The following is a 115343-nucleotide window of genomic DNA, read 5'->3' on the forward strand; positions in this document are numbered from 1 at the left end:
GCGAAATATGAAATTGACTACAACATCTATGATGTAGATGGAAAGAATTACTATATGATTTCTTTGTTCCTGGTTACACCAGAGAATCCTGATAAAACGGATCTTTTACATTTGGATCGCATGGGACAGGAAATGATGGATAAGATGTCATATATGAAAAAAGATATCTATATGGAATATGCGTTACCTGAAGATAAAGCGGATGAATTCAATCATCTAAAGTAAAACGAACTGAGTGATATGACCCCTGTCAAGTAGACAGTGGAAATATCCAAAATAACTACCAAGCAGGGTCAATTGGAGAGTGTAATCTAAACTGTGTAAGTTAGTTAGATGCGTACGGCTAACTAATGAACACAGTTTTTATTATGCCTATCTCATGATATGGTTGAAGGAGAAAAAGGAAAATGAATGAAATGAGTAAAATTAAAAGAAATCCCGCCGCTGTCAAGATTGCCAATGAAATCCTTAAAGAATATGACTGTGATTCATTAGCCGATATGCAGGATGCTCTCAAAGAAATCTTTGGTCCATTGTTTGAAGGCATGCTTCAGGGGGAAATGGACAATCATCTTGGTTATAAATCCAATTCAAAAGAGCCAAAATCTACAAAGAACAGAAGAAATGGTTCCAATCCCAAAACTTTAAAAACCACAATGGGAGAAGTAGAAATCAATGCGCCAAGAGACAGGAATGGATCCTTCGAACCAGTCATTGTTCCCAAACGATCAAAGGATGTTTCCGATATCGAAGGAAAGGTATTATCCATGTATGCACGTGGAATGTCACAACGGGATATCTCATCAACGATCGAGGATATTTATGGTTTTAAAGTATCCCATGATATGATTGTATATTGTAATTTAAAACTGATCAATTTTTGGACAAATCGCAATTCAAAATTGACCAGTTTTTTTATTATGCTTCTTTATGGTTTTTATAATCAAAAGGAGGCAAAAAAAGGAGATGAAAACCATTATGCAAAAGTATGAAATTATTCGGTTAAAGAAAGAGGGGTGGAGCGATAACCGGATATCCAAAACATTTGGTGTTTCCAGAAATACGATTCGAAAGTACTGGAAATCCTATTGCAGTAATTTGGATGAATTGCTGAAACTGGATCCAAATGTGGATACACGGAAAGTTATTGAAACTTTAATTGATGATCCTTCCTATGATTCATCAAAACGGACTGCTAGAAAGTATTCTGAAGAAATGGATATTCAATTGCGCAAGATTCTTGCCGATGAAGAAAACAAGACCAGACTACTGGGACCGGGTCATAAACAGGCCTTGAATGACAGACAGATCTACCAGCTGTTGATCAATCAGGGATTTGATATTGGTGAAACAACGATACGAAAACGGCTGCGAGTCATTAGAGATGAAAAAAAAGAAGCTTTTATTAAACAGAAATATGATTACTGTGACCGATTTGAATACGATTTTGGCGAAGTAAGACTGATTATCGATGGCAGGAATATAAAAGGATACCTGGCCGTCCTGGTCTGTCCTGCATCCGGATTTCGCTGGGCCTATCTGTATCGCAATTCGAAGATGGATGTCTTCCTGGATTCACATGTACGTTTCTTCGAGATGCTTGGTGGATCATTCAAGGAAGGTGTCTATGACAATATGAAGAATGTGGTCGCCCGTTTTATTGGAAAAAATGAAAAGCAACTGAATGAACAGCTTATAAAGCTGGCACTCTATTATGATTTCACCATCAATGTGACCAACTGTTTCAGCGGCAATGAAAAAGGGACCGTTGAAAGTGCTGTCAAATGGATACGAAATAAAGTATTCGCTTATAAATATGCGTTTGATACATTTGAGAATGCATGTGACTATCTGCAGGAAAAACTGGTTGAGATCAATAAGAATTCGAATATCGAAGAAGAAAAGAAACATCTTAAACCATACCGGCCAAGATATGAGACGGCCCGTATCACAAAAAACAGAGTGGATAAATATTCATTTGTTCATATCGACAATAACTGTTATTCCGTTCCGGAGGATCTGTGTCAAAAATGGGTGATCGCAAAGCTGTATCCAAATGATCTGATCATCATGTATAAGCAGGAGATCGTTGCACGGCATGCCCGTATTGCCGGGAAAGGAAAAACGCGCATAGACATTCGGCACTATCTACACACGTTTTCCCGAAAACCTGGTTCGCTCTCGAATTCTCTGGCATTGAAGAGCGAACCTGAACTAAAAAATATGTTCAATAAATATTATAAAGAAAAACCCAAAGTATTTATAGAAATACTTAGAAGATATTCCGACAGTGATCTGAAAACATTGCTCGAAGCACTTGAACCCAGACAACAGGAGGCAAAGATACAGCAGGCTGTCGATGATAAGACGATGGAACAGATCAACGAATTATGTGAAATGTTCATTGGAGGAAATCAATATGTCCATTAAAGAATCAGCATATATACTACGTCTTCCATTCATTCGTAACAATTATGAAGAATGTGCCAAAGAGGCACGATTAAAAGACATGAGCTTTGAAGATTTTTTGGAAGAACTGTTAAAAAATGAAGTGGAGCTCCGAACCAGAAACAGCATAAAAACGAGGATAAGACGGGCAAAGTTTCCCTATCAGATGATCTTGCAGGATTATCAAAGAGAACATCTCAGCATAGAGATCCGACAAAAAATTCACGAACTGGAGACGCTTGAATTCATCGACAATAAGCAGAATATCATATTGATTGGCAATCCGGGAACAGGCAAAACAGCACTGAGCATCGCATTGGGAACAGAAGCATGTCAGCAGGGCAAGAAAGTATTGTTTGTAAGCATACCGACCCTATTGATAGAACTGAAAGAAGCGATGAATCAAAATCAAATAACGATGTACAAAAGAAAATTTGAAAGCTATGACCTGGTCATACTGGACGAGCTGGGGTACTGCACATTCGACCAAGAACGAGGAGAGATATTGTTCAATCTGTTATCCAGCCGAAATGAAAAAGGAGCCATGATCATCACATCCAATCTGACATTTGATCGGTGGAATGAAGTTTTTAAAGACCAGGTATTAACGGGAGCAATCATTGACAGACTGGCATACATGTCTTACCTGATTGACATGTCTGGAGATAGTTATAGAACTCTGGCAACAAAGAATTGGAATACAAAAAATGGTTCAACCACCAATCAATAGCTATTAAAGTATTCAGAAAAAATCGAAGATATTCATCCTGAAATATGATGAAATATCTTCGATTCGAGAGTGAGTAGTTGATCAGTTTTCAATTGCGAAGTTGGTCAGTTTTCAGTTGACAAATACACACGACCATTGAATTATTATCGGTTTCTATGCTGATTGTGATTAGTACCTTTGCCCTTGATTTTATCCATTCGGACAGAAGTATTTTTAAGATTGTAGACCTTGACGAAGCGTGGGCGTTCTTAAATGTGGCACAAGGAGAAACGCTCTCTAACAAGCTGGTTCGTGCTGGACGAGCTATGCAGGCAGGCGTTTATTTTGTTACCCAGTCTGCCTATGATGTTTCAAAGGAAAGTCTGAAAAACAATATCGGCTTGAAGTTTGCCTTTCGTTCTACTGACATTAACGAGATAAAACAGACCTTAGAGTTTTTTGGTATCGACAAGGACGACGAGAACAACCAGAAACGCTTGCGTGATTTAGAGAACGGACAATGCTTATTGCAGGACTTATACGGACGTGTCGGTGTGGTGCAGATACACCCCGTCTTTGAAGAACTGCTACACGCCTTTGATACCAGACCGCCCGTACAGAGAAATGAGGTGGAGTGATGAAAGAAAGGATAAAAGGTGCGTTCACAAAAAAGAAGATTTTCCACTTTCTCAAAATGGTTCTGTTCGTGGTGGCACTCTCCCTTATCCTGCTTTCACTTCTGGGGACGGTGGCTCATGCGACGGGGCTTGTGGACGATACCATAAATGCAGAAAATCTTTACTCAAAATATCCGCTGTCGAATTACCAGCTTGATTTTTATGTGGATAATAGCTGGTCGTGGCTTCCGTGGAACTGGCTGGACGGTATCGGAAAATCGGTGCAGTATGGGCTTTACTGCATTACCAACTTTGTCTGGACGATAAGCCTTTATTTAAGCAATGCCACGGGCTATGTGGTGCAGGAAGCCTATAAACTGGACTTCATTAACGATATGGCAGACAGTATCGGAAAAAGCATACAGACCATTGCAGGCGTAACACAGAACGGTTTTTCTTCTACGGGCTTCTATGTTGGTTTCCTGCTTCTCATTATCTTAGTGGTGGGACTTTATGTTGCCTATACGGGACTGATAAAACGGGAAACCAGCAAGGCACTTCATGCCGTTATTAACTTTGTGGTGGTGTTCGTGCTGTCCGCTTCGTTTATTGCCTACGCTCCCGACTACATCAAAAAGATAAATGAATTTTCAAGTGATATTAGTACCGCTTCGTTGGACTTGGGAACAAAAATCATGCTCCCAAACTCTGACAGCAAGGGCAAGGACAGCGTGGACTTGATAAGGGACAGCCTATTTTCTATTCAAGTGGAACAGCCGTGGTTACTCTTACAATTCGGGAACAGCAACGCAGAAGAAATCGGGGCAGACCGTGTAGAAGCTCTGGTATCGGCAAGCCCAGAGGACGAGGACGGAAAGACCAGAGAGGAAGTCGTGAAAACAGAAATCGAGGACAACGACAACAACAATCTGACGATACCGCAGGTCGTGAACCGTTTAGGTATGGTGTTCTTCCTACTGTTCTTCAACTTAGGGATAACGATATTTGTATTCTTGCTTACGGGCATGATGTTATTCAGCCAGATACTTTTTATTATCTTTGCTATGTTTCTGCCTATCAGCTTTTTACTTTCCATGATACCGAACTATGAAAGCATGGCAAAGCAGGCAATCGTGAGGGTGTTTAATACCATAATGACACGAGCAGGAATAACGCTCATTGTAACGGTGGCGTTCAGCATTTCCAGTATGTTTTATAACATATCCACGGACTATCCGTTTTTCATGGTGGCGTTCTTACAGATAGTGTGTTTCGCTGGTATCTACATGAAGCTGGGTGACTTAATGAGTATGTTCTCTTTGAACGCTAATGATAGTCAAAGCATGGGACGAAGAATTTTCCGCAGACCATATCTATACTTGGCACATAGGGCTAGACGTATGGAAAGACGGCTTGCTGGTGCGGTTACTGCTGGTGGTGTTGCTGGTGCGGTGGCTGGTAGCACGATTTCAAACAGAAAAGCGACAAGGAACACAGCTACAAAAGATAGTCGGGGTAATACATCTTCCAGCATGGGACAGCGTGTAGGTTCAAAGGTGGGTGCTGTCTTAGATACAAAAAATAAAGTGAAAGATAAGGCAAGTGCTGTCAAAGAGAATATCAAGGATATGCCGACACAGACCGCTTATGCCGTCCACTCCGCAAAGGAAAAGGCAAAGTCCAGCGTGTCCGACTTCAAGCGTGGCATGGTGCAGGAACAGCAGTCCAGACAGTCGGGACGTATGGAAAAACGGGAACAGCATAGGCAGAATATCGCCGATAAGCGTATGGAGCTTCAAAAGGCACAAGAAGCAAGGCAGGCACAGCGAAAGGCTGACGGATCAGCGACAACGGGAGCTACCCGTCCCCATGAGCGACCAGCCACAGCTTCAACCATTCCAAAGCCGAGTGCTGAAAAAACGCAGGAAGTCAAACGCCCTGCCACAGCGACGACTTCAAAAACAAATGAGCCAGTCAAGACAACGGTTATCAAAGAGCGTCCCTTATCTTCGGGTACTTCTGATAGGAAAACGAGCCAGCCTACACAGCCAGTACATAGGCAGAATGTAGAAAAAGTGGTATCGCAGGAAACACGCCAGAATGACACCAAAGACCGCAGGACAAAAGTTCAGCAGACGCAAAGCGTCCAGAAAAACCAGCAGACCACAGAGAAAACCCGTAACCTTGTAATGAAGAAAGGACAGAAGAAAAAATGAAACTGAAACATATTGCTATTATCGGCAGTCTGTTTCCTATCCTCTTTTCACTGGTGCTTTTCTTTGGGGTGTTGATTAGTGCGGACAGCGACGACGAGAACAGCAACTTTTCTTCTGGCATTACGGGTATGAACTTATCCGCAGAAGTCTTGAAACATCAGCCTATGGTGGAAAAGTACGCCAGAGAATACGGCATTTCCGAGTATGTCAATGTGTTGCTGGCAATCATACAAGTGGAAAGTGGCGGTACAGCCGAGGACGTTATGCAAAGCTCTGAAAGTCTGGGACTACCGCCCAATTCATTAGATACAGAAAGTTCAATCAAGCAGGGGTGTAAATATTTTGCGTCCCTGCTTTCGTCCTGCAAAAATCAAGGTATGGACGATTTGAATGTAGCGATACAGTCTTATAACTATGGCGGTGGTTATGTGGGATATGTGGCAGGAAAAGGAAATAAACACACTTTCAACCTTGCAGAGAGCTTTGCCCGTGAAAAATCGGGTGGAAAGAAAGTAACATACACCAATCCAATAGCTGTTGCGAAGAATGGAGGCTGGCGGTATAGCTATGGAAATATGTTCTATGTGGAATTAGTCAATCAGTATTTAACTGTTCCGCAGGTGTCGGGAGAGCTGGCACAAAAGGTAATGAATGAAGCGTTGAAGTATCAAGGCTGGAAGTACGTCTATGGTGGTAGTAATCCCAACACTTCCTTTGACTGTTCGGGACTGACACAATGGTGTTATGGAAAAGCTGGTATCTCCTTACCGAGAACGGCACAAGCACAGTATGATGCTACCCAACATCTCCCACTCTCGCAGGCAAAGGCTGGGGACTTGGTATTTTTCCATTCTACCTATAACGCTGGTTCGTATGTAACCCACGTCGGCATTTATGTAGGAAATAACCAGATGTACCATGCAGGCGACCCGATAGGATTTGCAGACCTAAGCAGTAGTTACTGGCAACAACACTTAATCGGTGCAGGACGAGTAAAACAATAGAAAGGACTTGAAGATATGTTTAAGAAAAATAAGAAACAGACAGAAACTATCAAAGAACCAAAAGAAAAAAAGGTGCGTACTGTCAAGGTAGGCACACATAAGAAAACTGTGATTGCCTTGTGGGTGGTGCTTATCGCAAGCGTGAGCTTCGGGGTGTATAAGAATTTTACCGCTATCGACCAGCACACCACCCATGAAAAAGAAATCATTGAGCTTCGCTTGCAGGACACCAACGGGATAGAAAATTTCGTGAAGAACTTTGCGAAGTCATATTACACATGGAATAACAGCAAAGAAGCGATTGAAGCAAGGACGCAGGCAATCAGCGGTTATCTGACAAAGGAATTGCAGGACTTGAATATAGATACCATTAGAACCGACATACCGACCAGCTCCACAGTTACAGATGTGATTGTATGGCATATCGAGCAATCGGGAACGGATACTTTTTCTGCTACCTACGAAGTAGATCAGCAGATAAAAGAGGGCGAACAGACAAGCAATGTGAAAGCAACCTATACTGTAAAAGTTCATGTAGACGCTGACGGGGATATGGTAATCGTTCAGAACCCTACTCTTGCACCAGCAATCGAAAAATCAGACTATGATCCAAAGACACCAGAAACAGACGCAAGTGTAGACGCTGATACTGCAAATGACGCTACCGCATTTCTGGAAACATTCTTTAAGTTGTACCCAACAGCCACAGAAAACGAACTTGCTTATTATGTGTCGGGGAATGTGCTTGAACCTATCGGCAGGGACTACCTTTATTCTGAACTGGTAAACCCTATCTTTACAAAAGACGGGGAGAATGTAAAAGTTAAGGTTGCTGTAAAATTCCTTGATAATCAGACAAAGGCAACGCAAGTATCGCAGTATGAGCTTGTGCTACATAAGGATAGTAACTGGAAGATTGTAGGATAATTGTAAAAGGCTTGTATCATATTTTTATGCTCTGCAAGCCTTTTAATATTGACAACTGTATTTTTAAGTATTATGCTGTACTTGTATAAGCTATACAGTATAGAACAAGGCGGTGTTTAAATGGAAATCTTTATCAATAATCATGCAAGCATACCTATTTATGAACAAATTTCTTCGCAAATAAAAGCATTGATTATAAATGGGGAATTAAAGGCTGGCGAAGCTCTACCATCAATAAGAGGACTTGCAAAATCATTGCATATAAGTGTATTGACTGTTCAAAAATCTTATGATGTGCTTCAAAAAGACGGTTTTATCGAAACAACAGCAGGCAAAGGGTGTTTTGTATCTGCTCAAAATCAAGATTTTTATATAGAAGAACAACAGAAAAAAATCGAAGATAGATTTGTAGAAGCTATTGAAATAGCCCGTGCAAGTGGCATAAACCTTGATAAATTGATTGGATTATTAAAATTATTATATGAGGAGGACGAGTAAATGGCTGAAAATATTTTAGAAGTTAAAAACCTTACAAAAGATTATGGCGATTTTGTATTAAATGACTTAAGTTTTTCCATTCCTAGAGGTGTAATTATGGGGCTTATTGGCGAAAATGGAGCTGGAAAATCGACCACAGTAAATTGTATTTTGAACGAAATTAAGAAAAACAGTGGAAACATTTTGATTTTTGGAAAAGACCACATAATTGATGAATGTGAAATAAAAGATAAAATCGGAATTGTATTTGACGAAAACCACTTTCCAGATATTTTTACACCAAAAGAAATTGAAAAATATATGTCGGGAATATATACCAATTGGGACAGTATAGCATTTCGTAATTATTTGAAACAGTTCGAATTACCAGCAAAGAAGAAAATTAAAGATTTTTCTAAAGGAATGAAAGTAAAACTTGCATTCGCTGTTGCTCTTTCACATAAAGCAGAATTACTTATATTAGATGAAGCAACAAGTGGATTGGACCCTATTATTCGAGATGATATTCTTGATATACTGATTGATTTTGTGCAAGATGAAAATTACTCTATTTTGTTTTCATCACATATTACAAGTGATTTAGAAAAAATAGCAGATTATATTACTTTTATTCATAAAGGACGGTTAGTTTTCTGCTCATTAAAAGACGACTTAATTGATAACTATGGTGTTGTAAGTTGTGGAGCAAGTGTCTTTGATACGCTAGATAAGACAGAAATTATTTCCTATCAAAAAGAAGATTATCAATATAAGGTTCTTGTTCGTGATAGAAACAAGATTGCAAAAGATTTTCCAAAAGCACTTGTAGAACCTGCTACTATTGAAAATATTATGTTGTTTTACGTAAAGGGGGAATTACAATGAAAGGCTTATTGATGAAAGATTTATTAGTAATTCAGAAAAAATATGGAATTACTAGAATTATTATGGATATATTCATTATAGTAGCTTTGATGTTATTTTTAAAAGGGACAGGAGCTATTTACATTAGTTTATTGTTAATTCCAGTTGAAATAATGACAATGATAATTTCCTTAACGACTTGCGACGAACAATGGAAATGGGGGAAATATGTTGTTGCACTACCCGTTTCAAAAACTACGATTGTAAAAAGCAGATATATAGTTGCTTTGATTATGACTTGTATTGGCTTTGGGGTAGCTTTGCTTGTTAATACCATAACATATTTTATATTCCCTCAATTTGCATTTGGTTATTATATGTTTATTGCTTGTGCTTCTTTTGCCGTAACCTTAGTATTTTTGTCATTTGTATTGCCTTCAAATTATTCACTTGGAGTTAATGCAGGTTTTGCGGTTATGTTTACTCTAGTGATTATTCTTGTTGTATTGGCAGTTTGGACAAATGTGACTAACAATTCTATTTTATGGTTTGTAGTCGATAATTTTGAATTGAGTATCGGCATAGCTTTTATAATAGTTATAGCTCTTGCTTTCAGTTCTTATCTTCTATCAAAAGCATTTTTTACTAGAAAATACAATTAGTGAGGTATTGTTATGAGAAAATGTCTTAGATGTCATGAAGAAATGGTCGAAAATTTAGATGTTAAAGTTGATATGCAGGGATATGGTATTAGAATAACTACTAAAGGCGTTTTTGGAACTACGGTAGAAAAACCTAAAGTTGCAGTTTGTCCAAAATGTGGCGAAGTTTCCTTATATATTGAAAATTTTAAATCAATAAAATAAATGATTAAAATCTGCATATAGACTGAGGGTTTATTGTTTGCTAACGTCCGAGCGGATATTGAAGAATTTATGAATAGTACATACCCAGAGATGCAAGCAAATTTCAAAAGGTATTTTGGAAATAGACATTTTACGCCGAAAAAATATGTTTATATCACTACGAAAAAGCAAAAATTAAATTTCTTAAAAGAATAAGGGGGGGCTATGGATAAGCAATTATGGGTATTATGTCCTATTTGCAATAATAAGACACGAACTAAAGTGCGAGAAGATACAGAACTGATAAATTTTCCTTTGTTCTGTCCGAAGTGCAAAACGGAAACTTTAATCAATATAAAGCATGGAAAAGTAACTATTATCAAAGAGCCAGACGCAAAGACGCAGAGCCGATAATTTGTAGGTTATTATGACTTATAGATTGTTGGCTCTTATTTGTTACCTGCGGAGCAGATCAGCAAATAGATAATGCAGAATAGCAAAAAGGGAAAACAAGAAGCTGATTACTTCTTGCTCTCCCTGCTGTTCAAGATACCGTCAATCGTACCTTGAATGATTTTTAATTCGTTATCACTCAATAAATCAAGAGAGGTTTCTATCTGACGGCGAGCTGTACTTTTTACGACGTTCTCTGCTGGATAGAAATATTCATCGACCGATATATTGAACATGGTAACTAAATCATGGAATAATTGAAAACTAGGGTGTGAACCAACATTTTCAATATCTGCGATATGGCGTTCTCCATAGAACACTTTATCGCCTAAATCATTACGAGAAAGCCCTGCTCTCTCACGGGCTTCTCTGATTGCCAGTCCTAAAGGTCTGAAATCAAAAGTTTGTGTTTCTTTTGCTTTTCTCATTTTAAATCACCTAGCATGAGTTTATACTTCATGCTGTATATTTAGAATGTGTTAAAATTGAGCGAATCATTCAATTAGAAAACGAAAAAGAATAGAATCACAAATCACTTGTGATTTGTGATTGTTGATGATAAAATAAGAGTAAGAAGAAATAGAAAGAAGTGAGTGGTTGTGGGAAATTTAGGCGCACAAAAAGCAAAACGAAATGATACACCAATCAGTGCAAAAAAAGATATTATGGGGGATAAGACGGTTCGTGTTCGTGCTGACTTGCACCATATTATAAAAATCGAAACAGCAAAGAATGGCGGAAACGTAAAAGAAGTTATGGATAAAGCCTTAGAAGAATATATTCGGAAATATTTACCTGACAAACTTTAAAAGGAGTGAAAATGAAATGGCAGTTACTTATGAAAAAACATTTGAAATAGAGATCATTAACGAATTATCGGCAAGCGTTTATAATCGAGTATTAAACTATGTTTTGAATCATGAATTAAATAAAAATGACTCTCAATTATTGGAAGTCAATTTATTAAACCAATTAAAGCTTGCAAAACGTGTAAATCTTTTTGATTATTCTTTAGAAGAATTACAAGCCGTTCATGAGTATTGGCGGTCAATGAATCGCTATTCAAAACAAGTTTTGAATAAAGAGAAAGTGGCTTAATATGGCAAATATAGTCAATTTTACTGACAAACAATTTGAAAATCGCTTAAATGATAATTTAGAAGAATTGGTTCAAGGAAAAAAAGCGGTTGAATCGCCAACCGCTTTTTTACTTGGTGGGCAACCAGGGTCAGGGAAAACGAGTTTGCGAAGAAGATGATTGAGCAGGCAGGAACAAAGTGATAAATTCAAATTGTGAGGGAAAATATAGATGAATCAAGGAAGAATTATTGTGATTACAGGCTCACCGGGGACAGGAAAAACAACAACTGCGTCAATTGTCGCAAAGGAATCAGATATGGATAAATCAGTGCATATGCACACCGATGACTTTTTTCATTACTTAAGCAAAGGCGCAATACCACCACATTTGCCAGAATCCAACAAGCAAAATCTGGTTGTCATTGAAGCCTTTTTAGAGGCTGCAAAGCGATATGCTCGTGGCGGATATGATGTAATTGTAGATGGGATTGTCGGGCCATGGTTTTTGGAGCCATGGAAAGCTCTTGCCCAAGAAGATTACGAGGTACACTATATTGTATTAAGAGCGAGTATGGAAATAAGACTTAGAAGCAAACTTAAGAGTGTGTTGATAGTGCAGTATCTTAAAATTTTGTATAATAGGAATTGAAGTTAAATTAGATGCTAAAAATTTGTAATTAAGAAGGAGTGATTACATGAACAAAAATATAAAATATTCTCAAAACTTTTTAACGAGTGAAAAAGTACTCAACCAAATAATAAAACAATTGAATTTAAAAGAAACCGATACCGTTTACGAAATTGGAACAGGTAAAGGGCATTTAACGACGAAACTGGCTAAAATAAGTAAACAGGTAACGTCTATTGAATTAGACAGTCATCTATTCAACTTATCGTCAGAAAAATTAAAACTGAATACTCGTGTCACTTTAATTCACCAAGATATTCTACAGTTTCAATTCCCTAACAAACAGAGGTATAAAATTGTTGGGAGTATTCCTTACAATTTAAGCACACAAATTATTAAAAAAGTGGTTTTTGAAAGCCATGCGTCTGACATCTATCTGATTGTTGAAGAAGGATTCTACAAGCGTACCTTGGATATTCACCGAACACTAGGGTTGCTCTTGCACACTCAAGTCTCGATTCAGCAATTGCTTAAGCTGCCAGCGGAATGCTTTCATCCTAAACCAAAAGTAAACAGTGTCTTAATAAAACTTACCCGCCATACCACAGATGTTCCAGATAAATATTGGAAGCTATATACGTACTTTGTTTCAAAATGGGTCAAGCGAGAATATCGTCAACTGTTTACTAAAAATCAGTTTCATCAAGCAATGAAACACGCCAAAGTAAACAATTTAAGTACCGTTACTTATGAGCAAGTATTGTCTATTTTTAATAGTTATCTATTATTTAACGGGAGGAAATAATTCTATGAGTCGCTTTTGTAAATTTGGAAAGTTACACGTTACTAAAGGGAATGTAGATAAATTATTAGGTATACTACTGACAGCTTCCAAGGAGCTAAAGAGGTCCCTAGCGCCTACGGGGAATTTGTATCGATAAGGGGTACAAATTCCCACTAAGCGCTCGGGACCCCTTGTAGGAAAATGTCCTAAGTGTGGCAACAATATTGTATTAAAAAAATCGTTTTATGGTTGTTCAAATTATCCTGAATGTACCTTCACTTTAGCTGAACATTTTAGAAAGAAAAAACTCACCAAAACAAATGTAAAAGAATTACTAGAGGGAAAAGAAACCCTGGTAAAAGGAATCAAAACGAAAGATAGAAAGTCCTACAATGCCGTTGTAAAAATCGGAGAAAAGGGATATATTGATTTTATCTCTTTTTCAAAATAAGCATAAAAGCCCTTTAAAGAGGGCTTTTATATATTAATCACAAATCACTTATCACAAATCACAAGTGATTAATCACAAATCACTTGTGATTTGTGATTCCTAATGATACAATATTACTATACAAAAAAAGAATGGGGCGTAGTTATGGAGAAGGAAGAACTCAAAATACTTGAAGAATTAAGACGTATTTTAAACAGTAAAAATGAAGCGATTGTTATCTTAAACAATTATTTTAAAGGTGGTGTTGGAAAGTCAAAATTATCGACTATGTTTGCTTACTTGACAGACAAATTTAATTTAAAAGTTTTAATGATCGATAAGGACTTACAAGCAACATTGACAAAAGACTTAGCAAAAACATTTAAGGTAGAATTGCCACGTGTTAATTTTTATGAAGGACTGAAAAATGGAAACTTGGCTTCTTCTATTGTTCATTTGACTGATAATTTAGACTTGATCCCTGGCACGTTTGATTTGATGTTACTGCCAAAATTAACTCGCTCATGGACTTTTGAAAATGAAAGTAGATTGCTTGCTACTCTTTTAGCACCTTTAAAAAGTGACTATGATCTCATTATTATTGATACTGTACCAACGCCAAGCGTTTATACAAATAATGCAATCGTGGCAAGTGATTACGTCATGATCCCTTTACAAGCAGAAGAAGAAAGTACAAACAACATTCAAAACTATATTTCCTATTTGATTGATTTACAAGAACAGTTTAACCCTGGACTAGATATGATCGGTTTTGTTCCTTATTTAGTTGATACGGACAGCACAACGATAAAATCAAACCTGGAAGAACTGTACAAGCAACATAAAGAAGATAACTTGGTTTTCCAAAATATTATCAAGCGAAGTAATAAAGTAAGTACCTGGTCTAAAAACGGCATTACAGAACACAAAGGCTATGACAAAAAAGTTTTATCTATGTATGAGAACGTATTTTTTGAAATGCTTGCATATAGTATGCAGTAATAATTCAAAAGCTGTTATCGTGTGCGGTAAATAAAAAAAACCGTTCCTAGATAATACACTTTTGTGCGTCTTGAAAAATAACGGGACGGTTTTGGATATAACCAGAACTGTCCTTTTTTCTTAGGAGTAAATAAGGCATAGCTCTGGTTAAAGGGGGCTATACCATGATTGCATACGGAAGAACGTTCTGCCGTTCTCAACTGAATAAATATTTCAGTCCACTATTACAATCATTACACCCTTTACAAGAATTAAAAATTCATATCAATAGAATTTATAAAACAGTCTGTTTGTGTAATTACACATTATCGGGCTGTTTTTGTTTTGTTAAAAATTTTTTTCAACTTTTTTCGGTTTCAACTTAGCAAATCACACCTGTCGTTCCCTATATGGTGCGGAAAGAGGGATAACCACTTTTCATATCGTAACGGAAAGGGGGTGAGATTGATGAAACCATCTGACTTCCAGAAAACAGTTCAATGCCGTTTTGAAAGTTGTTTGAAGAAAGTTGTCCGACATGTTGTTAAGGACTATCAGAAGAAATTAAAGCGACGACAAAAGGGAGAAACGCTTTTTTGTGAACTTCCAGAAATCGTTGTAGAAAATCTGGCTGTCTAGGACGACTATGATACGGACTATACGATTTTCAATGTATGTGGTAGTGATATTCGTATTTGTGATGATGAACTGGCAGAAGCCTTGAAACATTTGTCTGAGCGTAATCGAGAAAATTTGTTGATGTATTATTTCTTGGAAATGAGCGATACCGAGATTGCAAAAAGACAAAATATTTCAAGAAGTGGTGTTTTTCAAAACCGACACAATTCACTAGAGCTTATGAAAAAAATACTAAAGGAGAAATGATAGCAAATGAAACACACAATGAAGAAGCCGTCCTACTACTTGCTTTCGCAGGCAATGGACGGGGACGAAAAAGCGATTGAAAAGATACTGGCATTTTATGACCCTTACATATCAAAGTGCTGTCTACGACCACTCTATGATGAATACGGCAATGTCTATATTGTTGTAGATATGGAATTAAAGGGACTTATCAGAGAAGCACTTATTAAAATGATTTTAGGGTTTGATATTGCCTTAGAAATCGAAGAAGAATAACAAGCAGTAACCGCAGAGCATGATTTGTTCAATCCCCTCTTTCCTGCTCTGCCCCTGCTTTTATATGAAAGCAACACGCTTTCGCCACAGCTCTTTGACAACTGAATAAAGCAGACAGATACGTTTGTGAGATAGCGAGCCACGGGAACTGTACGCCACGACCTTTTCAAAAGAAAGCGAGCGACCCACGCAGTGATCCGAGAGCGACTGTTGGAAAAGTCGTTTTGCCATGACCTATCCTCACAGAATAATGATACGTCCGCATGGTGCGGTTCTGCCCACAAGAATGGGAATAGTTGAGATACTAACGGAGCTTTCCAAAGCCGTCTGCCTGCTTATAATTGATAGTTTCAGCAACAAAATCTATCTACTCTTTTTATTTAGGTGTGTTATAATGACCTTATTAGACGAGTGTATTTTGTTGCTGTCACAAATGAAAGGGGTCTTAATAGTGATAAGTGATACACAAAATGCACAATCTCCTACAAAGGAAAAAAGACTTATACAGTAGAGGAAATTGCTGAACAACTGGACATTAGCAAAAAGGTAGCTTATTCATTAGTAAAAAGCGGTCAATTCAGTTATGTTCGTGCTGGTAAAGCCATACGGGTATCAAAGGTTTCTTTCGATAAATGGTTAAATGAAATTTAACTATAAGGAGAGAAAATTATGGCTTCAATCAAACAAAGAAAATCAAGTTTTTCAGTTATTTATTGGTACTTAGATAGTGCAGGAGAAAGAAAACAAAAATGGGACACGCTGGAAACAAGAAAAGAAGCAAAACAGCGAAAAGCCTTTATAGAATACTATCAAGAGAAATTTGGATATGTGATAGTTCCATTAGAGGAACAATTTGCACATCAGATTGAAAATTCTAAAAAGGAGTTAGATGTTGTAGACAAAGATATTACATTGCGTGATTTCCTAGAAATTTTTGTTAATTTATATGGCACATCTAAATGGTCGCCGAGTACATTTAGTAGTAAGGTAGGCAGTATTGAAAATTATATCAATCCGATTATTGGAGATTGGAAACTGAATGAAATAACTACAAAAAGTCTATCAAAATACTACAATGATTTATTGAGCGTTCCAGAAGTACCACGGGCAAACAGAAAAGCAACTGGTCGTTGTGTTCAACCAGCGAACATCAAAAAAATACATGATATTATCCGCTGTGCCTTAAATCAAGCTATCCGCTGGGAGTATATTGATACAAACAAAAGAAACCCTGCGTCTTTGGCTACGTTACCAAAAATTCCAAAGACTAGGCGAAAAGTGTGGAGTGTTCAAACATTTCGAGAAGCGGTAAAAGCCACGGAAGATGATTTGCTTTCAATTTGTATGCACTTAGCTTTTTCCTGCTCTATGCGAATTGGAGAAATTACAGGACTTACATGGGAAGATGTTATTATTGATGAAGAGTCCATTGCTACAAATAATGCAAAGGTAATCATCAATAAAGAACTTTCAAGAGTAAATGCAGAAGCTATGCAGAAATTAAAGGAAAAGGATATTTTAAAGATTTTCCCAACGCAAAAACCGCATTGTACCACAAGGCTTGTCTTGAAAACGCCAAAAACAGAAACAAGTAATCGTGTTGTCTGGTTACCTAAAACAGTTGCGGAACTATTGGTGCAATATAAAAAAGACCAGCAGGAATTAAAGGAATTTTTAGGAAGTGCCTACAATGATTACAACCTTGTTATTGCGTTGGATAATGGCAATCCCGTGGAAAGCCGTATTGTTAGAGATAGGTTTCAAAAGCTCTGTGAAGAAAACGATTATGAAGTTGTGGTATTTCACAGCCTACGCCATTTAAGTACGGGTTATAAACTCAAAATGACAAACGGAGATGTTAAGTCCGTACAAGGCGATACTGGTCACGCAGAAGCAGAAATGGTTACAGATGTATATTCAGAAATCATTGACGAGGACAGACGTTTCAATGCACAAAAAATGGATAAAGAATTTTATTCTACGCTTAATGATGATACAGACAATCCAAAGCAAGATACCGACTTAACCGATAGTGATATGGCGTTATTGGAACTGATTAAATCTTTATCGCCAGAAATGAAAGAGCAATTTTTAAAGCAGGCACTTCAAAGATAGAATTTCAAAAGTGTTAGCAAATTCCAAAAAAACCAGCGATTTTTCTTCAAAAATAAAAAAGTGTTAGCAAGCCTATTTCCTTAAAAGTCTTAAAAAAATATCGAATAAAAAATGACAGATTGAAAACAATTCGTATTCAGCGTAAATAGAAAGCCATAAATAAAGAAACGCTGAAAACCTTGTAAAATAAGGCTTTCAGCGGAGTTTGTGGCGTCCCAGACAGGAGTCGAACCTGCGACGTTTCGCTTAGGAGGCGAACCCTCTATCCTGCTGAGGTACTGGGACATTCTTAAAAATCTATTCAATTTTATCTAGTTATCATATCAAAAGGCGTTTGTTCCACCTAGCCCTTAGGAGGCGAATGCTCTATCCAACTGAGCTACAGAAACGAATGTAGTTCAGTGAAATCATGGATCGTTTCAACATGATTCTTCATAAAATCGCGACGATTCCAATCATTTTCAATACCGATGCAACGAATACCTAAGGAACGAGCGGTTTCAATCGCGTACATGGAATCTTCAAAGACAATGGTATCTTTTGGTTGTGCATTTAATTTGTTTAAAGCATATTCATAGATTTCTGGTTCTCGTTTGGTCATATGTAATTCTTCAGCTGAAAAGATTTCTTTCATGGAATCATACATATCCAATCGTTGGAGAACGGTCTTGGTAAGATGAAAATCATTGGATGTTACAACCGCCATGGTTGTTCCTTTTTTTGCTTGTTCATGAACAAACTCAACTGCACCTTTAGTTGCTGGTACATGATGTTGATATTGGTCGATCACAAAGGCCATACAAAAATCATTCATTTGTTGAATGGTGGCATGTGGATAGAAATACTTCTTGATATAAACCAGTACTTCACTAAATCGTTTAGCCATAAAGGTTTGTTTAGCGCGTTCAAAGTCCATATCAATGTGAAGCTCTTTAAATAAGGCTGTAATCGCATCTTCCCATACATACATGGATTGAATCAATGTATCATCTAAATCAAATAATATCGTTGACATAGTTTCTCCTGAAATGGCGCGCCCGACAGGAATTGAACCCGCAACCTTCAGAATCGGAATCTGACACTCTATCCTATTGAGCTACGGGCGCACAACAGTATTATAACATACTCTATATTGAATGCATGACGAAAAGTATGATATAAATACACATGGAAGTTTCAAAAGGAGAGAAAAAATGGCGAAACGTATTATTCAAGTTCAAGAAAAAGTTCCTTTTCGTTTATTAGCACCATTGAGTCTGCAACATATGTTTGCGATGTTTGGTGCTTCGGTATTGGTTCCCTTTGTCTTAGGAATCAATCCAGCTGTTGTGCTATTGATGAATGGAATTGGGACCCTATTGTTTATTTTGATCACAAAAGGAAAAGCTCCTGCTTATTTAGGAAGTAGTTTTGCGTTTTTAGGCCCTGCCTCGATTGTCATCGCAAAATTTGGTTTTCCTTATGCCCAAGGTGGTTTTGTCGTCACTGGTCTTTGTGGATGTATTCTTGCCTTTATTATCTACAAAGTAGGAACCAAATGGATCGACATTGTCTTACCAAGTGCAGCGATGGGACCGGTTGTCGCTTTGATTGGTTTGGAGCTTTCGAGCAATGCCGCTTCGAATGCCGGCTTGTTAGATAAAGTGATTGATCCTGCCAATGTGATCGTATTTGCGGTAACGTTAGGTGTAGCCGTAGTTGGATCGGTTTGTTTCCGTAAATTCTTAAGCGTTATTCCAATTTTGATTGCGATCATATGCGGTTATATTGCGGCCATCTGTGTGGGCATCGTTGATATGACTCCAGTAAAAGAAGCATCCTTCTTTATGTTGCCACAATTTCAAGCACCGAAATTTGATATCCATGCGATCTTGATGATCTTACCTGTACTATTGGTCATTACTTCGGAGCACATTGGTCACCAAATTGTAACCAGTGAAGTCGTTGGTCGTGATTTATTAAAAGATCCGGGCTTGCATCGCTCTTTGTTTGCGGATAATTTTTCCAGTGCCTTGAGTGGATTGGTTGGATCGGTTCCTACCACAACCTATGGCGAAAACATTGGGGTCATGGCCATTACGGGTGTCTATAGTGTCCAAGTCATTGGTGGTGCTGCTGTCTTATCCATTATTTGTTCGTTTATTGGTCCATTATCGGCTTTGATTCAAACCATTCCGGGACCGGTCATTGGTGGTATTAGTTTCTTATTGTATGGAATGATTGGAACGTCTGGATTACGTATTTTGGTCGATAATCATGTTGATTACTCCAAAAGTATCAATATGATCTTAACATCCGTTGTCTTTGTGACCGGTTTATCCGGTGTTACGATTCATTTAGGAACGGTTGAATTAACCGGTATGGTCTTGGCCTGTGTCGTAGCCATGCTTCTGAGTTTATTATTCTATCTTTTTGATAAACTCCATTTATTGAATCCAGAAGAATAAGTGCTTGTGATTAATCAAGCACTTTCTTTGTATTTATGATAGAATTGTCTATATATTATGGAGGAGAAGAAATGGAAAAAGAAACCAATAGTAAGAACTTTATTGAACGAATTATCGATGAAGATCTTGCTGCCGGAACATATACAAAAGTCGTTACGCGATTTCCACCAGAACCCAATGGCTATTTACACATTGGTCATGCGAAATCCATCTTACTAAATTATGGACTTGCCCAAGAATATCATGGCGATTTCCATTTACGTTTTGATGATACCAACCCAATGAAAGAAAACAATGAATTCGTAGAATCCATTGTCAAAGATGTGGAGTGGTTAGGTGCCAAATATGTAGGAGGCGTACGATTCGCATCCAACTATTTTGATCAGATGTATGAGATTGCCATAAAATACATCAAAAAAGGGGTGGCTTATGTAGATGATTTATCAGCTGAAGAAATTCATGCCTATCGTGGCACATTGACGGAACCTGGTAAAGAATCCCCTTATCGTAATCGTTCGGTTGAAGAAAACTTAGACTTGTTTGAACGAATGAAAAATGGGGAATTTGAAGATGGTTCAAAAACATTACGTGCAAAGATCGATATGGCTAGTCCCAATATCAATATGCGTGATCCCATTCTTTATCGTGTAGCCCGTATGACCCATCATAATACGGGTGATAAATGGTGCATTTACCCAATGTATGATTTTGCCCATCCAATTGAAGATGCCATCGAAGGTGTTACGCATTCTATTTGTACATTGGAATTTGAAGATCATCGACCTCTTTATAATTGGGTCGTTGAACAAGCAGAATTTCCAAATCCACCAAAACAAATTGAGTTTGCGAAGATGTATTTGACCAATGTCATTACCGGAAAGCGTTACATCAAACGTTTGGTTGACCAAGGCATCGTGGATGGTTGGGATGATCCTCGTTTAGTCACGATTGCGGCTTTGCGTCGTCGTGGATTTACCCCTGAATCCATTCGTAATTTTATGGAAGCAGCCGGTGTATCCAAGAGCAATTCCAGTGTGGATTATGCGATGCTGGAACACTTTGTACGTGATGATCTAAAACCAAAAGCGCCTCGCTTAATGGCCGTCTTAGATCCAATTAAATTGGTCATTGATAACTATCCAGAAGGACAAGTGGAATATTTGGATGCCCCATTAAATATGGAAAATCCAGAATTAGGCAATAAGAAAGTACCATTCTCTAGAGAAGTATGGATCGAACGAGATGACTTTATGGAAGAACCACCAAAGAAATACCGTCGTTTCTTTGTGGGCAACGAAGTGCGTTTGATGAATGCTTATTTTGTGAAGTGTACCGGTTTTGAAAAAGATGAAGATGGAAAAGTGACAGTCGTTCATGGAACCTATGATCCAGAAACCAAATCAGGTACGGGATTTACAGGACGAAAAGTCAAAGGTACCATTCATTGGGTAGATTGTGGACATGCCGTACCAGCAACCGTTCGCTTGTATGAAAACTTAGTGGATGAAGAAAAAGGTGTCTACAATGAAGATGGATCGGTCAATTTGAATCCAAATTCATTGACGATCTTGAATCCATGTTATGTGGAAGAAACCATCAAGAATTACACCAATGGGGATCGTTTCCAATTCGTTCGTTCAGGTTACTATAATTTGGATCCAAAAGATAGTAAAGACGATGCATTGGTATTCAATCGAATTGTTTCTTTGAAGAGTTCCTTCAAGTTGCCAAAAAAATAAGTCAAGTCGAAAGACTTGGCTTTTTTCATGGTATAATGAAAGTAACAAAAACATCGATAGAAAGGAGGATCTATATGAATCTCGATGTAATGAAAAAACTAACGTATGGTTTATTTGTGTTGACGGCAAGAGATGGCCAAAAAGATAATGGTTGTATCATTAATACAGCCGTGCAAGTGGCCAGTGAACCCAATACCATTTCTATTTCGGTCAATAAAGCGAATTATACCCATGATATGATTCTAAAGACAGGAAAATTCAATGTATCAATCTTAAGCGAAGAAGCAAAGTTTGATACCTTTAAACATTTTGGTTTCCAAAGTGGACGAGATGTGGATAAGTTTGCCGAAGTTGAAATTTCTCGAGCTGACAATGGCATTGCGATCATTCATAATGAGCAGACAAATGGGTATCTTTCCGGAAAAGTCATTCAATCCATTGATTTAGGTAGTCATACCTTATTTATTGCTACTGTAGAAGATGGAGAAGTATGGAGTGATACACCTTCGACAACGTATGCGTATTATTTTGCGAACATTAAGCCAAAACCGCAACCAAAACCGAAACAAAAAGGTTGGATCTGTACCATTTGTGGCTATATCTATGAAGGCGAAGTCTTACCGGATGATTTTATTTGTCCCGTTTGTAAGCATCCTGCATCGGATTTTCAACCATTATAAAAGAAAACAGGAGCTAAACTCCTGTTTTAATTTTGTAGATCTTTTTCCAATCGATCAATTCCCACTTGAATACGACGAAGACTTTCTTCTTTACCTAATACATACGCAATCTCAAAAGCACCACCTGGTGTTGCACGTTTACCCGATAGAGCCGTACGAATAGGCCATAAGACTACGCCATTTTTGACTTCCAATTGAGTTGGTAATTTCATCATTTCTTCACCAATCGCATCCACACTATCCCATTGATCAAAGTCTTTTAATAAATCATAAGCAGCTTTTAAGGAAACGAGGGATTTTTCTTTGGTCGATTTTTGACGTTTATGTTTGTACATCTCCAAATCATAATCTTCTGGTAGTTCTTCAAAGAAATCAATCTTTTCCGTGATTTCCTCTTGATCAAACCGATCAATGCGGGATTGGATCAATTCGGCAATATATGGAAGATCCAAATCTTTGGTGATGACTTTCTTTAAATATGGTTCTACCTTTTGATAGAAGACATCCTTTGGCATGGCTTTGATATATTCACTATTCATCCAAGTCAATTTATCGATATCAAAAATGGCTGGACGTTTTGAGATACGATGGGTATCAAATACTTGGATCAATTCATCCATACTGAAGATTTCTTGATCATTTTCTGGTGACCATCCCAAAAGGGCAATGTAGTTGATGATCGCATCGGGTAAATATCCCTTGGCAACTAGGTCTTGGAACGAGGCATCGCCATTTCGTTTGGATAATTTATGATGTTCATCTTTCATAACAGGTGGAACATGTACGTAAATTGGACGTTCCCAACCAAACGCATCATATAAAAGATTGTATTTTGGGGTGGATGATAAGTACTCATTACCACGAACAACATGGCTGATTTCCATTTGATGATCATCAATGACATTCGCAAAGTTATACGTAGGGAAACCATCGGATTTGATCAATACTTGTTCATCCAATAAATCGCCATCTACTTCAATATGACCATAGACTTCATCGTCAAAATCTTGGGAACCCACATGATCAATCGTTTGACGGATGACGTAGGGTTCACCGGCATCTAATTTGGCTTGAATTTCTTCTGGTGTCAAATTCTTACATGGATCATGAAAAACAAAGGATTCACCTTGTTCTTGGCGTTGTTTTTCGATTTCTTCTTCACTGCAGAAACAATAATGGGCTTTGCCTAATTTGATCAATTCTTCGGCATACCCTTTATACATTGGCAATCGTTCGCTTTGAATATAAGGACCATAATTACCACCAATATCTGGACCTTCATCCCAATTCATACCTACACTTTTTAAGGTATTATAGATAATTTCGGTTGCTCCTTCGACTTGTCGAACTTGATCTGTATCTTCAATTCGAAGAATAAAATCACCATTGTCATGTTTGGCAATTAAATATTCAAATAAAGCAGTTCGTAAGTTACCAATATGCATATATCCCGTTGGACTGGGAGCAAATCGTGTACGCGTTTTTTTCATATCAATTTCATCCTCTCGATGTTTCTATTCTACTCTAGAAGTGCCATTCTTTCAATAAATCTGAATAAGTTGAAAATCTGAATCATAGATAGATATAATGAAGACATGAAACCAAATAAAACAGCCTCTTTGATCTTAGGCTTTGCTTCCACTTTATTAGTGATTGCCTTTTTTATCATTACGTATACCCATGATCAGAAAGTCAATGAACACACGGCCAATTCCTTTCGTTTTGAAAAAGAAGTATTAGTAGTAAAGGGAACGGCTTCATCGGATAAAATTTCCTATGCGTCAATCCAAGATCTCGATTTAGTGAATCAAGTGGCAATGGATGATCCACTTCAAATGGATTATTTCAATGGCGAAGCCGATACCCAAGCCTATGGAAGCGTACGTTGTTACGTGTATGTGCATCAAAAGCCATTTATCATTATCCAAACCAAAAAACGCACCTTTGTGATCAATGACCATAGTGAAAAAGCAACTAAACAATTGTATACCAAAATTCAAGATAAAATGAAATAAAAATGCATTAGTGTCTCATTTATTTCTCTAGTTGCATAAAAGTTGCATAAAAAGATGGATTTCCATCTCTTTTTTCATATAATGAAACTATAAAGAGGAAATGAGTATGTATTTATGTATCGATTTAAAGTCATTCTATGCGTCGGTCGAATGCAGTGAAAGAGGATTGGATCCGTTTGCGGTGAATTTAGTCGTAGCAGATCCAACCCGAGGAAATGGTGCTTTATGCATGGCCATCACCCCGAAAATGAAGACGTTGGGCGTAAAGAATCGTTGCCGTATTTTTGAGATTCCCAAGGGCATGGATTATATTGTGGCAAAACCACGTATGCGATTGTATATGGAATATGCAGCCAAGATTTATAAGATCTTTCTAAAGTATGTTGCGAGAGAAGATATTCATGTGTATTCCATCGATGAATCGTTTTTAAATATTGAACCATATATGAAATTATATGGTCTATCCCCCAAAGCATTGGCAAAAAAGATTACGGATGCGATTTTTGAGCAAACGCATATTACCGCAACCGTGGGAATTGGCACCAATTTATATTTGACCAAAATCGCCTTGGATATTCTATCCAAACATGTGCCCGATAATATGGGATATCTAGATGAGAGTCTGTATCAGAATTTGTTGTGGCATCATAAACCATTGACGGATTTTTGGCGAATTGGTCCTGGTATCAGTCGTCGATTGGCACAATTGGGCATTTTTGATATGTATGATCTTGCTCATTATCCAGAAGACATTTTACATCAAACGTTTGGGATTCAAGCGGAATATTTGATTGATCATGCCTGGGGCAAAGAACCAACAACCATTCAGGACATCAAAAATTATCATTCCCAAGCGCATTCGGTTTCCAATAGTCAGATCTTGTTTGAAGATTATTCGTATCAAGATGCATATTTGATCGTCAAAGAAATGGTAGATGTCAATGTCTTACGATTGGTGGATGAACATTTAGTAACCAATCGCATTGCGTTGTATATCGGTTATTCCAAGAATTGTCGAAAGGCTTCTTCGGCAACTGCCAAAATTACGAATTGTACCAATTCCTATCGAATCTTATTGGCTGAATTTAAACGATTGTATCAACGAATCGTGGATCCGCACTATCCCATTCGTCAAATTGGTTTGTCTTTTTGTGATGTCAAGGATGAAAGATATGAAAGTTATGATTTGTTTACGGATCCAAATGCCATTGAAAAAGAAGCATCGGTCCAAAAAGCCATTATTGAAATCAAACAAAAATATGGAAAGAATGCCATTTTAAAGGGCATGAATCTGGAAGAAAAAGCAACGGCTCGAAAGCGAAATTTGTTGATTGGAGGGCACAATGCCCAATAAAAATCGAGCAGCTATTTTTCAATCGTTTGATTCTTTAAAGGGCTTAAAAGAATTATTGGCGCAACAAGAGAAGATCATTGTGAAACCAAAAATCTTGGATGAAGATGCAAGAGATGAATTGGATCGGCAAATTCATTTGATCCAACCAGGCATGATCGTATGTATCACATATTACGATGGCCAACATTATATACAAAAAGAAGGCATGGTATCCAAGCTGGATCTGAATGAAAAGTATATGCAAATTGTCAAACAAAAGATCCCGCTGATTGCTATTATCGAAATTGAAGGGGCGGGACTGGAAAGACCCTTATAAAAAGATCGATCCCAATGGATCGATGCTTTTCTTTATTCACTTTTAGAGAATTGGTCTTTACCAACGCCACATAATGGACAAGTAAAGTCAGCAGGAAGATCTTCCCATTTTGTGCCTGGAGCAATACCATTGTCAGGATCACCTACAGCTTCATCATATGTCCATCCACATACATCACATGTATATTTCATCCTTCATTTCCTCCTTATCTTTACTATACAAAAAAATTTGGTCTTTGGCTATATATATGCCTCGATAAAAAAATTAAGAAATATGGTATAATGAGCAAACTATGGAGGGAAAAAGCGATGCAAATAACGGTAGTAGGGGGAGGCAAAGTTGGATTTACTTTGGCTTCACAACTCGAAAAAGAGGGACATGACATTGCCATCATTGACAATCGTTTAAAAATCATAGAAAAATGTGATGATCAGTTGGATGTTCTTTGTATCCATGGAAATGGTGCGAATGTGAATACACTCAAAGAAGGCAACATTGAAGAGGCCGATATGATGATTGCGGTGACCGGCAGTGATGAAGTGAACTTGATTTGTTGCATGTTGGCAAAAAAATTGGGCGTAAAGAACACCATTGCTCGTGTTCGAAATCCAGAATATGTCAATTCGATCGAATTATTAAAAGATGAATTGGGATTGTCCATGAGCATCAATCCCGAATGAGGGGCTGCTCGTGAAATTGTTCGCTCTTTACATTTCTCACAAGGTGTCCATGTGAGTACATTTGCGAAAGGACGCGTTGAAATTGTCGAAATCATTGTTGGTGAAGATAGTTCTTTAAGCAACACAAAAGTACGAACAATTGGATCTCGACATCATGGACATGTATTGATTTGTGCTGTCAATCGGGGAAAAGAAGTCATCATTCCCGATGGTGAATTTGTGATTCAAAAAGGCGATCGCATTTCTGTGATTGGTACGACCCAACATATTGAATCTTTCTTGATCACGACGGGTATTTCAGAATATCGCAATTTTAATGAAATCATGATCGTTGGTGGTGGACGCATCACGTATTATCTAGCCAGTATGATGTTGGGTATGAATATTCGGGTCAAGATCATTGAAAAGAATCCGGATAAGTGTCGACAATTGGCTCTACAGTTCCCAGAAGCCAATGTGATTTTAGGCGATGGATGCATTTGTTGCTTTAACAGATAACGATGAAGAAAATGTTATTATTTCTATGTTTGCGGCTAGCCAAGGTGTAGGACGTGTCATGCCAAAAATCAATCGAATGTCTTTGGAATTCTTATTGAAAAAATTTGATATGATCAATTCCGTATCACCAAAATACATTACGGCCAATCGAATCGTTCGTTATGTACGAGCCATGCAAAATGCGGTCGGATCCAATATCGAATCCTTGATCACGTTAAACGATAATACGGTCGAAGCCTTAGAATTCAGGGTCCGGAAAAATTGTAAATTTATTGGCGTTCCATTAAAAAATCTGACCTTTAAACCAGGTATATTGATTGGTTATATTTCGCACAATGGACATCCGGAAATTGCCAATGGAAATAGTTCGGTGCAATTGGATGATACGATCGTTGTCGTTAGTTCGATTTCAAAGTTGAGGGATTTAAATGATGTCCTGGCTTAGATATGAATTTCGAAAACTGAATTGGCATGTCATTCTGAATGTGATTGGTCATGTTTTGTTGGCATTGGCCGGTCTACTGATTGCTCCTTTGATTTGTGGCTTGATCTATCACGAAGATATTTCTTCGTTTGTGATCGTGATTATCCTTTCATTGATCTTAGGACTTCCATTTTCGCGAGTCAAAGTCAATCATGCATCCTATTTTGCACGGGATGGCTTGATGGCTGTTGGCTTATGTTGGATTGTTTTATCCATCATTGGTGCCTTGCCATTTTATCTTTCCGGTACCATTCCTCATTATATTGATGCCTTATTTGAAGCCGTATCCGGCTTTACAACGACTGGATCCAGTATTCTGACCGAAGTGGAATCTTTACCGAAATGTATGTTGTTTTGGCGCAGTTTCACCCACTGGATTGGTGGTATGGGTATCTTGGTTTTTGTCTTGGCTATTTTACCAAAATCCAATGATCGTTCCATGCACATCTTACGTGCTGAATCACTAGGTCCCGTTATTGGCAAGTTGGTTCCTCGCTTACGTCAAAGTGCGATGATCTTATACTTAATGTATATGGGATTGACCATTATTGAAGTCATTTTATTGTTGCTGGGGCATATGCCATTATTTGATGCGTTATGCAACACGTTTGGTTCTGCTGGAACTGGAGGCTTTAGTGTAACCAATCAAGGCATTGGCGAATACCATAATGCCTATTATGAATGGATCATTGGTATCTTTATGGCTTTATTTGGCGTAAACTTTAATTTTTACTTTTTCTTAGTGATCCATGATTTTAAAAATGCCTTTAAACTGGAAGAAGTAAAGACCTATTTCTATGTCATTCTTACATCTACGATCCTAATTACGATTAATATTTTATCGATGTATAAGTATGATGTCGTACGTTCCATACGCCTTGCCTTTTTCCAAGTTTCCAGTATTATAACGACCACTGGTTTTTCATCTTGTAACTTTGACCTATGGCCAACCTTATCAAAGATGATCTTATTGTTGTTGATGGTATTGGGTGCTTGTGCTGGATCAACCGGTGGTGGTGTAAAAGTAAGCCGTATGATGATCGTGGTTCGTCGTATCAAAGCCGATATTCAAAGAAGCGTGCATCCACAAAAGGTAAAAGTGATTACGTTTGATGGCAAAGCGGTTCCAGAAAAAGTCGTCGATCAAATCATGAGCTATTTTGGCTGTTACATTTTGATCATGAGCATCTGTTTCTTTTTCGTATCGATTGACGGATTTGATATGGAAACGACCATTTCCGCTTGTGTTTCTTGTTTAGGTAATATTGGACCTGGATTTAAAGTAGTCGGGCCTTTTGGTAATTTTCATGCCTTTAGTGACTTATCTAAATTGGTATTATCGTTAGCCATGTTGATTGGTCGATTGGAAATTTTCCCAATACTTATCTTCATTGCACCATTGATTGGACATGGACATAAGAAAAAGAAACGTTCCAAAGAAGAAATATATCTATATGATGAAAACAACATCTAGTTAGCTGGATGTTGTTTTTTTAAAAAAAGAATCGACCTTTTGGTCGATCCTATTCTTGATCTTGAATTGGTTGTTCAAAACGATTCTTAGCTGTGCTTGTTGGAACCGGTGTTGGATAATTACCAGAGAAACAAGCATCGCAATAATCATGATGATTAATCAGTTTATACAATTGATCCAAAGGCAAGTATTCCAAAGAATCAGCATCAATGATCTTACAAATTTCTGGTACCGTATGATGACACGCAATCAAGTTTTCTTTGGAATCAATATCCGTACCATAGAAACAAGGATTTAAGAACGGTGGGGCAGAAATACGCACATGAATTTCTTTTGCACCTGCATCTCGTAATAAACGAACGATTTGCGCTGAAGTGGTTCCACGAACGATGGAATCATCGATCAATACGATGCGTTTACCTTTGATTTCACTTGAAATGGGATTCAATTTGATATGGACTTTATCCATCCGCGAGTTTTGACCCGGTGAAATAAACGTACGACCAATATAACGGTTCTTCATAAATCCCATCACATAAGGAATGCCAGAAGCTTGGCTATAACCTAACGCGGCATCCAAACCAGAATCGGGCACACCAACGATGGCATCGGCTTCCACAGGGCAAGCTTCCCATAAGACTTCACCTGCTTTTTTACGGGCTTCATGAATGGAAATTCCATCAATGACAGAATCTGGCCGGGCAAAATAAATATATTCAAAAATACAAATATGTTTCTGTTTTTTATGAATGTGGTGACGATAACTTTGTACACCATTTTGATAAAAGACCAACATTTCACCTGGTTCCAAATCACGGATGAAATGTGCATTCACAACATCAAGAGCACAGCTTTCACTCGCAACTACATACGTTCCATCATCGCATTGTCCATAACATAAAGGACGGAAACCGTGTGGATCACGTACAGCGATCATTTTGGAAGGAGACATAAACAATAAGGAATAGGCACCTTCTAATTGATCCATGGTACGACGAATGGCTTCTTCGATGGATCCTGTTTTTAAGCGTTGTTGCGTGACTAAATACGCAATTGTTTCTGTATCTGCGGTTGTATGGAAAATGGCACCACCCAACTCTAATTGATTGCGCAATTCATAGGCATTGGTCAAATTGCCATTATGAGCCAAGGCCAAAGGACCTTTTTGATGGTTCACTTCCAATGGTTGGACATTGGCACGATTCGTTGCACCCGTTGTTCCATAACGACAATGTGCAATCGCCATTTTTCCTTGCGGTAAAGAAGCCAGATCTTCTTGATGAAAGACATCACTCACTAGACCCAAATCTTTTTTTGAATAGAATAAGCCATCTTGATTGACGACAATGCCACAACTTTCTTGCCCACGATGTTGAAGGGCATACAGGCCATAATAAGCCGTTTTCGCTACATCCATGGGTTGTTTCGCATAGACACCAAAGACACCACATTCTTCATGTATCATAAATTTCTCCTTTAAAGACAAAAAGTCGAGCACCCAAAACCATTTGTGTACCCGACACTTTGTCGTTTACGAACACATTATCAACGACAAAGTTTTTTTTGTCAAGCATCGATACTTGAATATCCCATCAAGTATGTATCGACCTCTTTTGCGGTTTTTTTGCCTTCCGCAATGGCCCATACGACCAACGATTGACCACGACGGCAATCGCCAGCTACAAAGATATGTTCATCTTTGGTCTGATGTTTTTCATTGGTCGCAAAGACATTTCGTGGGGTCATCTCCAAATGGAAATCTTTTTTGATCGTATCTTGTACGCCCACAAAACCAGCCGCAATCAATAATAGATCACAAGGCAATATCTTTTCGGAACCTTTGACATTTTGTAACTTGCCATCTTTGAATTCGACTTGAACCGTTTTAACAGCGGTTAATTGACCATCTTTTTGAATGAATTCTTCAATGGTTGTTTGATAGATTCGAGGATCATGACCAAATTTATAAATGGCTTCTTGTTGACCATAATCGGTCTTACAAACCTTTGGCCATTCGGGCCATGGATTGCTGGCGGCTCTGGTATCCGGTGCTTTTGGCATCATTTCCAATTGGGTAATGGACTTACAACCATGACGGATACAAGTACCTACACAGTCATTACCGGTATCACCACCACCAACAACGATTACATGCTTGTTTTTCGCACTCACATAAGGTGAATCCGTCAATAAATGCTTCGTATTTTGGCTTAAGAAATCAACCGCAAAATAGATACCTTTCGCATCACGACCTGGACCCTTCAGATCACGTGGCTCTTTGGAACCCGTACAAAGTACGATCGCATCGTATGCTTTTTCCAAATCTTTTCGTTTGATATCTTTTCCTACTTCGGTATTACAGATGAATTTAATACCTTCTTTTTGCATCAAGGTGATCCGACGTTCTACATAGGTCTTATTGAGTTTCATGTTCGGAATACCAAACATCAATAGACCGCCTGGATAACTATCTCGCTCATAGACTGTGACTTGATGTCCACGTTGATTTAATAAATAGGCAACGGTCAATCCAGCTGGACCAGCACCAATTACGGCCACTTTCTTTTCCGTATGTACAGTTGGAATTTTCTCTTTCATCCAACCATGTTCATAGGCATATTCAATGATTGCTTTTTCATTATCATGGCAAGTGACAGGTTCTCCATCAAATCCATTTAAACATGCTTTTTCGCAAAGAGCAGGGCAAACCCGACCTGTGAATTCAGGGAAAGGGTTTGTCTTAAATAAACGAGAGAATGCAAAATCCATTTGGTTACGATAGATGGCATCATTCCATTCCGGAATTAGATTATGCAAAGGACATCCTGTAACCATGCCTTTGAGCTCCATAGCGGATTGGCAATAAGGAGAACCACAATTCATGCAGCGAGCGGCTTGTTGACGACGCTTCTCAAAAGGAAGATCTTGTTGGAATTCACAAAAACTTTTGATGCGATCCTTTTCATCCATCCAAGGATTCGCTTGACGTTCATATTCTAAAAATCCTGTATATTTTCCCATACGTCATCCTCCTAATCATATAATTGCTCAAAGGCTTTGATTTGAGCTTCTTCATGATTGTAGCCCTTATCTTCTAATGCTTTGATCATTTTTGAAATCTTCGCGAAATCTTTTGGCACGATCTTTTTAAATTGAGGAAGGGAAGCCTCATAATTGGCCAATATTTCTTTTGCCACTTCGGAATGTGTCATTTCAACATGTTCCTTTAAAATGGCTTGTAGCGTTTCAATATCATTTTTCATTGTGACTGGTTCCATCGAAACCAAAGTAGGATTCAATTGTTTGTAGAGCTCATGATCTTTATCCCATACATAAGCAATACCACCACTCATACCAGCCGCAAAGTTTTTACCAGTTTTACCTAAGATAACAGCCATACCACCGGTCATATATTCTAGACCATGGTCACCGCAACCTTCACAAACAGCTGTAGCACCGGAATTACGTACACAGAAACGTTCACCAGCAATACCACGAATGAAAGCTTTACCACTGGTTGCACCATATAATGCAACGTTTCCAATGATCACATTGTCTTCGGCTACCAATGGACTTGATGATTGTGGACGGATGGCAAGAATACCACCACTTAAACCTTTACCAAAGTAGTCATTGGCATCACCATGTACGGATAAGGTTTCACCTTTTGGCAGGAAGGCACCACACGATTGACCAGCGCCACCACGGGCAACAACTTTAAAGGTATTGTCTTTGTATGGACGATGTTGTTGTGTGATCGTAGAACCCAACAAAGTACCTAACGTACGATTGGTCGAAGAAATTTCAATCGACACGGTTTTTGGATCCCCCGTTTTAAATGTTTCTGAGAAAGCTGGAATCAATACTTTCGCATCGACTGTGCGATTCAGTTGTGGATCCACTTTCTTTTCAAAATGCACAGGTTGTGGTTTACGCAAAATCGCTGCATAATCCAACATATTTTGACGTGCATTATTTGAAGTACGGACTTTTAGACATTCACTATGTCCAACCATTTCATTCACACTATGGAAGCCTAATTGGGCCATGATTTCACGTAATTCTTGGGCAATAAATTCCATAAAGTGCATGACATATTCTGGTTTCCCTTTGAAGCGTTTGCGCAATTCACTATTTTGAGTCGCAATACCAAATGGACAAGTATCTAAGTTACATACTCGCATCATACGACATCCCATAGTAACTAATGGTGCTGTCGCAAAACCAAATTCTTCTGCACCTAATAGACATGCAATCGCAACATCGCGACCGCTCATCAATTTACCATCGGTTTCGATGGCAACACGATCTCTTAATCCTTGTTCAACTAAGGCTTGATGCGTTTGTACCAAACCTAATTCCCAAGGCAATCCGGCATGATGAATCGAACTCATTGGTGCAGCTCCGGTACCACCATCAAAACCAGAAATCAAGATGACATTGGCTCCGGCTTTGGCAACACCACACGCAATGGTACCGACACCACCTTCAGAAACCAATTTGACAGAAACACGTGCTTTATCGTTCGCATTTTTTAAATCATAAATCAATTGGGCCAAGTCCTCAATCGAGTAGATATCATGATGAGGAGGTGGGGAAATCAAAGCAACACCTGGCGTTGAATAACGAGTTTTCGCTACCCAAGGATATACTTTACGACCAGGCAAGTGACCACCTTCACCAGGTTTTGCACCTTGGGCCATCTTGATCTGAATTTCTTTGGCAGAAACTAAGAATTCACTCGTAACACCAAAACGTCCCGAAGCCACTTGTTTGATGGCACTGTTTTTGATCGTTCCATAACGAGAAGGCATTTCGCCACCTTCACCGGAATTGGATTTACCACCCAATCGGTTCATCGCAATAGCCATACAAGTATGAGCTTCTTCTGAAATCGAACCATAACTCATAGCACCAGTCTTGAAGCGTTTCACAATATTTTCGACTGGTTCTACGTCTTTGATATCAATTGGTTTTCGATCCGAAACCAAGGCAAAATTGGAACGCAATGTGTGTGGATCATCCGGATCATTGACACGTGCTGTGTATTCTTTAAACAAGGCATAATCATTGGTTTGTGTCGCTCTTTGTAGTAAGACGATCGTTTTTGGATTGTACAAATGCGATTCTTTATTGGCACCAGAACGATTCTTATGGAATCCTGGACTATCTAAAGTTGTATCACAAGATAATCCCAATGGATCAAAGGCTTTATCATGGTGATAGGCCAAATCTGCTTCAATTTCTTTTAAGCCAATACCACCAACTTCGTTGATCGTATTGGTGAAATATTCATCCACAAGATCTTGACTTAAACCAATGGCTTCAAAAATCTGGGCGGATTGATACGATTGTAACGTTGAAATACCCATCTTAGAAGCAATTTTGACAATACCATTCATGATGGCTTGGTTGTAGTCTTTGATAGCTTGATAGACCTCAAAATCCAACATGTCTTTTTCGATCATTTCTTGGATGCATTCATGGGCCAAATATGGATAAATGGCAGTGGCACCAAAGCCTAACAAACAAGCAAATTGATGGACATCTCTTGGTTCACCAGATTCTAACACAATGGAGATAGCTGTTCGTTTTTTGGTGCGAACAAAGTATTGATCCACTGCAGATACAGCCAACAAACTAGGGATGGCCATATGATTTTCATCCACACCACGATCGGATAAGATCAAGATGGATGCACCATGACGGTAAGCACGTTCACATTCAATAAACAAATGGTTAATCGCTTCTTTTAGAGGCATACCTCGATAGAACAATAAAGAGATGACTTCATTTTTGAAGCCTTTTTTATCCAATTCAAGGATTTTCAACATATCACGTTCATCAAGGATTGGGTTATTGATTTCCAATACGCGACAGTTGGAATCTTTTTCTTGCAGGATATCACCACTGGCACCTAAATAAACCGTTGTATCGGTTACGACTTTTTCTCGTAAGCTATCCATTGGTGGGTTAGTGACTTGAGCAAACAATTGTTTGAAGTAGTGGAACAACAATGGATGTCGTTTACTTAATACAGCCAATGGAATATCGGTTCCCATCGAAGCGATAGGTTCCGTCTTCTTTTCAATGGTAGGTACGATCGTTTCAATCACATCTTCATAGGTATAACCAAAGGCTTTATATAATTGATCCCGTTCGGTTTGTGAATACATATGAGATTTACGATCCGAAGCTGGAAGATCACCTAAATACAATAAATTTTGATTTAACCATTCGCCATATGGATTTTGGTTCGCATATAGCTTTTTGATTTCTTCATTGGAGATGATACGTTTTGATTTTGTATCCAATAGTAAGATTTGTCCTGGACGCAAACGATCTTTCTTTACGATATTTTTTTCAGGAATATCCAATACACCGACTTCACTGGCTAAGATCAAGGTGTGATCTTTGGTGAGGTAATAACGACAAGGACGCAAACCGTTACGATCTAGAGTTGCACCGGCAATATCACCATCACTGAATAAAACAGCGGCTGGACCATCCCATGGTTCCATTAGGGAAGCATAGTAATGATAGAAGTCTTTTTCTTTTTGATCGAGTGGTACATGTTTCCAAGGTTCTGGAATCGTGATCAAAACGGCTTTAGAAAGAGGCATACCATTCATCATCAAGAATTCCAACGTATTATCTAACATAGCGGAATCGGATCCATTCGCATCGATGGCTGGTAAGATCTGATCGCTATATTTTTCCAAGAATGGACTATCCATACTTTCTTCACGAGCACTCATACGTTTGAAGTTACCACGAATTGTATTGATTTCACCATTGTGTGCAATCAAACGGTTTGGATGAGCTCTTTGCCAAGAAGGTGTGGTATTGGTTGAGAATCGGGAATGGACGATTGCAATGGCACTCTTATACGAGCAATCTTGCAAATCTTGGTAAAATAAACGCAACTGATTGACCAAAAACATTCCTTTGTATACGATTGTGCGACATGACAAAGAGCACACGTAAGTTTCGGGTGCGCTCTTTTCAAATTCTCGGCGAATGATATACAACAATTGATCAAATTCAAAATCCGTCATATTCGGATTGGGTTTTTTAATAAATGCCTGTTCAATGTATGGCATACAATCCAATGCTTTTTTACCTAAGATCATTGGTTTACAATTGACGGTTCGCCAACCAAGTAATTGGGCATCGTGACTATTGACGATGGTTTGAAATAAACGTTTGGCTTGATTTCTCACAAGATATTTTTGAGGGAAGAAAAACATTCCCACTCCATATTCTCGCTCATTTCCTAATGGAAAAGGAACTTCTTTGGAGAAGAAATCATGGGAGATTTGAAGGAGAATTCCAACACCATCTCCAACTTTACCAGAAGCATCTCTTCCGGCACGATGGTCTAATTTTTCGACGATTTTTAATGCAGCATCGACAACGGTATGGGTCTTTTTACCATCGTAATTGACAACCATACCAATTCCGCAGGCATCATGTTCTAATTGTTGATTCATATAAGTCCTTTCTATTTTCCACTATCACCATAGTTAGAAAGTACACGAGCAGAAGGGTCTTCTACATCGCATCCTGGCCAAGTTTTATTTGGCATCCAGAAATCGATGATCATATCACCTTGTCCTGGATAATATTTCTCGAAAGTCTCACGATAGAACAGTGATTCTTTCGTTTTTGGTGGTACATGTAAATATTTTTTTCGCAATTCTTCAAATTCTTCATCGGTGTATTGGCTTTCGGCATATTCGCAAATATCATCTTTTAGGGAATGACCAACGGCATCGGAGAAAGCGGCTTTTTCACGCATCAAGATGGAATAAGGAAGAATTTTATCGTCTTCAAACGCATGACGAAGCAAATATTTACCTTTATTATATGTGTTCATCTTCAATTTTGGATCAATTTCCATCACATATTGTACAAAATCTAGATCGCCGAATGGCACACGGGCTTCTAACGAGTTCGAGGCAATACAACGATCGGCACGTAATACATCATACATGTATAATTCACGCATTCGTTTTTCGCTTTCTTTTTGGAATTCTTCCGCACTTGGTGCAAAATCAGTATATTTATAACCAAAGAGTTCATCACTGATTTCACCAGTCAGCAATACACGAATATCCGTGTTTTCATGAATATATTTACATACCAAATACATACCAATCGAAGCACGAATGGTGGTAATATCATACGTTCCTAAAATATGAATGACAGGTTCAATGGCTGCAATGACATCATCTTTGGAAATGATGACTTCCGTATGATCGGAACCAATGTAATCGGCTACTTGTTTGGCATATTTTAAGTCAATGGCATCGACATCCATACCAATCGCAAAGGTACGAATTGGTTTTTTGGATAATTTGGCAGCAACGGCACAAACCAAACTGGAATCTAAACCACCACTTAATAAGAAGCCAACAGGGGCATCACTATCTAAACGCTTCATGATACCATCCTCTAGTTTGTCATGGATTTCTTTACAGATAGGTTCGATGGAACCCGTATGCATCGTTTTTGTTTCGGTTACATCGTGATAGCACACAAACTGACCATTGTAGTAATAATGTCCAGGAGGAAACGGAATGATCTTGTTCACAAATCCGACTAGGTTTTTGGCTTCGGAAGCAAAGACAATGGATCCATTTGGGGTATATCCATAAAACAATGGACGAATACCGATAGGATCTCTGGCGGCAATGATTGTGTGGTTGGTTTCATCGTATAAGATCAGGGCATATTCAGCATCTAATTTGGCGAACATATCCAAACCATATTTCTCATACATTGGAATCAAAATTTCACAATCACTATCGCTAGAGAATGTGTATCCATCTTGAATCAATTCATCTTTGATGGGGCGAAATCCATAAATTTCACCGTTGCAGACAACCGTCTTGTCATTCAATTGAAAGGGTTGCATGCCGGCTTCGGTCAAGCCCATAATGGCAAGTCTTTGGAACGCAATCTTGCCGGCTTCGACCGAAAGGATGCGTTGGTCATCTGGACCACGAGAATGCGTTGGTTCCAACGCTTTCTCAATGGTTTTCATATCTACATCTTTATCAAAATAACCCAAAATGGTACACATAATTTCCTCCTTAAATGATACCGAACAATAGTTTACCGTAAGTAGGGAATGGCCATACTTCAGCAGATACTAATGTTTCTAATTTGTCGCATGGTTTACGCAATGTGCTCATGGCTGGTAAAATCGCATCACGAACATAGTTTGCGGCTTTTTCAAAGTCTTCTGTTTCTTCTAATGTTTTGACTTTGGCTTCCAAATCTTTCAAGGCTACATAGGCTTTATCTAGATAGCTTGAAATTTCATCCAGATTGGCTTTTTCATACGTGGCACTTACGCCCGTTTGTTTCTTCAATGCCAATGTATCAGCCAATGATTGTGTATATTTAGAAACAGCAGGCAAAATGTCTTTACGTGCCATACCAACCATTGTACGTGCTTCAATCAATACGATTTTAGTATACTCTTCCATCGTGATTTCGTAACGAGAATATACTTCTTCTTTATTCAAAACGTGTTGACGTTCAAATAATTCGATGTTTTCTGGTTTGATGGAATATGGCAGAGCATCTGGTGTTGTTGGCAAATTCAATAAGCCACGAGATTCTGCTTCACCAATCCAGCTATCATCATAACCATTACCATTGAAGATAATGCGTTTGTGTTCTTTGATCGTTGTTTGAATCAAAGTATGTAACATATCTTCGAAATTATCGGCTTTTTCCAATGTATCTGCAAATCCTTCTAAGACATCGGCAACAGCGGTATTCAACATGATGTTGCATCCGGCAATCGATGAATTGGATCCTGGCATACGGAATTCGAATTTGTTTCCCGTAAAGGCGAAAGGACTTGTACGGTTACGATCGGTCGCATCTTTCTTGATCTTCGGTAAAATATCAATTCCAACACGCATACGTTCTTGTTTCTTTTGACCATATGGTTGATCCGTTTCGATGGCTTTTAAGACATCGGTTAATTCATCACCTAAGAACATAGAAATGATAGCAGGAGGAGCTTCGTTCGCACCTAAACGATGATCGTTACCAGCTGTGGCAACACTCAAACGCAATAAGTCTTGATGTTCATCAACGGCTTTGATGACAGCACTTAAGAACAATAAGAATTGAGCATTTTCATAAGGTGTATCACCTGGCTCTAACAAGTTCATACCTGTATCTGTAGATAATGACCAGTTGTTGTGTTTACCAGATCCATTGATATATTCGAATGGTTTTTCATGCAATAAAGCAACCATTCCATGACGTTTTGCGATGCGTTGAATCAATTCCATGGTCAATTGGTTATGATCGGTCGCAATGTTTGTGGTTGAGAAGACAGGGGCTAACTCAAATTGAGCGGGAGCAACTTCATTGTGTTCGGTTTTGGCATACACACCCAATTTCCATAATTCAGAATTCAATTCTTGCATGAAAGATTGTACACGGGTTTTGATTGTTCCAAAATAATGGTCTTCCAATTCTTGACCCTTTGGACATGGGGCACCAAATAAAGTACGTCCAGTATACAATAAGTCTTTTCTTTGTTTATAGTCTTCTAGATCGATCAAGAAATATTCTTGTTCAGGACCTACGGTCGTACGTACCGTTTTTACATCATCGTGTCCAAACAAATGTAAAATACGAAGAGCTTGGGTATTGATGGCATCCATGCTTCGCAACAATGGCGTCTTTTTATCTAGGGCATGACCTGTATATGAATAGAAGGCAGTAGGAATACAAAGCACGCCATTTTTAATAAAGACAAAACTCGTTGGATCCCAAGCCGTATAGCCACGGGCTTCAAAAGTAGCACGTAATCCGCCACTAGGGAAACTAGAAGCATCGGGTTCTCCTTTAACTAATTCTTTACCAGAGAATTCCAAGGAAATACTGTGATCTTTGCTTGGATTCAAGAAACTATCGTGTTTCTCGGCAGTGACACCGGTTAATGGTTGGAACCAGTGTGTGAAATGGGTAGCTCCTTTGGATAGGGCCCATTCTTTCATTCCATGAGCCACGGCTTCAGCAATTTTTGGATTTAATGGTTTTCCTTCGCGAATCGTTTTTTCCATTTCTTGGAATGTATCTTTCGCAAGGTACTCTTTCATTTTTGCTTCATCAAAGACATTGGAAGCAAATACATCAGTGATTGGCATAGTGTTCCTCCTTATTTTTGGATATAAAAAAACGGCGACGAAGACAGAAGAAAAGTTTATTCGTCAGGCTTCGTTGCCGTTTCTATGTCTACTATTTTACACGGTTCGTTTCTTTTGTCAAACATATAATGAAAATATTTTACATTTCATTGAAAACACGATGAAAATAAGGTATATTCCAGTAGAGGTGAGTCTATGTATACAAAAGAAGATGTTCTTGAATTTGTTGAAGAACAAAATGTGAAATTTATACGTTGTGCGTTTTTTGATGTACTCGGAACGCAAAAAAACGTGTCGATACAACCCAGCCAATTAAAAAGAGCATTTGAAACGGGTATATCTTTTGATGGCAGTGCCGTAACTGGTTTTAATGATGAAAGTCATAGTGATTTGATCTTAAAACCCGATCCAAACACTATGACCGTATTGCCTTGGCGTTCAATCGATGGTTTGGTCATCCGTATGTATTGTACGATTTATGATACGGATGGATCGTTGTATAAAAATGATACGCGCTATTTATTGAAACAAGCCATTCAGAAGGCAAAAGATATGGGCGTTTCCATTCATGTGGGAAATGAATTTGAATTCTATCTTTTTGAACAAGGAACGAAAAATCCGATGGACCAAGCCGGATATATGGATATTGCACCGGATGATTGTGGTGAAGATGTCCGTCGTCAGATTTGTTCGTATCTTTCAGCCATGGATGTGGAACCAGAAGCCAGCCATCACGAACAAGGACCGGGACAAAATGAAATTGATTTCCGCTACCAAGATCCATTGATTGCGGCAGATCATGCAGCTACATTCCGTTGGGTCGTTAAGACGGTAGCCCAATCCAATGGCTTAACGGCTGATTTTTCACCCAAACCATTGGAAGATCAGCCAGGTAATGGTATGCATATGCATATTTCTACCAATAACAATATGGAAGCGTTTTTGGCTGGCATCTTAAGACGAATCAAAGAAATCACGTTATTCTTAAATCCAGGTGCGGATTCGTATTTGCGTTTAGGCCAACAAAAAGCACCGCGTTATATTAGTTGGGGATATGCCAATCGAAGTGCATTGGTTCGTATTCCTGCGGTTGGTACCAAGCGATTTGAATTGCGTTCACCGGATTGTTTGGCCAATAGTTATTTGGCATATACCGTATTAATTTATGCGGGATTGGAAGGTATTGAAAATCAGACAGAATTAATGGCACCAACCGATAAGAATATCGAAGTGGATGGTGGCGTATTTGAGCATTTGCCTTTGTCTTTGGATCAAGCCAAAGAAATGGCTTCACACAGTGTATTTGTGAAGAAATATGTACCAGAAAATGTTTTAAAGAGTTATCTGTAGGAGGAAAGGGCCATGCGTACGAAAGTATTTGTACTCGCGACCCATCCAATGAAGTTCTCACAGATCCTACCTTCAACGGTTTATAATCCATTGGAAAGTTTTAAGAGTGTTTCGAGTTTGAAACAACAATTACGCATACAAAGACCGGATATCTTGATCATTCAAGAACCCATCGATGAAGGGGTTTCTTGGCGTCTAGCGTATGAATGGAAACAAGCGATTGGTTGCGAAATTTTATTGATGGTTCCATTGCGACAATATGATCAGATCGTGTATCAATTAAATGGTTCTGGTGTCTTTGTGGTTTCGGATCCATCCAATGCGCAAACGGTGTATCAAGCGTGTGAGCAATTAAGGATCAAGCGTGAAGAAATTCAAAAGTATCAAGGGGAAATCGAGCGATTAAAGAAGAAGATCCGTAATGATAAATTGGTCAATCGAGCCAAATTGGTATTGATTGAAAGTTATCATTGGTCGGAAGAGAAGGCACATCATTATATTGAACAAATTGCGATGAATAATTCCATCACCAAAGTGGATGTAGCCAAAGAATTATTGAAAAATGTGGATGAAAAAAAGTGAGGTCAATGATCTCACTTTTTTGCAGCCTTTGATGCAGCAACAAATCCTTTAAATAAAGGATGTGCGTTGTTTGGACGGGATTTAAATTCGGGATGGAATTGAACACCAATAAAGAATGGATGATCTTTGGCTTCAATGGCTTCCACTAATTTCTTATCGGGGCTAGTACCAACGATAGGGATACCGGCTTCCTCGAATTCAAAGCGATAGGCATTATTGAATTCGTAACGATGACGATGACGTTCTTCAATGATTTCTTTTTGGTAACAATGATGGATGTGGCTTTCTTGTTTTAAACTGCATGGATAAGCTCCTAAACGCATGGTACCGCCTTTGCGGATATCGTTACTTTGATCTTCCATAAAATCAATGATCGTATGTTGGCTGGTTTCATCAAATTCAAAGCTATTGGCATCGGCATAACCCAATAGGTCACGAGCTACATAAATAGCCATGATCTGCATACCTAAACAAATACCGAAATAAGGAACTTTGTGGGTATAGGCATAACGAGCGGTTTCAATCATACCTTCAATACCACGTTCACCAAAGCCACCAGGTACGATGATACCTGTTACGTCCTTAAATGTTTCTTCAACATTTTCTGGCGTAATTTGTTCTGAATCGATCCAATGAATATGGACGTCGGCACCATTCGCAAAGCCAGCATGATATAAGGCTTCGGATACAGATAAATAAGCATCATGCAGTTGGACATATTTACCAACTAGGGCAATATGAACAGGATCTGTAGCTTGATGGATGGAATCAATTAAGTTTTCCCATTCTGTTAAATTAGCGGGGCGAACTTCACAATTTAATTTCTTACAAATGGTATCGGCTAAATGTTGTTTCTCTAACATTAGAGGTACTTCATATAAGGAACTTAAGGTACGGTTTTCAATAACACATTCTTTTTCGACATTACAGAATAAGGAGATCTTATCTAATACGGACTGTGGAATTTCATGATTGACACGAGCAATGATAATGTCTGGGTTAATTCCATAAGAACGTAATTCTTTGACACTGTGTTGGGTTGGTTTGGATTTAAATTCTCGCGATCCTTCCAAATAAGGGATATAGGTAACATGGATAAATAAACAATTTTCTTGTCCTACTTCCAAACGAACTTGGCGAATGGCTTCCAAGAAAGGCAAACTTTCAATATCACCGGTCGTACCACCAATTTCGGTGATCACAAAATCGGCATTGGCATGTTTACCGGCTTGGTAAATGAAATGTTTGATTTCATCCGTGATATGAGGGATGACTTGGACGGTTTGTCCTAAGTATTTTCCTTCTCGTTCTTTATTGATGACATTGGAATAAACTTTACCGGTTGTTAGGTTGGAATATTGATGAAGATCTTCATCGATAAAGCGTTCATAATGGCCTAAATCTAGATCGGCTTCCAATCCGTCATTGGTGACATAAACTTCACCATGTTGAAGGGGAGACATCGTCCCAGGATCGACATTAATATATGGATCGAGCTTTTGTGAGGTAACGCGATAGCCACGGCATTTTAATAAACGACCAAGACTTGCTGCGCTGATGCCTTTACCAATTCCAGAAACAACACCACCAGTTACAAATATGTATTTTGTCATGATTGACCTCCTTATTATCATGAAAAAATCCGGTCAGTAAAAAGACTGTCCGGAAGGGCTTCTTTGCCGAAAAAAATCAACACATTCATGTTACCATGAAAAAAATCGATGTCAATTAGATTTGACGGAGTGCGTCAACCAATCCAGTTTTTTCTTCGGTTTGTTCATTTTTGGCTTTGATGACACGAGCTGGATTGCCACCAACCACTTGGTTTTCACCAACATCTTCTAAGACGATGGCACCAGCACCTATGACAGCTCCTTTACCAATGTGCACACCTTCAATGACTACGGCATTCGCACCAATTAATACATTATCTTCGACGATAACAGGGGTTGCACTGGCTGGTTCGACAACGCCGGCCAAGACGGCTCCAGCACCAATATGACAATTGTTTTTGACGATGGCACGACCACCTAATACTGCGCCCATATCAATCATGGTATTATCACCAATTTGGGCACCAATGTTAATAACGGCTCCCATCATGATGACAGCGTGATCACCGATTTCGACATTGTCACGGATAATAGCGCCGGGTTCAATACGGGCATTGATATTTTTGGTATCTAATAGAGGGATGGCGGTGTTGCGTCCATCGTTTTCCATATATAGATTGGTAATGTTGTCTTTTTGGGCTTCTAAAACCGGTTGAATATCTTCCCAAGGGCCAATGGCTACATGGCCAAACACTTGCACGGTTTCAGGGAATGGAATTGGTTCTTTGGCGTTAAAATACACTTTTACAGTTGTTTGTTTCTTTGATGTTTGAATGATACGAATAATTTCTTCTGCGTTCATGCGGTTTCTCCTTCTAATATTTTTTGGGCAGGACCGGTCATAAAGATCCGGCCATCGGGATCGATATCAATGTGTAATTGTCCTTTGATCAATTGTACATTGACCGAATTTGCACATTTTCCTAAGGTATAGGCCGTATACACACTGGCACAAACCCCGGTTCCACAAGCTAGGGTAGGGCCACAACCACGTTCATATGTGCGAATGGATAAATGGGTAGGATCTTGAATTTGCACAAAGTTCACATTGGTTTGTTCGGGATAGTTCGGATCATGGCAAATGTCATGGCCAACAGTTTGGTCCCAGGGTTCAAATAGAACGGTATGGACAGTGGATACAAAGCCAGAATAACAAGTATGTGGACCAATTTGGATAGGCCATTTGTCTTTATATTCTTCGGCATATCCCATATCTACGCGAACGAGGAATGGATCTTCCGATTGGCGATAGACGACTTTTTTTCCAGCCAGTGTTTGGACAACGAGCTTTTCGCTTCGATCGATGTTTTCGTCAAAACAATATTTTGCGAAACAACGGATGCCATTGCCACACATAGGGGCTCTCGATCCATCTTGGTTGTAGTAGACCATTTCTAATGGATTGGTTTTGACAAAGATGGCGCCATCGGCACCGATACCAGTATGTCGATCACAAACGGATCGAATAAAGGATACAATATCTTCGTTTTCTACGTAGGAATAGCGTGTAATGATAAAGTCATTCCCCAATCCGTGATATTTCGTGATTGGAATGGATTTCATAGTTGGATTCTCCTTTGTTTAAACCCTATCATTGATTGAAAAGAATTTCAATTATCTTGAAAAAAATTGAAAATAATAATACCATAAGGCCATGTTAAAAGAATATCGACAAGAATTACATCAAATTCCCGAGTTGGAATTGGATTTACCAAAAACACAAACTTATATTAAACAACATTTACAATCCTTACGATGTGAATTGTTTGAACCCATTCCTTCCAGCGTAGTGGCTTATTTTGATTTTGGTAAAAAAGATACTTTCGCATTTCGAAGTGATATGGATGCCTTACCAGTTCAAGAACAAAATGATCTACCTTATAAGAGTAAGCATCCGGGTTGTATGCATGCTTGTGGCCATGATGGGCATATGGCCATCTTATTGGGGTTTGCCCAATGGGTAAACGAACAACAAGATCTTCCCCATAATGTATTATTGGTTTTTCAACCCGGAGAAGAATCGCCAGGTGGTGCCAAATTGATCGTGGATACGGGTATTTTTGAAAAGTTCCATGTAACAAGTATTTTTGGTTTGCATCTTTGGCCTTCCATTGATAAAGGAGCCGTGGCGACGCGTCCCAAAGGTCAATTGGCACAGAGTAGTGAAATCCATGTAGATATTGAAGGGAAAACAAGTCATGTGGCCAAAGCCGAAGAGGGAATCGATGCGATGGTGGCAGGTGCGCATTTCTTATTGCGTTGTTACGAATATGAAAAAAGTATTGATCCAGGTGTTCATCGATTGTTGAAATTTGGTTTGATGCGCTCTGGTGTGGTTTGTAACTCAATCAGTGGACATACCCATATGGAAGGAACGATGCGTGTATTTGATCCGGTTTTATTTGATGAGATCCAACAAAATATCAAACGAATTGCCAACGAAATTGAACAAGAAGAAAAGGTCAAGATCGATGTGCAGTTTAAGAATGGATATCCAGCGGTTATCAATGATGAAGCCTTGGTTGAGAAGATTTATCAACAAATTCCATATGTCCATCATTTGGAACATCCGGAAATGATTGCGGAAGATTTTGCGTATTATCAACAAGCTTTACCGGGTGTATTTTTCTTTTTAGGAACGGGAACAGGCATTCCTTTGCATAGTGATCATTGGGATTTTGATGAAGAAATCTTGACCCATGGGGTAGAGTTGTATAAGGATTTGATTCAATGTTTATAAAGAACGAGAAATCGTTCTTTTTTTTATGGCAGAGAAAAAGACACCTTGCGGTGTCCTTTTCCCTGCTATTTACGAAATGGAAAGTTTGTTATTGTCTATTCATAATCTAAGGCTTCTTGACCTTGAGATCCACTTGAGATACGGATAACATTATCAACATCATAAACGAAGATCTTACCATCGCCCATATGTCCAGTATATAAAGCTTTACGAGCTGCGTTGACTACAGTTTGAACTGGAATTTCGGATACAACGATTTCGGCTTTGATCTTAGGTAATAGATCCATAGTGACCTTAGCTCCACGATAGTATGTGACTTGTCCTTTTTGAACACCACAACCCATAACACGTGTAACGGTCATACCCATAATGCCAATTTCATCCATAGCTAACTTCAATGCATCGAGTTTTTCTGGTTTTGCGATAATTGTTACCTTAGAAATACCAGAAACACCTTTTGTGACTTTTGTAGGAACGGCTTCACTCATTTGTACTTCTGGAGCTGTAGATACAATATTTGCACCGGCTTCACCAGAAGATGTCAAAGCTTGTAAACCAAATCCAGCGTAGGCATCGGCCAAACCATGTTCTGGAAGATCCAATCCTTGAAGTTCTTCTTCTTCCGTAACACGTAAGCCAACTGTCTTATCAATACATTTGAAAGTAATGAACATGGTAACAGCGGTCCAAAGACCAATGACAACCAAACCGAAGATTTGGATCAATAGGAAGTGAACACCACCACCGTAGAATAATCCAAGAGGTTCTGGATGCGTATCTGTTCCACAAGCGAATAAACCAGTCATGATGATTCCTAACATACCGTTGAAGAAATGGACACCAACAGCACCAACAGGATCATCAACGTGTAATTTGTAGTCCAATAACCATACACCGAAACATACAGCGAATCCAGCACAAATACCTATAATAAAGGCGCCGAATCCATTGACATAGTCACAACCGGCAGTAATGGCAACCAAACCAGCTAACGAAGCGTTTAAACACATGCCAACATCTGGTTTACCGTATTTTATCCAAGTGAAGATCATAGCGGTACATGTCGCAACAGCTGGAGCAATCGTAGTAGTAGCGAAGATGGTAGCTAACTGGATTTCATTCGTGGCAGCAGCACCGTTGAATCCATACCATCCAAACCATAAGATGAAGCATCCTAATGCACCTAATGGAATATTATGTCCGGGAATACCATTTGGACTGCCATCTTTGTTGAATTTACCGATACGAGGTCCTAACATCGTAGCACCGATCAATGCGGTCAAACCACCAACGTAGTGGATAACACCAGATCCGGCAAAATCGTGGAATCCCATCGCTGTTAAGAATCCGTCGGGTCCCCATACCCAATGGGCTTCAACAGGATACACAATCAAGGAAATAACGAAACTATAAATACAGTAAGATAAGAATTTAGTTCGTTCGGCCATAGCTCCAGAAACGATGGTAGCGGCTGTGGCACAGAACACTAGGTTAAATACAAACAATGACCAGTTCGTATTTGTGAAATCAAATAGTGGTCCTTTTGTGAAATCAATCCATCCGATGATTCCTGCACCAGTATCTGGTCCCATCATAATGGAATAACCTAAGATCAAGAAAGCGACGGTTCCTAAACAGAAATCCATCAAGTTCTTCATAATGATATTTCCGGCATTTTTACGTCTGGTAAATCCGGCTTCTACCATCGCAAAACCTGCTTGCATGAAGAAGACGAGTGCGGCTCCAATTAGATACCAGATGCCGAAAACTTGTGATAATACTTCTGCCATATCTTTTTCCCTCCCTTTTGATATGTCATACAAAAAGGCGTAGAAAGGAGATAGTATCCTTCGTACGTCTTTGTACCTATGAAAAAACAAAAGGCACTTCTATCTCAATAGCTTTGATAGAAGCGCCTTTGCTTTTACGATTTTCATTTTACCAATATATGAAAAAATGTCAAATATTTTTCAGAAATTATTTTTCATTGATGAAATAAAAGATTTGTGATTTTCAAAAGAATGAGATATATTTATATACGTTGGAGGATGTATATGAACACAATTTATTTATCTGATAATCAGATCGTAATGAATTATAACCGAATGTATCCAAAGAATCGAGACACGCTGTTGAAAAGCGATACATTCCGCTTTGTGTTGGAATATTTCATGGATGAGATTCAAAACCCAACCATTTTGAAATATTTAACGATTGATAATTCTATCAATATTCACCAAGCAAGTAAAGATATGAGCCGCTTTTTACGTCAATTGGCGATTTTCGAACTAGATGAAATCGATCATCCATACGCAAGAGATCCCGATATGTTGTTGACTTGTATTGAAGAAATGTATAAGTTCTGGCGTAATCGTAGTCGTTTTGCTTTTATGGAAAGCGAACATATGGAAAGCTTTGGCGTCAATACGCTTGTGGGCATGGATAGCAATTTGAATAACTTGATTTTGCGTACGTATCGTTTATTTGAAGAAAAAGTACAAGGTCGAAGCAATTCGGTTTATCGAAATGCGCAAGCCGGTACCAATGCTTGTTTCTCTATTTATAAGAGAGGTAAGAAATTTGCAAAAGGCTATGAAGCTTTGCAAGAAATTCCAATGATTGATACAGTCATGTTGCGTACGCCAATGATCTTGCATCCAAGATCAAGCAAACGTACAGGTGTTATTAATCAGATTCATCAAAATCCGATGGAATATTTCACGGGAAGTAAAGATAACTGGTTCTGTTATCCTTGTAAAGTTGGTTCTTTATTGTGCTTGACATATTTTAATATCAAATATATGCCATTGGCATTGTCTTTGGCTAACTTATTTGAGTTGGCAACTAAAGAAGAAGTAGAACAAAAACCAGATCTAATTTGTATCATTGGTAATGAAGATGATAAGAATGAAACGCAATTTTATCATGATGATGAAAATGATATTTGGATTGGTTGCGTATCCGATGATCCTCGTATGGATTACTTTGGCTATCTAAAGAAAATGATGTTGACGTTGCATAATGTTCGTAAGATGCATGATGGTTGGCTACCTATTCATGGTGCGTTTGTAAAGGTCGTTATGCGTGATGGTTCAAGCAAGAACATTATGTTGATGGGTGATTCTGGTGCTGGTAAGTCAGAGTCCATCGAAGCTTTGAAATCGGTAGGAAAAGATTATATCCGTGATGTTGAAGTCATCTTTGATGATATGGGTACGATTCATATTGAAAATGGTGTTCCGTATGGTCAAGGTACAGAAATTGGTGCATTCATTCGATTGGATGATTTGGAACCGGGCACTCCATATCGTGACATGGATCGTTCGGTGTTCATGGCTCCAGAAAATCCAAACTCTCGTATGGTTACACCGGCATCGCCATATCGATTCATTGTTCAAAATCATAAGATTGATTTGTTTGCCTACGCAAATAACTACACAGATAAATATGGTCTAGCGGAATTGAGTGTCGAAGATGTCAAAGAAACATGTAAAATGGGTAAACGTATGGCTTTGGGTACAACACAAGAAGTTGGTATTTCAACCACATATTTTGCCAATCCATTTGGACCAATGCAGATGGAAGATGTCTGCGAACCATTGATCGATAAGACATTCCGTTGTCTAAAAGAAAATGGTGTCTTTACCGGTGAAATCTATACACATTTGGGCTTCAGTCGTGAAAATCGTAAGGGATTGAATGTGGCTGCTCAAGAGTTGTTGGAATTCATTACGAAAGATATCCAGACAAATAAATAAAGCGAGTCCTTTGGGACTCGTTTTTTTTTGTAAAAAAAAAACGGAGAACTAAGTCTCCGTATTAGTTTAAAATTTTTCGTTTTCGTAAAACAACCATCAAAAGGCATACGACAAGCGAACCACCGAATAAACGCATCCATTGTGTCGAGTGAGTTGTGATACCCGTTTGTGTTCCTTTATTTTTTTGTACTGGTTTTGGTTTTGCGTTGGTGTTGGATGGCTGGTTTTTGTTTGTATGTGTCGGTGCGTTGGCTGTAAATGTCCAAGTACCTATGAATGTGATATCCGCATCTACGCTTTTTTGATTGGCATCATACCCTGCAAATGTCCAGACCCCATCCGATTCTTTGATTTGATTGATTACTGACCACCAGGAGTGATTTTAGTGAAGTCATTCGAAAGATGAAATGAAAAATGTAAATGAAGTTTATAGAAATAAAAAAACATCTCAGATTTCAATGAGATGTTTGCGATACATACTGGCGCCTCCAATAAGATTCGAACTTATGACCTGCCGGTTAACAGCCGGACGCTCTACCGCTGAGCTATGGAGGCACATATAAAAAGTGGCGCCTCCAATAAGATTCGAACTTATGACCTGCCGGTTAACAGCCGGACGCTCTACCGCTGAGCTATGGAGGCATTCGCTTAGTGCTTTTCTATGATACCATGACCATTTTTTTATTGCAACCATTTTATTCAGTATTTTTATGTTACACTAGAGTACATATTGAGGTGAGAATATGACGATTATTTTGTTAGTATTCGGTATGGCTTGTTTAGTCAAAGGAGCCGATTGGTTTGTGGAAGGATCTTCATCCGTAGCTCGAATGTTGAAAGTTCCATCTGTCATCATTGGCTTGACGATTGTCGCATTGGGAACAAGCTTACCGGAAGCTTCGGTTTCTATCACAGCTGGATTGGTAGGCAATAACGAATTGGCCATATCCAATGTGGTGGGTTCCAATATATTTAATACGTTGGTGGTTGTTGGTGCATCAGCCATCATTACGCCCTTTATCATGGATAAAGATATTGTTCGAAGAGATTTGAAAATTAACGTATTGGTCTCTTTTATTTTGGCAGTGTTTGTGAGCATCAATGGGTATTTGGACCGTTTTGAAGGATTGATCCTGATTGCTTTGTTGGTTGTTTATATTGGTACATTGATTCGTAGTGCTCTTCAAAATCGAACGCAAGAAGATGATGCGAAAACACTGAGTCCTTTCATGAGCATTGTTTGTATCGTGGTTGGTGTGGCTGCCATTATTTTGGGTGGTAATCTAGTTGTTGATAGTGCAACGAATATTGCGAAAGCCATGGGACTATCGGATACCTTGATTGGTTTGACTATCGTATCGATTGGTACATCTTTACCAGAACTCATGACCAGTATTGTAGCTGCTCGAAAAGGGGAGAGTGGACTTTCCTTAGGCAATGCGGTTGGATCGAACATCTTAAATATTATCTTTATTTTGGGTGTTTCCAGTGCTTTATCGCCAATTGCGGCATTGACTGAAAATATTATCGATGCTTGGATCTTGGTTGTGATTGCTTGTTTTATTCTATGGATGTCAAGAAAAGACGACCAGATGACACGAAACAAAGGAATCTTGTTTGTCGCTATCTATGTCGTCTATCTGATTTATATTATTCTTCGTTAGTTTTGCCGGTACGCAAGATAGCGCGTACGGCATCAAATAAATAGGGTTTATATTGATCAATGGGCAGAGGCTTGTTGTTGATGATACTGGAATAACAAGTACTTCCTACCATATCAATGATAATATACATGACCACTTCTGGATCTTTAAACTGGTAGTGGTTTTTTTTGGCTAACTGAATAAAATCATTCTTTATATGCAATTCATCATCTGCAAATGCATTTTGAACATAATCTGAAAAGATGCCCCAGGAAAGATTCTTTTCAATGAAAGCCAAGATGGAACGATTTTTTTTCAATTCCATGAGGATATGATTGATCATAAAGATAATGGCATCTTCAAAACCACGAATGTCATTTTCTTCCAGTGCTTTTTGAGCATTTAAGAAAATTCGCCGCGATTCTCGTGAAATCAAGATATTTCGAATTTGATCTTTATCTTTAAAATATAAATAAAAAGTTCCTTTGGCGACACCGGCATGCCGGGCAATTTCCGAAATGGTGACCGTATCGATGTCTCTTGTTGTGAATAAATCAAATGCACTTTTCAATAATTTATTTTCTTTTTGTTTCTTATTTTCCAGAATTTTGGATTTCATTTCTTCACCTTCGTCACACGTATTATAAAGAAACCTGAACCATTGGTCAATTATTTTAGTTATATGTCCAAAATTGTCTAAAAAGTGGATAAAAAGTGGATATAAAAATTGACTCATGGTCAAAGTAGCTCTATACTATTCAACGAAAACGGGGGAAGCGATATGGAAAAATTATCCAGATTCATTGTAAAATTTCGTAACCAGATTCTGATTCTGGCGATCATTTTACTGATTCCAAGTATATTTGGATATCTGAACACACGTGTCAATTATGATTTATTATCGTATTTGCCAAGTGATGTTGAATCCATGCAGGCACAAAAGATCCTTGGCGATGATTTTGATCTAGCCAGTGTGGATGAACTTGTCGTCAATGGCATGAAAGATCGAGATGTCGTCAAATTGAAAAATGAGATCAAAAAGATTGATGGTGTAAAAAAAGTATATTGGCGTGATGATGTCTTAGATATCACGATTCCAAAAGAAGCCATTCCGGATAGCTTACAAAAAATGTTGTATTCGGATAAGGGTTCAACGATGATGATCATCACTTTTGATGAGGGAACCTCATCGACACGAACGATGAATGCGATTGCCAACATCAAAAAAGTAGCGGATAAGGATTGTTTCTTAGGTGGTATGTCGGCAATGTCCGAAGATATCAAGGAAGATCTAGATCATTCGATGCCAATCTATTCAGCGGTAGCCGTTGTGCTGGTTCTTTGTGTCTTGTGGCTTGGTTTGGAAAGCAACTTTGCACCTTTTGTATTTATGTTAGGGATTGCGTTCCCGATTGTATATAACTTTGGTACCAACATCATCTTTGGTGAAACATCTTATATCACCAAAGCTTTGTCCATGGTCTTACAATTGGCTGTTACGATGGACTATTCCATCTTCTTGTTGCATCGTTACCAAGAAGAAAAACTACGACATCCAGGTGATAATGAAGAAGCCATGAGCAAGGCTATTCAAGCTACTTTTGTTTCGATCAGTTCTTCTTCAGTCACGACCATTGCTGGTTTTATGGCTTTATGTGCCATGCGATTGACATTGGGCCGCGATATTGGTTTGGTCATGGCCAAAGGTGTTATTTTGGGTGTTATTTCAACAATCGTGGTATTACCAAGTTTGTTGATGATCTTCGATAAACAAATCGAAAAGAAGAAACATAAAGTATTGATTCGTCCAATGGTGAAATTACCAGCTTGGATCATCAATCATCATAAAGCCATTTTAGCGGTTTTCTTCCTTTCCTTTGCACCAATGGTCTATGCGCAAGCACATACGCAATCGTACTATGATTTGGTTGCCAATATGCCACAATCCTTTAAATCGGTCATTGGTACCAATCAATTGAAAAAAGACTTTGATATGACAACGACCCATTTCGTCTTAGTGGATGATTCAGTCAAGACTCGAGATGTACAAAAGATCTGTAAAGAAATCAAGAAAGTGGATGGCATCACCAATGTCTTGGCCTATGAAGAATTTGTCGGTCCTGGCGTACCATCTTCCTTTGAACCACAAGCCGTGAAAGACATCTTGAACAATGGTGGCAAACGACTCTTGATCGTCAATAGCGATTATCGACCTGCTACCAGCAAACAAACCACACAATTGAATGCGATCGATACGATCATTCATAAATATGATAAAAAAGCGGTGATCGGTGGCGAAGGTAAATTGGAAGATGATTTGATCAATATCACGAATATCGACTTCCAGATGGTCAATATTGTATCTATTATTTTGATTTTTGTGATCATTGTCTTTACCTTTAAATCCTTTGCCTTACCTATCATTCTGGTCGCAACGATCGAATATGCGATCAACATTAATATGGGTATTCCATACTTTACCGGTACGGTCTTACCATTCATTGCTGGTATCGTCATTGGTACGATCCAATTGGGAGCTACGGTTGATTATGCGATCTTGATGACATCTCGATTCAGAGAAGAATTATCCAAAGGTAAACATGTCAAACATGCGATTGGATCTTCCATCAAGCATACCTGTACATCCATTTTGACATCGGGCTTTAGTTTCTTTGCCGCATGTATCGGTGTAAGTATCTTTGCCAAGATGGATTTATTACGAAGTATGTGCTTATTGTTGGCCCGTGGGGCTTTGATCAGTGTGGTTTGTATCTTATTTGTTTTACCATCATTATTATTGTTATGTCATAAATTTATTGAAAAAACGACAAAAGGATGGCCAGTAGGTCAAGTAGAGGAAGGAAGGATCTCAAGTGAAGACGAAGAATAGAGGAATCCGCAAGGAAACATTAAAAGCATTGGGTGCTTGTTTAGTCAGTGCCACGATGGCAGGTAGTATGTTTACAGCTCCGGTTTTTGCTGAAAGTAATACCGATGCTAACCCAACCCAGAAAACCGAAACCGTATATGCCGTTGTGAATCCAGATGGAACCGTATCGAGTACCATTGTATCGAGTTGGTTACACGATGGGGATGGCATCCATAACATCAAAGAAGATCTGGATCTGAAACATGTCGAAAATATCAAGACGGATGAAGATCCAATCAAAAATGGCAATACCTATACATGGAATGCCAAAGGCGATGATGTCTATTATCAAGGAACAACCAATAAGGCTTTACCTGTCAAAGTCAGCATTACCTATTCGATGGATGGTAAAACGATGTCAGCCAAACAAATGGAAGGTAAATCTGGCCATATGAAAATCAATGTACACTTCACCAACTTGATTTCCAAGACAACTTCCGATGGTGTTGTTGTGCATCCAGGTTATTTAGCCGGTGGTATTTTGAATTTAAAGACAGGTAATTATTCCAATGTGACATGTTCCAGTGGTAAAGTCATGAATGATGGATCCAACCAAGTATTGGCCTTTGCCAGTGTTCCAGGCCTAGCCGATACATTGGAAAGTGCTGGTTTGGATAAAGTCGTCAAACAGTTGAAAGCGGCCGATGACTGTACAATTGAAGCCGACGTCGATAACTTTGACTTAGGCGATATCATGATTGGTATTTCCAGTGACTTTGATCTAAAAGAATTGACCACAAGCAATATTCCAGATTTGGCAGGGGATGTATCAAAGATCGTTTCCGCTTCGGATCAATTGGAAAGTGGTGCCCAACAATTGTATGAAGGTACAAGTCAATTAAAGACGCAAGCTGCACCATTGACCAGTGCTTCTGGTAGTGTATTGGAATTAAGCAGTGCCTTAGGAACATTAAATGATGGTGCCCAAACCATGGCGAGTGGTATTCATCAATATACCAATGGTGTTAGTGTATTAAAAGCTGGTGCCAATCAGTTATATGGCATTCCTAGTGGTGTCCAACAAGCACAAACAGGTAATCAATCCTTATTATCGGGTGCGGAACAATTAGAAGCTGGATTAGCCCAAATGGATAGTCAAATTGATCCAAATCAAATCAGTAAGCTACAAGAACAACTCAAAACAGCAAACCAACAATTATCCGCTATGGATACTATGGTTTCCAAAAATAAAGAGCAATTAAATACATTGAATGATAACCTGACCAAAGCACAACAAAGCATGGCAGGTCTACAAACCGCCCAACAACAGTTATCAAGTTTAGCAACCGATGTATTGACACAATTAGGTACGGATCAACAAATCCTTCAAGGTGATCAATCCAAGATTGATAGTGCTGTAAGTTCTATTAATGCCAAAATCGATGCAACCAATCAACAAATCAGTAATGCTAATTCAAGTATCAATGCAGCTTACAGTAGTTCTATTTCGGCATTACAGTCTGCAGCTGCTGCTACGGATGATGAAAGTGCCAAAGCACAAATTAATGAGCAGATCAGTGCTTTACAAAACGCACAAGCATCCTCTGGTACGATCAGTCCAATCGAACATATTAGTGCAGATGATTTGAATTTGACCACATTGAGTAACTTAAGTCAGATCAAATCGGATTTTGATAACTTAAGTACTTTGTTTACGACATTAAGTAAGACCATGAATGGTATGCAGTCAACAATCAAAGATTCGAATGATACCTTAAATGACTTACAAAAAGATATTCAAACCAGTCAACAAGGTTTGGATCAAATGTCCGCATTATTGAAAAACACCAATACGAAGTTAAACTTAAGTCAATTATCAACGGCCATCAAACAGTTACATACCGGTTCTCAACAATTGGTTGCTGGTATTAAACAATTGGATAGTGGTTTATCCACTCTACAAAGTCAATCTAAGAGTGGTATCGATCAATTGAATGGTGGTATTGATCAATTGAACGCCAATAGTTCAACATTGAATAATGGTGCCGATCAATTGGCTTCTGGAACCAGTCAATTGGCTAGCCAACAAGGCAAGCTACAAGAAATGGCTTCCGGCTTAACAGAGTTAGATTCTGCCTTTACACAATTGAATGACGGTGCCTCTCAATTGTATTCGGGTGAGCAACAATTCAATGAAGAAGCCATGAAACCATTGGAAGAAATGGCTAATTTGACTGAAGGTGAAGTACAGAAATTAACAAATGTCTTCAATGATATCAAAGAATTGACAAAAGAAAATGATAACTTTGCCGGTAAACCAGAAGGAGCCGAAAGCAAGGTTAATTACGTATTGCGTACTTCAAAATAGAAATGTTTGATTTGAGGCTGTAACGAGTAATCGTTAATTAGCTCATCAAAAAAAGGACCGATGGTTTTGAACTGTTGTTCATCGCCATCGGCCTTTTTGGTATAATTTTGTTGTGTCAAAATACCTTCTAACGCAATTCAACCGTCATTTCAATTCCCTTTGCGTTTTGTTTACGAAGATTCTATCCCTGATGATATGCTATTTCCAGAACCGTGAAAGAGGTCGTAGAAACGATCAATCCATTTAAATATTTCGACCTCTCTCATCAAAATTCGCATGGGTATGACACAATGTGTTCTTCTCGCTTTTGCTCTCAATGGCTATGTCTCTTTGCCGCTATGACATCCGTTTTCAATTTATCATGGATGGTCAGACACCTTCCCATATGGCTTTTCATCGTTTCATCCATGATGACCTCAAGATGCCCAGCGAAGAGATCTTCTATGATCTGAACCGCTATTTTGAAAAGAACGATACCATCGATAGGACGGAACAGTTTTTCATAGACCAATCCGGATGCCACCTTCATGCATATGAAATACGACTATTATAATCATACCAATGTATTCAAGCCCGGATACAATGTACAGATGGGCAGCAGCAACGGCTGCATCCGACATATCTATGTATCCGGTGATGCCAGACCTGAATACATACATTCCTTTACTGTTACTGCAAGGAACATGATATCGAACTGTATGTGAAATACATATCATGCACAAAGAACAGGAAAAGGTCACGGACAAGAACCGGTTCAAGAGCTGTATGATGAAGCCGGATGAAGAAGGCAATATCTATTGTCCGCAGGGACATGCATTCACGCTGGAACAGAGAAAAGAATCTGTCAAAGGCAGATATCCGAGAACGATCCAGTTCTATCGCAATGAACATTGTGAAGGATGTCCATTGCGGTCACAGTGTACGCGATCCAAACACGGAAGAACCCTGCAGAGGACCGACAAGCTAGCCGAGATGCAGATCGAGATCAGAGAAAACCTGATGACGGAGACCGGTCAGGAATTGATGAAGCAGCGGAGCATCTAGGCCGAAGGGATATTCGGACAGATCAAGCAGGACCAGGAATATGACAGACTATGGCGTCGGAAAGAAACCATGGTCAAATTGGAGCTTCTGCTTGTTTTAATCAGTCATGATCTGCGCAAATATCATACACATAAAATGCAGAAACAGAAAACCAATCAAAAAAACCATTTCTAACATCTACTATACAAACAAAAAAATGCCAGATATGAGCAAGTAGTTTTAATGCGCTCAAAAATTGGCATTTTTTCATTATCGTATAAAAAGCAGAGCCTGGCAGACTGACAAAAATAAAAGAAGGAGCTTCCGCTCCTAGATAAATCCGAAAATTCATCTATTCGTTACAGCCCTATTTTTAAATGACAAAAGGCGATGCATGAACATCGCCATCTATCGTTTATAGATTTTTAGGAGAGAGAAATATGTGGTCTTTTCTGACCATCTATAGAATAGTAAAAAGCTATCGAATGAATTTCAAAGCATCATGTGAAAGAATGTGAATGTTGGATCCAATTGTGTCAAATCATGTCAAACTTGTATTTTTTTACAGGGAGTGATTGAATGAAAGAAGGAGGATACGATAATGAATACAAATGATGTATTAGAACAACGAAGAAGTATTCGTAAATTTAAACCAGGATCGATCACAAAAGATCAAATCGAGGAACTGGTACATGCGAGCCAAATGGCGCCTTCATGGAAGAATTCACAAACACCTCGATATTATGTTGCGACAACCGAAGAAGGCATGAATAAGATGCGTGCTGGTCTGCCACAACGAAATGCGGATCATACGATCAATGCGGTAGCCATGTTTGTGTTGACATTTAAAAAAGATGTAGCAGGCTTTATGAAAAATGGCTCACCAGATAATGAAGCAGGCAATGGCTGGGGCTTTTATGATACAGGATTGGCCAGTGAAAACTTGTTGTTGAAAGCGTATGATATGGGATTTGGTACGATTCTTATGGGTATTCGCAATGAACAAGTCTTACGCGAACAATGTCAGATTCCAGCGGATGAAATCATTACAAGCGTGATTGCGATGGGTGTTCCGGATATTCATCCAACAGCCCCCAAACGAAAAGAAGTGTCCGAGATCATTACGTATGTGGATGGAGGATAGTTATGCCTAGGTATGTAAAGCCATCCATTTGGATTTGTTTATGTGTATTTGTTGGCGGCTTTTTCGGTATCCTGACACATAACTGGATTTTCTATTTTATTACAACCTATGGCTTTGCGATATTATTTCAAAAAGTCTATGCTGCTTTACAAGATAAACAATAAATAAAGACCACGTAGAATTCTACGTGGTCATTTTTTTATAGCCAATCAAATAGATTGAATAATGATTTCTTATTGGTGAAGAAGAAGCCACCAAAATTACTATAATCGGTTTGATCATTCGTATCATCGGTTACTTCACCCGAACCATTTTCTTCGGTATAGGTATTGTTGTTATCTTGCGTTTCCGTTGTTGTCGATTGTTGCGACTGTGTAGTTGAACTACTGCTCGATTCATCATCGGAAGAGGAACTAGACGACGAAGAAGAACTCGATGAAGATGGATCATTTGCCGTGGCTCCTTTATCACCTTGCGAAGCATATTTTGTTTCAATCCATCCAGAACCATATTTCGTTACACCCGATGTTTGTGGAATGCTCTTATAGGTTCCATATTTCTTACAATAATCCAACATGTAATGTGAAATATCAAAGGCTTGGGTAAAACCGCTGACTTGTGATGTTGGGATGTAATAGCCTTGTTGCTCATATTTACGTGGATAACCCGACCATGTCGCAATCGTAAATTGTGAGGTATAACCAATCGACCATTCATCACGAATTGAACTTTGTGGAATACCATACGCTAAACCGCTGGTACCCCAGTCAGACGTACCGGATTTACCATAGACTGGATAATCACTCGTTAATTTTTCGTTGAAGTTTTGATAACCACCATGAACGACTTTATACAATAAGAAACTCATCATAAAGGCCGCATCTTCACTAATGACATTGGTCGTTTGTGCATTGGTCTTAAACTCTTTGTTGTCGGTTCGACGAATCGCATTTCGTACCGTGTGGGCATCGACTCGATTTCCTTTATTCGCAAAAATAGAATAGGCATTGGCTTGCTGTACCGGGCTGGCATACATACTGCCACCACCAATCGCATACTGTTCGGTAAAGTCTTCGCAGACATCATCGTCATAACCAAGCTTCTTACAGAAATTGATCCAATAGTTATATCCTTTCGCATCGATCAAATCCAACATCGCAGCAGCCGCTGTGGTATTTTTGGAAACACCCAACGCATACGCTAAGGAGATATTTCCAGAGAAGGTTCCATCGGAGTTGGATACATACGAACCATTCTTCCAATAATCTTTCTTCTGGTCATTGACCGTATGTTCGGTTGACCAACCTAATAAATCAAATGTCGAAGAATACGCCAATAAAGGTTTCATGGACGATCCAGGCTGTTTACGATCGGTTGCGTTGTTGGTCTTGACCGAATCGGTATGATACGTTCGTCCAGGTCCTATAGCTAAGATTTCTCCATTCGTGTTATCGATGATACTGAAGCCAACATCAAAATATGAATTTGGGAAGGTAACAACTTCACCCTTACAAATTTTATCGGCTTCTTTTTGCACGCTGGTATTCAAAGACGTATAAATATCCATAGGGATAACCGCAGGATCTTGTCCAGTCAACGTTTGTGTTTCTTGAATGACCATGTCAATATACGCTTCATTTGGATCTTCCGCATCGGTTGTCGTATCTTCTTCTTTTAGATCATAAGCCAAATTGGTATTGACTGCTAAATCATGTTCTGTCTGGGATATGTACCCGTGCTGGAGCATCAAATCCAGTGTGGCATTCCGCCTGTTTTGACCCGATTTTAAATGGTCCGTATCGGGATCGGTCTTATTTGCCAATGGATTGTATTGACCCGGTGCATTGATACAACCAGCCAAGAAAGCAGCTTCTTCCAAGTTGACGTCTTGGATGTCTTTGCCAAAATAGTACTGGGCCGCCTTTTGTATACCACGCGTATTATTACCGGAACCAAACCAGATTCGATTGACATAATACTCGAATATCTTTTCTTTGCTGACGGATTGCTCCGCAATCAAAGACAAGTAGATTTCTTGTACTTTTAATTTGACCTGGTCAAATCGACTTAATGATCCTTTTTCTTTAATGATTTTTTCTTCCTGGTTTTTGGTAAATGAGTTATCGATCATCTGCATGGTCAATGTGGAACCCCCTTGGGCAAATCCACCCGATCGTAAATCGGTAATCGCTGCGGATAAGAATCGTGGCAAATCAAATCCGTTATGATCGAAGAAACGAGAGTCCTCGATGGAAAGGAAAGCATCAATTACAGATTGAGGGATTTCCTTATATTTAACATCATCACGAATTTCTGAACCAAATTCATAGATCATTTTGCCATTGGTATCATAGATCCTTGAATTGGACATGGCTTGTAAACCATCTTGACTAAAACGCATACCTTCAGGATCATTGATAATATTGACTAATACGAAGAAAACAGAAATACAGCCTACTAAGAATAAGGTCAAGATCACAACTGCAATCTTATTCCATATATCTAAGCGCCGCTTCATTTTCTTAGGTGTTTCTGTGTCATTACTTCTGCGTTTTTTCATAATGACGTTCCTCCTTAAAATAGAGTGCATCTACGATCGACAAATAATCAAGACGAGGTTGATATCCTTCATGAACTGGATGTCCATATTGTTCAAACCATGCATAAGGAATCGATTGACGATCCATCGTCTCAATTTCATGGATCAAGATTTCTGAATCAACCAAATATGTACAGTCATAAGCCGTAAAACGAATGAGAAAGAAACCAATACCACCATGGAAATGAACTTTTTTTAAATGTTCAATTTGATGAGGATGTACCATAAATAAAGGGAAATTCTTTTTATTTTGGGTTTCTTTGGCTTCAAAATCGATATATCGACCTCGATAGACCCCATTGTAGTCAGTCGTTGACGGTGTTCGATAATACGCTTCGACAATCTTGGCTCGATTTCGACTGGGATAATCCACCCGCACCACTTGAATGGGTGTCGGCTTTTTATAAATCAAAGCCCGATCAACCGCTCGATAATAGGCATTGGAATCATTTAAATCATTTTCTAAACGCATACCACGACCACTGTGATAGTCGGAAGTTAAGCCCATTTGGGCATGTTTTGTCCCATTTGGATATTTGATTGTACTCATCAGAATGATTATACTTGAAAATGAACGAACATTCAATCTTTGCTATGGTATGATATAGATAGTAAAGGCTATCTGCATATTTTTATTTTCAACATCAATGATATAATAAAACAATTCACTAGAGGAGAAAATTTATGCTTACTTGTAAACATATCATCAAAGACTATCCAAGTGGTGACAAGGTCGTACATGCCTTACGCGATGTATCCTTGACCTTTCGTGATAGTGAATTCGTGTCTATTTTAGGCCCAAGCGGCTGCGGTAAGACAACCTTTCTAAATATATTGGGTGGTTTGGACCATTATACATCAGGTGATTTAGTTATCAATGGAAAATCCACCAAAGAATATAGTGAGAAAGATTGGGATACCTATCGAAATCATCATGTGGGATTTGTTTTTCAAAGTTATAATTTGATCATGCATCAAACGGTCTTGGCCAATGTTGAATTGGCATTGACCTTGACCGGGGTAGAAAAAAATGAAAGAAAAGAGAGAGCCATCCAAGCTTTAGAAAAAGTGGGATTAGCCGATCAAATCCATAAACGCCCGGCCCAATTATCTGGGGGACAGATGCAACGTGTGGCGATTGCTCGTGCTCTGATCAATGATCCTGATATTGTCTTGGCCGATGAACCAACCGGTGCCTTGGATTCGGAAACCAGTGTTCAAATCATGGAACTCTTAAAAGAAATTGCCAAAGATAAATTGGTGATCATGGTTACCCATAATCCAACCTTGGCACAAGATTATTCGACGCGTATCATTCGTCTATTCGATGGACAAGTTCAATCGGATTCACGACCTGTGGATGAAACCGAGATCCATCCACATCCCGATGATCAACGTCGACCTTCGATGTCATTTAAAACAGCTTTATCATTAAGTATGACTAATCTCATGACCAAAAAAGCAAGAACATTATTGACTGCTTTTGCGGGCAGTATCGGAATTATTGGGATTGCCTTGGTTTTGTCATTATCCAATGGTATGCAACTATATATTAACCAAGTTGAAAATGATACTATGGCCAGTTATCCCATCGAGATCAAAGACTATTCAACCGATATGTCCGTTATGCTTTCGACTATGATGAACATGCAAAATACAAAAGCCAAAAAAGATGGAAAAATTCATACCCAGCCAATGGTCAAAGATATTTTGGATTCGGTATCCAATTCAAAAAAGAACAATATATCCGCTTTTAAATCCTATTTGGAAAGTTCCGAAGGGAAAGATTTAAAAAAAGCAACCAAAGCGATTGAATATCAATATGATCTGCCTTTACAAGTTTACAATGAAAATACCCAATCCGGTTTGGTTCAAGTCAGTCCCAATGGCTTGTTGCAACGTTTAGGTATGTCGGATATGTTGTCAGCAACTTCCCAAATCAGTGGCAACAGTTCAGGACAGTCTGTATGGACAAAATTACCGGATAGTCAAAAATTACGAGATGATGAATTTGAATTGACTGGTGGAAAGTGGGCAACCAATGAAAATGAAGTAGTCTTAGCGGTGGATCAAAACAATGAAATCAGTGATTATGCGCTTTATTCTTTGGGATTGATGAACCAAGACGATTTAGTCAATGCATATCGTGATTTTATTGCTGGAAATACCGATAAGATGCCTACCACTAAGATGCCTACGTATACAAAGAAAGAATTATTGAATACAACGTTCCGTTTGGTTTTAAATACCGATTTATATCAGAAAAAAAATTCAGTCTGGATCGATGCTTCTCAGGATCAAGAGGCTTTAAAGAGCATTGTTTCTAAATCCAAGGAAGTAAAAGTCGTGGGTATCATTCGTCCAAAAAAATCGACGGCCAATCAACAGTTCTATGGTGGTGTTTACTACACATCGGCCATGCAGAATTATGTAGCTACCCAATGTGAACAATCGGCAATTTATCAGGAACAAAAGAACAATCCACAAACCAATGTATTTACCGGACAAGCATTTGGTGCCCAACAAAGCAGTGATAATGCCAGTGCATTGGCTGGATTATCCCAATCCGAAATGTTAGCGTATGCACAAACGATGTCCGAAAATGCGAGTGCTACCTATGATTCCAATATGACCAAACTAGGTTATATGGATCCGGATAAACCAAGTGCTATCAATATGTATGTATCCAGTTTTGATAAGAAAGAAAAAGTCAGTGATTTGATCACAAAGTACAATGAGAAACAAAAGAAAGCCGGAAAAACCGATAATGTCATTACCTATAATGATGTAGTTGGCACCATGATGAAATCGGTAACCAGTGTCATTGATTTGATCAGTTATGTTTTGATTGGCTTTGTGAGTGTTTCGTTGATCGTTTCTAGTATCATGATTGGTATCATCACGTATATTTCGGTTCTGGAACGAACCAAAGAAATTGGTATCTTACGTGCCATGGGAGCTTCCAAACGAGATATTTCGCGCGTGTTCAATGCCGAAACCTTTATCATTGGCTTGACTTCCGGTATTATGGGTATCCTGATTACATTAATCTTGAATATTCCAATTAATACGGTCGTATATTCAAAAACACACATTGCCAATATTGCGCGATTGCCTTGGCAAGGTGGTTTGATCTTGATCTTGATTAGTTTAGGACTGACCGTATTAGCCGGCTTGATTCCAGCGCGAATTGCTTCGAAAAAAGATCCGGTGGAAGTATTGCGATCTGAATAATGTGGGTTGATTTTTTAGCTTTAAAAAGGCATAATGTGTATTAGTATTGGGGGAATGAATATATGGCAAATAACTTGAATTTAACTGCTCAAGATGTATACTCCAAAGAATTCCATGTGGATCTAAAAGGATATGCACCAGCAGAAGTTGATGAATTCTTGGATCAAGTCATTGAAGATTATCAGGAATATGATGAAAAAATCGAGGAATTGTCGCAAGCTATTACTCGTTATGAACAAAAAATCAATGAGTTGCAAGCGAAAATCGTCGAATTAAATACAGACAATCGTAAACTACGTGATCAAATGAAGAGTGGTATGGTTGCCGCTAATAACAGTGATCAAGTGGATATCTTAAAACGAATCAGTCGTTTGGAACAAGCTGTATTCCACAACAATCGTTATAATGGTGGATACCGTGGTTCAAAGAACAAACGTAAAAACAACAATGCTGCACAGCATCAAGCCCAAGCGCATGAACACGAAAAGGTAGAACCACAAATGGTTGCACCACAAACAGTGGAACCAGAACAACCAAAAGTTGCGCAACCAAAAGAAGTGCAACAAGAAGAAAACTAAAACAACTCTTAAATCCGCAGTCGCTGGCAATAGCTAGAGGAAAGTCCATGCTCGCACGATCTGCGATGATCGTAGTGTTTGTGCTAGATGAATCAATAAGTCTAGGCAGTTGAAGCCATTCAATTGACGGCAACTTCAATCCTAAGGGAAACTAAGGAAGCGAGTTTGAAAGTGCCACAGAGACGAGTTCGAATGGAAACATCCGAGGTGGAACGGGTAAACCCCACAAGCGAGAAACCCAAATTTGGTAGGGGAGTCGGCCAGAATGAATCAAAAGGATGGCCGGATATCGAAAGATGATATCGAAAGATATAGATAAATGACTGCATATACAGAACATGGCTTATGCATTTGAGAGAATAAGCAAGGTTTGTCCTTGCTCTTTTTTTTGAAAGGAGGGAGTCTCACATGATTGAATACTTTAAGACGACAGAAGAAGGCACGCAACAATTGGATATGCCCGAAAGAGGTTGTTGGATCAATTGTGTAGCTCCATCCATGGAAGAAAAACGCTTTTTGACCGATCATGTAGGCGTCTTACCAGAATTTGTCCAATCCAGTTTAGATGAAGAGGAATCATCCCATATTGATTATGATGATGATTTGGAACAAACCCTGGTCATTATTGACTATCCAAGTATGAAAGGAATCGATAGTGGTGCCAATGAATATTTTACATGTCCATTGGGCGTGGTTTTGATGCATGGCTATATTATCACAATTTCTCTATACGAAAGTTGGAGTATCAACACCTTACGTCGACATCTTGGTAAGTTTGTGGATACGCGTTTGAAGACTCGTTTTTTATTGACGCTGTGTTTATACATTTCACAACGTTTCTTGATGTGTCTGCGTCAAATTGATCGTTTATCGACCCAAACCGAACAAGATCTACAAGAAGATCTGGATAACGATGGACTCTTACGCTTATTAGGACTTGAAAAATCTTTGGTGTATTTTTCAACTTCTTTAAAATCCGATGAAACCACATTGAATCGAATCCATCGAGGAAAACAAATCAAATTGTATGAAGAAGATGAAGAATTATGGGAAGATGTCATGATTGAAATGAATCAGGCAAATGAAATGTGTAACATTTATTCCGGCATTTTGTCGCAAATGCGCGAAACATACAATAGTATTATTTCAAACAATTTGAACCAGGTCATGAAATTATTAGCTATCGTGACCATCGTCTTGTCTTTGCCAAATATTGTTTATGCTTTCTATGGTATGAATGTTCGTTTGCCACTTCCTTATGTTTGGTTCCCAACGTTGGTTTCCGTTCTACTTTGTGTGGGCTCTTTGATCTGGTTATTAAACAGTAAACGATTTAAATGAAAGGAAAAAGAATATGAATGTAATTAATGGAAAAATCACAATGGAAAATGGCGATATCATGGAATTTGAAATGTATCCTGATGTAGCTCCAAAAACAGTACAAAACTTTGTAGACTTGATCAATAAACATTTTTATGATGGTTTGATCTTTCATCGCATCATCAAAGGCTTTATGATTCAGGGCGGCGATCCAGAAGGCACCGGTATGGGCGGCCCTGGCTATACGATTCCTGGTGAATTTAGTGCCAATGGATTTAACAATGATCTAAAACATACACGTGGTGTTTTATCGATGGCACGTACAATGGATCCAAATTCAGCCGGTTCTCAGTTTTTCATCATGCATCAAGATGCACCACATCTAGATGGACAATATGCGGCGTTTGGAAAATTAACGAGTGGTTTCGATGTATTGGATGCGATTGCGTCTGTTAAGACCGATTGGATGGATCGTCCGAAAAAAGAACAAAAGATCAAGACCATTGAAATCATCGATTAGAAGGAGTCCTCCTCCTTCTTTTTATTTGCTTCGATCTCTTTTTTTAGATCCGTTTCTTGAAGTACACGAGCAAACCCTTCACCAAATAGATCCAATTCCATATCGACCCATTGTTGTCCACTTGCTCCGGCATGATCATAACCGCTGACTCCATCCGCCATTACGACGACGTTGTAGTCTTTGTGATAGGCACTGCGAATCGTGCTGTCCACACACCAATTGACGACTGTACCACAAATGATCAACGTTTTGATATTTTGCTTCTTTAACCAAGTTTCTAGATCCGTATGAGCAAAGCAATCATAGCCATATTTGGTAAATATCGTATCGGAAAGGGTGGGTGCTAAGGCATCGGTGATCTCACATTCAGGACTGCCAATCTTAAATTTATATTCGCCTTTGGCATTGATGAGACCTCGTTCTTTGTTCTTTTGCCAATAAAAATCGTAACAATAGTCTGGTCCTTGCGCAAAGACGGACATATAAACGGGAATTTGATATCGATGACAAAAATTTTGAAAGTCACGAATTATCTTTACTTGGGTGCGTGCCATAGGTACTTCTAAATAACTTCCTTCATCGACAAATCCCTTTTGCATGTCCACGATCAAAAAAGCAGTGTCTTCGGAACGAATCGAAAACGATGGTTGCCATTCCCAATATTTTTTACTCATGTTCTAACCTCCTCAAAATAAAAAGAAGTCATGCTGGAAAATGACTTCTTTGTCTTGATGTTTTTAGCATAATCGGAAAGCTTCTCTTTGACAATGTATAAAGTATCTATCTATCATTGACAAATTATGGTTAAATTATACAATGCAAAAAAGGAGGGTCTTCTATGGCTACAGTTGAAGATATCATGAATCTGGATTTTTTTAAGCACAACCATTTAGAATTAGTGGCCGGCGAACAAGGACTCTATCGTATTGTGACCAGACCCAATATTGCCCAATTGATGAACTTTTCCGATTGGATGGGCGGCGGTGAATTTCTATTGATCAATGGGGTAGGCTTAGGCCTGGATCAAAAAGAAAATATGTTGCAGGTGATCGAAAATGCGAACAAAGCCAATGCAGCATGCATCGCCTTTGAAATCAGTCAAACCTTTATACCTAAGATTCCACAAGAAGCCATTGATCTTGCCAACCAATATCAACTTCCCATTTTTACACTTTCTTGGGATGTACCATTTGGTCCAATCTTAAATACGGTCTATGACTTTATTGTTCGCGAAGAAAGAAAAGAATCAACCATCATGGATATCATGCGAAATATTTTATTTGCGAATGTGAATCCTGGACAGATTCTCCAACAAACCGATTATTATGGATATGATCTTCGGAGTCCCCATCAATGTCTGGTCTTTCAAAAAGAAGGAGGATATGAAGCATTAAAGAAACATTTTCGTGAAGATAAAAGAATTTTGTATCTAGAACAAAATGAACATCTTATCGTGTTTTATCCCTATTGCGAAAAGAAACAACTCAAAAATCAGTTGCGAAGTCTTCTAGCAACAGAAGATGTATATATTGGAATTGGTGATGTTTGTACAAATCTGATGAAGTATCAAAATAGCTATTATCAAGCATTGCGTGCCTTGCGTTATTTGATGGTCACAAAAGAAAAACAGATTCTTTTTTATGATGAACTCGGTTTATTGACATTATTGGATGATGTTGATAATGACCATAATATCAAACAATATATCATGGATTTTTTAGCACCTTTACAAGAATATCAGACACATCATTCGATTGATTTGATTGAAACGTTGAATGTCTATCAAGAATGTAATTTTAATGTGGCAAAAGCCAGTCAAAAATTATTTATTCATCGAAATACGTTGCTTCAAAGATTGGAAAAGATTGCCATGTTGTTGGATGTGGATCTCAATAATTTCAATGCTCGTCGCGAAATTATGAATGTCATGAATCTTAAAAAGTATTATGGGTAAAATATCTATAAAAAACTATAAAAAATACATACAATCTATCCATATACAACTCATTTTTTGTATGCTAATATGCAGATATCCAAAGCAAAGCAGGCAAAGAAGTCATAAAATGAAAATTCATTTTATGGCTTTTTTTGTTTTCGAAAGGAGAGTGAATGCTATGGATGAGAAAAAAGATGTGGAATTTACCCAACAAGCTGTACCCCTATCACAAAGAAAAGGTTTTTTAGAAATTTGTGTTGTCTGGATTGGCTACGTCTTTGTGGTTACCGGTATGCAAGTAGGCGGTACAATGGGAATTTCTACCGATTTTGCGACCTTGTTACAAGCATTGGCCGTGGGCAGTGTGATCTTATTGATCCTCGGTTCTTTTATGGGACTGATTGCCTTAAAAACTGGCTTGACGTTTGGCAAGATCTGCCGCTATGCATTTGGTTCCTTAGGATCCCATATCATTTCTTTGATGATCGTTGTGACCTTGATTGGATGGTTTTCTGTGGATGCCTATATGATTGGACAAGCTTCTCATGCGTTATTTTCTTTTTTACCCATTATTCCGATTGCCATATTGGCTGGTATTGCAATGACCACGACCGCCTTATTTGGTATGTCCTGGATGTCAAAGCTTAGTGATATTGCGGTGTCATTGGTCTTGATCTTTGGAATCCTATCCATTGTTCTGAGTGTGAAAAGTACCGGTGGAATGGATGCTTTATTTGCAATCCAACTCAAAAATCCAGCTTCCTTCAATACCTTGGTTTCGCTTGCGATTGGCTCCTTTGTATGTGGCGCAGTTTCTTTTACCCCGGATGTTTTACGATTTGCGAAAAATAAGAAACAGACTTTGATCATCATGTTTATTGCGATGATGTTGGCCAATCCCTTAATGATCATTTTAAGTGCAGTTGGTGCTATTGCCACTGGCTATTCCGATATTACCTATGTATTGGCATCCCAAGGATTATTGGCTCCAGCTTTTCTTGTCATGATCCTCAATATTTGGTCGACGGCTCAAGGATGTGTCTATTCCGGTTCGTTATCGTTAGGAAATACTTTATCGATTGATCGAAAGTATCTGGTCATCGGCTTTGGAGCCTTAGGCACCTTAGGCGCAGTCTTGGGATTCTACAATTATTTTGGTCAATTCATCAATTTTTTAGCCACCACCATCCCGGCTTTAGGCGGTGTATTCATTGCCGATTATCTCGTGACTTATCGAAACGGCTATCCATCACTAGATGGGGGAATGATCCCTCAAGTCAAATGGCAAGCTTTCCTGGCTTGGGGACTTGGTATTGCGGCTAATTATCTTTCCTTTGGCATTGGTCAAGTAAATAGTATTCTTGTTGCTTTTTTAATGGAAGCTGGTTTGTCTTTATGGATCGAAAAAATCAGAAATGTAAATAATACCAAGATCGTATCCGAAAATGTATAAGCTGTCTTTTCCAAGGCAGCTTTTTTTCATGAAAAAAACGCAGATTGCTCTGCGTCATTATGCTTTTTTCATACGTGGTGCTAATGATTTCATCAATAAAGGAACCAAGATCAAACCAATAATGGTTGTTGGTACCATGTACCAGGCTTGATAAATAATGGATCCCATCCATGTGGTCTTATAGAAGACAACACCACTAATGGTTGAAGAAATAAAACGAATGACGTTTGTGATCAATACACCTGAATAGAAATATTTATAGTTAGGAAATAAACAAGCCAATCCATACACACTAAAGGCAATGAAGTAATCCAATAAGAATTGGGTAAATCCTAATAAATACATTCTACCCGTCACAAATTGACAGAACACACTTACGATCGCAACAACTGTACCTTTCTTCCAACTCAAATGATAGCTAGCCAATAATAAGGCAACGGTAGAAACACCTAAACTACCACCTTGTGGCATTTGTAGGAAACCTAATGTATTGACAAAAATATCCAATACCATGAATAGGGCAACATAGAATGCCATCAAAACAAGATCTTTCACTGATAAATCTTTCATAAAAAAACACCTCCATTGAGGCGTAAGGAACTTAAAGACTTTAAGACTCCCTACGCTAGTATTACCTAGATCAGGTCATAAGGGATTGCACTGCATCTCAGTCCAAGTGGACACCCCTGTCTTGACAGTCCATATGATAAGCTATTTTTTTTATTTCTTCAATATATAATAATTAATTTCTGGTTTGGCACCATAACGAACATCCAGATTGGTACAACCAACTCCTGTTGAAATGTCGTAGTCAAAACTCAAATCCGTCGAATGACTCCGATTTAATTTCGAGGCTCCTGAAACCGTTTTATAAGGCCCAATCAAAGGGAAAGTAATCTGGGTACCATGAGAATGACCAGCCCATGCCAATGAAATATGTTTGGAAGCTAAGGAACTATCCACCAAAATATCGGGTTCATGACAAACCAAAAGATTAAATGTTTGGGAAGATAATTTCTGGGTGGCACTGGAAATACCGCTGGTGCTGGATAAGCCAATCAAACGAATGCCAGAAGAAGAGCCATTGTATAAACTTACTTGGCGGTTATCTAAAACTTCCACTTGAGCTTTTTTATAGATTTTCTTTAATTCCGTTTTATGGCTTTGATCCTTTTCGCCCCATACCGCAAATTTACCCAATGGTGCTTGGATCTCTTTAAATTTCTTTTGGATATATTTTTGTGTTTTCGTATCAAACGTCGTATTGGTGTCCAATACATCTCCACCAAAAATCAGAATATCTGGATTCAATTCTTTGATTTTGGCAAATACACGATCGCATCGTTCTTTATCTTCAAATTTGCCATATTGTAGATCGGTAAAATACAAAATGGATACATCATTCATGGAAGTAGGAATTTTATCATCTTTTATGTTTCGATAATTCACAGCTAATTCGCTGGGCTCATATTGAATGGCATGATACAAGGAAACATCAAAGCCAAGAACGATCACCAATAAGACAATGATGATGGCTAAAAGACGTTGTTGCCAACGTTGCATTTGATTCCACCCCCCTTATCCATCGATTCTATCAAAAAAAGAAGATTATAGCTAATCTTCTTTCACTTTTTCTCTTGGTTTGGAACGATGGGCTTTTCGCTTTTTCGCTAATTCCTCCATCGTTTTTCTGGAATTGATGATGACGGGAATCACAATTGGATTTCGATTGGTCTTCTTATATAAGAAAGGCTCCAATGTGGAACGCACACAATTCTTTAATTCACCAAACGTTGTTTTTTCTTTCATCTTCTCCTGTAAAGACTTACCAACGATAAAGCTTGCTTCTTTCATCAATCCTTGCGAATCTTTAATGAAAACAAAACCTCTTGATAAGATGACAGGCGGTGCTAATAAAGTATTGGTTTTGGAATCAATGGCAATCACAACAGCGACCATACCATTTTCGGCTAAGATCCGACGATCTTTTAAAACCGCTGTTGAAAGACCCGATACATCATTACCATCCACATAAATATCATCACCTTGAAAACGCCAATTACTTGGTAAGACTTGATGGTCTCGTAAGATCAAGATATCACCATTAGCACAAATAAACGTATTTTCAGGTGGTATACCGGTATCGATTGCGGTTTGACGATGATGCATCAACATCTTAAATTCACCATGCACAGGCATGAAATACTTTGGCTTGATCAATTGGATCATCAGTTTTTGTTCCTTTTGCGAAGCATGGCCTGTTGTATGCAAGTTATTCAAAATGGATTTGGTTAAAACTTTTGCACCAGCTCTAAATAAGTTATCGACAACTCGATTGACACTGTCTTCATTACCCGGAATGGGATTCGAAGAGAAAACAATCGTATCTCCTGGTTTTAAGTGAATATGTTTATGGGTTCCATTCGCAATGCGGCTTAAGGCAGCCAATGGCTCTCCTTGCGATCCTGTACAAATAATACAAACCTTATCATCTGGTGTATGAGACAGTTCTTCTGGTTTCAACATTTGCGAATTTTTAATCTTGATCGTACCCATCTTACGACCAATATCAACGACATTTTCCATGCTTCGACCAAAGACGATCACCTTTCGATGACACTTGACCGCAGCTTCCATAATTTGCGCGACCCGATACACATTGGATGCAAATGTTGCGACGATCAAACGACTCTCTGTATTGTTGCGCATAATGTCTAATACTTCTTTGGCAACAACACGTTCCGAAATAGACATTTCTTCTACTCCCGAATTGGTCGAATCACTCATTAATAAATCCGGTTGGCTTGCACCAATAAAGGCCATTTTTTGATAGTCAGCATTCGTACCCACTGGTGTGAAATCAAATTTGAAATCACCCGTTTCGACGACACGACCATTGGGCGTGTTAATCAAAACACCCAAGGAATCGGGAATGGAATGAATCGTATTAAAAAAGCCAATTTGGAAATATTTCGTTTGAATATTGGAATCTTCATTGACTTCAATGATTTTGGTGTGCTCTAGACCTTTGTGTTCACTTAATTTCTTTAATATTAGTGCTTTCGCAAAACGAGGCGCATAAATCGCATCGATCTTTACTTGTTTTAATAAAAAAGGAATTCCTCCAATATGATCTTCGTGACCATGGGTGATCACAAGAATCTTGTGTTTTTTATTCATGCGAATCAAATGATGATAATCCGGAATCACATAGTCGACGCCCAGTAAATCATCGTCAGGAAATAAAACGCCACAATCAATGATACAGATTTCATTGTCGTGTTCGAAGCAGTACATGTTCTTTCCTACTTCGCCTAAGCCACCTAGGGCATAGATCAAAGTGTCGTTTTTTTCTACCGAATATGTTTTTCGATTGATCGCATGCCGATTATTATAGTCTTGTAGTTTTGGCATGTTGACCTCTTTCTTTTGTATTAATTTTATACCAAGTATAGCCGAAAAAAAAGCAGAATTAAATGACTTCTGCTTCTGGATCTTTCTTCCAAGGATCATTGGCATCAATGCGATCATAAAATAAGATGCCCGATAAATGATCAATCTCGTGTTGGAGGGCAATCGCAAAATAACCATTGGCCGAAATGACGGTTTTTTTATCTTGAATCAAATCATAGCCACGAACTTTGATTCGCGCATGACGGAAGACATGACCTGGATGCTCTTCTTTCACAGATAAACAACCTTCACCACCATTTAAGTATCCATTTTGCACGGATTCCGAAATGATCTTGGGATTCGCTAGCGCGACTTCATGAACACCATCTTCTTCCGGAACTACGACCGCGATCATTTGTTTAGGGATTCCTAATTGAATGGCGGCAATGCCAACGGCTGGCTGAAGATTTTCAGCCTGCGCAATTTCATCGTCTTGCGAATCACGCACATACTGCAACATGGCTTGGAGCAGTTCTCTATTCTCATCCGATAGCGGTAGATCGACCGGTTGACTTTTTTCACGTATTCTTGGATCGGAATCCAAGATAATATCTTCCATTGTTAGTTTCATCTTCTCACCTTCGCTTTTATTCTAAAGCAAATTTTGCTTCCTGACAATTTATTTGAACGAGCTATGTTTAAATATGTTAGAATGATTGTTACTGAAGGAGGATGTATGGATCGGATTCGTAAAATTTCAACTGATCGAAATTTGACTCGAGTTGTTTTGGCACTCATGGTTTTTGGCAGTATCATGATTGTTTCTACGGATGTAGGTCAAACTACATCCGATACCAATATTGTTTGGCGAACCATTGCCCACCAAGCCATGTTTTGTATCATTAGTTTAGGTATCATGTATTTCTTTTCAAAATATTTTTCATTTCGTTTGTTTAATCGTCTGCAACCTTTGTTGTCGGTGTTTTTTCTTGGATTGATGTTGCTCCCTTTTTTATTTAGTGCTTCTGGCGGTTCTCATGCCTGGATTCGATTGGGTAGCTTTTCTATCCAACCGGCTGAATTTATCAAACCTTTTATGGTCCTATTAGCTGCGAATGCCATCAATCGAACGAAAAAAGAAAAAGAGCTCTTACACTCTTTTAACGATCTTTTTAAAGTTCCCAATATCATGATCGTTTTGTTTGCCATGGAATTGGTCCTGCAAAAAGACTTAGGAACCTTATCCATTCTAGCCATGACCTATCTGGCCTGTGTGGAAATTCCCACGTTTCCGGTATTAAAGAAAACACAAAATCGAATCATTGTTGCCTTGTTGGTATTGGTTGTCTTAGGGGTTGGTCTCTTTTTTGTGACAAATATTGGTACCAATATTATTGCTCAAACACCTTTTTCTCATGTTGCGACTCGTATTGAAAATGCGAAAAATCCCTACAATGATATTTATGGAGAAGGGTATCAACCAGCTAACTCACTCTATGCGATAGGTTCTTCTAACGTGATTGGTAAAGGATTGGGTGAATCCAGTCGTAAATATGGGTATTTGACCCAAGCGGATAATGACTATATTCTAGCGGTTGTCTTGGAAGAAACAGGCATTATTGGTTTTGGTCTTATTATTTTAATGTATGTCTTTTTATTGGGGCGTTTATTGTATTATGCATTTCGAACCAATGATCTGGCTTATAAAGTCATTCTAGGGGGAACGGCTACCTATATATTTATGCACTTTTTCTTAAATGTGGGTGGGGTTACGGCTCTGATGCCATTTACCGGTGTTCCTTTATTATTTATTTCCAGTGGTGGATCGAGTTTGATGTCGGTCTGCATGGCTTTGGGGATTTGTCAAAGTTGTATTCGCTATATCCGTGCCAAGGAGATGCATTTATGAGAATCGTCAGTGGAAAATATGGTTCTCGAAAATTGGAAAGCGTTCCCGGTCAAGGGACACGGCCAACGGCCGATAAAGTCAAAGGAGCTATCTTTTCCAGTTTGGGCAATCACTTTGATGGCGGACGCTTTTTAGATTGTTACAGCGGAACGGGCAATATGGCATTGGAGGCTCTATCGCGTGGTATGGATGAAGTCGTTTGTGTGGATACAAGCACAAAAGCTATCCAAACAATCAAAAAAAATGTGGCCATGTTACAGGTTGGGGCGCAATGTCAGATCATTCGTGGAAATATCTTTGCGGTATTGGATCGATTGACAAAACCCTTTGATTTGATCTATATTGATCCTCCCTATGCCAAACAAAAAAATGTAATGTTGATTGAACAATTGTGTCATCATCAATTGGTAAAAGATACATCGATCATCGTCGTGGAAAGTGATGAGAAAGATACGTTTCCAGAACAAATTGTCGATTTTGTGATTTGGAAAACCAAAACCTATCGCAACACCAAAATTACCTATTATCGAAAGGAGAATTAAGCATGCCTACAGCTATTTTTTGTGGTGCATTTGACCCTGTTACGAATGGTCATATGGATCTGATTGAAAGGGCCAGTAAACTATTTGATCAATTGTATGTTTTTGTTGCACCAAACTCAGAAAAACATCAAGTATTTACAGCCGAAAGACGATTAGCATGGTTGGAACAAGCTTGCATTCCTTATAAAAATGTGTCTTGTCGCATTCAAAAGGGATTGACAGTGGATGCCGCAAAATCAGTGCATGCGAAATATTTGATTCGAGGCATGCGCAATAGTCAAGATTTTGAATACGAATTGAATATGGCTGCAATGAATCGTTCGATTGATGACAGTATCGAAACGATTTGTCTTTTCACCAAACCAGAACATATGTTTTGTTCTAGTTCCAATGTGCGCGAGTTATTACGTTATCATTTAGATATATCTGCCTTCGTACCCGATTGTGTACGGATGGATCTAAAAGGAGGATACCATGAAAACATTGAGTGAATGGATGCATAGCCAAGGCTATCAAACCAATAATGAAGATTTATATATAGAAGCATGTACACATTCGAGCTATGCGAATGAACATGCCAAAGATCCCATTGATAATAATGAACGATTGGAATTCATGGGCGATGCGGTGCTGCAAATCTGGAGCTCGGATCAATTGATTCACATGCGTCCCAAACTGCATGAAGGACAAATGACTACTTTACGAGCACAAACGGTTTGTGAAGCAACACTTGCCAAATTAAATGATCAATTGGGTTGGTATGAATTTTTACGCTTAGGTGCTGGTGAAATCAAAACGGGTGGTCGGCATCGTCGATCCATCATGGCGGATCAATTTGAAGCTTGCATTGGTGCTATCTATTTGGATCAAGGCTATGCGGTTTGTGATGAAATTTTAACGAAAGTGATGAAACCCGAATTCTCACAACCAAAAAGTGAAGATGTGACGGATTATAAAACCCATCTTCAAGAAGTGATCCAAGCAGATAGTCGTAAAACGATTCAATATCGTTTGTTGGAAGAAACGGGGCCAAGCAATGCACCTACCTTCACCATGGGGGTCTATTTGGATGATATCTTATTAGGAAAAGGAACATCAGGAACCAAGAAAAAGGCGGAACAAAAAGCGGCAAAAGATGCTTTTGAAAAAATGGCGAAGTAGAGGTAGAACATGTCCGATATGTATGAACTCTTAGGCAAGTGTCTATCCCAAGAAATTTTGCCTTACTTTGAAAAAGCCCAAAGCTTTCAGTCTCCCATCTATCATTCGGTCCAAAATTGTTTGGAGCTATCGATTCAAATTAATCATGTTTTACCTTTTGAAGTCTATCGACAAACTTGTCATGAACTAAAGCTAGCTTTACATACCGATATTGATCTGCGTATCCAAGCCCAGGATCCAAAATGTACCATGAGTGATTTAGATCTTTATGTTGAACGAATCGTAGCTCATCATCATGAATACCAGGCTTTCACATATTTACATCCATTTATGGAAAATGAAGTGGTTTGTTTTGCGACCAATGATGAAAGTCGTTTGGCACAATTGAAGCGTGGCTTACCACAACTGGAAAAAGCGTTGGAAACATATGGAATCTCGATGGACTTTGTTTGTCGATTCCGTGAAGACGAAGAAGAGATTGAAACCAAGGAAATAGCGTTGCCAAAGATCGCAAAACCGGTTGTATCAACCCCCAAAAATAATAAATATCTAAAAGATGTGGTTTTTTCATCCATTGGTGATTTGCGTGTCGGGATGCGTAGTGTGGCCATTGAAGGACATATCTTTTCGGTTGAAAATCGGTTATTGAAATCCAAACGAACGTTACAGGAATTGTATATCAGTGATTATCAAGATGCGATCGTTGCCAAACGATTCGAAGGCAAACGATGCTCTATCGATGAGATCAATGCCGTAAAAAATGGACAGACGGTACGGCTAACGGGAGAAGTGGTTTACGATAACTATTCCAAATGTGATAGTTTTATGATTTCTAAATTGGAAGTCATTCCGGCAAAAAAACGAGAAGACACTTCCAAAGAAAAACGAATTGAATGGCATGTACATTCGAATTTTAGTGAAATGGATGGTGTCGCTGCCATTGAAAACTATATTCAAACCGCCTATGACTGGGGCATGGAAGCCGTTGGCGTTTGTGATCATGATGTCGTGCAGGCATTCCCATTTGCTCAACATAAAGTAGAAGCCTTGACCAAACAAGATCCCAATCGTCATTTTCAGATGTTGTATGGCTGTGAAATGAATATGATTGATACCCATTTCCAAGTGGTGACCAATAACGACCATCGACCATTGGAACAAACAACTATTGTTTCATTTGACTTGGAAACCACGGGTTTATCACAACGATTGGATAAGATCATTGAATTTGGTGCGGTGAAAATGGTCAATCGCGAAGTAGTGGATCGAAAACAATTGTTTATTAATCCCCAGATGGCGATTCCTGCCGATATTTCAAATTTAACGCATATTACCCAAAAAGATGTTGAAAATGCGAAACCCATCGATCAAGTACTGGATGAATTATTAGATTGGATCGGGGATGCCGTTTTAGTCGCCCATAATGGTTCCTTTGACTTGGGATTTATGAATGCCGCTTGTCGAGCTTGTGGTAAACCCGAAATGACCAATCCCATGATCGATACCTTACCTTTAGCCCAATTGATGATGGACATGAAAGGCTACCGATTGGGTGCGGTATGTCGTCATTATGGTGTGGCCTATGATGGGGAAGGCGCCCATCGAGCCGATTACGATGCAGAAGTATTAAGTCGTTGTTTCTGTTGTATGTGGAATGAATGGGGATCCGATGCGACATTGGATACCTTAGAACACATTTCAAGTACAGATAAATGGTTTAAGAAACATCCAAGTCATATTACGGTATTTGCCAAAAATAAAGCAGGTCTAAAAGAATTGTTTGAATTGGTGACGATGTCGCATACGAAGTATTTGGCATACAATAAAAATTCCAATTCAAGTTTAGCGCATCCGCGTATCGTAAAACATGAACTTAAAAAATATCATGAAAAGGGAAATTTACTGTTTGGTACAAGTTGTCAAAATGGCGAAATTTTTGATTTAGCACATACACGAAGCGAAGCGGAATTAGAAACGGCTTTGTCTTTCTATGACTATGTGGAAATTCAACCATTGGATTGTTACCGGAATTTATTGGATCGTCATGCCATCCATTCGGTAGAGGATCTGAAAAAAATCTTACATTTCATTATTGATAAAGCCGAAGAGATGGGAATTCCGGTCATTGCATCCAGTGATGCGCATTATGTGGAACCACACGATAAACGCATTCGTGATATTTATATCAATGCCAAAGCCATTGGGGGTCAACGCCATCCTTTGTATGTCTTTAATGCCCAGAAACGCAAGATGTCTTCAGCACCGAATCAACATTTGCGTACGACCGATGAAATGTTGAAGGAAATGAGTTGGTTGGGTGAAGAGAAAGCCTATGAATATGTGATCGCTAACCCTAAACATTTAAAGGAAATGTGTGATGAAATCTTCCCCATCCATGATAAATTATATCCACCAGAAATTGAGGGATCGGATCAAAAATTGCGGGATATTTGTTTTAAGACAGCGCATGAAATGTATGGAAATCCGTTACCAGACATTGTTGAAAAACGATTAACACGTGAATTGGATAGTATCATTGGACATGGCTATTATGTGGTTTACTATATTTCCCACTTATTGGTTAAGAAAAGTAATGATGATGGCTATATCGTTGGTTCCCGAGGTTCGGTAGGTTCTTCTTTTGCGGCTACGATGTCGGGTATTACCGAAGTCAATCCTTTGATTCCGCATTATTATTGTCCCCATTGTCATCATTATGAATTCCTAGAAGAAGGAACGGTAAGTTCGGGATTTGATTTACCGGATAAAGAATGTCCTGTCTGCCATCATCCAATGAAAGGGGATGGCCAGGATATTCCGTTTGAAACGTTCTTAGGATTTGAAGGTGACAAAGTTCCTGATATTGATTTGAACTTTAGTGGCGATTATCAACCGGTGGCTCATAATTATTGTAAGGAAGTATTTGGAGCGGATCATGCCTTTCGTGCCGGAACCGTTGGTACGGTTGCAGAAAAGACCGCATATGGATATGTCAAAGGATATGAAGAAGAAATGGAAATTGAACCATTTCCGGATGTCAAACGTGTTGATCTGGCCAAGAGTTGTGAAGGTGTGAAACGAACAACGGGTCAGCATCCGGCGGGTATTATCGTAGTTCCAGAAGATATGGATATCCATGATTTTACGCCAGTACAATATCCAGCCAATGATCCCCATGCGACATGGTTGACTACTCACTTTGATTTCCATCAGATTCATGATAATATCTTGAAATTCGATATTTTAGGTCATGTCGATCCAACGGCCATGAAGATGTTGGAAAATATAACGGGTATCGATGTTACGACGTTACCAATGAATGATAAAGAGACAATGGCTATTTTTAGTTCGGTGGAATCTTTACATATCGATACAACACGCTACGATCAAATTACGGGGGCCGCGGGTATTCCCGAATTTGGTACGCCATTTGTACGTGGTATCTTGGAAAAAACTCGACCAACGACATTTTCGGAGTTGGTTACAATTTCAGGTTTGAGTCATGGTACCGATGTATGGCTAGGTAATGCGGAATCTTTGATTGATGCAGGAACCTGTAAATTAAGTGAAGTCATTGGTTGTCGTGATGATATCATGGTGCAGCTGATGGGTTATGGTATGAAGCCAAAATTGGCTTTCCAGATCATGGAGTTTGTGCGTAAAGGAAGAGGCTTGAAAGATGAATGGATCAAGGAAATGAAGGCTTGTAACGTGCCGGATTGGTTCATTGATTCTTGTTTGAAGATCAAGTACATGTTCCCAAAAGCACATGCGGTGGCCTATGTCATGATGGCTGTGCGCATTGCTTGGTTCAAGGTGCATCGTCCAATTGCATATTATTGTATGTTCTTTAGTATTCGTTGTGATGCGTATGACATTGCGACCATGATCAGTGGCGAACAGGCTATTCGTCAGAAAATGACAGAGATCAAGAAGAAAGAAAAAGAAGCGCCAAAAGAAGTAACGAAAAAAGATCGGGATATTTATTCAACGTTGGAGTTGGCTTTAGAGATGTTCTGTCGGGGTTATCGGTTTTCGAATATGAGCATCACCCGAAGTGATGCGACCGATTTCATTCAAGATCCTGATGATGAAAAGAGTATCATTCCGCCATTTACGGCTTTGGATGGTTTGGGTGCCAACGTTGGTCGATCCATCGTGAAAGCACGTAATGAACGTCCTTTCTTATCAAAAGAAGATTTGATCAATCGTACCCAATTATCAAGTTCGTTATTAAAGACCATGGACAGTATGGGGGTAACCGAAGGATTAGATGAAGAAAATCAGATGACGTTGTTTTAGTCATCTGATTGTTTTTGTATATAGGAAATATAAGCATTGGCAATGGCTTTACAAATGGTTTTACGATAGGTGGATTGTTCTAAGTCTTGTAGTTCATTTTTGTTTGTGATGAAACCAACTTCGACCAACATGGATGGAATAGATAAGTTATCTACGACATATAATGGATAGTTGGTTGTAGTTTCAATGCCACGATCATATTCCCAACCGGATTTCGATAAGTTTTGGGCCATGGTTTTATAAATGGCTTTGGATGCTTTATCGTCACATTTGACATAGGCTGTGTAACCATAAGCGGAAGCATCGGCCGAATTAAAGTGAATGGATAAATAATAATCGGCCTCTTCATCTTTCGTATATTGAACACGGGCTTTTAGATCTTTTGATACATTCGATGGCCATGAAACGGTATCGGATGTTCGGGTATAAACCACGCGAATGTTTTCGTCGGAAGCTTCTAAATATGTACCGATTTGTTTGGCATAGGCTAGCGTAAGTGATTTTTCATAGGTGCCATCGGCAGCAATGGCACCGGTATCATAACCACCATGTCCTGCATCAATACATATAACAATGGCACTGTTTTGGTAGTGGATATAGCGAATGACACCAATGCCAATGACCCAAACAAGACAAAGTAAAACGATGAGTATTTTTTTTATTTGTTTATTCATATACTGCATATTACACCTTTCAGCTTAATTTAGAATTAAAAATAATTAGATTTTTTTGATGCTTGTTTTCAATGAAATTTACAAAGACAGAAGAAATGGAATCAGTTATAATAGACATACATGGAGGTCATTTCGATGAGAGATAATGAAATGTTTGATATCATTGCCCAAGAGGAACAACGTCAATTGGACAATGTAGAATTGATTGCGAGTGAAAACTTTGTATCAAGAGAAGTGCGTGAAGCACAGGGTTCCGTATTGACCAATAAATATGCAGAAGGTCTGCCTGGTCATCGTTATTATGGTGGTTGTGTCAATGTCGATAAAGCGGAACAATTAACGAAGGATCGTGCCATGAAATTGTTTGGTGCTGAATTTGTGAATGTGCAGCCACATTCTGGAGCACAAGCCAATATGGCGGTCTACAATGCCATTTTACAACCCGGTGATGTTGTGATGGGTATGAACTTAACATCTGGCGGTCATTTGACACATGGTTCGGGTGTAAACTTTTCGGGTAAGTTGTATCATTTTATTGAATACAATGTAAATAAGGAAACCGAATTGATTGATTACGATGAATTGGAACATATGGCCATGATCATTAAACCAAAATTGATCGTTGCGGGTGCTTCGGCATATCCACGTATTATTGATTTTAAACGTTTTGGTGAAATTGCACACAAATGTGGTGCATATTTAATGGTGGATATGGCTCATATTGCTGGTTTGGTTGCGTGTGGTTTGCATCCAAGTCCAATTCCTTATGCGGATTTTGTGACGACAACTACGCATAAAACATTGCGTGGTCCTCGTGGTGGTATGGTTTTCTGTAAAGAAGAATTTGGTAAGAAATTGAATTCTTCGGTATTCCCTGGTCTACAAGGTGGTCCATTGGAACATGTCATTGCTGCCAAGGGTGTATGTTTATATGAAGCTATGCAACCAAGTTTTAAAGAATATATGGAACAAACATTAAAGAATGTTCAAGTGATGGTCAAAGGCTTCCAAGAAGCTGGTTATCGTTTGGTTTCTGGTGGTAGTGATAACCATTTATTATTGGTTGACTTAAAAGGATCAAAGGGTATGACTGGTAAGCGTGGTGAATATTTATTGGATCTAGCTGGTATTACGGTCAATAAAAATACCATTCCATTTGAAACGGAAAAACCATTTGTGACTTCTGGTTTACGTATTGGAGCTGCTGCGATGACTTCACGTGGTTTCAAAGAAGCTGAATTTGAAAAAGTCATTCATTGGATCGTTGATGTTTTAGATCATGATGATGAAGACTATGCAAAGAGCGTACGTAAAGAAGTTGTTGCTTTGACTCGTCAGTTCCCGGCTGAGGCGCAGATTTAATGCGTCTGATTGCCATTGGCAAGAATAAGGATCGTAGTCTACAACAGTTACAGAAAGAATATATAAAGCGCTTATCATCGTTTGATACAATGGAGATCATTGAAGTAAAAGATGAGCCAAATATGCATACAGATCGTGAAAAAGAAGTCGACTTGATCAAAGAAAAGGAAGGGGAGAGGGTATTAGAAAAGATCAAACCTTCCGATTGGGTGATTCTTTTGGATCTACATGGAAAGATGCTAGATAGTGTAGAATTTGCACATAAACTACAAAGATGGCAAGATCAAGGGGCTCATCTGGTATTTGTGATTGCGGGCTCACTGGGGCCTTCGAAAGATTTGGTGGATCGTGCCAATTTTCGTTGGAAATTATCAGATCTCACATTTACCCATTTGATGACAAGAATACTGGTTTTAGAACAGGTGTATCGGGCGTTTATGATCAATCATCATCGTCAATATCATAAGTAAATTTTGTATTCACAAATGATAGGTCTTGTGTTATTTTCTCTGTAAGAAAGGGGATTATGGTTTAGGGGATACCATGAAGTTATATAGGGGATTGATTTGTGTCAATATTGTCTTTGCGTGTTTGATTTTATTCCAGATCATTGGTTATGCCTGGATGATACATAAGCAGCCAAGCTTAGCTTGGCAATTGGATATACTATGTATCATTGGTTGTGTAATTGATATTATTTGGTGTGTTCATGCATGGATCGAGGAGGAGTGAAAATGGCTCCTCTTTTTCTTTTTGTGAATTTTTACACTAACTTCTAGGAAAACCAAAAATCAAGTGTTATAATAAATACGCATATTTATACAGTAGGAGGAGTTTAAATGGCAAAAAGAACTGTAAAAGACCTTGATGTAAATGGTAAAAAGGTCCTTGTACGTGTTGACTTCAACGTACCTAGACAAGATGGTGTGATTACGGATGATAACCGTATCCAAATGGCATTGCCAACCATTAAGTATTTAGTTGAAAACAATGCGAAAGTCGTATTATTCTCACATTTAGGTAAAGTAAAAACAGAAGAAGACAAAGCAAAAAACAATTTGGAATGTGCTGCTGTTCGTTTACAAGAATTATTGCCTGATACAAAAGTAACTTTCTGTCCTGAAACAAGAGGAGCTACATTGGAAAATGCCGTAGCTGCTATGAAAGATGGCGAAATCTTAGTTGTTCAAAATACACGTTATGAACCAGGTGAATCCAAGAACGATCCTGAATTAGGAAAATATTGGGCAAGCTTAGGTGATGTATTTGTGGAAGATGCTTTTGGATCGGTTCATAGAGCACATGCTTCTACCGTTGGTATCCCAACAAATTTGAAAGAAAATGGAATTGGCTTCTTGGTAGAACGAGAAGTTACAATGTTAGGTAAAGCAGTGGATAATCCTCTTCATCCTTTCGTTGCTATCATTGGTGGATCAAAAGTTTCTAGTAAGATCGATGTTATTGATAACTTATTGAAGAAAGCCGACAAAGTTATCATCGGTGGTGGAATGGCTTATACATTCTCTGCTGCACAAGGTGGTAAGATTGGTGATTCTTTAGTCGAAGAAGATAAGATTGATTTGGCAAAAGAATACTTAGAAAAAGCTGGCGACAAATTGGTATTACCAGTTGATAATGTCATTGCGGATGCATTCTCTGAAGATGCAAACACAAAATATGCTGATGCAGGTGAAATTCCTGATGGATGGCAAGGATTGGATATTGGTCCTAAAACAGTTGAATTGTTCAAACAAACATTGGCTGGTGCCAAGACCGTTGTATGGAATGGACCAATGGGTGTATTCGAAATGAAGAAATTTGCGAAAGGTACAGAAGAAATTTGTAAAGCCATTTCTGAATTACCAGATGCAATCACTGTCATTGGTGGTGGAGATTCAGCAGCTGCCGCAAAACAATTAGGATATGCTGATAAATTCTCTCATGTATCGACTGGTGGAGGGGCTTCACTAGAATATATGGAAGGTAAAACATTACCAGGTATCGCAATTATTAGCGATAAAGACTAATTATTAAAGGAGAAGAATAGATCATGGCAAGAAAACCAATTATTGTTGGAAACTGGAAAATGAATAAAAACAATGCGGAAACAAAAGCATTCTTTGAAAAAGTAGATGCTGTTGCCGCAACAGATACAGCTACATATGGAATCGGTGCTCCATTCACTGATTTACGTACAGCTTTAGACAACGCAAAAAATTTGATCGTTGCTGCTGAAAACTGTCACTTTGAAGATTCTGGTGCTTTCACTGGTGAAGTATCTGTTCCAATGTTGGAAGAATTAGGAATCAAATGGTGTATCATTGGTCACTCTGAACGTCGTCAAATGTTTGGTGATACAGATGAAACAGTCAACAAAAAAGCACATCGTTTGATCAAAGCTGGTATTACACCTATTTTATGTATTGGTGAAACAGAAGAACAATACGATGCTGGTCAATCTGCACAAGTCATCAAAGATGAATTGAAAGGTTCTTTAGCTGATCTAGCTCCAGAAGCTGTAGCAAAAATGGTCATCGCTTATGAACCAATTTGGGCAATTGGTACAGGTAAGAGTGCTTCGGTTGAAATCGCTGAAAATTGCTGCAAGACAGTTCGTGATACTGTTCGTGAATTGTTTGGTGATCAAGCAGCTGATGAAGTACGTATTCAATATGGTGGAAGTGTAAAACCAAATAACGTAGAAGAATATATGGCTCAACCAGATATCGATGGTGCCTTAATTGGTGGTGCTTCTTTAAAAGAAGATAGCTTCATCGAAATCATTGAAAAAACAAAATAGTTAATGATAATAAAATGTGGCGGACTTGGTAAATTGCCGAGTTCGCTTTTTTTCTTTGCTTTATCAACAATTTTTCGTCAAAAGTCAACTTGTGGGAGTCTTAGTCAACTTGCAAACATTGTCTATCTATGTTAAATTATTGTTGTACAATTTTAAACCGATGGGAGGTTGAATATATGAATTTTGTAGAAAATAATGGAAAAAAAGTCGCCGCAATCTTGTGTGTAGCCTCTGCACTTCCAGTTGTTGGTACAATCTACGCCATGGAATCACAACCTGGATGGCATGGTGACAAATATGTAAAAAAAGATCATACAATCGCAAAAAATAGTTGGATTACTTCAAACAAAAAATCCATTTATCTAGATAAAGATGGAAAAGCAGATACAGAAAAAACATATAATGCTAGTGCTACTGCACTTTCTGATGATACTGTAGCTACAGTTGCTGACAGTGTTAAAGCATCTACTGTAGAAGCTGTAGATACAGAATCAAATAATGTAGCTGAGAGTGCAAAAGCCTCAGCATCTGTAGATCAAACAGATGTTGCTGATACAAAGGTCGCAACTGTTGTTGATGAAACGAAGAAAGCAGATACTGCAGATGTATTAGAAAAAGCTGCTTCTACTTCTGATGTCGTAACAGTTGTAGCTGATAATACACAAAATACAGCTACAACACCAGTCAAGGAAGAAACGACAACCGTTGTACAACAACCTACAACTACAGTCGATAATACGCAAACAACGACACCTACAAATACGCAGACAACAACACCTACACAACCTGCAGCACCTGCAAATAACACGCAGACAACAACACCTGCACAACCAACAGCTCCTGCTGATAATACGCAGACAACAACGCCTGCACAACCTACAACACCTGTTGATAATACACAGACAACAACGCCTACAACACCTACCAATACAACAACACAAAATAGTTCATTCAATGAACGTGTAGCGCAAGCTGCATTAGCTGAAATTGGTGAACATGAATGGTGTACAAATACGGCAACGGATGCATTGAATGCCGCTGCTGGTAGTGAAGTATATGGTGTATACTGGCCAGATCAATACCAAAGCTTAGGTACAGTATTTACAGATCGCTCTTTGTTGCAACCTGGTAACTTGGTTTATTATGCGAATGATGGCCGTGCCGGTTCCGAAGGTGTCGTAGTACCAGATCATATTGCCGTTTATGTTGGTAATGATACGGTTGTCAATGGTGGTTGGGGCTATACCGCAAATGTCGCTGCTTCCAATATTGATGTTCCATCGGGAACACAGTATTATATTGCCATTAATCAATAATCTATTTAGCCTGGTAACACCCAGGCTTTTTTTGTGCCTGGATTGTGGTATCATTAGAATTATGAAAAAATTGAAAAGCGAACACACAAAATAAAGGTGAACGCAAATATAAGAAATGGAGAGGAAAAATTTTATGCGAATTGGTCAAGCCATTGATATTCATCAACTGGTTAGTGGAAGACCATTGATTTTAGGTGGTGTTTCCATTCCCCATGATCAAGGATTATTGGGACATTCGGATGCTGATGTTTTGGTTCATGCGATTGGTGAAAGCATCTTAGGCGCATTGGCTCTGGGCGATCTGGGAAAGCATTTTCCGGATACAGATCCAAAATATAAAGATATCGATAGTATGAAGATCCTAGCTAAGATCTATGAAATGATGAAAGAAAGGAAGTATCATGTAGGCAATGTGGATGCAACCATTTTAGCTGAAAAGCCAAAAATGGCCCCATATATTCAGCAGATGCGACAAAATTTGGCGGACTGTTTACATTGTTCTGTTGATCAAATTTCAATTAAAGCCACACGCGGCGAAAAAATGGGATTTGTGGGAAAGGAAGAAGGCATGGTTGCGATGAGCATATGTCTTTTGGAGGAAGAATGCGCGTAGTTGTTCAAAGAGTATCGCATGCTTCCTGTACCATTGATGGACAAGTCACAGGAAGTATTCAACAAGGATTTCTTATCTTGGTTGGTTTTGCACCCGATGATACCCAAACGATCGTTGATAAAATAATCCATAAAATCATCAATCTACGTGTATTTGAAGATGAAAATGGTAAAATGAACTTGTCGATGCAAACGATTGGGGGAGCCATCTTATCGATTTCTCAATTTACTTTGTATGCCAATTGTAAAAAAGGCAACCGACCTAGTTTCGTGAAAGCCGCCAAACCCGATTTAGCGATTCCACTTTATGATTATTTCAATCAAGCCATGCAAGCACAAGGAATTCATGTCGAAACAGGCGTGTTTGGTGCCAATATGAAAATTGATTTATGCAACGATGGGCCAGTGACCATTGTGTTAGACAGTGAGGAGATATGTAAATGAAAACAATTTGGGGAAATGAATTAGCCAATGAAGTAAAAGATACGATTCGATCCGAAGTGGATCAAATCAAAGCTGAAGGAAAACGGTTACCCGTTTTAGCTGTTGTTTTAGTTGGTGATAATCCAGCGAGTCAATCATATGTTCGATCGAAAGCCAATGCCTGTATCAATGTCGGCATGGAAAATCGAACCATCACATTGGATGGAAATATTTCGCAAGAAGAACTACTGGATACGGTCAAAAAATTAAATGCCGATGAAAAGGTGGATGGTATCCTCGTTCAATTGCCACTTCCAAAACATTTGGATGCGGATTCTGTCATTATGGCCATTGATCCGTCAAAAGATGTGGATGGACTTCATCCCGTCAATGCCGGAAATCTATTGACCGGTCGACCTGGATTTGTACCATGTACCCCAAAAGGTATTATGTATATGTTGAAGTCAGTTGGCCTAGAAAATTTAGCTGGAAAACGAGCTGTGGTTTGTGGTCGTTCCAATTTGGTGGGAAAACCGGTTGCGTTATTGCTGCAAAATCAAAACGCGACCGTAACCATCGTTCATTCCAAAACACCGGATATTGAATCAATCTGTTCACAAGCCGATATTCTTGTGGTTGCGATGGGACGTCCAAAAATGGTGACGTCTTCTTGGGTCAAAGAAGGAGCTGTCGTGATTGATGTAGGAATCAACCGAATGGAAAATGGTAAACTATGTGGTGATGTGGATTTTGATGATGTGAAAGATAAAGTAGCAGCCATTTCACCTGTACCAAAAGGAGTCGGACCTATGACCGTATGCATGTTGCTTTCTAATACGTTGGAAGCGTATCGAAATCATGAAAGAGGATAAGAATCGTGGAAGAAAAAAATTATGATCTAGGTGATATCATCGAAATGAAGAAGGAGCATCCATGTCATAAATCCAAACAATGGAAGATCATACGTATGGGTGCAGATATTCGAGTCAAATGCCTAGGCTGTGGCGCCAGTGTTTTAATGCCACGTTCAAAGTTTGAAAAGCGTTTAAAACGCGTTGTATCGAAAGGAAATCAATAATTATGTCATTAACTGCAGGAATTGTCGGCCTACCAAACGTAGGTAAGTCTACTTTATTTAATGCGATCACCAATTCGCAAGTGGAAGCGGCCAATTATCCATTCGCAACCATTGAACCCAATGTGGGCGTGGTCGAAGTACCCGACCATCGAATTGACCGTTTAGTGGAATTGTTTCATCCCAAAAAAACGATTTATACAACTTTTGAATTTACCGATATTGCTGGTTTAGTCAAAGGAGCCAGCAAAGGCGAAGGATTGGGAAATCAATTCTTATCGAACATCCGTTTGACCGATGCGATTTGTCATGTCGTACGTTGTTTCGATGATGCCAATATCACCCATGTGGAAAATTCCATCGATCCCGTACGTGATGTGGAAATCATCAACTTAGAATTGGTCATGGCCGATCTTCAAACCGTAGAAAATCGTATTTCGAAAGTGGAACGAAAAGCAATCACGACCAAGACCAAAAATGCGTTAGAAGAAATGGATCTTCTCAATAAATTAAAAGCGGTCTTAGAACAAGGACAACCCGCTCGTAGTGTCGAAGTGGATGATGAACAAGCCGCTTTCTTAAAAACATACAATCTTTTAAGTACTAAACCAGTCATCTATGTAGCCAATATGGATGAAGAAGGTATTGTCGATCCCGAAGCCAATCCATATTATCAAGCCTTAAAAGCCTATGCCGAAAAGGATAATGCCCAAATCGTACCTTTGTGTGCAAAGATTGAAGAAGATTTATCCAGTTTATCTGCGGAAGAAAAAGATGAATTCTTAAATGATTTAGGCTTACCACATAGTGGCTTGGATGCTTTGATCCAAAAAGCCTATGCGGTATTGAATCTACAAACTTTCTTAACAGCAGGAGCGGATGAATGTCGAGCTTGGACGTTTAAAAAAGGAATGAAAGCACCTGAATGTGCTGGTATCATTCATACGGATTTTCAACGTGGTTTTATTCGTGCTGAAGTATACTCCTTTGATGATATTGATGAATTGGAAACTGAAGCTGCCATTCGTGAAGCAGGTCGATTACGTTTGGAAGGGAAAGACTATGTGATGCAAGATGGCGATGTAGTCCATTTCCGCTTTAATGTGTAGGTGATCCTTTGTCAATTGAATCCATACTTATTCGTGTTATCGCGGTTATTCTAGCAATGGGCATTCATGAAAGTGCCCATGGTTTAGTTTCTTATTGGTTTGGTGATCCAACCGCCAAAGAAGAAGGACGATTGACACTCAATCCTTTCGCTCATATTGATTGGGCAGGATTGTTGTGTCTTTTGTTTTTTCGATTTGGTTGGGCCAAACCGGTACCGGTTGATCCGCGATATTATAAAGATCCAAAAACCGGTATGATATGGACGGCCTTTGCCGGTCCGATTGCCAATTTTCTTTTGGCTTTTGTCGCCATCTTTATTTACTACGGCTGTGTAAAAGCAGGTGTTGAAAGTAGTTTTATCCTATCATTACTTGGTTCCATTGCGATATTATCCATTGGCTTTGGTATCTTTAATTTATTGCCGATTCCACCATTGGACGGATCCAAGATCTTATTTGCGTTTTTACCATTGGATAAATATTTACGTTTTACTCAGGGATCCAATGTCATGATGATCGTTTTTATCCTTTTGATTGCTTCGGGGATCTTAGATGGACCATTGATGACAATGGTTAGCAATACCATTGATATTTTTTCTTCTGTTGCCATTTCGATTTGGAAATTGTAAAGGAATGAAAAAAATTTTCTAGTAGTTGAAACCAAATGAAAATAATTGTATCATTTTAATAACTATTGAGAAAGAGAAGGAGGCTCAGCTATGAAAGGCAAATTTATTAAGCTTTTAGCGAGTGCTGCCATGGCAACGAGTATGTTGGCTGGTTGTTCCAGTGGCGGTGGTGCGCAAGCACAAACGTATAAGAAAGGTGACACGGTAAAACTTGGATTAAACTTCGAGTTGACAGGTAATGTTGCCAGTTATGGAAAGGCAGAATATAACGGCGCTAAGCTAGCTATCAAGCAATATAACGCCAAAAAAGGCCACAAGTATAAAATCAAATATGAAACACAGGATGATAAGGGTGATGCAGCCGAAAGTACAAAAGCGGCTCAAAAACTTATCACGGAAGATGGTGTAGCTGCTTTGATTGGTCCAGCAACTTCGAGTGCTTCGATTGCTACATATCAAACAGCAACCGACAACAAAGTTCCAGTTATTTCACCATCGGCAACGCAACAAGGTGCCATGATGAATGATGGTAAAGTATATGATTATGCATTCCGTGTATGTTTCGAAGATTCCTATCAAGCCAGTGCAATGGCGAAATTTGCGAGTGAAAACTTAGGAAAGAAACGTGCGGTTGTTATCAATGAAGTCAGTGATTATGGTAAAGGATTAGCGGATACATTCACAAAGAAATTCAAGAAATATGGTGGTGAAGTTGTCGCAACAGAATCCTATAATGCAGGTGATACAGACTTTGCTTCGATCATCACAAAAGTACAGAAACAAGACTTTGATGTAATGTATTTAGCTGGTTACTATACAGAATGTGGTTTGATCATTAAACAAGCTAAAGAAGCAGGTGTCAATGCGACAATCTTAGGTGCTGATGGCTTTGAATCGGAAGTTTTGGCTAAACAAGCCGGTGCGCAAAACTTAAATGATGTTTATTATACAACGGCTTATACAACAGTAAATGCTTCGGATAAATTAAAAGAATTCATCAATGCGTATCACGATGAATATGGAACCGATCCGAACATGTTCTCTGCATTAGCTTACGATTCAACGAACTTAGTATTGCAAGCATTGGATAAATCTGGTGCTGGTGGTGAAAAGCTCCAAAAAGCAATTAAGAATATCAAATTCTCAGGTGTAACTGGTACATTCACGTTTGATAAGAAACACTCACCAGTGAAAGCCGTAATGGTCGTTAACCAAGTAAATGGTAAACAAACAGAAGCTGTTCCAATTACACCAGATAAGTAAGAAATGCAAAGGGGGAGATCAAAGCTCCCCTTTTTAAAAGGGAGGAGAAATTATGAACCAGTTTATTCAACAATTGATCAATGGGTTATCGCTGGGAAGTATCTATGCACTGATCGCATTGGGATATACCATGGTATATGGCATCATCAAGTTGATCAACTTTGCACATGGTGATATCTATATGCTTGGTGCTTATTGTGCATTTTACGTAACCGCAATACTTGGATATACTTCGGGTCCAAGTATTTGGGTCTTTTTTATCGCTTTAGTCATCACAATGATATTCTGTGGGGTATTGGGTGTGATCGTTGAGCGCATTGCCTATCGTCCTTTGCGACATGCGACGCGTATTGCAGCATTGATCACTGCTATTGGTGTATCGTATTTTATTGAATACACGACCCAGTATCTTGTCGGTGCAGAACCGATCAAGTTCCCTCAATTATTGCCAAATACGGCGATTCATGTGGGTAGTCTTCGCATTACTTCAGAACAAATCTTTATCTTTATCATTACGATTTGTTTGATGATTTTGCTTCAATTTATCATTTCAAAAACCAGAATGGGACGTGCTATGCGAGCTGTCAGTGTCGATGAAGATGCAGCTAAGTTGATGGGTATCAATGTAGATGCAACCATTTCTTTCACATTCTTATTGGGATCGGCATTGGCTGGTGTTGCCGGAATCTTAGTTGGTGTTTACTACAATACGATGAATCCATTGATGGGATTTACACCAGGTCTGAAAGCTTTCATTGCGGCTGTATTCGGTGGTATTGGTAGCGTACCGGGTGCTTTGATTGGTGGTTTCTTTGTTGGTATTGCTGAAACCATGGTTGTTGCGTATGGCTCTAGCTTATGGAAAGATGCCATTGTTTATGTCATTTTGATTTTGATCTTGATCATTAAACCAGAAGGTTTATTAGGAAAGAACGAAAGAGAGAAGGTGTAGACGATGCGACATTTATTGACCAAAGTGAATTTTGCATGGACCATTTTAATGGTCGCTGTATATTTTTTCTTTTTGATCCTAATGAATACCGGCATCATCAACTTGTATTATCAAGTAACTGTATATGATATTTGTATTAATATCATGTTAGCTGTTTCTTTGAACTTGATCATTGGTATTTGTGGCCAATTCTCCTTGGGACATGCTGGCTTTATGTGTGTGGGTGCTTATAGTGCCGGTATCATCACAAAAATGATTCCAACCACTGGTGGATTGATCATCGGTATCTTGGTTGGTTTTGTTCTTTCGGCCATTTTGGCAATTATCGTTTCGGTGCCAACCCTTCGTTTGCGTGGTGACTATTTAGCCATCGCTACGTTAGGATTTGCTGAAATCGTGCGTATCATGGCTCAAAATATGAAGATTACCAATGGTGCTGCTGGTTTAAGTGGTATTCCTAAATTGACGACTTGGCCATTATTATATCTTGGTGTTGTGATTACATTGTTGGTTGTTTGTAACTTTACGCGAAGTGCGCCTGGTCGTGCTTGTTTATCCATTCGTGAAGATGAAATTGCTTCCGAAGCTATGGGTATCAATACAACCAAATATAAAGTTTTGGCCTTTGTGATCGGTGCCTTATTGGCGAGTTTGGCAGGTGCTTTATTCGCATGTAACTACTACATCATCAAACCGACACAATTTAACTTTAATAAATCCATCGATATCTTAGTTATGGTTGTTTTTGGTGGTATGGGATCCATGACATCCAGTGTGATTGCGGCCATTGCGATTGGCCTTTTGAACATGGTCTTACAGAACTTTGCAGAATTGCGTATGATCATTTATGGAGTAGCTTTGATCGCCATCATGATCTTCCGTCCACAAGGTATCTTAGGAAATCGCGAATTTTCATTTAAGAAATTATTAGAACGAAAGGGGAATGACTAATGGCAGAGACGATCCTTTCGGTCAAGAATCTGACCAAAAATTTTGGTGGGCTATGTGCTGTATCCAATGTCAATATGGAAATCAAAGAAGGCGAATTGATTGGTCTAATCGGTCCCAATGGGGCTGGAAAGACAACCTTATTCAATCTATTGACAGGTGTTTATGAACCAAGTTCGGGATTGATCGAGTTTGTGAAAGACAATCAAGAAATCCAAATCGGCGGCATGAAACCATATAAGATTACTAGCCTTGGTGTTGCACGTACTTTCCAGAATATTCGTTTGTTTAAGACCATGACCGTATTAGAAAATGTCAAGGTTGCTATGCATAAGAATATTCACTATGGAACGATTGCGGCCATTCTTCGTTTACCTATTTATTACACAGAAGAGAAATGGGTTGAAGAAAAGGCTTGTGATTTATTAAAAGAAGTCGGTTTATATGGCAAACGAAATGAAATGGCTACCAATTTGCCATATGGAGAACAACGTCGTTTGGAAATTGCACGTGCTTTGGCTATCCAACCTCGTATTTTATATTTGGATGAACCGGCTGCCGGTATGAATCCACAAGAAACGACCGATTTGACAGAGTTGATCTATCATATTCGTGATAAGTATAAATTGACAATCATTTTGATTGAACACGATATGTCCCTGGTCATGAAAATTTGTGAACGTATTTACGTTTTGAACTATGGAAAATTGATAGCGTCCGGTACGCCGGAAGAAATCCAAAAGGATCCATTTGTTATCAAAGCCTATTTAGGGGAGGAAATGTAGTATGGCAATGCTTGAAGTAAAAGATCTACATGTCCATTATGGTGTCATTGAGGCTCTAAAAGGAGTCAGCCTGCAAGTAGAACAAGGAAAGATCGTTTCTTTGATTGGGGCGAATGGTGCTGGTAAGACAACGATGTTGCACGCTATCAGTGGTATCGTTAAAAAGAGTGGTGGATCGATTGCGTTTTTAGGCAATGACATCACAAAAGCCAAAGCGAAGAATATTGTTGAACAAGGCTTGATCCAAGTTCCAGAAGGACGTCGTATTTTTACGGGTCTGACTGTATATGAAAATTTAATGATGGGTGCTTTTTTACGAAAAGATAAAGAAGGCATTCAAAAAGATCTTCAACGTTGTTATGAATTGTTTCCAATATTAAGCGAACGTACCAATCAGGATGCAGCCACCCTTTCTGGTGGAGAGCAACAAATGTTAGCGATGGCTCGTGCTTTAATGGCACAACCAAAATTGTTGTTGCTGGATGAACCAAGTATGGGTCTAGCACCTATTTTGGTTAAAGAGATATTTTCCATCATTGAAGAAATCAATAAAAATGGTACGACAATTCTTTTGATCGAACAAAATGCAAAGATGGCATTGTCGATTGCCGATAAAGCCTATGTATTAGAGACAGGAAATATTGTTCTAGAAGGCAGTGGTAAAGAATTGTTGAATAGTGCCAATGTCCAGAAAGCATATTTAGGAGGATAAGATGTTTAGAGTAAAAGATTTCATGACAAGTGATGTCATTTGTACCGAAAGTGATGCCACGATTTCAGAAATTATTGATTTAATGCATACCAAACATATCCATCGTGTACCGGTTGTGAAAAATGATGAATTGGTTGGCTTGATCACCGAAGGAATGATTTCGAATTCCGGTACGCAAACAACGAGTTTGAGTATTTATGAATTGAATTATTTGTTGTCGAAAACGACGGTGCATTCGGTCATGGTCAAAGATGTTATTTATGCGTATGAAGATGATTTGATGGAAGATGCGACCGATAAAATGTTGAAACATGATATTGGTTGTCTGCCTGTTGTCAATCCAGAACATAAAGTTGTCGGTATCTTAACACAAAATGATGTCTTCAAATGTTTCTTGAATGTGCTTGGTTGGGGACAAAAAGGATCGCGTATTACTGTTTGTGTCAAAGATGAAATTGGTGCCATTGGTGCACTTTCCAAAATTTTTGTGTCCCAAAATGTGAATATTCTCAATTTAGGTGTGTATTCTCATACCGATGGAGTAGCCAAGATCGTCATTCGATGTGATGCATCGGATCCATCAAAGCTTTGTCAAGCATTGGAAGATGCTGGCTATGAAGTATTGGAACAAGCATCCAATCAATAAAAATAACGCCGTTTGAAACGGCCAATGGTGTCAACCTAAGAATGATTAGTTTGACACCATTTTTTATTTCCTTCTAGTTTTTAAACAATTAAAAGAAATGTCTAAAATATATATTTATAGTTAAGTATATAGACTATAAATATTTATATATAAGCCTTTATAATTTATAATATAGTTAAGTATAAAGGAGGGCTTTCTATGTTTGTACGTGTTATTCCAAACAATAAGGGTAAGAAAATGACCTATTTCTGTGACCTTGTCGAATCTTTCCGTGATGAAAATGGTGTCTCTAAACATCGTGTTGTAGTTAAGCTCGGTCAATTTGATGCAAAACATCTTCCTTATCTTCGTGCGGCTTTTGCCAAGGACCCTGAAGCAACTTTTTTAAAAGAGAAGGTGAAATACACAAAACAATAAAGAATCTATTGCTTCTTTNTACATCTATTGCTTCTTTGTTCTCCTGGTTTGGTCGTTTTATCAAATCCGAACAAGTACGTGAGGCAGCTCGTAAATCTCCCCATGATTTTATTCGCAGATACAAGTTTCCGTGGTATGACGTTCTTCTCTTCCTCATCTTTCGTAACCGGGATTGTATTGGTTCAGAATTAAGTCATTATTATTCCTGTATCGGGTTGCCGGCTCGCCGAATCAGCCGTCAAGCTGCTTTCAAAGCTATTCGTAAAGTAGATCCATCTGTCTTTAAACTTCTGATCCATAAATTGGCGGAACGTTTTTATCAATCGAAATTGGTGAAGACTTATAAAGGGTATCTTCTGTTGGCAGAAGATGGGACAACGTTGAATCTCTATAAAACGGATGAATCTCTTCAACGGTATGGATTCGTCAAGAATCAAAATGCACGCAATGCATTCCAAGCAGCAAAATCGACATCCCGTTCAGCTGCTCTTTATGATGTGACGAATGGATTGATCGTCGATTTCCAGATGAAAAGATTTAAAGATTCGGAGATACCTATTGCCATCGAACAATTGAAATATTTATCTCTGATGAATGGATATCCAGGCATTTATCTGGCAGACCGGTATTATGACAGTGTCGAATTATTTTCTATTTTAGAAAGTCATGGCCTGAAATATTGTATACGGGCCAAATCCAATTTCTTTAAGCATTATATCGAGAAGATGAAATCAAATGATGAATGGATCAAAGTAAAGGTTGATAAGGTCTGGCAGAAACGATTGAAATATGAGCAGCCAAGAGAACGGTTTTCGAAAGATCCCTATATAAAGATTCGCGTGGTGAGGTATCACTATATCGTGAACAAAAACAATCAGACGACCACTGTCGATCTAATGTATTTTACCAACCTAAGTAAAGACGAGTTTTCTTCAAGTGACATCGTTTATCTTTACAACAGGCGTTGGGATATTGAGAATAGTTACAAGATTTTGAAAAGCAATCAGGAATGGGAACGCTATTTCAGCAAGGAATGTGACAGCGAGAGATCTTCAATCTACGCAAAAGTACTGTTTCATAATTTAAGTGGTATCGTACAAAAAGAGATGGATAAAGAATTGTATGAAAATCATCCAAAAAAAACCAAATATGGTTATAAGATCAACCGAAAACAGCTCAATAATTTGCTTCGGGACGAAAAAATATTGAGATGGATGCGCAATGAGAACCAGAAAAAGATACAAAAAATCATGGAACTGATAAGTAAGATCATTAATAAGATCAAAGTACCTGTCCGTCCCGGCAGGCACTATAAGAGGTGGGGCAGGGTCATCTCTCAGAGCAAGCCGATGCGTTTTCGATTGGATGGACGAGAATGGCCAAATACCATATCATGGAACGGCAGACTGATGACGATCAAGCCCCGTTAAGAATATGATATCTTATATGTGAAAAATTTCCAATCAGGTATGAGTTTTCATATACGCTTTTTTTCGCTGATCAGCAAGAATCGTGTGGTTAAGTCAGTCACAGAAAAAGATGCCAACCTAATCATTCTTAGGTTGACACCATTGGCCGNTTTCATATACGCTTTTTTTCGCTGATCAGCAAGAATCGTGTGGTTAAGTCAGTCACAGAAAAAGATGCCAACCTAATCATTCTTAGGTTGACACCATTGGCCGTTTGAAACGGCGCTTTTTTAATAGGATTCTAGATTGTCTGGATAGGTAACTTCTTTGACTTGGTTGTAGTCTTTGATTTGTACATTTAAAGTGAATTCAAAGGTATTGGTTTTTTTGGAAGAAACCGACATGGTTCCTTTTGCATAGAGTTTCAAGTGGGTGATATGTTTCTTTGATATCGTAGCTTCCACATTGGCTTCGGATACACTGACGGAGCCTAGATCATCCACCAATTGTGACAATTTATCGGGGTCGATCGTAAATGTATAGGTGTTGCCATTACGAGAACTAGCCGTAAAGAAGTTTTCTAATTCTTCATCGGAATAGCTTAAGAATGGATCAATCGATGATAATCGCTTGCCATCTTCGATACCAATTTTGGAGGCAACACTTTGTGAGGTCGTGCCTCGATTTTTCAAATAGGTTTTACCATCTTTGATATAAAATTCGATGAAATCATTGGCTGTGTTTTCATTGGATTCTAGACCAAGCTTTAATGCCAATTGAATCTTGTCTTCTTGGATCAAAGAGGCATTTACTTTGATTTTTGAAGTATTCTTATTGTTTTTCATATCAAGCGATCCGGTCACATTGGCTGATTTTGCATCCAATGTATAATGGAATGCATCGAAGAAACGGAGAATATCATCGTTATTCTTGGATGAAGAACATCCTACCAAACTCAAAGAAAGTACACAGACAATAAAATATGTGAATAATTTTTTCATTGTATTTCTCCTGTGGATAGTAGTATTGTATAGTCTAAAAAGGAGTGTGTCAAAAATGGTTATCGTTTATTTGGGGACGGGTGATCCAAAATTAATAGATAGTATTAAAAAAGTGGGAATGGAATTTCATGTGGTTGGTGATCAAGAATTATCGAAGACCATGGCAGAATTAATACAACATCCAACGACATCCAAAGGGAATCAACCACCATTTCTATATCTATATAAAGAAGATGCTTCCTTACTTGCGAAAGCTTTCCAGCAGGAACATATATTTATCGATCGGGTTGCTGAAAATACCGAAGAAAATATCCAATGGTCTTTGCGTGATTTGATGGATGAAGTGGATCTTGCTTATGAAATCGATACGTTACGAACAGAATTATATATAATGGTACAAAATATTGATACGAAACGGTTTCAAACAGATGATGATTATCAGCATCTCATGCGTCATGCGATTGCTTTGGTAGAAGATCCACATGCGAGTCTGGAACAATTGGATGATATGGTTCGTGCTTGTCAAAAAGCATGAACTTTTTTTAATTCCAGTTGTATTTTATTTGCGTTTCGGGTAATATAATAAATTGCATAAGATTCCTTAGGGGTACTATGCCCTTTTGGATATTGTCAATGAAAGGAAGGCATGCATGGAGACTAGCAAAGCGTATCGTGTTGTGGCATGTGGTAAAAAAGCCCAACGCCGCGATTATTCCAAAGTAAGTGGTAAGTTAGAATTACCAAACCTTGTCGAAATCCAGACAGACTCTTTTGAATGGTTCACAAAAGAGGGAATCAAAGAAGTTTTCGAAGAAATTTATCCCATCGAAAACTATGGTAAAAATATTAAATTGAATTTTTTGCGTTATCATTTTGATAAACCAAAATATGACAAAGAGGAGTCCATGTATAGGGAGTGCAACTATGCAGCACCTTTGTATGCCGACATGGAATTGGAAATTACGGATTCCACTACCGGTGAAATTGTAACGAAGACCGAAGAAGTATATTTAGGAGATTTCCCATTGATGACGGAAACGGGTACATTCATCATCAATGGTGCTGAACGTGTTATCGTATCACAGATTGTTCGTTCTCCTGGCGCTTATTTTTCTCAAAGTGAAGATGAAAAAAGCGGAAAACAAAATTATGCCTGTGAATTGATTCCAAGCCGTGGTACTTGGTTGGAATTTATGACGGAACAAAAGAAATCAACGAATGGCCGTTTGATCAATGTATCGATTGACCGTCGTCGTAAGATCTTATTTTCCATTTTATTCAAGGCCATTGGTATGTCTTTTAACTTAGGCGATATCGATGATCCAAATGATACAACGGATTTAGAAACGTTCTTAACGGCAATGGGTCGTAAATTCCCATCGAAACCAAAAGAATCTTTACTTGCGAAACGTGATGAATATGAAAGCGAAAAGAATGCGATTGCGAAAGAACATGATGCATTAGCGAAACGTATTCGTGATGGCAAAGCTAAGGATGTGAATGCGGAAACGAAGTTGGCTTCGTTAGAATCAACATTGGAACAAGCTGAAGAAAAGCTTGCGAAAGTTGAAGCAGAATTAGCAGATTATTTAGCTGTGGATACGGAAAAACGCGATTATATGAGCTTGTATATTTTGTTGTATACAGCTTTCTTTGGAAAATATGAAGAAGTAGAAAATACGTTGCTTCATGATTACACCAAAGATAGTCGTTCGGTCGATAATACAGCTACGACACAAGGTGCATTATTGAGCTTCTATGGTAACCAAAGAAGCGATGAAGTAGCTGTTGTATCTGCTTCGGTTTCTTTGATGCGCGCTAAATTCTTTGATCATCGTCGTTATGATTTGACCAAAGCAGGTCGTTATAAATTACGTAAAAAGTTAAATGCGATTGGTCGTATCGAAGGTAATCGTTTGGCTCATGACATTATTGATGTGAATGGAAATGTCTTTATGGAAAAAGGCAAGATGATCCATCGTGATGAACGCAATGCTTTACGTGAAGAATTGGCGAAAGGTACATATTGTAAAGCTTTCCCATTCCGTACGGAATTCCATGAAGCAGATATTGTCTCTATCCCAACGAACTATAATACGGGATTGGTTGGACGTATCTTAGCCGATGATGTCACGGCAGGTGATATCTTCTTTGAACAAGGTACAGTATTGACCCAAGCAGATGTGGATGCTTTAAAAGGTGCCATTGAAGAAGTGCCTATTTATGCTGGCTTGATTGCGCAACCTGTTCAATTAACCACAGAAAATTGTGAAGCTGTATTGAACTATGGACAATATCTATATCATTTGGGCCGTTTGACCAATGCGAAATCTTTGGATGTTGTAGATGACGATATGGAATTAGTCATTGATCGTTATGACATCAATGGTCGTGATATTTCTACGGGTAAAGAAGATGCAGCTCGTTTAGAGGCCGACACCAAAGCGATGATTGCTTCTCGTGTAGCCAATGAAGAATTGACACTTTGGATCGTTGGTGCTTGTGTACAAGAAGTCTATGTCTTAGATGAAGATGATCATGAAATCAAGATCATTGGTAATGATCCATTTGCGAATATGCACACAATTACTATTCCAGATATGTATGCGTTCTTTGGCTATAACTTAAATGTCATGGATGGTATTGGATCGACCGATGATATCGATATGTTAGGTAACCGTCGTATTCGTTCGGTTGGTGAATTGATCCAGAACCAATTCCGTATTGGTTTAAGCCGTATGGAACGAGTTGTTCATGATCGTATGTCCATTCAAGAATTGGATACATTGACACCTCGTAAATTAACGAATATCCGACCTTTGACAGCTGCTATCAAAGAGTTCTTCTCTTCAAGTCAGTTATCACAATTCATGGACCAACAAAATCCATTGGCTGAATTAACGAATAAACGTCGTATTTCGGCATTAGGTCCAGGTGGATTGACACGTGATCGTGCCGGATTCGAAGTACGTGATGTGCATTCCTCTCACTATGGTCGTATTTGTCCAATCGAGACGCCAGAAGGACCAAACATTGGTTTGATCAACAACTTAACAACCTATGCGAAGATTAATGAATATGGTTTTATTCAAACACCATATCGTAAAGTCAATAAAGATGGAACGGTATCCGAAGATGCGATTTATCTAAGTGCCGATGAAGAAGCGGATTATATCATTGCCCAAGCCAACGAAGTTCGTGATGGTCGTTTAATCAATGAAAAAGTCGTTGCTCGTAAAGCCGGTGATACGATCATTGCCGATCGCGCTGATGTAGAATTAGCCGATGTCAGCCCGAAACAAATTGTTTCCGTTGCGACAGCCTGTGTACCATTCTTGGAAAACGATGATGCTTCGCGTGCCTTGATGGGTGCCAACATGCAACGTCAAGCCGTACCACTATTGAATCCACATAGTCCATATGTTGGAACTGGTATGGAATATAAGATTGCCAAAGACTCTGGTGTTGGTATCGTAGCGAAAGAAGACGGTGTTGTAAAATATGTGGATAGTTTACGAATTGTCGTAACGAATAAAGATGGTTTGGATCATACGTATCAATTGCGTAAGTTTGCTCGTAGTAATGCTTCCACATGCATCAACCAACATCCAATTGTAGAAGCTGGAGAAGAAGTCGAAAAAGGCGATATCTTAGCCGATGGTCCAAGTATGCAGAATGGTGAATTGGCTTTGGGTCAAAATGTTGTCATTGCCTATTCCACTTGGTATGGATATAACTACGAGGATGCCATCATCATGAGTGAACGTATGGTTCGTGATGATGTGTATACTTCAGTACACATTGAAGAATATGATATCGATTGCCGTGATACAAAATTAGGTCCCGAAGAAATTACGCGTGATATCCCGAATGTGGGTGAAAAAGCGGTTGCGAAATTGGATGAAAACGGCATCATCATGATTGGTGCCGAAGTTAAAGAAGGCGATATCTTAGTTGGTAAGGTTACGCCAAAAGGACAAAGTGAAGTATCGCCAGAAGAAAAATTGTTGTTGGCAATCTTTGGTGAAAAATCACGTGAAGTTCGTGATAATTCCTTGAAAGTACCTCATGGAGGAGCTGGTATCGTTCATTCCATCCGTGTATTCAAACGTGGGGATGGATCGGAATTACCTCCTGGAGTAAATACACGAGTGAAAGTATATATTGTTCAAAAGCGTAAGATTTCTGAGGGTGACAAAATGTCAGGACGCCATGGAAACAAAGGTGTCATCTCTCGTATCTTGCCAATCGAAGATATGCCATTTACTGGAGATGGACAACCAATCGATGTCATCTTGAATCCATTTGGTGTGCCTTCCCGTATGAATATCGGACAGATCTTAGAGATTCATTTGGGTTATGCAGCTCGTAAGTTGGGCGGTATCAAATTCTCGACACCAGTATTCGATGGTGTATCCAATGAAGAGTTATTGGATGTTATGAAAGAAGCATCCATGACCAAAGATGGTAAACAAGTCTTGTACGATGGCTTGACCGGTGAACCATTCGATGAACGAATCAGTGTGGGTGTCATGTACATGATCAAGTTAGCCCACATGGTTGATGATAAGTTACATGCTCGTGCAACAGGGCCATATTCTTTAGTAACGCAACAGCCTTTGGGTGGTAAAGCCCAAAATGGTGGACAACGTTTTGGTGAAATGGAAGTTTGGGCTTTGGAAGCTTATGGTGCAGCACATACACTACAAGAAATCTTGACGATCAAATCCGATGATATTCAAGGTCGAATCAAGACGTATGAAGCCATCATCAAAGGAAAAGATATTCCAGAACCAGGTGTTCCTGAATCATTCCGTGTATTGATGCATGAAATGCAAGGTTTGGCTATTGATATTCGTTGTTTAGATGAAAATGGGGAAGAAGTCGATATCACAACCGAAGATGATGACGATGATGTCCCAGCACCTAAGAAAGTAGAACCAGTTGTTGAAGAAGAAAAAGATGAACTTGTCAATGACATGGAAGAGACAGATTCAAAAGAAGAAGATCAGGAGGCAGATGAATGAGTATAAACCAGTTTTCATCCATTCAGGTTCGTTTAGCGAGTCCTGAAAAGATCCTAGAATGGTCACATGGTGAAGTGACAAAGCCTGAAACAATCAACTATCGTAGTCAAAAAGCAGAGCGCGATGGTTTATTCTGTGAACGCATTTTCGGTCCAACCAAGGACTGGGAATGTGCTTGTGGTAAATATAAGAAAGTTCGTTTTAAAGGGGTTGTCTGTGATCGTTGTGGTGTTGAAATCACAAAATCAAGTGTTCGTCGTGAACGTATGGGACATATCCATTTGGCTGCGCCGGTTGCTCATATTTGGTACTTGCGTGGTATTCCAAGCCGTATGGCCTTGTTGTTGGATGTAACACCAAAACAATTGGAAGAAGTTGTTTATTTTGTTAGTTACATTGTAACCGATCCAAAAGATACAGAATTGACTTACAAACAAGTATTATCTGAACGTGAATATCGTGAATTTGTAGCTATTTATGGTTCCGATAAATTCGAAGCGAAGACAGGTGCCGAAGCCGTTTTGAAATTGTTACAGAATGTTGATTTGGAAAAAGAATTCCAAGATATTCAAGAACAATTGGAAAAAGCCTCGGGTGAAAAGCGTAAGAAATTAATCAAACGTTTGGATACTGTGGATGCTTTCCGTCATAGTGACAATAAGCCAGAATGGATGATTCTGACAAACATTCCGGTTATTCCACCTGATCTTAGACCCATGTTGCAGTTGGATGGTGGTCGTTTCGCAACCAGTGATTTAAACGATTTATATCGTCGTGTTATCACACGTAATAATCGTTTACATAAATTATTGGAATTGGGTACACCAAACATCATCGTTCAAAACGAAAAACGTATGCTGCAAGAAGCCGTAGATGCTTTGATCGATAATGGTCGTCGTTCCAAACCAATTACCGGTGCGGGTGGTCGTCCTTTGAAATCTTTATCGCATTCATTGAAAGGTAAACAAGGTCGTTTCCGTCAAAACTTGTTAGGAAAACGTGTCGATTTCTCTGGTCGTTCCGTTATTGCGGTCGGACCGGATCTAAAAATGTATCAATGTGGTATTCCACGTGAAATGGCGGTCAATTTGTTTAAGCCATTCATCATTAATGAGATCGTCAATGAGGGATTGGCTGCCAATCCTAAAAATGCAGAAAAATTAATTGAAAGACAAGATACGCGCATTTGGGATGTGGTTGAAAAAGTCATTGATGGCTATCCTGTATTGATGAATCGTGCGCCTACATTGCACCGTTTGGGTATTCAAGCCTTCCTGCCAAAACTAGTTGAAGGACGTGCTATGCGTCTACATCCATTAGTATGTACAGCATTCAATGCTGACTTTGATGGTGACCAGATGGCCATCCACGTTCCATTGAGTGAAGAAGCACGTGCCGAAGCTTTGGTCATGATGTTGGGTTCTCATAATATTTTGGGTCCAAAAGATGGTAAACCAATCGTTACGCCAGGTCAGGATATGGTCATGGGTAACTATTATTTAACCATGGAAGAAACCAAAGATGAATTATTGAAAGAAAGCCAACGTTATTTGGATGCCGATTGTCCAAAAGAAGCTGCCTTATGGAAAACGTTTGCGGAAGCCGAAGGACATGTATACAGTAATGTCGATGAAGTCATGATGGCTTATAAATCGCATTTAGTTCATTTGCATTCACGTATTGCTTTACCAGTTCGTGGTGTTGGTAAATCTAGTTTCGATCCGGTACATGCCGATGATTATCTAGTAACAACACCAGGCAAGATCATTTTTAATAGTATGTTCCCGGATGACTTCCCATTCATTGAGGAAGTTTCAAAAGCTAACTTTGAAAAGACGCCAGAACGTTATTTTGTGAAACCAGGCACGGATATTCATGCCTATATCGCAAATTTACCAATTCGTGATGAAAATGGTAAAGATTTCTCCGTCAAGAAAAAAGACTTAGGAAAAGTAATTGCCGAAGTATTCCGTCGTTATACGGTGGATCAAACAGCAGAAGTATTGGATCAAATCAAGGCTTTGGGATTCAAATATTCAACAGTTGCTGGTATCACAGTTGCGTTAAGTGATATTGAAGTCGCTCCTAATAAGGAAGAAAAAGTGGCCGAAGGTCGTCAAAAGGCCGAACAATTGAAACATCTACAACGTAAAGGTATGTTGACGATGCAAGAGTGGGAATCGCATTTAAGTGGTTTATGGGATACCATCAAAGATGAAATTGCCGATAGCTTGGTTGCGAACATGGATCGTAAGAATCCAATCTTCATGATGGCGGATTCTGGTGCTCGTGGTAACCGTTCGAACTTTACACAGTTAGCCGGTATGCGTGGTTTGATGGCTCGTCCAGGTCATGCGAAATCAACCCATGGTGAATTTGTTCCTAGCATTATCGAGGTCCCTATTTATTCTTGCTTCCGTGAAGGATTGAATGTAAGTGAGTTCTTTACTTCGACCCATGGTGTACGTAAAGGTTTGACCGATACAGCCTTGAAGACAGCCGAATCTGGTTACTTGACTCGTCGTTTGGTCGATGTTGCCCAAGGTGTCATCATCCAAGAAGACGATTGTGGTACGGATAAAGGATCTTGGGTAGAAGATTTAGTCGATCGTAAGACCAATACCGTTATTGAAACGTTCCAAGATCGTATTGCGGGTCGTTATTCAAAACAAGATGTTTTTGATCCAAATACCGGTGAATTGATCATTGCGAGTGATGAGTATATTTCCGATGAAATGGCAAAGAAGATTGTCGATGCCGGAGTTACAGGTATGTATATTCGTTCCGTATTTACTTGTAAATCAAGAACGGGTGTATGTCGCAAGTGCTATGGTAAAAATATGGCTACCGGTAAAGATGTTGAAGTCGGTGAGGCCGTTGGTGTCATGGCTGCCCAATCCATTGGTGAACCAGGTACACAGTTGACCATGCGTACATTCCATACCGGTGGTGTAGCCGGTGCGGGTACAGGTGATATTACTCAAGGTTTGCCTCGTGTCGAAGAGTTGTTCGAAGCACGTAAACCAAAAGGTGTCGCTGTTATTGCGCAGATTTCTGGTGAAATTACTTCGATTGAAAATATTGAAGGTACGAAACGTCAAGAAGTCATCATCACTTCTGAAAAAGAAAGTGTATCGCACAAGATCAACGCTAACCAAGAACTTCGTGAATGGGTTCGTGTTGGAAACCATATTGAAGCTGGTGAAGCTTTGACCGAAGGTCCATTGGATCCTAAAGAATTGTTACGTGTTGCCGGTGTTCGAGAAGTGCAAGATTATATCTTAAAAGAAGTCAAGAAGGTATATCAATCACAAGGTATCGAGATTTCGGATAAGCACTTGGAAGTTATGATCATGCAGATGATGCGTAATGTTATTGTGACGGATAAAGGTGATACGGATTTAAATATTGGTGTTCAAAAATCGTTGAATGAAATTACGCGTATCAACCGTAAATATTTGTTGGAAGGAAAACAACCAGCAAAATTCAAACCAATTTTGTTGGGTATTTCGAAATCGTCCGTAGAGACGGATTCGTTCTTGTCAGCGGCTTCGTTCCAAGAAACGACCAAAGTATTAACGGATGCAACGATCAAAGGAAAGACGGATCATTTACGTGGTATGAAAGAAAATGTCATGATTGGTAAGCTGATTCCAGCCGGAACCGGTTGTCATGGACATCGTCCACAAAATGATTTGGTAGCTGCTAAAGCGAAAGAATTACGTGATCAACGTTTAGAGCGTATGCATCAAAAAGAAGCAGATACACAATTTGATAAGTTGGTGGCGGAAAATACACCAGTTGAAGAATCATCATCTGTTGATGAATAAGAAGGAGCTTTTTGAGCTCCTTTTTTTGGAGGTTTTATGTTTGAAGAAGTTCAAAAGTTTTATCGTTATTGTCAAAAACAACTCTCGAAAAGTGTGGTTTCAATCAATGTAGTAACCGATACGTTTGATGAACAAGAAATAATGGATGCCTTGGCTTTTTGTGGAGCTATTGTGTATGAGGGAAGTGTTCATGAAGCGGATGCACGCATTGAAAAGAAAAAGTATTCTATTGGAAATGAAGAAATTCCGGTTTCAGCTTTTGCGGCCATAGAACCAATGTACACGTATTCAAATGCACGTATTAAAAAAGATCCCGAGTAGGGATCTTTTTATAAGATTTGAATATGATGTTCTTTACAAGCTTGAATCATATCGTCTGGCCAAATGCTGGCTTGGACTTCACCGATATGGGCTTTCTTCAGCAGCAACATACACAAACGAGATTGACCAATGCCACCACCAATGGTATAGGGCAGCTCTCGATTTAGGATGGCTTGATGATAAGGTAATTCCATGCGTTCCGTACAATTTTCTTTCTTTAATTGTTCAACCAAAGAATTTTCATCAACACGAATGCCCATAGAACTGATTTCCAATGCACATTGCAGAGGTTCAAACCAGAACATAATATCGCCATTCAGTTGCCAATCATCATAATCGGGAGCACGTCCGTCATGTTTTTCGCCATTGGAAAGTTTATCACCAATTTTCATGATAAAGACACAACCGTATTTTTTGGCAATCGCATTTTCTCGCTGGCGTGCATCTAGATTAGGATAGAGATCCAATAGTTCTTGCGTTGTGATGAAGTGAATATCGTCGGGTAGATGATTGACCGCTTCTGGATATTTGTACCAAACTTCGTGTTCCATGTGTTTGATCACTTTAAAAATATGACGAACGACTTGGCGAAGCGTTTCTTCGTTACGTTCTTCTTTGGTGATGATCTTTTCCCAATCCCATTGATCCACATAGGCAGAGTGTAAATTATCGAGGTCTTCATCTTTGCGAATCGCATTCATATTGGTGTAAAGGCCGGTATGCATCTGGAAACCGTATTTTTTAAGTGCAAATCGTTTCCATTTGGCAAGTGAATGCACAACTTCAATGTCTTCATGGGGGATGGCTTTCATATCAAAGTGTACAGGGGATTCTACGCCATTTAGATTGTCGTTCAAGCCCGAGCTTTTGGTGACAAAAAGTGGTGCGGAAACGCGGGAAAGATGGAGTTCGTTGCCGAATTCTCTTTGAAATGTGTCACGAATGTATTTGATGGCTTCTTGGGTATGGCGTATATCCAAGACAGGATCGTAATTTTCAGGTAATATCAGTGTCATAAGGACTCCTTTCTACATACCTTTTGATTGTACCATAAACGATGAATCATTGAAATAAATACAGATTATTGATACTATTGTACCGTTATGTAAGGAGAGTTGAATATGCGAGATCGATTTTCCAGCCGATTGGGATTTATCTTGATCAGTGCTGGTTGTGCTATTGGATTAGGAAATGTTTGGCGTTTCCCATATATTACGGGAAAATATGGGGGTGCTGCTTTTGTATTGATTTATTTGTTTTTTTTATTGATCTTAGGTTTGCCTGTCATGGTCATGGAATACAGTGTAGGTCGAGCCAGTCAAAAGAGTGCGGCACTATCGTTTGATGTCTTGGAACCAAAGGGTACCCATTGGCATTGGATGAAGTATTGGTGTTTGATTGGAAACTACCTATTGATGATGTTTTATACGACTGTATGTGGTTGGATGGTGTATTACTTTTATAAAATGATCACGGGATCTTTCCAAAATGCCACGGTCAATCAGATTACGGCAACATTTAACTCTATGTTGGCGAGTCCAAGTATTAATGTGGGTTACATGGTGCTTGTTGTCTTATTGGGATTCTTTGTGGTATCCAAAGGATTGGTAGATGGCTTAGAAAAAGTATCCAAAACCATGATGATTTGTCTTTTAGGATTGATGGTCATTTTAGCCGTTCGTTCTGTGACTTTGCCTGGTGCTTCGGCCGGTTTGAAATATTATTTAGTACCTGATTTTGGCAAAATGAAAGAATATGGAATTGGCAATGTGATTTTTGCCGCTATGGGTCAGGCTTTCTTCACTTTATCTTTAGGTATTGGTGCCATTGCGATCTTTGGTTCTTTTATTGATAAAGATCGACGTTTGACTTCGGAAGCGATGCAAGTGGTTGCCTTGGATACGTTTGTGGCTATTGTGGCTGGATTGATCGTTATTCCTGCTTGTTTTGCGTATCATGTAGATCCTGGTCAAGGTCCTGGTTTGATTTTTGTTTCTTTACCTAATATTTTTGCGAATATGGCTGGTGGCAACATTTGGGGTGCTTTATTCTTTTTATTTATGAGTTTTGCGGCGTTTACGACCATTATTGCGGTATTCCAAAATATTTTAACGATGACCAAAGAATTAACCGGATGGAATCGTACGCAAAACTTATTGGTAAGTTGTTTGGGAGTATTGATTTTATCATTGCCTTGTGCGCTTGGTTTTAATGTATGGTCTTTCATTCAACCATTGGGTGCGGGTACCAATATCCAGTCTTTAGAAGATTTTATCGTTTCCAACAATTTATTACCATTGGGATCCATGATTTATGTATTGTTTTGTACAGCTAAAAATGGTTGGGGATGGAAGCATTTCTTACAAGAAGCAAACAGCGGAGAGGGAATTCGCTTTCCAAAATCGATTCGTTGGTATTGCGGCATTGTGATTCCTTTATTGATATTAATTATTTTTGTGCAAGGATATATCGTTTATTTTGCAGGGTAGATGTCCATTTTGGATATCTGCTTTTTTTATGTAAGCGTATGTGATAAAATGTAAAAAATGTAAAAAGGAGAAGAGAAATGAAAAAATTAGGCAAAATTGCCCTTGCGGTCGCATTGGGCCTTTCCATGACTGCTTGTAGCAGTGGAACAGCAAAAAAGGATAAGAGTGATGTAAAGATTGGTGTCATTCAATACACAGAACATCCGGCTTTGGATAAAGCATATGATGGCTTTGTGAAACAAATGAAAAAGGCAGGTTATAAGAAGAGTCAGATTGATTTTAAAAATGCGCAGAATGATCAATCCAATTGTGAAACCATTGCCAATAAGTTTGTGAATGATGGCGATGATTTGATTTATGCGATTGCGACACCGGCTGCTCAAGCGGTCAAAGGAAAAACCGATGATATTCCAATCGTGATTTCAGCGGTAACCGATCCAAAGGCTGCTGGTTTGGTACAATCCAATAAAAAACCAGGTGAAAATGTAACGGGTACGAGTGATTTGAATCCGGTTGAAGAACAAATTGAATTGTTGCAGAAATTGATCCCAAATGCTAAAAAAGTCGGAATCATGTACTGTTCAAGTGAAGATAATTCCATCGTTCAGGCAAAATTAGCTCGTAAAGCAATCGAAAAAGCCGGTATGGAAGCACAAGATTTTACGGTTAGTGAAACCAATCAGATTCAACAGGTCGCTGAATCAATGGTTGGCAAAGTGGATGCTGTTTATATTCCAACCGATAATATGTTAGCGGAAAGTATTTCGAGTGTCACTTCTGTAACGAATGAAAATAATTTACCTTGCATCGTTGGTGAATCCAATATGTGTGAAGGTGGTGGATTGGCAACGTATTCGATCGATTATGAAAAATTAGGGGAGCAAGCAGGTAAGATGGCTGTGAAGATCTTAAATGGTGCAGATCCTGCGACAATGAAGATCCAATATCAATCGACTGATGATCTTCAATTGTACATTAATCGTAAAGTAGCGACACAATTGGGTATCACGATTCCCGATGAATACCAGGATGCTACAGATATAGGAGAATAATCTATGAATATACTACTAGCCATACAAGGTGCCATTAGCCAAGGTGTGCTCTGGGGCGTTATGGCATTGGGAGTATATATCACCTTTCGTTTGTTGGATATTGCCGATTTAAGTGTGGATGGTTCCTTTGCGACAGGTGGTGCTGTTTGTGCAGTTGCCATCCTACATGGTGTAGATCCATTGATTGCGGTTTTATGTGCATTTATTTCTGGCTTAATTGCTGGTGGTATTACGGGTCTACTTCATACAAAATGTCAAATTCCAGCCATTTTAGCAGGTATTTTGACACAAATTGGATTGTATTCCATCAACTTACGTATCATGTCTCGTTCGAATTTGCCACTATTGGCAAGTCCTACGATGTTTAAGATCTTCCATACAGCAACCCATATTTTGTCTTCTTGGTCTGTTTTGATCATTGGTGTGATTTTTGTGTTGGTTGTTTCGATATTGTTGTATTGGTTCTTTGGAACCGAAATGGGAAGTGCTATTCGAGCAACAGGTAATAATGAACATATGGTACGTGCGTTGGGTGTCAATACGAATACCACAAAACTATTGGGGTTGATGCTTTCCAATGGATTGGTTGCACTTTCTGGTGCTTTGGTTACCCAATCGCAAGGTTATGCTGATGTTAAACAAGGAATTGGTGCTATCGTCATTGGATTAGCTTCTATCGTCATTGGTGAAGTTATTTTCCGTGGCAAAGGAAATTTCTTTGTGGCTTTGATGTCAATCGTGGTAGGTTCAATCATCTATCGTATTATCGTTGCCATCGTTTTACAGTTGGGTCTATCAACCGATGATTTGAAATTATTTACCGCTATCTTAGTTGGTATTGCGTTGACGGTTCCAGTCGTTTTGGATCGTCGTAAACAGTTGGCTATGTATAAAAAACTGACTGGAAAGGAGATGGGTGATCATGCTTAGGATCGAACATGTCTCTAAAACTTTCAATATGGGAACCATCAATGAAAAGAAAGCATTGAATGATTTGAGTTTACATCTTGAACCGGGTGATTTTGCGACAGTCATTGGCGGCAATGGTGCCGGTAAATCAACGATGTTGAATATGGTTGCGGGAGTATATCCGATTGATTGTGGATATATCTACGTAGCAGGTAAGAATATTTCTTTGGAACCAGAATATAAACGTGCTTCTTTGATTGGTCGTGTATTCCAGGATCCGATGATGGGTACAGCCGCCAATATGAGTATTCTAGAAAACTTAGCCATGGCCAATCGTCGTGGTAAATCGCGTTCATTAAAATGGGGCGTCACCAAGGAAGAAGAAGGTCAATTTAAAGAAGAATTAAAACGATTGGGCTTAGGTCTAGAAGATCGTTTAACCAGTAAAGTGGGATTATTGTCTGGTGGTCAGCGACAAGCTTTGACTTTGTTGATGGCGACATTGATCGAACCAAAGTTGTTATTGTTGGATGAACATACAGCGGCTTTGGATCCTCGTACGGCAAAGAAGGTATTGGATCTAACGGTTGAAATTGTGGAAGCACAGCATTTAACGACATTGATGATCACGCATAACATGAAAGATGCGATTGCGATTGGTAATCGCTTGATCATGATGCATGAAGGTAAGATTATTTATGATGTGCGTGGTGAAGAAAAACAAAAACTAACCGTGGATGATTTGTTGAAGAAATTTGCCGAAGCACATGGTGATGAATTTGCGAATGACCGAATGATGTTGGGTTGATTTTCATCCATGTATCCGGTATGATAGAAAAAACCGTTGAAGAAGAGATCAAACGAAAAGATGTGCCGAAGCGAGTTCGGGATGGTGAAAGCCGAATGGTAACAGTTTCGCAAATGGACTTCGAAGGGCGAGGTGAATACAGTAGCCAA

At 38.9% G+C, this 115343-nt stretch carries 108 protein-coding genes, 4 tRNA genes, 1 other RNA gene, 2 pseudogenes, 1 riboswitch and 1 other annotated feature (2 of these 117 running past the window's edge); of the genes and pseudogenes, 84 read left to right on the forward strand and 31 right to left on the reverse strand.

Annotation, left to right across the window (positions count from 1 at the left end):
- The 13 genes and pseudogenes from EDX97_RS00920 to EDX97_RS00980 form a co-directional block, all read left to right on the forward strand.
- On the forward strand, positions 1 to 225 hold the 3' end of the coding sequence (locus EDX97_RS00920; RefSeq protein ID WP_128519350.1) for a hypothetical protein. It extends 507 nt beyond the left edge of the window; 225 of the gene's 732 nt are visible here — the last part of the coding sequence; its start codon lies beyond the left edge, outside the window; the stop codon is at positions 223 to 225.
- Positions 226 to 416: 191 nt separating this feature from the next.
- Positions 417 to 992, forward strand: a complete 576-nt coding sequence (locus EDX97_RS00925; RefSeq protein ID WP_420884681.1) for a transposase — start codon at positions 417 to 419, stop codon at positions 990 to 992.
- A complete protein-coding gene (locus tag EDX97_RS00930) occupies positions 967 to 2430 on the forward strand; it encodes a Mu transposase domain-containing protein (RefSeq protein ID WP_183164213.1) in 1464 nt (487 codons plus the stop codon). The genes EDX97_RS00925 and EDX97_RS00930 overlap by 26 nt, the downstream gene beginning before the upstream one ends.
- The gene (gene istB / locus EDX97_RS00935) at positions 2420 to 3178 is read left to right on the forward strand and encodes an IS21-like element helper ATPase IstB (protein WP_128519353.1); all 759 of its coding nucleotides are present in this window, start codon (positions 2420 to 2422) and stop codon (positions 3176 to 3178) included. Before EDX97_RS00930 ends, istB begins: the two co-directional genes overlap by 11 nt.
- Positions 3179 to 3303: 125 nt before the next feature.
- A pseudogene (locus EDX97_RS00940) lies at positions 3304 to 3795 on the forward strand (ATP-binding protein); the annotation flags it as partial.
- Positions 3795 to 5990, forward strand: coding sequence for a CD3337/EF1877 family mobilome membrane protein (locus EDX97_RS00945; protein WP_128519354.1), 2196 nt, complete (start codon positions 3795 to 3797; stop codon positions 5988 to 5990). The pseudogene EDX97_RS00940 and the gene EDX97_RS00945, both read left to right, overlap by 1 nt.
- The gene (locus EDX97_RS00950) at positions 5987 to 6994 is read left to right on the forward strand and encodes a C40 family peptidase (RefSeq protein WP_003423055.1); all 1008 of its coding nucleotides are present in this window, start codon (positions 5987 to 5989) and stop codon (positions 6992 to 6994) included. The genes EDX97_RS00945 and EDX97_RS00950 overlap by 4 nt, the downstream gene beginning before the upstream one ends.
- Before the next feature lie 15 nt (positions 6995 to 7009).
- Positions 7010 to 7921 (forward strand): conjugal transfer protein, encoded by a 912-nt coding sequence (locus tag EDX97_RS00955; RefSeq protein WP_003423057.1) that lies wholly within the window; start codon positions 7010 to 7012, stop codon positions 7919 to 7921.
- A 120-nt stretch (positions 7922 to 8041) separates the two neighbouring features.
- Entirely contained in the window at positions 8042 to 8419 is a 378-nt protein-coding gene (locus EDX97_RS00960) for a GntR family transcriptional regulator (protein ID WP_003423058.1), read from the forward strand.
- On the forward strand, positions 8420 to 9283 hold the full coding sequence (locus EDX97_RS00965) for an ABC transporter ATP-binding protein (protein ID WP_003423060.1): 864 nt from the start codon (positions 8420 to 8422) through the stop codon (positions 9281 to 9283).
- Positions 9280 to 9924, forward strand: a complete 645-nt coding sequence (locus EDX97_RS00970; protein WP_003423062.1) for an ABC-2 transporter permease — start codon at positions 9280 to 9282, stop codon at positions 9922 to 9924. The genes EDX97_RS00965 and EDX97_RS00970 overlap by 4 nt, the downstream gene beginning before the upstream one ends.
- 12 nt (positions 9925 to 9936) lie before the next feature.
- Complete coding sequence (locus tag EDX97_RS00975; protein WP_003423063.1) at positions 9937 to 10128, forward strand: hypothetical protein; 192 nt, start codon at positions 9937 to 9939, stop codon at positions 10126 to 10128.
- Between the two features lie 204 nt (positions 10129 to 10332).
- Positions 10333 to 10521 (forward strand): cysteine-rich KTR domain-containing protein, encoded by a 189-nt coding sequence (locus tag EDX97_RS00980; RefSeq protein WP_009269672.1) that lies wholly within the window; start codon positions 10333 to 10335, stop codon positions 10519 to 10521.
- 107 nt (positions 10522 to 10628) lie between these two features.
- On the opposite strand, the gene EDX97_RS00985 is transcribed toward EDX97_RS00980, so the two are convergent.
- The gene (locus EDX97_RS00985) at positions 10629 to 10988 is read right to left on the reverse strand and encodes a helix-turn-helix transcriptional regulator (RefSeq protein ID WP_003423065.1); all 360 of its coding nucleotides are present in this window, start codon (positions 10986 to 10988) and stop codon (positions 10629 to 10631) included.
- Between the two features lie 171 nt (positions 10989 to 11159).
- On the opposite strand from EDX97_RS00985, the gene EDX97_RS00990 reads away from it, so the two are divergent.
- The 11 genes and pseudogenes from EDX97_RS00990 to EDX97_RS01060 all read left to right on the forward strand — a co-directional run bounded on the left by EDX97_RS00990 (position 11160) and on the right by EDX97_RS01060 (position 17718).
- On the forward strand, positions 11160 to 11369 hold the full coding sequence (locus EDX97_RS00990; protein WP_000527317.1) for a peptide-binding protein: 210 nt from the start codon (positions 11160 to 11162) through the stop codon (positions 11367 to 11369).
- Between the two features lie 16 nt (positions 11370 to 11385).
- Positions 11386 to 11658 (forward strand): antitoxin, encoded by a 273-nt coding sequence (locus tag EDX97_RS00995; protein WP_000301765.1) that lies wholly within the window; start codon positions 11386 to 11388, stop codon positions 11656 to 11658.
- A 1-nt stretch (position 11659) separates the two neighbouring features.
- A pseudogene (locus tag EDX97_RS12280) lies at positions 11660 to 12289 on the forward strand (P-loop nucleotide/nucleoside kinase family protein).
- 46 nt (positions 12290 to 12335) lie between these two features.
- On the forward strand, positions 12336 to 13073 hold the full coding sequence (erm(B), locus tag EDX97_RS01010) for a 23S rRNA (adenine(2058)-N(6))-methyltransferase Erm(B) (protein WP_128519355.1): 738 nt from the start codon (positions 12336 to 12338) through the stop codon (positions 13071 to 13073).
- A 145-nt stretch (positions 13074 to 13218) separates the two neighbouring features.
- The gene (locus EDX97_RS01020; RefSeq protein WP_073459356.1) at positions 13219 to 13503 is read left to right on the forward strand and encodes a topoisomerase C-terminal repeat-containing protein; all 285 of its coding nucleotides are present in this window, start codon (positions 13219 to 13221) and stop codon (positions 13501 to 13503) included.
- Between the two features lie 102 nt (positions 13504 to 13605).
- Complete coding sequence (locus EDX97_RS01025; RefSeq protein ID WP_003423074.1) at positions 13606 to 14484, forward strand: ParA family protein; 879 nt, start codon at positions 13606 to 13608, stop codon at positions 14482 to 14484.
- Between the two features lie 447 nt (positions 14485 to 14931).
- Positions 14932 to 15102: a hypothetical protein gene (locus EDX97_RS12285; protein ID WP_478209477.1), complete on the forward strand. Its 171-nt coding sequence runs from the start codon at positions 14932 to 14934 to the stop codon at positions 15100 to 15102.
- Between the two features lie 120 nt (positions 15103 to 15222).
- Positions 15223 to 15348, forward strand: a complete 126-nt coding sequence (locus EDX97_RS12290; protein WP_431834113.1) for a hypothetical protein — start codon at positions 15223 to 15225, stop codon at positions 15346 to 15348.
- Between the two features lie 6 nt (positions 15349 to 15354).
- On the forward strand, positions 15355 to 15603 hold the full coding sequence (locus EDX97_RS01035; RefSeq protein ID WP_002323370.1) for a helix-turn-helix domain-containing protein: 249 nt from the start codon (positions 15355 to 15357) through the stop codon (positions 15601 to 15603).
- Between the two features lie 477 nt (positions 15604 to 16080).
- On the forward strand, positions 16081 to 16254 hold the full coding sequence (locus EDX97_RS11955) for a helix-turn-helix domain-containing protein (protein WP_128520004.1): 174 nt from the start codon (positions 16081 to 16083) through the stop codon (positions 16252 to 16254).
- A gap of 18 nt (positions 16255 to 16272) precedes the next feature.
- The gene (locus tag EDX97_RS01060) at positions 16273 to 17718 is read left to right on the forward strand and encodes a site-specific integrase (RefSeq protein ID WP_003423078.1); all 1446 of its coding nucleotides are present in this window, start codon (positions 16273 to 16275) and stop codon (positions 17716 to 17718) included.
- Between the two features lie 208 nt (positions 17719 to 17926).
- Here the strand turns inward: EDX97_RS01060 and EDX97_RS01065 are convergent.
- The 3 genes from EDX97_RS01065 to EDX97_RS01075 all read right to left on the reverse strand — a co-directional run bounded on the left by EDX97_RS01065 (position 17927) and on the right by EDX97_RS01075 (position 18824).
- Positions 17927 to 18003 (reverse strand) — tRNA-Arg (locus EDX97_RS01065).
- A 94-nt stretch (positions 18004 to 18097) separates the two neighbouring features.
- Entirely contained in the window at positions 18098 to 18733 is a 636-nt protein-coding gene (locus tag EDX97_RS01070) for an HAD family hydrolase (protein WP_128519356.1), read from the reverse strand.
- Positions 18734 to 18747: 14 nt separating this feature from the next.
- Positions 18748 to 18824 (reverse strand) — tRNA-Arg (locus EDX97_RS01075).
- Positions 18825 to 18911: 87 nt separating this feature from the next.
- Between EDX97_RS01075 and uraA the strand changes: the two genes are divergently transcribed.
- The 3 genes from uraA (at position 18912) to EDX97_RS01090 (ending at position 22584) form a co-directional block, all read left to right on the forward strand.
- A complete protein-coding gene (gene uraA / locus EDX97_RS01080) occupies positions 18912 to 20165 on the forward strand; it encodes a uracil permease (RefSeq protein WP_128519357.1) in 1254 nt (417 codons plus the stop codon).
- Between the two features lie 71 nt (positions 20166 to 20236).
- Positions 20237 to 21904, forward strand: coding sequence for a glutamine--tRNA ligase/YqeY domain fusion protein (locus EDX97_RS01085; RefSeq protein ID WP_128519358.1), 1668 nt, complete (start codon positions 20237 to 20239; stop codon positions 21902 to 21904).
- Positions 21905 to 21978: 74 nt separating this feature from the next.
- Positions 21979 to 22584 (forward strand): flavin reductase, encoded by a 606-nt coding sequence (locus EDX97_RS01090; protein WP_128519359.1) that lies wholly within the window; start codon positions 21979 to 21981, stop codon positions 22582 to 22584.
- Positions 22585 to 22610: 26 nt separating this feature from the next.
- Here EDX97_RS01090 and gltX read toward each other — a convergent pair whose 3' ends face one another.
- Positions 22611 to 24074 carry a glutamate--tRNA ligase gene (gene gltX / locus EDX97_RS01095; RefSeq protein WP_128519360.1) on the reverse strand — a complete coding sequence of 488 codons (1464 nt, stop codon included), beginning with the start codon at positions 24072 to 24074 and terminating at the stop codon, positions 22611 to 22613.
- Positions 24075 to 24179: 105 nt separating this feature from the next.
- On the opposite strand from gltX, the gene EDX97_RS01100 reads away from it, so the two are divergent.
- The 3 genes from EDX97_RS01100 to EDX97_RS01110 all read left to right on the forward strand — a co-directional run bounded on the left by EDX97_RS01100 (position 24180) and on the right by EDX97_RS01110 (position 26269).
- Complete coding sequence (locus tag EDX97_RS01100; protein ID WP_128519361.1) at positions 24180 to 24599, forward strand: hypothetical protein; 420 nt, start codon at positions 24180 to 24182, stop codon at positions 24597 to 24599.
- Between the two features lie 106 nt (positions 24600 to 24705).
- Positions 24706 to 25953 carry a Y-family DNA polymerase gene (locus EDX97_RS01105; RefSeq protein WP_245977970.1) on the forward strand — a complete coding sequence of 416 codons (1248 nt, stop codon included), beginning with the start codon at positions 24706 to 24708 and terminating at the stop codon, positions 25951 to 25953.
- Positions 25943 to 26269: a YolD-like family protein gene (locus EDX97_RS01110; protein ID WP_128519363.1), complete on the forward strand. Its 327-nt coding sequence runs from the start codon at positions 25943 to 25945 to the stop codon at positions 26267 to 26269. Before EDX97_RS01105 ends, EDX97_RS01110 begins: the two co-directional genes overlap by 11 nt.
- Positions 26270 to 26301: 32 nt before the next feature.
- Here EDX97_RS01110 and EDX97_RS01115 read toward each other — a convergent pair whose 3' ends face one another.
- The gene (locus tag EDX97_RS01115) at positions 26302 to 26460 is read right to left on the reverse strand and encodes a rubredoxin (protein WP_128519364.1); all 159 of its coding nucleotides are present in this window, start codon (positions 26458 to 26460) and stop codon (positions 26302 to 26304) included.
- Positions 26461 to 26577: 117 nt separating this feature from the next.
- On the opposite strand from EDX97_RS01115, the gene EDX97_RS11960 reads away from it, so the two are divergent.
- From EDX97_RS11960 to EDX97_RS01125, 4 genes are read left to right on the forward strand one after another with little or no spacing between them, the layout of a single operon-like run.
- Complete coding sequence (locus EDX97_RS11960; protein WP_245977971.1) at positions 26578 to 26949, forward strand: NAD-binding protein; 372 nt, start codon at positions 26578 to 26580, stop codon at positions 26947 to 26949.
- A 51-nt stretch (positions 26950 to 27000) separates the two neighbouring features.
- Positions 27001 to 27447 carry a TrkA C-terminal domain-containing protein gene (locus EDX97_RS11965; RefSeq protein WP_245977972.1) on the forward strand — a complete coding sequence of 149 codons (447 nt, stop codon included), beginning with the start codon at positions 27001 to 27003 and terminating at the stop codon, positions 27445 to 27447.
- Positions 27419 to 27892: a TrkA C-terminal domain-containing protein gene (locus EDX97_RS11970; protein WP_245977973.1), complete on the forward strand. Its 474-nt coding sequence runs from the start codon at positions 27419 to 27421 to the stop codon at positions 27890 to 27892. Before EDX97_RS11965 ends, EDX97_RS11970 begins: the two co-directional genes overlap by 29 nt.
- Positions 27879 to 29405, forward strand: coding sequence for a TrkH family potassium uptake protein (locus EDX97_RS01125; RefSeq protein ID WP_245977974.1), 1527 nt, complete (start codon positions 27879 to 27881; stop codon positions 29403 to 29405). Before EDX97_RS11970 ends, EDX97_RS01125 begins: the two co-directional genes overlap by 14 nt.
- 49 nt (positions 29406 to 29454) lie before the next feature.
- Here EDX97_RS01125 and purF read toward each other — a convergent pair whose 3' ends face one another.
- The 5 genes from purF to EDX97_RS01150 form a co-directional block, all read right to left on the reverse strand.
- On the reverse strand, positions 29455 to 30870 hold the full coding sequence (gene purF, locus EDX97_RS01130) for an amidophosphoribosyltransferase (protein ID WP_128519366.1): 1416 nt from the start codon (positions 30868 to 30870) through the stop codon (positions 29455 to 29457).
- A gap of 101 nt (positions 30871 to 30971) precedes the next feature.
- Entirely contained in the window at positions 30972 to 32426 is a 1455-nt protein-coding gene (locus EDX97_RS01135) for a glutamate synthase subunit beta (RefSeq protein WP_128519367.1), read from the reverse strand.
- Between the two features lie 11 nt (positions 32427 to 32437).
- On the reverse strand, positions 32438 to 36898 hold the full coding sequence (gene gltB / locus EDX97_RS01140; RefSeq protein WP_128519368.1) for a glutamate synthase large subunit: 4461 nt from the start codon (positions 36896 to 36898) through the stop codon (positions 32438 to 32440).
- An 11-nt stretch (positions 36899 to 36909) separates the two neighbouring features.
- Positions 36910 to 38493 (reverse strand): asparagine synthase B, encoded by a 1584-nt coding sequence (gene asnB, locus EDX97_RS01145; protein ID WP_128519369.1) that lies wholly within the window; start codon positions 38491 to 38493, stop codon positions 36910 to 36912.
- Positions 38494 to 38503: 10 nt separating this feature from the next.
- Complete coding sequence (locus EDX97_RS01150) at positions 38504 to 40588, reverse strand: glutamine synthetase III family protein (RefSeq protein WP_128519370.1); 2085 nt, start codon at positions 40586 to 40588, stop codon at positions 38504 to 38506.
- 195 nt (positions 40589 to 40783) lie between these two features.
- Here EDX97_RS01150 and EDX97_RS01155 point away from each other — a divergent pair, with 195 nt between their 5' ends.
- On the forward strand, positions 40784 to 41938 hold the full coding sequence (locus tag EDX97_RS01155; protein WP_128519371.1) for a glutamine synthetase family protein: 1155 nt from the start codon (positions 40784 to 40786) through the stop codon (positions 41936 to 41938).
- A 12-nt stretch (positions 41939 to 41950) separates the two neighbouring features.
- On the forward strand, positions 41951 to 42520 hold the full coding sequence (locus EDX97_RS01160) for an ANTAR domain-containing response regulator (RefSeq protein WP_128519372.1): 570 nt from the start codon (positions 41951 to 41953) through the stop codon (positions 42518 to 42520).
- Between the two features lie 11 nt (positions 42521 to 42531).
- Here EDX97_RS01160 and EDX97_RS01165 read toward each other — a convergent pair whose 3' ends face one another.
- The 3 genes from EDX97_RS01165 to dapF all read right to left on the reverse strand — a co-directional run bounded on the left by EDX97_RS01165 (position 42532) and on the right by dapF (position 45696).
- Positions 42532 to 44133: a CTP synthase gene (locus tag EDX97_RS01165; protein WP_128519373.1), complete on the reverse strand. Its 1602-nt coding sequence runs from the start codon at positions 44131 to 44133 to the stop codon at positions 42532 to 42534.
- 115 nt (positions 44134 to 44248) lie between these two features.
- Positions 44249 to 44935 (reverse strand): 2,3,4,5-tetrahydropyridine-2,6-dicarboxylate N-acetyltransferase, encoded by a 687-nt coding sequence (gene dapD / locus EDX97_RS01170; RefSeq protein ID WP_128519374.1) that lies wholly within the window; start codon positions 44933 to 44935, stop codon positions 44249 to 44251.
- A complete protein-coding gene (gene dapF, locus EDX97_RS01175) occupies positions 44932 to 45696 on the reverse strand; it encodes a diaminopimelate epimerase (RefSeq protein WP_128519375.1) in 765 nt (254 codons plus the stop codon). The genes dapD and dapF overlap by 4 nt, the downstream gene beginning before the upstream one ends.
- Before the next feature lie 91 nt (positions 45697 to 45787).
- On the opposite strand from dapF, the gene EDX97_RS01180 reads away from it, so the two are divergent.
- Positions 45788 to 46873 carry an amidohydrolase gene (locus EDX97_RS01180; protein ID WP_128519376.1) on the forward strand — a complete coding sequence of 362 codons (1086 nt, stop codon included), beginning with the start codon at positions 45788 to 45790 and terminating at the stop codon, positions 46871 to 46873.
- Between the two features lie 95 nt (positions 46874 to 46968).
- Here the strand turns inward: EDX97_RS01180 and EDX97_RS12085 are convergent, their stop codons facing one another.
- The gene (locus tag EDX97_RS12085; RefSeq protein WP_128519377.1) at positions 46969 to 48663 is read right to left on the reverse strand and encodes an ammonium transporter; all 1695 of its coding nucleotides are present in this window, start codon (positions 48661 to 48663) and stop codon (positions 46969 to 46971) included.
- A 264-nt stretch (positions 48664 to 48927) separates the two neighbouring features.
- Here EDX97_RS12085 and EDX97_RS01190 point away from each other — a divergent pair, with 264 nt between their 5' ends.
- Complete coding sequence (locus tag EDX97_RS01190; protein ID WP_128519378.1) at positions 48928 to 50631, forward strand: phosphoenolpyruvate carboxykinase (ATP); 1704 nt, start codon at positions 48928 to 48930, stop codon at positions 50629 to 50631.
- Between the two features lie 480 nt (positions 50632 to 51111).
- Here EDX97_RS01190 and EDX97_RS01195 read toward each other — a convergent pair.
- Positions 51112 to 51186, reverse strand: a tRNA-Asn gene (locus EDX97_RS01195).
- A gap of 12 nt (positions 51187 to 51198) precedes the next feature.
- Positions 51199 to 51273, reverse strand: a tRNA-Asn gene (locus EDX97_RS01200).
- A 101-nt stretch (positions 51274 to 51374) separates the two neighbouring features.
- On the opposite strand from EDX97_RS01200, the gene EDX97_RS01205 reads away from it, so the two are divergent.
- Positions 51375 to 52295 carry a calcium/sodium antiporter gene (locus EDX97_RS01205; protein WP_128519379.1) on the forward strand — a complete coding sequence of 307 codons (921 nt, stop codon included), beginning with the start codon at positions 51375 to 51377 and terminating at the stop codon, positions 52293 to 52295.
- On the opposite strand, the gene EDX97_RS01210 is transcribed toward EDX97_RS01205, so the two are convergent.
- Positions 52282 to 52893: a TetR/AcrR family transcriptional regulator gene (locus tag EDX97_RS01210; RefSeq protein ID WP_128519380.1), complete on the reverse strand. Its 612-nt coding sequence runs from the start codon at positions 52891 to 52893 to the stop codon at positions 52282 to 52284. The genes EDX97_RS01205 and EDX97_RS01210 overlap by 14 nt on opposite strands.
- 162 nt (positions 52894 to 53055) lie before the next feature.
- Here EDX97_RS01210 and EDX97_RS01215 point away from each other — a divergent pair, with 162 nt between their 5' ends.
- Positions 53056 to 55164, forward strand: coding sequence for an efflux RND transporter permease subunit (locus tag EDX97_RS01215; RefSeq protein WP_128519381.1), 2109 nt, complete (start codon positions 53056 to 53058; stop codon positions 55162 to 55164).
- Positions 55148 to 57511 (forward strand): YhgE/Pip domain-containing protein, encoded by a 2364-nt coding sequence (locus tag EDX97_RS01220; protein WP_128519382.1) that lies wholly within the window; start codon positions 55148 to 55150, stop codon positions 57509 to 57511. The genes EDX97_RS01215 and EDX97_RS01220 overlap by 17 nt, the downstream gene beginning before the upstream one ends.
- A gap of 313 nt (positions 57512 to 57824) precedes the next feature.
- Here EDX97_RS01220 and EDX97_RS11610 read toward each other — a convergent pair whose 3' ends face one another.
- Positions 57825 to 58022 (reverse strand): hypothetical protein, encoded by a 198-nt coding sequence (locus tag EDX97_RS11610; protein ID WP_183164214.1) that lies wholly within the window; start codon positions 58020 to 58022, stop codon positions 57825 to 57827.
- Positions 58012 to 58170, reverse strand: coding sequence for a hypothetical protein (locus tag EDX97_RS11615; protein ID WP_183164215.1), 159 nt, complete (start codon positions 58168 to 58170; stop codon positions 58012 to 58014). Before EDX97_RS11615 ends, EDX97_RS11610 begins: the two co-directional genes overlap by 11 nt.
- 55 nt (positions 58171 to 58225) lie before the next feature.
- On the opposite strand from EDX97_RS11615, the gene EDX97_RS12180 reads away from it, so the two are divergent.
- Entirely contained in the window at positions 58226 to 58555 is a 330-nt protein-coding gene (locus tag EDX97_RS12180) for a transposase (protein ID WP_128519383.1), read from the forward strand.
- Positions 58556 to 58655: 100 nt separating this feature from the next.
- Here the strand turns inward: EDX97_RS12180 and EDX97_RS01230 are convergent, their stop codons facing one another.
- Positions 58656 to 58886, reverse strand: a complete 231-nt coding sequence (locus tag EDX97_RS01230) for a hypothetical protein (protein ID WP_128519384.1) — start codon at positions 58884 to 58886, stop codon at positions 58656 to 58658.
- Between the two features lie 249 nt (positions 58887 to 59135).
- Here EDX97_RS01230 and EDX97_RS01235 point away from each other — a divergent pair, with 249 nt between their 5' ends.
- Together EDX97_RS01235 and EDX97_RS11625 are read left to right on the forward strand one after the other, a co-directional pair.
- Entirely contained in the window at positions 59136 to 59678 is a 543-nt protein-coding gene (locus tag EDX97_RS01235; RefSeq protein WP_128519385.1) for a nitroreductase family protein, read from the forward strand.
- Positions 59679 to 59680: 2 nt separating this feature from the next.
- Complete coding sequence (locus tag EDX97_RS11625) at positions 59681 to 59842, forward strand: hypothetical protein (RefSeq protein WP_183164216.1); 162 nt, start codon at positions 59681 to 59683, stop codon at positions 59840 to 59842.
- A gap of 35 nt (positions 59843 to 59877) precedes the next feature.
- Here the strand turns inward: EDX97_RS11625 and EDX97_RS01240 are convergent, their stop codons facing one another.
- Both EDX97_RS01240 and recU read right to left on the reverse strand, forming a co-directional pair.
- Positions 59878 to 62238, reverse strand: a complete 2361-nt coding sequence (locus EDX97_RS01240) for a transglycosylase domain-containing protein (protein WP_128519386.1) — start codon at positions 62236 to 62238, stop codon at positions 59878 to 59880.
- Positions 62219 to 62827 (reverse strand): Holliday junction resolvase RecU, encoded by a 609-nt coding sequence (gene recU / locus EDX97_RS01245; RefSeq protein WP_128519387.1) that lies wholly within the window; start codon positions 62825 to 62827, stop codon positions 62219 to 62221. The genes EDX97_RS01240 and recU overlap by 20 nt, the downstream gene beginning before the upstream one ends.
- Before the next feature lie 134 nt (positions 62828 to 62961).
- Here recU and EDX97_RS01250 point away from each other — a divergent pair, with 134 nt between their 5' ends.
- The 5 genes from EDX97_RS01250 (at position 62962) to EDX97_RS01270 (ending at position 67929) form a co-directional block, all read left to right on the forward strand.
- A complete protein-coding gene (locus tag EDX97_RS01250) occupies positions 62962 to 65511 on the forward strand; it encodes an ABC transporter ATP-binding protein/permease (RefSeq protein WP_128519388.1) in 2550 nt (849 codons plus the stop codon).
- Positions 65512 to 65573: 62 nt separating this feature from the next.
- Positions 65574 to 66089, forward strand: a complete 516-nt coding sequence (locus EDX97_RS01255; RefSeq protein ID WP_128519389.1) for a DivIVA domain-containing protein — start codon at positions 65574 to 65576, stop codon at positions 66087 to 66089.
- 8 nt (positions 66090 to 66097) lie between these two features.
- An RNA gene (rnpB, locus tag EDX97_RS01260) (RNase P RNA component class B) lies at positions 66098 to 66441 on the forward strand.
- Between the two features lie 56 nt (positions 66442 to 66497).
- A complete protein-coding gene (locus tag EDX97_RS01265; RefSeq protein ID WP_128519390.1) occupies positions 66498 to 67430 on the forward strand; it encodes a magnesium transporter CorA family protein in 933 nt (310 codons plus the stop codon).
- A gap of 13 nt (positions 67431 to 67443) precedes the next feature.
- Positions 67444 to 67929: a peptidylprolyl isomerase gene (locus tag EDX97_RS01270; RefSeq protein WP_128519391.1), complete on the forward strand. Its 486-nt coding sequence runs from the start codon at positions 67444 to 67446 to the stop codon at positions 67927 to 67929.
- On the opposite strand, the gene EDX97_RS01275 is transcribed toward EDX97_RS01270, so the two are convergent.
- Positions 67926 to 68603: a cysteine hydrolase family protein gene (locus tag EDX97_RS01275; RefSeq protein ID WP_128519392.1), complete on the reverse strand. Its 678-nt coding sequence runs from the start codon at positions 68601 to 68603 to the stop codon at positions 67926 to 67928. The genes EDX97_RS01270 and EDX97_RS01275 overlap by 4 nt on opposite strands.
- 164 nt (positions 68604 to 68767) lie before the next feature.
- Between EDX97_RS01275 and EDX97_RS01280 the strand changes: the two genes are divergently transcribed.
- Both EDX97_RS01280 and EDX97_RS01285 read left to right on the forward strand, forming a co-directional pair.
- The gene (locus EDX97_RS01280) at positions 68768 to 69883 is read left to right on the forward strand and encodes a PucR family transcriptional regulator (RefSeq protein ID WP_128519393.1); all 1116 of its coding nucleotides are present in this window, start codon (positions 68768 to 68770) and stop codon (positions 69881 to 69883) included.
- Positions 69884 to 70043: 160 nt separating this feature from the next.
- Positions 70044 to 71318, forward strand: a complete 1275-nt coding sequence (locus EDX97_RS01285; RefSeq protein WP_128519394.1) for a cytosine permease — start codon at positions 70044 to 70046, stop codon at positions 71316 to 71318.
- 57 nt (positions 71319 to 71375) lie between these two features.
- On the opposite strand, the gene EDX97_RS01290 is transcribed toward EDX97_RS01285, so the two are convergent.
- From EDX97_RS01290 to def, 4 genes are all read right to left on the reverse strand, one after another.
- Entirely contained in the window at positions 71376 to 71888 is a 513-nt protein-coding gene (locus tag EDX97_RS01290; RefSeq protein WP_128519395.1) for an energy-coupled thiamine transporter ThiT, read from the reverse strand.
- Positions 71889 to 71918: 30 nt separating this feature from the next.
- Positions 71919 to 72016: riboswitch (TPP riboswitch) on the reverse strand.
- A gap of 22 nt (positions 72017 to 72038) precedes the next feature.
- On the reverse strand, positions 72039 to 72881 hold the full coding sequence (locus EDX97_RS01295) for a metallophosphoesterase (RefSeq protein WP_128519396.1): 843 nt from the start codon (positions 72879 to 72881) through the stop codon (positions 72039 to 72041).
- Between the two features lie 51 nt (positions 72882 to 72932).
- Entirely contained in the window at positions 72933 to 74732 is a 1800-nt protein-coding gene (locus EDX97_RS01300) for a ribonuclease J (RefSeq protein ID WP_128519397.1), read from the reverse strand.
- Between the two features lie 58 nt (positions 74733 to 74790).
- A complete protein-coding gene (gene def / locus EDX97_RS01305) occupies positions 74791 to 75342 on the reverse strand; it encodes a peptide deformylase (protein WP_128519398.1) in 552 nt (183 codons plus the stop codon).
- Positions 75343 to 75447: 105 nt separating this feature from the next.
- Here def and EDX97_RS01310 point away from each other — a divergent pair, with 105 nt between their 5' ends.
- The 5 genes from EDX97_RS01310 to EDX97_RS01330 are packed head-to-tail and all read left to right on the forward strand — an operon-like array spanning position 75448 to position 82625.
- Positions 75448 to 76620, forward strand: a complete 1173-nt coding sequence (locus tag EDX97_RS01310) for an FtsW/RodA/SpoVE family cell cycle protein (protein ID WP_183164217.1) — start codon at positions 75448 to 75450, stop codon at positions 76618 to 76620.
- Complete coding sequence (gene rsmD, locus EDX97_RS01315) at positions 76617 to 77162, forward strand: 16S rRNA (guanine(966)-N(2))-methyltransferase RsmD (RefSeq protein ID WP_128519400.1); 546 nt, start codon at positions 76617 to 76619, stop codon at positions 77160 to 77162. Before EDX97_RS01310 ends, rsmD begins: the two co-directional genes overlap by 4 nt.
- A gap of 2 nt (positions 77163 to 77164) precedes the next feature.
- Complete coding sequence (coaD, locus tag EDX97_RS01320) at positions 77165 to 77653, forward strand: pantetheine-phosphate adenylyltransferase (protein WP_128519401.1); 489 nt, start codon at positions 77165 to 77167, stop codon at positions 77651 to 77653.
- Positions 77637 to 78323: a ribonuclease III gene (gene rnc / locus EDX97_RS01325; RefSeq protein ID WP_128519402.1), complete on the forward strand. Its 687-nt coding sequence runs from the start codon at positions 77637 to 77639 to the stop codon at positions 78321 to 78323. The genes coaD and rnc overlap by 17 nt, the downstream gene beginning before the upstream one ends.
- 9 nt (positions 78324 to 78332) lie before the next feature.
- A complete protein-coding gene (locus EDX97_RS01330; protein WP_420884671.1) occupies positions 78333 to 82625 on the forward strand; it encodes a PolC-type DNA polymerase III in 4293 nt (1430 codons plus the stop codon).
- Here EDX97_RS01330 and EDX97_RS01335 read toward each other — a convergent pair.
- Complete coding sequence (locus EDX97_RS01335; protein ID WP_183164218.1) at positions 82622 to 83299, reverse strand: N-acetylmuramoyl-L-alanine amidase; 678 nt, start codon at positions 83297 to 83299, stop codon at positions 82622 to 82624. The two genes, EDX97_RS01330 and EDX97_RS01335, sit on opposite strands and share 4 nt — an antisense overlap.
- Before the next feature lie 135 nt (positions 83300 to 83434).
- Here EDX97_RS01335 and glyA point away from each other — a divergent pair, with 135 nt between their 5' ends.
- The 20 genes from glyA to EDX97_RS01435 all read left to right on the forward strand — a co-directional run bounded on the left by glyA (position 83435) and on the right by EDX97_RS01435 (position 99778).
- Complete coding sequence (gene glyA, locus EDX97_RS01340; RefSeq protein ID WP_128519404.1) at positions 83435 to 84661, forward strand: serine hydroxymethyltransferase; 1227 nt, start codon at positions 83435 to 83437, stop codon at positions 84659 to 84661.
- A complete protein-coding gene (locus tag EDX97_RS01345) occupies positions 84661 to 85131 on the forward strand; it encodes a 23S rRNA (pseudouridine(1915)-N(3))-methyltransferase RlmH (RefSeq protein WP_128519405.1) in 471 nt (156 codons plus the stop codon). Before glyA ends, EDX97_RS01345 begins: the two co-directional genes overlap by 1 nt.
- Before the next feature lie 73 nt (positions 85132 to 85204).
- On the forward strand, positions 85205 to 85393 hold the full coding sequence (locus tag EDX97_RS01350; protein WP_128519406.1) for a hypothetical protein: 189 nt from the start codon (positions 85205 to 85207) through the stop codon (positions 85391 to 85393).
- A gap of 107 nt (positions 85394 to 85500) precedes the next feature.
- A complete protein-coding gene (locus tag EDX97_RS01355) occupies positions 85501 to 86688 on the forward strand; it encodes a phosphoglycerate kinase (RefSeq protein ID WP_128519407.1) in 1188 nt (395 codons plus the stop codon).
- A gap of 23 nt (positions 86689 to 86711) precedes the next feature.
- Positions 86712 to 87461, forward strand: a complete 750-nt coding sequence (gene tpiA, locus EDX97_RS01360; RefSeq protein WP_128519408.1) for a triose-phosphate isomerase — start codon at positions 86712 to 86714, stop codon at positions 87459 to 87461.
- A gap of 176 nt (positions 87462 to 87637) precedes the next feature.
- On the forward strand, positions 87638 to 88777 hold the full coding sequence (locus EDX97_RS01365) for a hypothetical protein (RefSeq protein WP_128519409.1): 1140 nt from the start codon (positions 87638 to 87640) through the stop codon (positions 88775 to 88777).
- A gap of 133 nt (positions 88778 to 88910) precedes the next feature.
- Positions 88911 to 89390 carry a 2-C-methyl-D-erythritol 2,4-cyclodiphosphate synthase gene (gene ispF / locus EDX97_RS01370; protein WP_128519410.1) on the forward strand — a complete coding sequence of 160 codons (480 nt, stop codon included), beginning with the start codon at positions 88911 to 88913 and terminating at the stop codon, positions 89388 to 89390.
- Complete coding sequence (gene dtd, locus EDX97_RS01375; protein ID WP_128519411.1) at positions 89381 to 89833, forward strand: D-aminoacyl-tRNA deacylase; 453 nt, start codon at positions 89381 to 89383, stop codon at positions 89831 to 89833. The genes ispF and dtd overlap by 10 nt, the downstream gene beginning before the upstream one ends.
- Complete coding sequence (gene folD / locus EDX97_RS01380) at positions 89830 to 90684, forward strand: bifunctional methylenetetrahydrofolate dehydrogenase/methenyltetrahydrofolate cyclohydrolase FolD (RefSeq protein WP_128519412.1); 855 nt, start codon at positions 89830 to 89832, stop codon at positions 90682 to 90684. Before dtd ends, folD begins: the two co-directional genes overlap by 4 nt.
- 5 nt (positions 90685 to 90689) lie before the next feature.
- Positions 90690 to 90890, forward strand: a complete 201-nt coding sequence (locus EDX97_RS01385; RefSeq protein WP_128519413.1) for a DUF951 domain-containing protein — start codon at positions 90690 to 90692, stop codon at positions 90888 to 90890.
- A gap of 2 nt (positions 90891 to 90892) precedes the next feature.
- On the forward strand, positions 90893 to 91996 hold the full coding sequence (gene ychF / locus EDX97_RS01390; RefSeq protein WP_128519414.1) for a redox-regulated ATPase YchF: 1104 nt from the start codon (positions 90893 to 90895) through the stop codon (positions 91994 to 91996).
- A gap of 8 nt (positions 91997 to 92004) precedes the next feature.
- Entirely contained in the window at positions 92005 to 92625 is a 621-nt protein-coding gene (locus EDX97_RS01395; protein ID WP_245977975.1) for a site-2 protease family protein, read from the forward strand.
- A gap of 90 nt (positions 92626 to 92715) precedes the next feature.
- Entirely contained in the window at positions 92716 to 93888 is a 1173-nt protein-coding gene (locus EDX97_RS01400) for an ABC transporter substrate-binding protein (protein WP_128519415.1), read from the forward strand.
- Positions 93889 to 93940: 52 nt separating this feature from the next.
- On the forward strand, positions 93941 to 94840 hold the full coding sequence (locus tag EDX97_RS01405; protein WP_128519416.1) for a branched-chain amino acid ABC transporter permease: 900 nt from the start codon (positions 93941 to 93943) through the stop codon (positions 94838 to 94840).
- A gap of 3 nt (positions 94841 to 94843) precedes the next feature.
- The gene (locus EDX97_RS01410) at positions 94844 to 95791 is read left to right on the forward strand and encodes a branched-chain amino acid ABC transporter permease (protein WP_128519417.1); all 948 of its coding nucleotides are present in this window, start codon (positions 94844 to 94846) and stop codon (positions 95789 to 95791) included.
- Positions 95791 to 96573, forward strand: coding sequence for an ABC transporter ATP-binding protein (locus EDX97_RS01415; RefSeq protein ID WP_128519418.1), 783 nt, complete (start codon positions 95791 to 95793; stop codon positions 96571 to 96573). Before EDX97_RS01410 ends, EDX97_RS01415 begins: the two co-directional genes overlap by 1 nt.
- Positions 96574 to 96580: 7 nt before the next feature.
- Positions 96581 to 97285, forward strand: a complete 705-nt coding sequence (locus tag EDX97_RS01420; RefSeq protein WP_128520007.1) for an ABC transporter ATP-binding protein — start codon at positions 96581 to 96583, stop codon at positions 97283 to 97285.
- Between the two features lies 1 nt (position 97286).
- The gene (locus EDX97_RS01425) at positions 97287 to 97931 is read left to right on the forward strand and encodes a CBS and ACT domain-containing protein (RefSeq protein ID WP_128519419.1); all 645 of its coding nucleotides are present in this window, start codon (positions 97287 to 97289) and stop codon (positions 97929 to 97931) included.
- A gap of 198 nt (positions 97932 to 98129) precedes the next feature.
- Positions 98130 to 98348 carry a hypothetical protein gene (locus EDX97_RS01430; RefSeq protein ID WP_128519420.1) on the forward strand — a complete coding sequence of 73 codons (219 nt, stop codon included), beginning with the start codon at positions 98130 to 98132 and terminating at the stop codon, positions 98346 to 98348.
- A gap of 35 nt (positions 98349 to 98383) precedes the next feature.
- Entirely contained in the window at positions 98384 to 99778 is a 1395-nt protein-coding gene (locus tag EDX97_RS01435; protein WP_183164219.1) for an IS4 family transposase, read from the forward strand.
- A gap of 269 nt (positions 99779 to 100047) precedes the next feature.
- Here EDX97_RS01435 and EDX97_RS01440 read toward each other — a convergent pair whose 3' ends face one another.
- On the reverse strand, positions 100048 to 100758 hold the full coding sequence (locus EDX97_RS01440) for a hypothetical protein (RefSeq protein ID WP_128519422.1): 711 nt from the start codon (positions 100756 to 100758) through the stop codon (positions 100048 to 100050).
- A gap of 55 nt (positions 100759 to 100813) precedes the next feature.
- Between EDX97_RS01440 and EDX97_RS01445 the strand changes: the two genes are divergently transcribed.
- The 4 genes from EDX97_RS01445 to EDX97_RS01460 all read left to right on the forward strand — a co-directional run bounded on the left by EDX97_RS01445 (position 100814) and on the right by EDX97_RS01460 (position 109936).
- On the forward strand, positions 100814 to 101293 hold the full coding sequence (locus EDX97_RS01445) for a hypothetical protein (protein ID WP_128519423.1): 480 nt from the start codon (positions 100814 to 100816) through the stop codon (positions 101291 to 101293).
- Between the two features lie 115 nt (positions 101294 to 101408).
- Positions 101409 to 105785 carry a DNA-directed RNA polymerase subunit beta gene (gene rpoB, locus EDX97_RS01450; RefSeq protein WP_128519424.1) on the forward strand — a complete coding sequence of 1459 codons (4377 nt, stop codon included), beginning with the start codon at positions 101409 to 101411 and terminating at the stop codon, positions 105783 to 105785.
- Positions 105782 to 109615, forward strand: coding sequence for a DNA-directed RNA polymerase subunit beta' (gene rpoC, locus EDX97_RS01455; RefSeq protein ID WP_128519425.1), 3834 nt, complete (start codon positions 105782 to 105784; stop codon positions 109613 to 109615). The genes rpoB and rpoC overlap by 4 nt, the downstream gene beginning before the upstream one ends.
- A gap of 36 nt (positions 109616 to 109651) precedes the next feature.
- A complete protein-coding gene (locus EDX97_RS01460) occupies positions 109652 to 109936 on the forward strand; it encodes a hypothetical protein (protein ID WP_128519426.1) in 285 nt (94 codons plus the stop codon).
- Between the two features lie 8 nt (positions 109937 to 109944).
- Here EDX97_RS01460 and asnA read toward each other — a convergent pair whose 3' ends face one another.
- Positions 109945 to 110952 (reverse strand): aspartate--ammonia ligase, encoded by a 1008-nt coding sequence (gene asnA, locus EDX97_RS01465; RefSeq protein WP_128519427.1) that lies wholly within the window; start codon positions 110950 to 110952, stop codon positions 109945 to 109947.
- A 105-nt stretch (positions 110953 to 111057) separates the two neighbouring features.
- Between asnA and EDX97_RS01470 the strand changes: the two genes are divergently transcribed.
- From EDX97_RS01470 to EDX97_RS01485, 4 genes are all read left to right on the forward strand, one after another.
- Positions 111058 to 112425, forward strand: coding sequence for a sodium-dependent transporter (locus EDX97_RS01470; protein ID WP_183164220.1), 1368 nt, complete (start codon positions 111058 to 111060; stop codon positions 112423 to 112425).
- A 77-nt stretch (positions 112426 to 112502) separates the two neighbouring features.
- Positions 112503 to 113477: an ABC transporter substrate-binding protein gene (locus EDX97_RS01475; protein ID WP_128519429.1), complete on the forward strand. Its 975-nt coding sequence runs from the start codon at positions 112503 to 112505 to the stop codon at positions 113475 to 113477.
- A 3-nt stretch (positions 113478 to 113480) separates the two neighbouring features.
- Positions 113481 to 114407 (forward strand): ABC transporter permease, encoded by a 927-nt coding sequence (locus EDX97_RS01480; protein WP_128519430.1) that lies wholly within the window; start codon positions 113481 to 113483, stop codon positions 114405 to 114407.
- Positions 114400 to 115194, forward strand: a complete 795-nt coding sequence (locus EDX97_RS01485) for an ABC transporter ATP-binding protein (protein WP_128519431.1) — start codon at positions 114400 to 114402, stop codon at positions 115192 to 115194. Before EDX97_RS01480 ends, EDX97_RS01485 begins: the two co-directional genes overlap by 8 nt.
- Before the next feature lie 27 nt (positions 115195 to 115221).
- Positions 115222 to 115343: a binding site (T-box leader), on the forward strand; it runs 86 nt beyond the window's last position.

Origin of the sequence: Absicoccus porci, assembly GCF_003725415.1 — a bacterium.
GTDB classification, from domain to species: domain Bacteria; phylum Bacillota_I; class Bacilli_A; order Erysipelotrichales; family Erysipelotrichaceae; genus Absicoccus; species Absicoccus porci.

Bases quoted from the DNA above. Each gene is read 5' to 3' on its own strand.
- EDX97_RS00925 (WP_420884681.1), top strand. From the start codon at position 417: ATGAGTAAAATTAAAAGAAATCCCGCCGCTGTCAAGATTGCCAATGAA.
- EDX97_RS00930 (WP_183164213.1), top strand. From the start codon at position 967: ATGAAAACCATTATGCAAAAGTATGAAATTATTCGGTTAAAGAAAGAG.
- istB (WP_128519353.1), top strand. From the start codon at position 2,420: ATGTCCATTAAAGAATCAGCATATATACTACGTCTTCCATTCATTCGT.
- EDX97_RS00945 (WP_128519354.1), top strand. From the start codon at position 3,795: ATGAAAGAAAGGATAAAAGGTGCGTTCACAAAAAAGAAGATTTTCCAC.
- EDX97_RS00950 (WP_003423055.1), top strand. From the start codon at position 5,987: ATGAAACTGAAACATATTGCTATTATCGGCAGTCTGTTTCCTATCCTC.
- EDX97_RS00955 (WP_003423057.1), top strand. From the start codon at position 7,010: ATGTTTAAGAAAAATAAGAAACAGACAGAAACTATCAAAGAACCAAAA.
- EDX97_RS00960 (WP_003423058.1), top strand. From the start codon at position 8,042: ATGGAAATCTTTATCAATAATCATGCAAGCATACCTATTTATGAACAA.
- EDX97_RS00965 (WP_003423060.1), top strand. From the start codon at position 8,420: ATGGCTGAAAATATTTTAGAAGTTAAAAACCTTACAAAAGATTATGGC.
- EDX97_RS00970 (WP_003423062.1), top strand. From the start codon at position 9,280: ATGAAAGGCTTATTGATGAAAGATTTATTAGTAATTCAGAAAAAATAT.
- EDX97_RS00975 (WP_003423063.1), top strand. From the start codon at position 9,937: ATGAGAAAATGTCTTAGATGTCATGAAGAAATGGTCGAAAATTTAGAT.
- EDX97_RS00980 (WP_009269672.1), top strand. From the start codon at position 10,333: ATGGATAAGCAATTATGGGTATTATGTCCTATTTGCAATAATAAGACA.
- EDX97_RS00985 (WP_003423065.1), bottom strand. From the start codon at position 10,988: ATGAGAAAAGCAAAAGAAACACAAACTTTTGATTTCAGACCTTTAGGA.
- EDX97_RS00995 (WP_000301765.1), top strand. From the start codon at position 11,386: ATGGCAGTTACTTATGAAAAAACATTTGAAATAGAGATCATTAACGAA.
- EDX97_RS01025 (WP_003423074.1), top strand. From the start codon at position 13,606: ATGATACAATATTACTATACAAAAAAAGAATGGGGCGTAGTTATGGAG.
- EDX97_RS12285 (WP_478209477.1), top strand. From the start codon at position 14,932: ATGAAACCATCTGACTTCCAGAAAACAGTTCAATGCCGTTTTGAAAGT.
- EDX97_RS12290 (WP_431834113.1), top strand. From the start codon at position 15,223: ATGTATTATTTCTTGGAAATGAGCGATACCGAGATTGCAAAAAGACAA.
- EDX97_RS01035 (WP_002323370.1), top strand. From the start codon at position 15,355: ATGAAACACACAATGAAGAAGCCGTCCTACTACTTGCTTTCGCAGGCA.
- EDX97_RS01060 (WP_003423078.1), top strand. From the start codon at position 16,273: ATGGCTTCAATCAAACAAAGAAAATCAAGTTTTTCAGTTATTTATTGG.
- EDX97_RS01070 (WP_128519356.1), bottom strand. From the start codon at position 18,733: ATGTCAACGATATTATTTGATTTAGATGATACATTGATTCAATCCATG.
- uraA (WP_128519357.1), top strand. From the start codon at position 18,912: ATGGCGAAACGTATTATTCAAGTTCAAGAAAAAGTTCCTTTTCGTTTA.
- EDX97_RS01085 (WP_128519358.1), top strand. From the start codon at position 20,237: ATGGAAAAAGAAACCAATAGTAAGAACTTTATTGAACGAATTATCGAT.
- EDX97_RS01090 (WP_128519359.1), top strand. From the start codon at position 21,979: ATGAATCTCGATGTAATGAAAAAACTAACGTATGGTTTATTTGTGTTG.
- gltX (WP_128519360.1), bottom strand. From the start codon at position 24,074: ATGAAAAAAACGCGTACACGATTTGCTCCCAGTCCAACGGGATATATG.
- EDX97_RS01100 (WP_128519361.1), top strand. From the start codon at position 24,180: ATGAAACCAAATAAAACAGCCTCTTTGATCTTAGGCTTTGCTTCCACT.
- EDX97_RS01105 (WP_245977970.1), top strand. From the start codon at position 24,706: ATGTATTTATGTATCGATTTAAAGTCATTCTATGCGTCGGTCGAATGC.
- EDX97_RS01110 (WP_128519363.1), top strand. From the start codon at position 25,943: ATGCCCAATAAAAATCGAGCAGCTATTTTTCAATCGTTTGATTCTTTA.
- EDX97_RS01115 (WP_128519364.1), bottom strand. From the start codon at position 26,460: ATGAAATATACATGTGATGTATGTGGATGGACATATGATGAAGCTGTA.
- EDX97_RS11960 (WP_245977971.1), top strand. From the start codon at position 26,578: ATGCAAATAACGGTAGTAGGGGGAGGCAAAGTTGGATTTACTTTGGCT.
- EDX97_RS11970 (WP_245977973.1), top strand. From the start codon at position 27,419: ATGGATGCATTTGTTGCTTTAACAGATAACGATGAAGAAAATGTTATT.
- EDX97_RS01125 (WP_245977974.1), top strand. From the start codon at position 27,879: ATGTCCTGGCTTAGATATGAATTTCGAAAACTGAATTGGCATGTCATT.
- purF (WP_128519366.1), bottom strand. From the start codon at position 30,870: ATGATACATGAAGAATGTGGTGTCTTTGGTGTCTATGCGAAACAACCC.
- EDX97_RS01135 (WP_128519367.1), bottom strand. From the start codon at position 32,426: ATGGGAAAATATACAGGATTTTTAGAATATGAACGTCAAGCGAATCCT.
- gltB (WP_128519368.1), bottom strand. From the start codon at position 36,898: ATGAATCAACAATTAGAACATGATGCCTGCGGAATTGGTATGGTTGTC.
- asnB (WP_128519369.1), bottom strand. From the start codon at position 38,493: ATGTGTACCATTTTGGGTTATTTTGATAAAGATGTAGATATGAAAACC.
- EDX97_RS01150 (WP_128519370.1), bottom strand. From the start codon at position 40,588: ATGCCAATCACTGATGTATTTGCTTCCAATGTCTTTGATGAAGCAAAA.
- EDX97_RS01155 (WP_128519371.1), top strand. From the start codon at position 40,784: ATGTATACAAAAGAAGATGTTCTTGAATTTGTTGAAGAACAAAATGTG.
- EDX97_RS01160 (WP_128519372.1), top strand. From the start codon at position 41,951: ATGCGTACGAAAGTATTTGTACTCGCGACCCATCCAATGAAGTTCTCA.
- EDX97_RS01165 (WP_128519373.1), bottom strand. From the start codon at position 44,133: ATGACAAAATACATATTTGTAACTGGTGGTGTTGTTTCTGGAATTGGT.
- dapD (WP_128519374.1), bottom strand. From the start codon at position 44,935: ATGAACGCAGAAGAAATTATTCGTATCATTCAAACATCAAAGAAACAA.
- dapF (WP_128519375.1), bottom strand. From the start codon at position 45,696: ATGAAATCCATTCCAATCACGAAATATCACGGATTGGGGAATGACTTT.
- EDX97_RS01180 (WP_128519376.1), top strand. From the start codon at position 45,788: ATGTTAAAAGAATATCGACAAGAATTACATCAAATTCCCGAGTTGGAA.
- EDX97_RS12085 (WP_128519377.1), bottom strand. From the start codon at position 48,663: ATGGCAGAAGTATTATCACAAGTTTTCGGCATCTGGTATCTAATTGGA.
- EDX97_RS01190 (WP_128519378.1), top strand. From the start codon at position 48,928: ATGAACACAATTTATTTATCTGATAATCAGATCGTAATGAATTATAAC.
- EDX97_RS01205 (WP_128519379.1), top strand. From the start codon at position 51,375: ATGACGATTATTTTGTTAGTATTCGGTATGGCTTGTTTAGTCAAAGGA.
- EDX97_RS01210 (WP_128519380.1), bottom strand. From the start codon at position 52,893: ATGAAATCCAAAATTCTGGAAAATAAGAAACAAAAAGAAAATAAATTA.
- EDX97_RS01215 (WP_128519381.1), top strand. From the start codon at position 53,056: ATGGAAAAATTATCCAGATTCATTGTAAAATTTCGTAACCAGATTCTG.
- EDX97_RS11615 (WP_183164215.1), bottom strand. From the start codon at position 58,170: ATGTATGTATTCAGGTCTGGCATCACCGGATACATAGATATGTCGGAT.
- EDX97_RS12180 (WP_128519383.1), top strand. From the start codon at position 58,226: ATGCACAAAGAACAGGAAAAGGTCACGGACAAGAACCGGTTCAAGAGC.
- EDX97_RS01230 (WP_128519384.1), bottom strand. From the start codon at position 58,886: ATGAATTTTCGGATTTATCTAGGAGCGGAAGCTCCTTCTTTTATTTTT.
- EDX97_RS01235 (WP_128519385.1), top strand. From the start codon at position 59,136: ATGAATACAAATGATGTATTAGAACAACGAAGAAGTATTCGTAAATTT.
- EDX97_RS11625 (WP_183164216.1), top strand. From the start codon at position 59,681: ATGCCTAGGTATGTAAAGCCATCCATTTGGATTTGTTTATGTGTATTT.
- EDX97_RS01240 (WP_128519386.1), bottom strand. From the start codon at position 62,238: ATGAAAAAACGCAGAAGTAATGACACAGAAACACCTAAGAAAATGAAG.
- recU (WP_128519387.1), bottom strand. From the start codon at position 62,827: ATGAGTACAATCAAATATCCAAATGGGACAAAACATGCCCAAATGGGC.
- EDX97_RS01250 (WP_128519388.1), top strand. From the start codon at position 62,962: ATGCTTACTTGTAAACATATCATCAAAGACTATCCAAGTGGTGACAAG.
- EDX97_RS01255 (WP_128519389.1), top strand. From the start codon at position 65,574: ATGGCAAATAACTTGAATTTAACTGCTCAAGATGTATACTCCAAAGAA.
- EDX97_RS01265 (WP_128519390.1), top strand. From the start codon at position 66,498: ATGATTGAATACTTTAAGACGACAGAAGAAGGCACGCAACAATTGGAT.
- EDX97_RS01270 (WP_128519391.1), top strand. From the start codon at position 67,444: ATGAATGTAATTAATGGAAAAATCACAATGGAAAATGGCGATATCATG.
- EDX97_RS01275 (WP_128519392.1), bottom strand. From the start codon at position 68,603: ATGAGTAAAAAATATTGGGAATGGCAACCATCGTTTTCGATTCGTTCC.
- EDX97_RS01280 (WP_128519393.1), top strand. From the start codon at position 68,768: ATGGCTACAGTTGAAGATATCATGAATCTGGATTTTTTTAAGCACAAC.
- EDX97_RS01285 (WP_128519394.1), top strand. From the start codon at position 70,044: ATGGATGAGAAAAAAGATGTGGAATTTACCCAACAAGCTGTACCCCTA.
- EDX97_RS01290 (WP_128519395.1), bottom strand. From the start codon at position 71,888: ATGAAAGATTTATCAGTGAAAGATCTTGTTTTGATGGCATTCTATGTT.
- EDX97_RS01295 (WP_128519396.1), bottom strand. From the start codon at position 72,881: ATGCAACGTTGGCAACAACGTCTTTTAGCCATCATCATTGTCTTATTG.
- EDX97_RS01300 (WP_128519397.1), bottom strand. From the start codon at position 74,732: ATGCCAAAACTACAAGACTATAATAATCGGCATGCGATCAATCGAAAA.
- def (WP_128519398.1), bottom strand. From the start codon at position 75,342: ATGAAACTAACAATGGAAGATATTATCTTGGATTCCGATCCAAGAATA.
- EDX97_RS01310 (WP_183164217.1), top strand. From the start codon at position 75,448: ATGGATCGGATTCGTAAAATTTCAACTGATCGAAATTTGACTCGAGTT.
- rsmD (WP_128519400.1), top strand. From the start codon at position 76,617: ATGAGAATCGTCAGTGGAAAATATGGTTCTCGAAAATTGGAAAGCGTT.
- coaD (WP_128519401.1), top strand. From the start codon at position 77,165: ATGCCTACAGCTATTTTTTGTGGTGCATTTGACCCTGTTACGAATGGT.
- rnc (WP_128519402.1), top strand. From the start codon at position 77,637: ATGAAAACATTGAGTGAATGGATGCATAGCCAAGGCTATCAAACCAAT.
- EDX97_RS01330 (WP_420884671.1), top strand. From the start codon at position 78,333: ATGTCCGATATGTATGAACTCTTAGGCAAGTGTCTATCCCAAGAAATT.
- EDX97_RS01335 (WP_183164218.1), bottom strand. From the start codon at position 83,299: ATGAATAAACAAATAAAAAAAATACTCATCGTTTTACTTTGTCTTGTT.
- glyA (WP_128519404.1), top strand. From the start codon at position 83,435: ATGAGAGATAATGAAATGTTTGATATCATTGCCCAAGAGGAACAACGT.
- EDX97_RS01345 (WP_128519405.1), top strand. From the start codon at position 84,661: ATGCGTCTGATTGCCATTGGCAAGAATAAGGATCGTAGTCTACAACAG.
- EDX97_RS01350 (WP_128519406.1), top strand. From the start codon at position 85,205: ATGAAGTTATATAGGGGATTGATTTGTGTCAATATTGTCTTTGCGTGT.
- EDX97_RS01355 (WP_128519407.1), top strand. From the start codon at position 85,501: ATGGCAAAAAGAACTGTAAAAGACCTTGATGTAAATGGTAAAAAGGTC.
- tpiA (WP_128519408.1), top strand. From the start codon at position 86,712: ATGGCAAGAAAACCAATTATTGTTGGAAACTGGAAAATGAATAAAAAC.
- EDX97_RS01365 (WP_128519409.1), top strand. From the start codon at position 87,638: ATGAATTTTGTAGAAAATAATGGAAAAAAAGTCGCCGCAATCTTGTGT.
- ispF (WP_128519410.1), top strand. From the start codon at position 88,911: ATGCGAATTGGTCAAGCCATTGATATTCATCAACTGGTTAGTGGAAGA.
- dtd (WP_128519411.1), top strand. From the start codon at position 89,381: ATGCGCGTAGTTGTTCAAAGAGTATCGCATGCTTCCTGTACCATTGAT.
- folD (WP_128519412.1), top strand. From the start codon at position 89,830: ATGAAAACAATTTGGGGAAATGAATTAGCCAATGAAGTAAAAGATACG.
- ychF (WP_128519414.1), top strand. From the start codon at position 90,893: ATGTCATTAACTGCAGGAATTGTCGGCCTACCAAACGTAGGTAAGTCT.
- EDX97_RS01400 (WP_128519415.1), top strand. From the start codon at position 92,716: ATGAAAGGCAAATTTATTAAGCTTTTAGCGAGTGCTGCCATGGCAACG.
- EDX97_RS01405 (WP_128519416.1), top strand. From the start codon at position 93,941: ATGAACCAGTTTATTCAACAATTGATCAATGGGTTATCGCTGGGAAGT.
- EDX97_RS01410 (WP_128519417.1), top strand. From the start codon at position 94,844: ATGCGACATTTATTGACCAAAGTGAATTTTGCATGGACCATTTTAATG.
- EDX97_RS01415 (WP_128519418.1), top strand. From the start codon at position 95,791: ATGGCAGAGACGATCCTTTCGGTCAAGAATCTGACCAAAAATTTTGGT.
- EDX97_RS01420 (WP_128520007.1), top strand. From the start codon at position 96,581: ATGCTTGAAGTAAAAGATCTACATGTCCATTATGGTGTCATTGAGGCT.
- EDX97_RS01425 (WP_128519419.1), top strand. From the start codon at position 97,287: ATGTTTAGAGTAAAAGATTTCATGACAAGTGATGTCATTTGTACCGAA.
- EDX97_RS01430 (WP_128519420.1), top strand. From the start codon at position 98,130: ATGTTTGTACGTGTTATTCCAAACAATAAGGGTAAGAAAATGACCTAT.
- EDX97_RS01440 (WP_128519422.1), bottom strand. From the start codon at position 100,758: ATGAAAAAATTATTCACATATTTTATTGTCTGTGTACTTTCTTTGAGT.
- EDX97_RS01445 (WP_128519423.1), top strand. From the start codon at position 100,814: ATGGTTATCGTTTATTTGGGGACGGGTGATCCAAAATTAATAGATAGT.
- rpoB (WP_128519424.1), top strand. From the start codon at position 101,409: ATGGAGACTAGCAAAGCGTATCGTGTTGTGGCATGTGGTAAAAAAGCC.
- rpoC (WP_128519425.1), top strand. From the start codon at position 105,782: ATGAGTATAAACCAGTTTTCATCCATTCAGGTTCGTTTAGCGAGTCCT.
- EDX97_RS01460 (WP_128519426.1), top strand. From the start codon at position 109,652: ATGTTTGAAGAAGTTCAAAAGTTTTATCGTTATTGTCAAAAACAACTC.
- asnA (WP_128519427.1), bottom strand. From the start codon at position 110,952: ATGACACTGATATTACCTGAAAATTACGATCCTGTCTTGGATATACGC.
- EDX97_RS01470 (WP_183164220.1), top strand. From the start codon at position 111,058: ATGCGAGATCGATTTTCCAGCCGATTGGGATTTATCTTGATCAGTGCT.
- EDX97_RS01475 (WP_128519429.1), top strand. From the start codon at position 112,503: ATGAAAAAATTAGGCAAAATTGCCCTTGCGGTCGCATTGGGCCTTTCC.
- EDX97_RS01480 (WP_128519430.1), top strand. From the start codon at position 113,481: ATGAATATACTACTAGCCATACAAGGTGCCATTAGCCAAGGTGTGCTC.
- EDX97_RS01485 (WP_128519431.1), top strand. From the start codon at position 114,400: ATGCTTAGGATCGAACATGTCTCTAAAACTTTCAATATGGGAACCATC.